The organism is Photobacterium sp. R1 (assembly GCF_054600795.1).
This window is the reverse complement of record NZ_BAAHZP010000016.1, coordinates 1-95,215: the sequence shown is the minus strand read 5'-3', so window position 1 is coordinate 95,215 and position 95,215 is coordinate 1. Positions and strand designations below refer to the sequence as shown.

General features: G+C 52.2%; 75 protein-coding genes, 5 tRNA genes and 1 rRNA gene. 41 read left to right on the top strand and 40 right to left on the bottom strand.

Annotated features, from left to right (window positions below; genetic code table 11):
* Positions 1–73, bottom strand: a tRNA-Met gene (locus tag ACYP03_RS20620).
* A gap of 130 nt (positions 74–203) precedes the next feature.
* Positions 204–749, bottom strand: a complete 546-nt coding sequence (orn, locus tag ACYP03_RS20615) for an oligoribonuclease (RefSeq protein ID WP_248144301.1) — start codon at positions 747–749, stop codon at positions 204–206.
* A gap of 80 nt (positions 750–829) precedes the next feature.
* Between orn and rsgA the strand changes: the two genes are divergently transcribed.
* The 5 genes from rsgA (at position 830) to ACYP03_RS20590 (ending at position 7,585) form a co-directional block, all read left to right on the top strand.
* Complete coding sequence (gene rsgA / locus ACYP03_RS20610) at positions 830–1,882, top strand: small ribosomal subunit biogenesis GTPase RsgA (protein ID WP_248144302.1); 1,053 nt, start codon at positions 830–832, stop codon at positions 1,880–1,882.
* 143 nt (positions 1,883–2,025) lie between these two features.
* On the top strand, positions 2,026–2,928 hold the full coding sequence (gene asd / locus ACYP03_RS20605; RefSeq protein ID WP_459781946.1) for an archaetidylserine decarboxylase: 903 nt from the start codon (positions 2,026–2,028) through the stop codon (positions 2,926–2,928).
* 134 nt (positions 2,929–3,062) lie between these two features.
* Positions 3,063–4,478, top strand: a complete 1,416-nt coding sequence (locus ACYP03_RS20600) for an SLC13 family permease (protein WP_459781945.1) — start codon at positions 3,063–3,065, stop codon at positions 4,476–4,478.
* 176 nt (positions 4,479–4,654) lie between these two features.
* Entirely contained in the window at positions 4,655–6,538 is a 1,884-nt protein-coding gene (locus ACYP03_RS20595) for a methyl-accepting chemotaxis protein (protein WP_459781944.1), read from the top strand.
* A gap of 159 nt (positions 6,539–6,697) precedes the next feature.
* On the top strand, positions 6,698–7,585 hold the full coding sequence (locus tag ACYP03_RS20590) for a DMT family transporter (RefSeq protein WP_459781943.1): 888 nt from the start codon (positions 6,698–6,700) through the stop codon (positions 7,583–7,585).
* Positions 7,586–7,603: 18 nt separating this feature from the next.
* Here the strand turns inward: ACYP03_RS20590 and epmA are convergent, their stop codons facing one another.
* Complete coding sequence (gene epmA / locus ACYP03_RS20585) at positions 7,604–8,575, bottom strand: elongation factor P--(R)-beta-lysine ligase (protein ID WP_459781942.1); 972 nt, start codon at positions 8,573–8,575, stop codon at positions 7,604–7,606.
* A gap of 103 nt (positions 8,576–8,678) precedes the next feature.
* Entirely contained in the window at positions 8,679–9,245 is a 567-nt protein-coding gene (gene efp, locus ACYP03_RS20580; protein WP_036750855.1) for an elongation factor P, read from the bottom strand.
* 32 nt (positions 9,246–9,277) lie between these two features.
* On the opposite strand from efp, the gene epmB reads away from it, so the two are divergent.
* The 4 genes from epmB (at position 9,278) to rimK (ending at position 14,778) form a co-directional block, all read left to right on the top strand.
* Positions 9,278–10,300, top strand: coding sequence for an EF-P beta-lysylation protein EpmB (gene epmB / locus ACYP03_RS20575; protein WP_459781941.1), 1,023 nt, complete (start codon positions 9,278–9,280; stop codon positions 10,298–10,300).
* Between the two features lie 448 nt (positions 10,301–10,748).
* On the top strand, positions 10,749–12,377 hold the full coding sequence (locus tag ACYP03_RS20570) for a methyl-accepting chemotaxis protein (RefSeq protein WP_330961720.1): 1,629 nt from the start codon (positions 10,749–10,751) through the stop codon (positions 12,375–12,377).
* Positions 12,378–12,403: 26 nt separating this feature from the next.
* Positions 12,404–13,636 (top strand): alanine racemase, encoded by a 1,233-nt coding sequence (gene alr / locus ACYP03_RS20565; protein WP_248144315.1) that lies wholly within the window; start codon positions 12,404–12,406, stop codon positions 13,634–13,636.
* Between the two features lie 242 nt (positions 13,637–13,878).
* On the top strand, positions 13,879–14,778 hold the full coding sequence (gene rimK, locus ACYP03_RS20560) for a 30S ribosomal protein S6--L-glutamate ligase (RefSeq protein ID WP_248144316.1): 900 nt from the start codon (positions 13,879–13,881) through the stop codon (positions 14,776–14,778).
* Positions 14,779–15,629: 851 nt separating this feature from the next.
* Here rimK and ACYP03_RS20555 read toward each other — a convergent pair.
* The 7 genes from ACYP03_RS20555 to ACYP03_RS20525 all read right to left on the bottom strand — a co-directional run bounded on the left by ACYP03_RS20555 (position 15,630) and on the right by ACYP03_RS20525 (position 22,595).
* Positions 15,630–17,087, bottom strand: coding sequence for an ATP-binding cassette domain-containing protein (locus ACYP03_RS20555; RefSeq protein WP_459781940.1), 1,458 nt, complete (start codon positions 17,085–17,087; stop codon positions 15,630–15,632).
* Between the two features lie 158 nt (positions 17,088–17,245).
* Entirely contained in the window at positions 17,246–18,139 is an 894-nt protein-coding gene (locus tag ACYP03_RS20550) for a LysR family transcriptional regulator (RefSeq protein ID WP_459781939.1), read from the bottom strand.
* A 98-nt stretch (positions 18,140–18,237) separates the two neighbouring features.
* On the bottom strand, positions 18,238–18,840 hold the full coding sequence (wrbA, locus tag ACYP03_RS20545; RefSeq protein ID WP_248144319.1) for an NAD(P)H:quinone oxidoreductase: 603 nt from the start codon (positions 18,838–18,840) through the stop codon (positions 18,238–18,240).
* A gap of 42 nt (positions 18,841–18,882) precedes the next feature.
* Positions 18,883–19,527: a DsbA family oxidoreductase gene (locus ACYP03_RS20540; protein ID WP_459781938.1), complete on the bottom strand. Its 645-nt coding sequence runs from the start codon at positions 19,525–19,527 to the stop codon at positions 18,883–18,885.
* 204 nt (positions 19,528–19,731) lie between these two features.
* The gene (locus ACYP03_RS20535; protein ID WP_459781937.1) at positions 19,732–20,400 is read right to left on the bottom strand and encodes a hypothetical protein; all 669 of its coding nucleotides are present in this window, start codon (positions 20,398–20,400) and stop codon (positions 19,732–19,734) included.
* Positions 20,401–20,622: 222 nt separating this feature from the next.
* Positions 20,623–22,263: a chaperonin GroEL gene (gene groL, locus ACYP03_RS20530; protein ID WP_248144322.1), complete on the bottom strand. Its 1,641-nt coding sequence runs from the start codon at positions 22,261–22,263 to the stop codon at positions 20,623–20,625.
* Between the two features lie 41 nt (positions 22,264–22,304).
* Complete coding sequence (locus ACYP03_RS20525) at positions 22,305–22,595, bottom strand: co-chaperone GroES (protein ID WP_248144323.1); 291 nt, start codon at positions 22,593–22,595, stop codon at positions 22,305–22,307.
* 216 nt (positions 22,596–22,811) lie between these two features.
* Between ACYP03_RS20525 and ACYP03_RS20520 the strand changes: the two genes are divergently transcribed.
* Positions 22,812–24,185 carry an MATE family efflux transporter gene (locus tag ACYP03_RS20520; RefSeq protein WP_459781936.1) on the top strand — a complete coding sequence of 458 codons (1,374 nt, stop codon included), beginning with the start codon at positions 22,812–22,814 and terminating at the stop codon, positions 24,183–24,185.
* Positions 24,186–24,232: 47 nt separating this feature from the next.
* Here ACYP03_RS20520 and ACYP03_RS20515 read toward each other — a convergent pair whose 3' ends face one another.
* Positions 24,233–24,775 carry an FxsA family protein gene (locus ACYP03_RS20515; protein WP_459781935.1) on the bottom strand — a complete coding sequence of 181 codons (543 nt, stop codon included), beginning with the start codon at positions 24,773–24,775 and terminating at the stop codon, positions 24,233–24,235.
* A 279-nt stretch (positions 24,776–25,054) separates the two neighbouring features.
* Here ACYP03_RS20515 and ACYP03_RS20510 point away from each other — a divergent pair, with 279 nt between their 5' ends.
* The 3 genes from ACYP03_RS20510 to ACYP03_RS20500 all read left to right on the top strand — a co-directional run bounded on the left by ACYP03_RS20510 (position 25,055) and on the right by ACYP03_RS20500 (position 29,120).
* A complete protein-coding gene (locus ACYP03_RS20510) occupies positions 25,055–26,356 on the top strand; it encodes an anaerobic C4-dicarboxylate transporter (RefSeq protein ID WP_248144326.1) in 1,302 nt (433 codons plus the stop codon).
* Positions 26,357–26,486: 130 nt separating this feature from the next.
* Positions 26,487–28,343, top strand: coding sequence for a protein-disulfide reductase DsbD (locus ACYP03_RS20505; RefSeq protein WP_459781934.1), 1,857 nt, complete (start codon positions 26,487–26,489; stop codon positions 28,341–28,343).
* Between the two features lie 138 nt (positions 28,344–28,481).
* Complete coding sequence (locus ACYP03_RS20500) at positions 28,482–29,120, top strand: response regulator transcription factor (protein ID WP_248144328.1); 639 nt, start codon at positions 28,482–28,484, stop codon at positions 29,118–29,120.
* Between the two features lie 22 nt (positions 29,121–29,142).
* Here ACYP03_RS20500 and ACYP03_RS20495 read toward each other — a convergent pair whose 3' ends face one another.
* Positions 29,143–30,882 carry a potassium/proton antiporter gene (locus ACYP03_RS20495; protein WP_459781933.1) on the bottom strand — a complete coding sequence of 580 codons (1,740 nt, stop codon included), beginning with the start codon at positions 30,880–30,882 and terminating at the stop codon, positions 29,143–29,145.
* Between the two features lie 415 nt (positions 30,883–31,297).
* On the opposite strand from ACYP03_RS20495, the gene ACYP03_RS20490 reads away from it, so the two are divergent.
* The gene (locus ACYP03_RS20490) at positions 31,298–31,564 is read left to right on the top strand and encodes a DUF4212 domain-containing protein (protein WP_248144330.1); all 267 of its coding nucleotides are present in this window, start codon (positions 31,298–31,300) and stop codon (positions 31,562–31,564) included.
* A 14-nt stretch (positions 31,565–31,578) separates the two neighbouring features.
* The gene (locus ACYP03_RS20485; protein WP_248144331.1) at positions 31,579–33,282 is read left to right on the top strand and encodes a sodium:solute symporter family protein; all 1,704 of its coding nucleotides are present in this window, start codon (positions 31,579–31,581) and stop codon (positions 33,280–33,282) included.
* A 183-nt stretch (positions 33,283–33,465) separates the two neighbouring features.
* On the opposite strand, the gene ACYP03_RS20480 is transcribed toward ACYP03_RS20485, so the two are convergent.
* Positions 33,466–36,927 (bottom strand): PAS domain-containing hybrid sensor histidine kinase/response regulator, encoded by a 3,462-nt coding sequence (locus ACYP03_RS20480; protein ID WP_459781932.1) that lies wholly within the window; start codon positions 36,925–36,927, stop codon positions 33,466–33,468.
* A 116-nt stretch (positions 36,928–37,043) separates the two neighbouring features.
* Entirely contained in the window at positions 37,044–38,216 is a 1,173-nt protein-coding gene (locus tag ACYP03_RS20475; RefSeq protein ID WP_248144332.1) for a 3-phenylpropionate MFS transporter, read from the bottom strand.
* Between the two features lie 290 nt (positions 38,217–38,506).
* Here ACYP03_RS20475 and ACYP03_RS20470 point away from each other — a divergent pair, with 290 nt between their 5' ends.
* The 15 genes from ACYP03_RS20470 (at position 38,507) to ACYP03_RS20400 (ending at position 61,177) form a co-directional block, all read left to right on the top strand.
* Positions 38,507–40,327, top strand: a complete 1,821-nt coding sequence (locus ACYP03_RS20470; protein WP_459781931.1) for a DUF294 nucleotidyltransferase-like domain-containing protein — start codon at positions 38,507–38,509, stop codon at positions 40,325–40,327.
* A gap of 24 nt (positions 40,328–40,351) precedes the next feature.
* Positions 40,352–41,065, top strand: coding sequence for a 3'-5' exonuclease (locus tag ACYP03_RS20465; protein ID WP_459781930.1), 714 nt, complete (start codon positions 40,352–40,354; stop codon positions 41,063–41,065).
* A gap of 88 nt (positions 41,066–41,153) precedes the next feature.
* Positions 41,154–43,103 carry an acetate--CoA ligase gene (acs, locus tag ACYP03_RS20460; protein WP_459781929.1) on the top strand — a complete coding sequence of 650 codons (1,950 nt, stop codon included), beginning with the start codon at positions 41,154–41,156 and terminating at the stop codon, positions 43,101–43,103.
* A 505-nt stretch (positions 43,104–43,608) separates the two neighbouring features.
* Positions 43,609–44,061: a type II 3-dehydroquinate dehydratase gene (aroQ, locus tag ACYP03_RS20455; RefSeq protein ID WP_459781928.1), complete on the top strand. Its 453-nt coding sequence runs from the start codon at positions 43,609–43,611 to the stop codon at positions 44,059–44,061.
* Positions 44,062–44,084: 23 nt separating this feature from the next.
* Complete coding sequence (gene accB, locus ACYP03_RS20450; RefSeq protein WP_459781927.1) at positions 44,085–44,549, top strand: acetyl-CoA carboxylase biotin carboxyl carrier protein; 465 nt, start codon at positions 44,085–44,087, stop codon at positions 44,547–44,549.
* An 11-nt stretch (positions 44,550–44,560) separates the two neighbouring features.
* Positions 44,561–45,904 carry an acetyl-CoA carboxylase biotin carboxylase subunit gene (gene accC / locus ACYP03_RS20445; RefSeq protein ID WP_248144338.1) on the top strand — a complete coding sequence of 448 codons (1,344 nt, stop codon included), beginning with the start codon at positions 44,561–44,563 and terminating at the stop codon, positions 45,902–45,904.
* A gap of 211 nt (positions 45,905–46,115) precedes the next feature.
* Positions 46,116–46,397 carry a YhdT family protein gene (locus ACYP03_RS20440; RefSeq protein WP_459781926.1) on the top strand — a complete coding sequence of 94 codons (282 nt, stop codon included), beginning with the start codon at positions 46,116–46,118 and terminating at the stop codon, positions 46,395–46,397.
* Complete coding sequence (gene panF / locus ACYP03_RS20435) at positions 46,390–47,850, top strand: sodium/pantothenate symporter (protein WP_459781925.1); 1,461 nt, start codon at positions 46,390–46,392, stop codon at positions 47,848–47,850. Before ACYP03_RS20440 ends, panF begins: the two co-directional genes overlap by 8 nt.
* 158 nt (positions 47,851–48,008) lie before the next feature.
* Positions 48,009–48,893, top strand: coding sequence for a 50S ribosomal protein L11 methyltransferase (gene prmA, locus ACYP03_RS20430; RefSeq protein WP_459781924.1), 885 nt, complete (start codon positions 48,009–48,011; stop codon positions 48,891–48,893).
* 155 nt (positions 48,894–49,048) lie between these two features.
* Positions 49,049–50,014 (top strand): tRNA dihydrouridine synthase DusB, encoded by a 966-nt coding sequence (dusB, locus tag ACYP03_RS20425; RefSeq protein WP_459781923.1) that lies wholly within the window; start codon positions 49,049–49,051, stop codon positions 50,012–50,014.
* Between the two features lie 22 nt (positions 50,015–50,036).
* Complete coding sequence (gene fis / locus ACYP03_RS20420) at positions 50,037–50,333, top strand: DNA-binding transcriptional regulator Fis (protein WP_027254108.1); 297 nt, start codon at positions 50,037–50,039, stop codon at positions 50,331–50,333.
* Between the two features lie 320 nt (positions 50,334–50,653).
* Complete coding sequence (locus ACYP03_RS20415) at positions 50,654–56,755, top strand: FG-GAP-like repeat-containing protein (RefSeq protein WP_459781922.1); 6,102 nt, start codon at positions 50,654–50,656, stop codon at positions 56,753–56,755.
* A gap of 676 nt (positions 56,756–57,431) precedes the next feature.
* Complete coding sequence (locus ACYP03_RS20410; RefSeq protein WP_459781921.1) at positions 57,432–59,387, top strand: PTS mannitol transporter subunit IICBA; 1,956 nt, start codon at positions 57,432–57,434, stop codon at positions 59,385–59,387.
* Positions 59,388–59,444: 57 nt separating this feature from the next.
* Positions 59,445–60,593, top strand: a complete 1,149-nt coding sequence (locus tag ACYP03_RS20405) for a mannitol-1-phosphate 5-dehydrogenase (RefSeq protein ID WP_459781920.1) — start codon at positions 59,445–59,447, stop codon at positions 60,591–60,593.
* 53 nt (positions 60,594–60,646) lie between these two features.
* Positions 60,647–61,177, top strand: coding sequence for an MltR family transcriptional regulator (locus tag ACYP03_RS20400; protein WP_248144345.1), 531 nt, complete (start codon positions 60,647–60,649; stop codon positions 61,175–61,177).
* 77 nt (positions 61,178–61,254) lie between these two features.
* On the opposite strand, the gene ACYP03_RS20395 is transcribed toward ACYP03_RS20400, so the two are convergent.
* From ACYP03_RS20395 to zntR, 4 genes are all read right to left on the bottom strand, one after another.
* Positions 61,255–61,956 carry a hypothetical protein gene (locus tag ACYP03_RS20395; RefSeq protein ID WP_459781919.1) on the bottom strand — a complete coding sequence of 234 codons (702 nt, stop codon included), beginning with the start codon at positions 61,954–61,956 and terminating at the stop codon, positions 61,255–61,257.
* A gap of 111 nt (positions 61,957–62,067) precedes the next feature.
* Complete coding sequence (locus tag ACYP03_RS20390) at positions 62,068–62,763, bottom strand: hypothetical protein (RefSeq protein WP_459781918.1); 696 nt, start codon at positions 62,761–62,763, stop codon at positions 62,068–62,070.
* A gap of 486 nt (positions 62,764–63,249) precedes the next feature.
* A complete protein-coding gene (gene ppnP / locus ACYP03_RS20385; RefSeq protein ID WP_330961745.1) occupies positions 63,250–63,531 on the bottom strand; it encodes a pyrimidine/purine nucleoside phosphorylase in 282 nt (93 codons plus the stop codon).
* 92 nt (positions 63,532–63,623) lie between these two features.
* Positions 63,624–64,040 (bottom strand): Zn(2+)-responsive transcriptional regulator, encoded by a 417-nt coding sequence (zntR, locus tag ACYP03_RS20380; RefSeq protein WP_459781917.1) that lies wholly within the window; start codon positions 64,038–64,040, stop codon positions 63,624–63,626.
* Positions 64,041–64,257: 217 nt separating this feature from the next.
* Here zntR and purH point away from each other — a divergent pair, with 217 nt between their 5' ends.
* Together purH and purD are read left to right on the top strand one after the other, a co-directional pair.
* Complete coding sequence (gene purH, locus ACYP03_RS20375) at positions 64,258–65,868, top strand: bifunctional phosphoribosylaminoimidazolecarboxamide formyltransferase/IMP cyclohydrolase (protein WP_459781916.1); 1,611 nt, start codon at positions 64,258–64,260, stop codon at positions 65,866–65,868.
* Between the two features lie 96 nt (positions 65,869–65,964).
* Positions 65,965–67,263: a phosphoribosylamine--glycine ligase gene (gene purD, locus ACYP03_RS20370; RefSeq protein WP_459781915.1), complete on the top strand. Its 1,299-nt coding sequence runs from the start codon at positions 65,965–65,967 to the stop codon at positions 67,261–67,263.
* Positions 67,264–67,329: 66 nt separating this feature from the next.
* Here the strand turns inward: purD and ACYP03_RS20365 are convergent, their stop codons facing one another.
* Together ACYP03_RS20365 and hupA are read right to left on the bottom strand one after the other, a co-directional pair.
* On the bottom strand, positions 67,330–68,001 hold the full coding sequence (locus ACYP03_RS20365; protein ID WP_248144351.1) for a DUF1481 domain-containing protein: 672 nt from the start codon (positions 67,999–68,001) through the stop codon (positions 67,330–67,332).
* A gap of 43 nt (positions 68,002–68,044) precedes the next feature.
* A complete protein-coding gene (gene hupA, locus ACYP03_RS20360; RefSeq protein ID WP_248144352.1) occupies positions 68,045–68,317 on the bottom strand; it encodes a nucleoid-associated protein HU-alpha in 273 nt (90 codons plus the stop codon).
* A gap of 227 nt (positions 68,318–68,544) precedes the next feature.
* Between hupA and ACYP03_RS20355 the strand changes: the two genes are divergently transcribed.
* A complete protein-coding gene (locus ACYP03_RS20355) occupies positions 68,545–69,609 on the top strand; it encodes a hemolysin family protein (RefSeq protein ID WP_330961755.1) in 1,065 nt (354 codons plus the stop codon).
* Between the two features lie 57 nt (positions 69,610–69,666).
* Here the strand turns inward: ACYP03_RS20355 and ACYP03_RS20350 are convergent, their stop codons facing one another.
* Entirely contained in the window at positions 69,667–70,254 is a 588-nt protein-coding gene (locus ACYP03_RS20350; protein WP_248144353.1) for a YjaG family protein, read from the bottom strand.
* A 68-nt stretch (positions 70,255–70,322) separates the two neighbouring features.
* Between ACYP03_RS20350 and ACYP03_RS20345 the strand changes: the two genes are divergently transcribed.
* Positions 70,323–71,234 (top strand): D-2-hydroxyacid dehydrogenase, encoded by a 912-nt coding sequence (locus ACYP03_RS20345; RefSeq protein WP_459781914.1) that lies wholly within the window; start codon positions 70,323–70,325, stop codon positions 71,232–71,234.
* Positions 71,235–71,242: 8 nt separating this feature from the next.
* Positions 71,243–71,842 (top strand): uracil-DNA glycosylase family protein, encoded by a 600-nt coding sequence (locus tag ACYP03_RS20340; protein ID WP_330961749.1) that lies wholly within the window; start codon positions 71,243–71,245, stop codon positions 71,840–71,842.
* 56 nt (positions 71,843–71,898) lie between these two features.
* Here the strand turns inward: ACYP03_RS20340 and hemE are convergent, their stop codons facing one another.
* Positions 71,899–72,963, bottom strand: coding sequence for a uroporphyrinogen decarboxylase (gene hemE, locus ACYP03_RS20335; protein ID WP_459781913.1), 1,065 nt, complete (start codon positions 72,961–72,963; stop codon positions 71,899–71,901).
* Positions 72,964–73,206: 243 nt separating this feature from the next.
* Between hemE and ACYP03_RS20330 the strand changes: the two genes are divergently transcribed.
* Positions 73,207–73,386, top strand: a complete 180-nt coding sequence (locus ACYP03_RS20330; RefSeq protein ID WP_248144371.1) for a hypothetical protein — start codon at positions 73,207–73,209, stop codon at positions 73,384–73,386.
* 49 nt (positions 73,387–73,435) lie between these two features.
* On the opposite strand, the gene nudC is transcribed toward ACYP03_RS20330, so the two are convergent.
* Positions 73,436–74,224 carry an NAD(+) diphosphatase gene (gene nudC, locus ACYP03_RS20325; RefSeq protein WP_459781912.1) on the bottom strand — a complete coding sequence of 263 codons (789 nt, stop codon included), beginning with the start codon at positions 74,222–74,224 and terminating at the stop codon, positions 73,436–73,438.
* A 160-nt stretch (positions 74,225–74,384) separates the two neighbouring features.
* Here nudC and rsd point away from each other — a divergent pair, with 160 nt between their 5' ends.
* Positions 74,385–74,870 carry a sigma D regulator gene (gene rsd, locus ACYP03_RS20320; protein WP_330961752.1) on the top strand — a complete coding sequence of 162 codons (486 nt, stop codon included), beginning with the start codon at positions 74,385–74,387 and terminating at the stop codon, positions 74,868–74,870.
* A gap of 212 nt (positions 74,871–75,082) precedes the next feature.
* On the opposite strand, the gene rpoC is transcribed toward rsd, so the two are convergent.
* The 13 genes from rpoC to ACYP03_RS20255 form a co-directional block, all read right to left on the bottom strand.
* Positions 75,083–79,300: a DNA-directed RNA polymerase subunit beta' gene (gene rpoC / locus ACYP03_RS20315; RefSeq protein ID WP_248144359.1), complete on the bottom strand. Its 4,218-nt coding sequence runs from the start codon at positions 79,298–79,300 to the stop codon at positions 75,083–75,085.
* Positions 79,301–79,394: 94 nt separating this feature from the next.
* A complete protein-coding gene (gene rpoB, locus ACYP03_RS20310) occupies positions 79,395–83,420 on the bottom strand; it encodes a DNA-directed RNA polymerase subunit beta (protein WP_248144360.1) in 4,026 nt (1,341 codons plus the stop codon).
* 222 nt (positions 83,421–83,642) lie between these two features.
* Positions 83,643–84,008, bottom strand: coding sequence for a 50S ribosomal protein L7/L12 (rplL, locus tag ACYP03_RS20305; protein ID WP_036751330.1), 366 nt, complete (start codon positions 84,006–84,008; stop codon positions 83,643–83,645).
* Between the two features lie 61 nt (positions 84,009–84,069).
* Positions 84,070–84,558: a 50S ribosomal protein L10 gene (gene rplJ / locus ACYP03_RS20300; RefSeq protein ID WP_248144361.1), complete on the bottom strand. Its 489-nt coding sequence runs from the start codon at positions 84,556–84,558 to the stop codon at positions 84,070–84,072.
* Positions 84,559–84,798: 240 nt separating this feature from the next.
* Entirely contained in the window at positions 84,799–85,500 is a 702-nt protein-coding gene (rplA, locus tag ACYP03_RS20295) for a 50S ribosomal protein L1 (RefSeq protein WP_248144362.1), read from the bottom strand.
* A gap of 4 nt (positions 85,501–85,504) precedes the next feature.
* Positions 85,505–85,933, bottom strand: a complete 429-nt coding sequence (gene rplK, locus ACYP03_RS20290) for a 50S ribosomal protein L11 (RefSeq protein WP_248144363.1) — start codon at positions 85,931–85,933, stop codon at positions 85,505–85,507.
* 125 nt (positions 85,934–86,058) lie between these two features.
* Positions 86,059–86,604 (bottom strand): transcription termination/antitermination protein NusG, encoded by a 546-nt coding sequence (gene nusG, locus ACYP03_RS20285; protein ID WP_036751338.1) that lies wholly within the window; start codon positions 86,602–86,604, stop codon positions 86,059–86,061.
* 12 nt (positions 86,605–86,616) lie between these two features.
* On the bottom strand, positions 86,617–86,997 hold the full coding sequence (secE, locus tag ACYP03_RS20280; RefSeq protein ID WP_248144364.1) for a preprotein translocase subunit SecE: 381 nt from the start codon (positions 86,995–86,997) through the stop codon (positions 86,617–86,619).
* Positions 86,998–87,205: 208 nt separating this feature from the next.
* Positions 87,206–88,390 (bottom strand): elongation factor Tu, encoded by a 1,185-nt coding sequence (gene tuf / locus ACYP03_RS20275; RefSeq protein ID WP_254589104.1) that lies wholly within the window; start codon positions 88,388–88,390, stop codon positions 87,206–87,208.
* A 106-nt stretch (positions 88,391–88,496) separates the two neighbouring features.
* Positions 88,497–88,572: transfer RNA gene (locus ACYP03_RS20270), tRNA-Thr, on the bottom strand.
* 12 nt (positions 88,573–88,584) lie between these two features.
* A tRNA-Gly gene (locus tag ACYP03_RS20265) sits at positions 88,585–88,659 on the bottom strand.
* 38 nt (positions 88,660–88,697) lie between these two features.
* Positions 88,698–88,782 (bottom strand) — tRNA-Tyr (locus ACYP03_RS20260).
* A 6-nt stretch (positions 88,783–88,788) separates the two neighbouring features.
* Positions 88,789–88,864, bottom strand: a tRNA-Thr gene (locus ACYP03_RS20255).
* 208 nt (positions 88,865–89,072) lie between these two features.
* Here ACYP03_RS20255 and coaA point away from each other — a divergent pair.
* Complete coding sequence (coaA, locus tag ACYP03_RS20250; protein ID WP_248144888.1) at positions 89,073–90,011, top strand: type I pantothenate kinase; 939 nt, start codon at positions 89,073–89,075, stop codon at positions 90,009–90,011.
* A gap of 42 nt (positions 90,012–90,053) precedes the next feature.
* Here coaA and birA read toward each other — a convergent pair whose 3' ends face one another.
* Both birA and murB read right to left on the bottom strand, forming a co-directional pair.
* Positions 90,054–91,019 (bottom strand): bifunctional biotin--[acetyl-CoA-carboxylase] ligase/biotin operon repressor BirA, encoded by a 966-nt coding sequence (gene birA, locus ACYP03_RS20245; protein ID WP_248144887.1) that lies wholly within the window; start codon positions 91,017–91,019, stop codon positions 90,054–90,056.
* Positions 91,016–92,056 carry a UDP-N-acetylmuramate dehydrogenase gene (gene murB / locus ACYP03_RS20240; RefSeq protein WP_459781911.1) on the bottom strand — a complete coding sequence of 347 codons (1,041 nt, stop codon included), beginning with the start codon at positions 92,054–92,056 and terminating at the stop codon, positions 91,016–91,018. Before murB ends, birA begins: the two co-directional genes overlap by 4 nt.
* Positions 92,057–92,129: 73 nt before the next feature.
* Here murB and ACYP03_RS20235 point away from each other — a divergent pair, with 73 nt between their 5' ends.
* From ACYP03_RS20235 to ACYP03_RS20225, 3 genes are all read left to right on the top strand, one after another.
* Positions 92,130–92,573: a GNAT family N-acetyltransferase gene (locus tag ACYP03_RS20235; protein ID WP_330962002.1), complete on the top strand. Its 444-nt coding sequence runs from the start codon at positions 92,130–92,132 to the stop codon at positions 92,571–92,573.
* A gap of 120 nt (positions 92,574–92,693) precedes the next feature.
* The gene (gene pssA, locus ACYP03_RS20230) at positions 92,694–94,043 is read left to right on the top strand and encodes a CDP-diacylglycerol--serine O-phosphatidyltransferase (RefSeq protein WP_248144884.1); all 1,350 of its coding nucleotides are present in this window, start codon (positions 92,694–92,696) and stop codon (positions 94,041–94,043) included.
* Between the two features lie 10 nt (positions 94,044–94,053).
* Complete coding sequence (locus ACYP03_RS20225; RefSeq protein ID WP_330962001.1) at positions 94,054–94,707, top strand: nicotinamidase; 654 nt, start codon at positions 94,054–94,056, stop codon at positions 94,705–94,707.
* A gap of 433 nt (positions 94,708–95,140) precedes the next feature.
* On the opposite strand, the gene rrf is transcribed toward ACYP03_RS20225, so the two are convergent.
* A 5S ribosomal RNA gene (gene rrf / locus ACYP03_RS20220) occupies positions 95,141–95,215 on the bottom strand; the annotation flags it as partial.

Sequence of the window (95,215 nt, the reverse complement as noted above, 5' to 3'; positions counted from 1 at the left end):
TGCGGGGGCCGGATTTGAACCGACGACCTTCGGGTTATGAGCCCGACGAGCTACCAAGCTGCTCCACCCCGCGTCCGAAAACACTGAAAAGCAAACTAAAACATTATTGCCTTTCGAGGCTGCGCATTATACGAGGAAAAAAGGCGGATGCAATACTTCTGCAAAAAAAACTCCGCCTTCCCGCTCAAGCGCTCATTAAAGCATCAGATTTTAAAAATTTGCTCACGATAATAACGTAGTTCCGCAATGGATTCGCGAATATCATCCAGCGCCAGATGGCTGCCTTGTTTGTGAAAGCCGTCCAAAACTTCAGGTTTCCAGCGACGCGTCAGTTCTTTCAGCGTGCTGACATCCAGATAACGGTAATGGAAGTATGCTTCCAGTTCCGGCATATGGCGATACAGGAATCGGCGATCCTGTCCAATGCTGTTCCCGCAAATCGGAGACTTGCCCTGCGGAACCCACTGTTCAAGAAATGCAATGGTCTGACGAACCGCTTCCTGCTCATCAATCTGACTTTGCTGCACACGCGCCACCAGCCCGCTGCCGGTATGCGTATTGGTGCACCACTCATCCATTTTGGCCAGTTCAGCTTCCGGTTGATGAATGGCCAGCACCGGTCCCTCTGCCAGGATATTGAGCTGTGCATCGGTCACAATGGTCGCAATTTCAATGATTTTGTGAGTATCCGGGTCCAGACCTGTCATTTCCAGATCGATCCAAATCAGATTCTGATCGCTGATTGTCATTGGAAGTTGCCTATTTGATGACTAAAGCATGTATCATACTTAGCCTGAAGTGAAAGCCAACCAAACTGAACGATATTCTTGTGGCAAAAAAGAAAAAGCTGACTAAAGGTCAGAGCCGACGTGTCCGCTCTAACCAAAACAAGCGCCTGAAACACGGTGCAGAAGATGTCCAGTGGGATGAAGCCCTGCTGGAAAGCGCCCGTGAAGGCCTGGTGATCACCCGTTTCGGCCAGCATGCCGATGTTGAGGATCCGGAGACCGGTGACATTCACCGCTGCAACCTGCGTCGCAGCATTCAGAGTCTGGTCTCCGGCGACCGGGTCGTCTGGCGTCCGGGGGTCGAAGCCCTGCAGGGCATCGCTGGCGTGGTGGAAGCCGTTCATGAGCGGACTTCCGTACTGACACGTCCCGACTACTATGACGGCGTGAAACCAGTGGCGGCGAACGTTGATCGCATTATCATCGTCTCTTCTGTCCTGCCGGAACTGTCGCTGAACATCATCGACCGGTATCTGGTTGCTTCAGAAACTGTCGGAATTGAGCCGCTGATTGTGCTGAACAAGGTCGATTTGCTGGATGACGACAAGCGCCAGCAGGTCGAGAAGACACTGTCGCTATATCGTGATATTGGCTACGAAGTGCGCTATGTCAGTACCATGACGGGTGAAGGTCTGGAAACGCTGAAAGCCGATCTGAAAGATCACATCAGCATCTTTGCCGGACAGTCTGGCGTCGGAAAATCGAGTCTGGTCAATGCTCTGATGCCAGAAGTCGAAGCGGAAACCGGTGAAGTTTCAGAAAACTCTGGTCTGGGTCAGCACACCACCACGGCAGCCCGGTTATATCACTTTGCCGACGGCGGTGACTTGATTGACTCGCCCGGGGTTCGTGAATTTGGCCTCTGGCATCTGGAGCCGGAACAAGTCACCAAAGCTTTTGTCGAATTCAGTGATTATCTGGGGGGCTGTAAGTTCCGTGACTGTAAGCACAAAGACGATCCGGGCTGCCTGCTGCGCGAAGCGCTGGAAGATGGCAAAATCAGCCAGGAACGATTCGACAGCTACCATAAAATCATTGACAGTATGTCGGAAAACATTGCGAACCGTCAGTTTTCCCGCAACAAGCAAAATTAAGCCGTCATTTTGCGAACGGGCTTCCTCTTCCGGGAGCATTACCTGACTTGGTCCGTGAATTCGGATAGAATTCGCTGCCCGGGTCAGCGTCGCATCAAGTGACAGACCAAGCGATTGATTTGTAATAGATTTGGGATCTTATTGTGAGCGATAACCTGAAAATTGGCCTGCAATACTGCGCGCCGAAACACGCCCTGACCCGTCTGGCAGGCAAGCTGGCTGATCTGAAAGGCGGCTTTGTCACAACAGCGGTCATCCGTTGGTTTATCAACCGCTACAAAGTCGATATGTCCGAAGCGCGTCACGAAGACCCGGCATATTATGCTAGCTTCAACGACTTTTTTGTCCGTGAGCTGAAAGAAGACGCACGCCCGTTAAATGAAGAAAACGACGTCTTCTGCCACCCGGCAGATGCCTGCGTCAGCCAGCTTGGTCCGATTGAAAAAGGCCAGTTAATTCAGGCGAAAGGACACACCTACGAGGCCGTGGAACTGCTGGGCGGCGATCAGACTCTGGCCGATGAGTTTGCCGACGGTGAATTCGCAACGCTGTATCTGTCACCACGGGATTATCACCGTGTTCACATGCCCTGTGACGGTACCCTGCGCCAGATGATTTATGTACCGGGCGATCTGTTCTCGGTCAATCCGCTGACCGCAGAGAACGTCCCAAACCTGTTTGCCCGCAACGAACGTGTGGTCTGTATTTTTGACACCGAATTCGGTCCGATCGCTCAGGTGCTGGTTGGTGCCACCATCGTGGGCAGCATCGAAACCGTCTGGGCCGGTACGATTGCACCGCCACGTGGCCAGATCGTGCGCCGCTGGGATTATCCTGCTGAAGGCGAGCAGGCCATCACCCTGAAAAAAGGTGAGGAAATGGGCCGCTTCAAGCTGGGATCGACCGTGATTAACCTGTTCCCGAAAGACATGGTCAGCTTCGAGCCATCTTTGGCACCGAATGTTCCGACCCGCATGGGTGAAGCCTATACCCGCCTGAAATCGGTTCCGGCCGCACAGTCTGAAGAGACTGCCAGCAACGCCTGATCGATCCGGCACGCAAAACAGAAAGGGACGGGCATACTCGTCCCTTTTTTGATCGCGGTTTTTGATCTCCTCCCCTATGCATCTGCATGAAACTGTTATGCTGTTTCTGTCTGCCCATTCAGAGAGCACAGGGAATGCCGGAATTATCTTTATCACAACTGCTGAAGCTACTGTTTGCCTTTGGCCTGCCATTTGCCCTGTTGCAAGTTCCCACCACATCGCTGCCGCTGGACGGGCTGACCCTGATCCAACACCGTTTGCTGGCGATTTTCGTCATGGCGGCACTGCTCTGGGTTTTGGAGCCCGTGCCGGTCTATGCCACCTCGCTGCTCATTATTGTGCTGGAGCTGGTGCTGCTCTCCGATCAGAGCCTGCTCACTTTCCGTCATTCAGTAGGTGATACACCGCTTGGCGAACTGCTTCCCTATACAGATATCTTTCACGCCTTTGCCTCGCCGATCATCATGCTGTTTCTGGGCGGTTTTGCGCTGGCCATTGCAGCCGCAAAATACCGTTTGGATACCAATCTGGCCCGGGTGCTGCTCCGCCCCTTTGGCAATGAACCCCGCTATATCATGCTGGGGCTGATGCTGATCACCGCAATTTTTTCGATGTTTATGTCCAATACCGCCACGACGGTCATGATGCTGGCCCTGCTGGCGCCGATTCTGGCTGCCGTGCCCAAGGAGGATACCGGTGTCAAAGCACTGGTACTGGCTGTTCCGGTCTCGGCCAACACCGGCGGCATCGCAACCCCGATTGGGACGCCGCCCAATGCCATTGCCCTGCAATACCTGACCGGAGAGCACAGTATCAGTTTCCTCGACTGGATGGCGATTGGCCTGCCCTTTGTCCTGATTCAGCTCGCTCTGGCCTGGTGGCTGCTGCAACGCCTGTTTCCGGCCCGGCTGGCAACCCTGGAACTGCGGCTGGAAGGTCAGTTTCAGCGCAGCTGGCGGGCCTGGGTGGTGTATCTGACGTTCGGCACAACCATCCTGCTCTGGCTGACCACAGCGCTGCATGGCATGAATGCTTATGTAGTCGCCCTGATCCCGCTCACCATCTTCGCTCTGACCGGCATTATCGGCAAAGAAGAGCTGAAACTGTTTAACTGGGATGTGCTCTGGCTGGTCGCCGGGGGGATTGCAATCGGGATGGCGCTTGAGAAAACCGGGCTGGCCCGGCAGCTGGCGCACGCCATTGATTACGAAGCTTTGCCATCGCTGCTGATTCTGATTTTCCTGTCATTCTTGTGCTGGCTGATGGCAAATTTCATGTCGAACACAGCAACAGCGAACCTGCTGATGCCGATTGGAGCCGCCATCGCCACCTCAGTACCGGCGCTGGCGAGTGCCGGCGGTCTGCCCGCCATGCTGGTGATCCTGGCCTTTTCGGCCTCGCTGGGCATGGTGCTGCCTGTCTCGACACCGCCCAATTCCCTGGCTTATTCCACCGGATTGTTTGACAGCCGGGACATGATGAAAATTGGCCTGCTGGCCGGTCTCAGCGGACTGACGCTTCTCTATCTGGCAGCGTTACTGATTTTATGAATGATAGCGAAGAGACAGGCGACACACTTCCTGAATCAGGATCACATCCTAACAATAGGCCTGCGAATTTCGCGTCAAGCTGAAATCAGTTTCGCTGATAATTACGGGTGACTCACTAATATTCGCTCGGCCCTCCGTCGGGATGAAAAGGGCAGGGACAGACCCGGAATTGCAGTATGAAATTCACGATAAAGCTAAAAATACAGGTAGCGATCGCTGCCATCATTGCCACGGTCAGTGCGATCCAGGCTGGCATTTCAATTTCTCAGCTCCGTCAGGAAACCACCAGCGAAGTCAATGCTCAGATGAGCGCCATCGGTGCCGCGACCGGGGACTATATTGCCGACTGGCTGAATGCCCGCCGCGATATGCTGCTGGCCAATCTGCCGCTGATTGCGACAGACAGCAACGTTGACCGGGAGCTGCTGCTGACCAAGCATGCCGGGAACTTTCTGTCGGTCTATGCAGGCTTTGCCGATGGCAGTATTGCTTACGGTGATAAAGCGGAGGACTGGCCTGCCGATTATGACCCGCGCACCCGCCCCTGGTATCAGGACGCCATCAAATCCAGCAAACTGATCCTGACCGAACCCTATCAGGATTTTGATGGCAGCCTGGTCGTCAGCTTCGCCCGCTCCTTCAGCGGCGAGCGTCGGGGGGTTCTGGCAGCCGATCTGACCGTCACCCACATCATCGATAAAATCCTCGGCCTCAAACTGGACAATGCCGGCTTCGCCTTCCTGATCGACGGCAACAATACGCTGGTCGCCTATCAGGACGCCTCGCTCAGCCGCAAACCGCTGACTCAGCTGGATGATGAGCTGACATCCGGTTTCATCCGTGGCCTGACCGGCAGTCAGCAGGTCGCCGAGTTCCACTTTAATCAAGACGATCAGGATAAACTGATCCTGATCGCCCCGATTGCCGGGACCGACTGGTCCGTGGGGATAGTTCAGGATAAAGGGCTGGCCTATGCCGCCATCGGAAAAACCCTGTCTTTCACCCTCCTGGCTTCACTGCTGATGTACGCTGTGATTGCCATCCTGGCCAGTCTGATCATCAACAGCCTGCTCCGCCCGCTGAACGAACTGAACCGCTCGGTGCATGCCCTGACTCAGGGGAACGGCGATCTGACCCAGCGCATTGAGATTCAGCGCATGGATGAGGTCGGTGAACTGGCTGAGAACATGAACCTGTTCCTCAGTCAGCTGCAGCTGATGATCAAAGGGATTGTAGAGCGTTCCCACAACCTCAGTGAGCAGGCCGGACAGTCTTACCATCAGGCGCGCCAGGCTTCAGAGCGGGTCAACGGCCAGCAGGGGGAGATCAATCAGATCGCGACTGCCATTCATGAAATGTCAGCCACCGCGGCAGAAGTCGCCAGCCATGCCGAACTGACCGCCGCCGCCGCGCAATCTTCCACCAGCGCCTGCGATCAGGGACAGGCCGTTATCAGTCAGAACCGCGAAGCCATTGTCTCACTGGCCAATCAGGTTCAGGAAGCGGCCAGTGTGATTCAGGCACTGGAAGCCAATGCGCAGGATATTAACCATATTCTGGCTACCATTCAGGGGATTGCCGAGCAAACCAACCTGCTAGCACTTAATGCAGCCATCGAAGCAGCCCGTGCCGGTGAACAGGGTCGCGGTTTCGCCGTGGTCGCCGATGAAGTCCGGGTGCTGAGCCAGCGCACCCACGATTCCACCGAAGAAATCCGCGCCATGATTGAGACCCTGCAGAACAATACCCGTCAGGCCGTCGACAGCATGGGCGCCAGCACCGGTCTGGCAGGACAGAGCGTGGACTATGCTCAGGCAGCCAGCGACAGTCTGACGCAGATCACCCGGGCGATCGGGGAAATTTCTGATATGGCGACCCAAATCGCCAGCGCCGCGGAGGAGCAGCGCGCGGTGAGTGAAGACATCAGCCGCAACACCCAGACCATCCGTGATGTGTCGGACCATCTGGCAACCCAGACGCAGGATGTCAGCCACAGTGCCCAGGGCATGAGTCAGGCGGCCGAAGCGATGCGGGCAGACGTCTCGCGCTTCAAAATTTAAGCTCCCTCACCACAACTTTCCCGGCCAGCCTGACGCTGGCCGTTTTTTTATGCTTGCCCCCGCCTTCGTCCCATACCATTTCCCGGCGCTTTCCTGCATGATATGCGCCCTGTCCGAACGACACTCTGTCATCACGCTAATTTTTCGATAAGGATTTTCATGGGCTACGAATGGCTGGCGCTGGCGGCTGCCTCACTCTGGGCAGTCAGCAGTTTAATCTCCGTGACACCTTCCCGCCATCTGGGCGCCTTTGCCTACAGCCGCTGGCGCATGGCTTGCGTCACCCTGATGCTGTCGGTCATGGCACTGTTCAATGGCGGCTGGTCAACGGTTTCCTGGGATGTTTCACTGGTGATGGCCTTGTCCGGCCTGATCGGGATATTCATTGGCGATACTGCCCTGTTCGCCTGTTTTAACCGCATGGGGCCACGCCGGGCTGGCCTGCTGTTCTCCTGCCACGCCGTGTTTTCCGCCCTGCTGGGCATCTGGCTGTTCGATGAAACCTTATTGGGATGGAAACTGGTCGGGGCTGTGCTGGTATTTGCCGGAGTACTGACCGCGATTCTGTTTGGTCAGAAAAGCCAGAAGCATCAGATTGAAGCGATGACCGGTAGTCTGGGCGTTGCCATCATCCTCGGATTAACTGCCGCGCTGTGTCAGTCGTTGGGGGCCATCATTGCCAAACCCGCAATGCAGACATCTTTGGATCCGGTCGCCGCTTCAGCCATTCGGATGGCAACCGCATTTGGCGCACACAGTGTACTTCGGCTGAGTGGTGCGAAAATTGCCCGGCCCTTGCAGCCCATCACCCTGCCCATTCTTGGCATGGTCGCCCTGAACGGCTTTCTGGCGATGACTGTCGGGATGACGCTGATTTTATTTGCCTTACAGCACGGCGATGTCGGCATGGTCGCGCTGCTGTCATCCACCACACCGATTCTGATCCTGCCGCTTTTATGGATGTACACCCGCCACCGGCCACCGGGCGCAGCCTGGCTGGGCGCACTGCTGGCCGTAGTCGGCACCGGGCTGATCCTCGGTCACTGAATGCCCGGCCCGCCGGAATTAAGCGATAGTGACCGGGAAAGCGGTCACCTGCGCAATATGCGTCTGGCCCAGCGCCAGCATGATCAGACGGTCGATACCCAGCGCCACACCGGCACAGTCCGGAAAACCAGCCTTCAGGGCGGCAACTAAGTGATGGTCGATCGGCTGGGCAGTCAGCCCCATGCTCAGGCGCTTGGCATTATCAGATTCAAAACGAGTCAACTGCTCATCACCATCGGACAGCTCGTGAAAGCCGTTCGCCAGTTCAATGCCCTGAAAATAAACCTCAAAGCGCTCAGCCACACGATGATCAGCCGGGCTGATCCGTGCCAGTGCGGCCTGCGAGGCCGGAAAATCATAGACAACAGCCGGCACCTGCTGGCCGATCACCGGTTCGACGCCCATGCTGAACATCAGCTGCAGCAGAGTATCCCGATCGGTTTCATCAGCGGCCACATCGCCCAGATTCAGCGGCAGCGCCGCTTGTTTCAGCTCGTCCATCGATGCAGTCAGCGGACACACCTTCAGCACCTGCAAAAACGCCTGCTGATAACTCATCCGTTCTGCCGCGCCACATGACAGCACCTGTTGCAGCAAAGCATCCATTTCATCCATCAGCGCATGATGGTCAAAGCCGGGGCGGTACCACTCCAGCATGGTAAATTCCGGATTATGGTAACGACCGGATTCTTCATTGCGGAATGACTTACAGATCTGATAAATCGGCCCGCTGCCCGCCGACAGCAGACGTTTCATGTGAAACTCCGGACTGGTCATCAGATACAGAGTCTGGCCGTCTGCAAACCCCGGTCCGACAAACTCAGTCTGGAAGGTATGCAAGTGAATGTCGGTGACGGTCGCCTGACTCATCGCCGGGGTATCCACTTCCAGTACGCCGCGTTCGGCAAAAAAATGTCGGATCGAAGCCAGGATCGCAGCCCGCTGGCGCAGGTTCACCAGATCAGCCGTCGGTTGCCAGTGCATAGTCATAGAAGAATCTTTTTTCATCTGAGTCGAAAGTTGCGAAGACAAAACGGGGACATGAAAACAACAAAGGCCGCATGATGCGGCCCTTGTCTGATCACGCAATGAATTACTTCACGCGGCTGACGTATTCCGCAGAGCGGGTGTCAACTTTAATCACTTCACCGATTTGGATGAACAGCGGCACACGAACCACTGCACCGGTTGACAGCGTTGCAGGCTTACCACCTGTACCCTGCGTATCACCTTTCAGGCCCGGATCGGTTTCAACCACTTCCAGCTCAACAAAGTTTGGTGGCGTCACAGCGATTGGGTTACCATTCCACAAGGTCAGCGTACAGGTGTTGTTTTCGACCAGCCACTTCGCGTTGTCGCCCACTGCTTTCAGATCAGCTGCGATTTGTTCGAAGGTTTCATTGTTCATGAAGTGGTAGAATTCACCGTCGTTGTACAGATAATCCAGATCTGTATCCACGACGTCTGCTGCTTCAACTGTGTCACCCGACTTGAAGGTTTTTTCCAGAACCTTGCCAGACAGCAGCTTACGGATTTTGACTCGGTTGAATGCCTGGCCTTTGCCTGGCTTCACAAATTCGTTTTCGATAATGACACATGGTTCATTATCGAGCATAATTTTCATTCCGCCGCGGAATTCATTCGTGCTGAAAGACGCCATTTTTTTCCTCTTAACATCTTCGAGTTATTTTCATGCCGCACATCATAACCCGAAACGTCGCCCCTGTTGAGCAAAACTGGCTCGAACAGTTAGCCAATGCGATCTCGGATCCGCTTGAACTGCTTCATTTGCTGAAGATTGATCCCGCCCCCTGGCAGGAAGGTCTGGCAGCCAGAAAATTGTTTGCGCAGCGTGTCCCCAAAAGCTTTGTCGATAGAATGGAAATTGGCAACCCGCATGATCCCTTGCTGCGGCAGGTGTTGCCGCTGGCCGAAGAATTTGAGGTGCATGAAGGCTATTCACACGATCCGCTCGAAGAACAAGACAATGACCAGCCGGGACTGCTGCACAAATACCGGAACCGGGTCCTGCTGATCGTCAAAGGCGGCTGTGCCGTCAACTGCCGTTACTGTTTCCGCCGCCATTTCCCGTATCAGGATAACCCGGGCGGCAAACGCCAGTGGCAGGCTTCACTGGACTATATTGCCGCGCACCCGGAGCTGAATGAAGTGATCCTTTCCGGCGGTGATCCACTGATGGCCAAAGACAGCGAACTGCGCTGGCTGATTGAAGCCATTGCAGCGATTCCGCACATCAAACGGCTGCGGATCCACTCCCGCCTGCCTGTCGTCATCCCGGCCCGGATCACACCGGAATTCTGCACGATGCTGAATCAGATCCGGTTGCAGACCATGCTGGTCACGCATATCAACCATGCCAACGAAATCAGTGACGAACTGAGTCAGGCGATGGCATCGCTGCGGGAAGCGGGTGTCACCCTGCTCAATCAGGCGGTGTTACTGCGTGGCATCAATGATACGGTTGCGGCACAAGTGGCACTGAGTGAATCGCTGTTTGATGCCGGGATATTACCTTATTACCTGCACGTGCTCGACAAAGTGCAGGGCGCGGCTCATTTTCTGGTTGACGATGACGAAGCCCGCCAGATCATGGCCGGGCTGATGGCAAAAGTCTCCGGCTATCTTGTTCCCAAACTTGCCCGGGAGATCGGCGGCCGCACCAGTAAAACACCGCTGGATCTTCATCTGGAATAATTCATCCCCCGCAACAGACCGGAGATATTTCAGGCCAAAGGTTTGCCTTTGGCCTTTTTATTTTTTCACACTAACTTTTGCCTGAAAAAAACTGCTTTTATCTTTTTTCCCGGATTCGCCGCCTTTGACTGCCATGACGTCCTGCCGGGTCCTGAACTATTGACACAGGTTATTGAATTTCTCCGGTGCAAAAGCAGCAAAATTAAGCTTTTAGCCTTCCCCAATTCGTGACGATCACTCCATTTTTCGCAACAAAAACAACATCCTGTCATTTAGTTAAACATCAAAATAAACAACTATAAAAATATAATTTAACAAAACAAAAACAAATAAAATTTAAACATTTATTCGGATTGAAACTATTAATATTGTCATTAGACTGGCCGCCGAATACTCAGGTATCGCTCTTTTTTGTGATTCATATCACCTTTACCATTCGGAAATAGTCATGACTGCTAATTGGAATCTGAAAACCAAGCTTTCGATGCTGTTCACAGCCATCGCGCTTATCATCATCGCGGCCCTGTCTGCGATTTCCTATAACACGCTGGTCAATTCAGCGATGAACAGCATTGATACTGAACTGAACACGGCAGCGCATGCCGTGGAACAGCTCATCGGCGACTTACCGAACGATGAGAATGGCCGGGACGATGCGCTTTATGACGAGATTTCATCCCATCTGACGCACTTCACACAGGGAGCAAAACTGGAGTGGGCTTATGCCACCGTGCGTCGTAATGGCCAGATTTACTACACCTACATCAATCGCAGTACAGACGAATGGAAGCGCGGTCAGTATAAGAACTGGTATCTGGAGCGATACGATGAAGTTCCTGAGATGCTCTTCGAAGCATTCCGCACCGAAAAGAAACAATACCAAAGCTATCAGGGTGAGTTTGGCCGTTACCGTTCGGTCTTTGTGCCGTTCCGTGGCAACAACGGCGAAGTACATGTCATCGGTATTGATGTAAAGCTGACAGACATTGATGAAGTGAAGGCGGAAACCCTGAAGAAAACCTTTATTGTGGCAGCCATTTTCCTGGTGCTGGCAGTGGTTGTCGGCCGCATGATTGCCAACCTGATCGTCACGCCGATTAACGGCCTGAACGAAGTGTTGCGCTCTCTGGCCAATGGCAACTGGGATCTGAATCAGCGGGTCAAAGTACGCAGCCAGGACGAAATCGGTGAAATGTCCGACTCCTTCAATATCTTCATGGCTGCCCTGCGTGACCGCATGCTGGAAGTTCAGCAATCATCCGACAGCGTTGCAGCAACCAGTGCCCAGCTGGATATGCTGATCCGCGCCGTTGCCGATCGCTCCATGACCCAGTCTGAACATGTCGGCAGCAGTGCCACCGCCATCGAAGAGCTGGCAGCCAGTGCCCAGAGCATCACCGAAATTGTCGATAATGCCAATCAGCAAATGGGCCAGTTTGAAATGCTGACCCAAAGCACGGTCGAAGCCATTGAACACGCGGTCCGCGGCATGCAGTCAGTGCAGCGGGAAACCAATACCGTTGCAGGCAAACTGCAACAACTCGACAGCCGTGCCGGTGAAATCAACTCCATTGTCGAAGTGATCAAAGACATTGCCGATCAGACCAACCTTCTGGCTCTGAATGCGGCCATCGAAGCTGCCCGTGCCGGTACCCAGGGCCGTGGCTTCGCCGTCGTTGCCGATGAAGTGCGCCAGCTGTCTGAACGGACAGCAAAAGCCACCGTGGAAATCAGTACGATGATCAGTTCCATCCAGACTGATACCAGTGATACCACGCAGACCATGCAGACCGCTGTCGAACGTGTCGACAACAGCGTTCAGCATGCTGATCAGGCCAACGCATCCCTCAGTTCCTTTAATCAGGAAATCTCAGCGGTCAGTTCCGGCATGGAAGAAATCGCCGGTTCGGTCAAGGAGCAGGCTCACGCCTCAGATCATCTGTCTCGCAACGTTGCTTCCCTGAGTGACAGCGCGGAGGAAAACCGCCTGTCGACGATGGAAGCTCAACAGGGTGTCGACGAACTGAAACGCCGTGCTGATGCACTGCGCCAGGTCGTCAATCAGTTCACCCTGTAATCCGAAACAAGAAAAAGAGACGCACAATGAAAAACTTTAAATACTCACTGATTGCCCTCGCAATGATGGGGACGACTTCGGCTTCTATGCAGGCAACCGCGGCACCAACCCTGCCAGCGATTGAACAAGCACACAGCATGGATGAAGTACAGTCGTCAAATGCCTGGGTCGAGGTAGACAAAGCTGCCTTTGAGTCCAACATTGCGCACCTGCAAAACTACGTTGGCCGGAATACGGACATCTGTGCCGTCATGAAAGCCGACGCTTACGGGAACGGTATTGCCAACCTGCTGCCTTCGGTCATCCAAAGCGGAATTCCTTGCGTAGGAATCACCAGCAACGCCGAAGCACAACTGGTTCGCGACATGGGCTTTCATGGTCGTCTGATGCGTCTGCGTGCAGCAACACCGTCTGAAATTGAGGCGGCCGTTGATCTAAATCTGGAAGAGCTGATCGGGACCAAGCAGCAGGCGAAAATCATTGCCCGCATCGCGAAACGTCACGGTACTGTCATTCCGGTACACCTGGCCCTGAACTCCGCCAATATGGGCCGTAATGGTCTCGAAATGCGGACTAAGAACGGTAAAAAAGAAGCCAGAAAGATTGTCGCGACCAAGCACCTGCAGATCGTGGGCATCATGACCCACTTCCCGACCGAAAATCTGGATGAAATTCGCGATGGTCTGCGCCAGTTCAAGCAGGACAGCCAGTGGATTTTCAACCACACTGCATTGGAGCGTGATGACGTTCTGCTGCACGTGGCTAACTCTTTCACCACGCTGATGGTGCCGGAAGCCCAGCTGGACATGGTTCGTACCGGTGGTGCACTGTACGGTGACACAACGCCTGAGTTCCCTGAGTACAAACGCATTGTGTCGTTCAAAACTCAGGTGGCTTCCATCCACCGTCTGCCAGCCGGTTCAACGATCGGTTACAGCAAGACTGAAACCCTGAAACGTAACTCAGTACTGGCCAACCTGCCAATTGGTTACTCAGATGCTTTCCCGCGTTCACTGAGCCGGGTCGGTGAAGTGCTGATCAATGGTCAGCGTGCCAAAGTTCTGGGCAGCGCATCCATGAACACCACCATGGTTGATATCACCGATATCAGAGGCGTGAAGCCAGGCGATGAAGTCGTGCTGTTCGGCCGCCAGGGCAGAGACGAAATCACCATCGGGGAAACCGAAGATCGTTCAGGCCGAATTCTGTCTGAACTCTACACCCTGTGGGGCGTTTCAAACCCGAAAGTGCTGAAATAATTCAGCCCTCCCCTGAGGCCATCCTCCCCCTTTGGTCTCAGGGGACCTTTCCAGACAGCATCTGTACTGGCTTCCCCCGGATTGAGCAAATTTTCTTCTCGTCACCATCAAAAGAGATCATGGTCCTACCTCTCGATTCCTGGTCGCTTTCAAGGCATATTCTGCGTCCGTTTTACTGAGCTGAAATATCAGGATCGCCAACCAAACAGCTCAGATTCCTCCAGCTTGTTGATGAGAACACGATGAAAATTGGCATTTTGTCCCAGAACGCAAACCTGTATTCCACCCGACGCCTGCGTGAAGCCTGCGAGCAACGCGGCCATGAGGCGGTGGTGATTAACGCCCTGCGCTGCTACATGAACATCAATTCCGTCCAGCCATCCATTCACTTTGAAGGGCATGATCTGGTGGGCATTGATGCCATTATCCCGCGTATCGGCGCCGACATTACTTTTTACGGCTGTTCTGTCCTGCGTCAATTTGAAATGATGAACGTGTTTTCCATCAACCAGTCAATTGCGATTTCACGCTCCCGTGACAAGCTGCGCTCGCTGCAGCTGCTGAGCCGCAAAGGTATTGGCATGCCGATCACCGGCTTTGCCAGCAAACCGGACGACGTCAAAGACCTGATCAAAATGGTTGGCGGGACACCGGTGGTGATCAAGCTGCTGGAAGGCACACAAGGCATTGGTGTCGTGCTGGCAGAAACCCAGAAAGCGGCAGAGAGCGTGATCGAAGCCTTCATGGGCCTGAAAGCCAACATCATGATCCAGGAATACATTGCCGAAGCCGGCGGCGCCGACATTCGCTGCTTTGTGCTGGGTGATAAAGTCATCGCGTCGATGAAACGTCAGGCCGCAGACGGCGAATTCCGTTCAAACCTGCACCGCGGCGGCAGCGCATCTCTGGTACGAATCACGCCGGAAGAACGCCGCACCGCAGTCGCGGCGGCAAAAGCCATGGGGCTGAATGTGGCAGGCGTGGATTTGCTTCGCTCCAACCGCGGGCCGCTGATCATGGAAGTGAACTCTTCTCCGGGCCTCGAAGGTATCGAGCATGCCACCGGCAAAGACATTGCCGGGATGATCGTGGAATACATTGAAAAGCACGCCAAGAAAAAACGTCGCCACCAGGATCAGTAATTTCAAAGCACAGGCTGCGACACCCTTTGCGCAGCCTGTACAGCTTACCATTTAAAAATCACCAAATTCCTGCGCGCTCAATCACACCAAGACTCCACCTTAAAACATCAGACACTAAGTCATTGTTTTTAAATAAATTTAAATATTGTACAGCTTTTCAGGCAATTTTCCCGACGAACTCAGACATTCAACTTTTCTTGTCAAAACAGGCTGCTTCTCTCAGCTCTCAGATAAAACGCCATTCCGTACAGCTTTCTTGTTAGATTTCAGCTTATTGATGAACAAAAATGAAAGCTAAATTAGCAACAACGAAATAAACACCTAACACATTGATCGATAATATTTTTATATCGTGTACAGCTTTTCCCGCTTTTTTCCGGATCAACTGACTTATCCTGCGTCAGGCGCATCATGGCATAATAACGTTGCTGAACAATTTCGAACAAATTTGTCGAAAAACACAACAGACAGCTTTTTTGTTTCAATTCAGCGAATTACTGCTCATGATTCCACTCAAACAAATTTCAGCAAAACCTAAAGTACAATCTATTGATTTTAATAGCCTTTATGAAGTGTACAGCTTTTCGCGCTTTTTTCCGGGCAAGCATTGAAGCCTGATATTCAGCGCAGCTTTGCATCAAAGTTGCTCAAGAGATGCAGCTTTTGCCGTGGCCGCGGTTTTGCTGGCAAAAGACTGTGTCCGGATTGAATTGCCTGTCAATCAGACGCTGAGCGGCACAAACATCATCTAGCTCACCCCGAAAAATAGAATGAGCGGGCTGGCCACAGAAAGACGGCCCAAAAAAAGACCCGCGATTGCGGGCCTGGCAGCTTTTCGGGGCAATGACCGGCTAAATCACGGTAGATGATGTTTGCAGGTGCACCCGGTAACCGCCTGACGGTTCAGCTTCGAAATCGACGAAGTTCTGAATGGCATCCAGCGTATCCTCTTCATGATGCGTCACATACAACAACTGACTCAGTCCGGTCGAAGCAATACGGTTCAGTGCCCGAAACACCAGTTTACGGCTGAGGAAATCCAGCCCCTGATACGGTTCATCCAGAATCAGCAGTGCTGGCTGTTTGATCAAAGCCCTGCCGATCAACAGCAGCCGTTGCTGACCATAATCCAGTTCCCGGAAGCTCACTTTTTCCAGCGCCGTCATTTCCAGCAAGCTCAGCCATTCCCGGGCCAGCTGGATTTCCCGTTGACTCGGCTGCTGGTAAAGCCCGATGGAATCATAAAAACCCGACAACAGTACATCCAGGGCCGGACAGCTCACCCGGTATTGCAGATGCAGGGCTGACGAGACCACACCAATATGCTTTTTCACATCCCAGATGGTTTCACCACTGCCGCGCTTCATCCCCAGGACCCGGATATCATTGCTGTAGCATTGCGGATGATCACCGAGAATCAACCCCAGCAAAGTACTCTTGCCGCAGCCGTTCGGCCCGCGGACCTGCCAGTGCTGGCCCTGCTCTATCTGCCAGTTCACCCCGGTAAATATGGTTGCACCGACGTATTCGACTTTAACGTCATGCATCTCCACCAAAGGATTCGGATAATCATGCGCGGTCTGATGCGCCTGCACCAGCGCCAGCATGGCATCGCTCTTCTGTTCAGATAACGCCTTCATTTGCGCCATCACCGGATGGGTCAGCCATGCTTCATGAGTCAGCGTCTGCGACAACTGCTGCTCATCGAACAAGGCAACATGGGTAATAAAAGGCGGCAGCTCGTCTTCCCGGGACGTCACAATGAGTAACTGCATCTGCTCAGATAATTCTTCGAGCAACACGGATAAGGCCTTACGGTGTGCGAGATCTAACCCGGCGTAAGGTTCATCCAGGATCAGTAATTCTGGCACAGCTGCCAGCGCCCGGGCCAGCATGACCCGGCGGGTTTCTCCCGTCGACAACTGACGAAAGCCGCGGTGGCGAAGCTGACCTAAATCAGCCTTGTCCAGTAAGGCATCAAGTTCAGCTTCAGGGCATCCCGCCTCCAGCACCAACGCCTCAACGGTCGAACCGTAATCAATCCTATCGAGGTAATCACTGTCATCTTTTTCCAGTTCAAGATCCAGCAACCGCTGCTGCTCATGCAGCGAAATACAGGCAACCCGCTGAGGTAACTCGTGAATCTTTCCGTGCGCCGGTTCCAGCTCACCGCTGAGAATGCGTACCAGCAACGAAGCGGCATGACTGTGTGTCGAAAAAATGCCCCAGTGCTGTGCCGGTTCAATCTGCCAGTTTTCAATGGACAGCGACGCTGATTCCGTATGGTGTTTTAAAGACGCAATGCGCATGTCAGACGTTCCTTGTGATGCAGACTTCCTGAGAGCCTTTCATAGTGCAGAACTTACTGCTCAATTTCCATACATAGTTGACTTTAAAGACAATAAAAAGCCGAAGCTGCGACTTCGGCGATGCGCTGCAGAACATTGTGTGGGCCGACTGATCCGGCTCAAGAGGACGCCGCCAGCACCTTCAGGCTGTGGAATAATTCAAACAGGGTACTGACTTCACCGACATGAGCCTGCTCCGGGTTCATCCCCAGCTGCAGTTTCACCGTCCGGCTGCCGCCATGGGTCAGATCAACACGCACTAAGTCCCCCTGCTCAAGCAGTTCAGCCACGGCACCCTCCGGCAGCCAGCCAAAACCCAGCCCCCGTTTGACTGAAGTTACCGCGGCGGCAAGGCTGCTCACCGTCAGGCGCTGGTGTGATCCCAGCCAGCCGCTGTCAGTGTCCCGGGTGCCCGAATCGCGGATCACCACCTGGCGGAAATCTTTGAGGGCAGGCTGAAAAACTTGTCTCGCAGCGGCTAACGGAAACGATGGGGCGCAGACACAACAGAGCGCCACCTCTGCCAGAGGCTCGAGAATGGTTTCTTTCGGCAGCTGGCTGGCAATCGCCACAGACACCGCTCCGGATTCCAGTAACTGACCCGCACCGGAAAGCGCTGTTTCATACACCCGGAGCGATACCGCCGGGTAAATTTCGTAAAAGCGTTCAAAAATCTCCTGCGTAAAAGCAGGCGGCAGCAGCACATCCACCGCAAGGCTCACCTCTGTCATCAGTTGTCCCTGATATTTCGAAGCCAGAGTTTCAATCTGAATTGCATTATGGTGCAGGCTTTGTGCACGCGGCAGCAGTTCACGCCCCAGCTCGGTCAGCGTGGAGCTCCGGCCTTCAACCACAAAAAGCGGCAGCCCCAGTAAAGACTCCATCTTCTTGATACTGTGACAGACTGCAGACTGGCTTTTGTTCAGCTGCAAAGCCGCTTTGGCCGCACTGCCTTGCTCAGCAATGGCGATAAAAGCCCGCCACATTTCCAGCGTGACACGCGCAATCGGCATAAACTCATCCCTTTTCATATGAAGTCAGCACTATGACCGAAAAATACGGGTTCAGGCAACAACCTTCTTGATGGAAGGCCGTTCCTGAACCTTTGGCTTCACTGACTGAGTTTTTTCGCCAGGGTCGCCACATGTTTCCCCTGAAACTGTGCCATCGCCAGTTCTTTGACCGACGGCTGGCGGGAACCGTCTCCGCCGGCGATACAGGCCGCGCCCAACGGCGAGCCCCCTTTCACCTCCGATACATCGGCCAGTTCTGGCGAGGTATAAGGCAAACCAACCACCACCATCCCATGGTGAAACAGCGTGGTATGGAACGACTGCACTGTCGTTTCATTGCCGCCGCCGGTTCCCGTCGACGTAAACACACTGCCAATTTTGCCAACCAGTTTCTGCTCAAACCACAACCCGCCGGTCTGATCCAGGAAGTTCCGCATCTGTGCGGCCATATTGCCGAAACGTGTTGGGGTTCCAAAGAGAATGGCATCGTATTCTGCCAGATCCTGCGGCTTAGCAAGCGGTGCCTGCTGATCGAACCGGATACCGGATTTCTTCGCAATGTCCTCCGGCACCAGCTCAGGCACCCGCTTGATATCAACGTCCACATCGCCGGCACTTCGTGCCCCTTCTGCCACCGCATGGGCCATGGTTTCAATGTGTCCGTAACTGGAGTAATAAAGCACTAAAACTTTTGTATTCATTGTATTTCCCCGCCTCAATCTGATGAAAATGGTGTCTTTCGGTTAAGCTGCCTGTTCATTGCTGATCAACTGCAACAGTGCCTGCTCCGTCAGGGTCTGCGAAACCACCTGCGCACCATTGATGATGAGACTGGGAATACTGCGCAGCTTAAACTCCCGGGCACGTTTCAGATCCGCTTCGACCGCATCACGCACGTCGTCACTATCCAGCAGCGCTTCGAATCGCACGGTATCCAGCCCGATATTTCCGGCTGCAGCAATGATCACGTCACGATCGCCGATGTTGTCATTCACTTTGAGGTGAAGATGCTGGATTTCATCAAAATAATCCCAATGGGTATCCGAATTCCCCATCAGCTCAGCGGCTTTCGCCCCCAGCGCCGCCAGATATCCGCTCGGGTAAGAGAATGGCTTGGCTCGCATGCCTTCAATCTCAAACCGGCCCGGATCATCCGCATGCTGCTGACAAGCGACCCAGTGATTCAGAATTTCTTGTTTTGCCGCTTCCAGCGAACCAAAACGCTGGATCATTTCCGCATCATTGCGCTGCAACACAAAACAGCGCTGCTTGACTGCCACATCTGCCCGCTCAGCCAGCTTGCGCAGCCGTGGGCTCAGGACATAACACCAGCCACAGACGGCATCATGAAAAAATTCCAGGGTAATTTTTGGCTTTGTATCCGACATTAATCGTTTCCTCAATTCAGATTCAGGACATCAAATTCAAAGCCTGGCCAGGCAGTACACGCTGTTCGTTCAGCTCAGGAATCATCTTAGGGGGAAAGCGGCAGGAAAAAAATTGCAAAGAATTGGGGGGTATTATCGATTTTTTGCAAGGGTTAAAAGCCTGCGATTTTCCGCAGGCAACATCAGGAAAGGATGAAATAGATTTTAATTTCGGGTGATCACATAAGCATTGTTGCCCATGCCGGTCCCCACCTTACAACTGACGGAAAAATGATGTCGGCCGCGGGTATAGTTACTTGGGATTGGCGAATTGGCACACACCGTAAAGCTGGATCTGTACTTATCCGCATACACCTGAGTACTGCCGTTGATAGAATTGCCGGAGCCAAAATTACAAGCCGTATTGTAAATATTCGCGATAATCACGAAACCGTCATAGACACGGCTGTGATACCCCGCGCAGGTTCTGAACGTCGAACCATCTTTCGGGGCCAGTGAAAGAATGTAAGCATTATCACTGTGCTGCCAACTGCCACAGTTAAAATCCACCGTCGTTCGGGTGATCACATATCCGTCCGGAATGAAATCTCCGCGGCAAATCGTCATGCTTCTGGCCTGAACCTGAAACATCTCACTCAGACGCTCGTCAGAGAGCATTTCATTGCCCGGGATCTGATGAATCTGAGCATCCAGATGGTATTGGTCAATAAATGCTTGCTCCGATTCACTGGCATGCACGGTTCCGGTCATCCAGAGACCACTTGCTGCAATCAGCAGGATGATTTTTCTCATCCTGATTTTACTCAACCGGGTTGCTCTCAATATCGCTTTGCTGAACATGGAAAACTCCTGAAGGTGGACGGATATCAACATGAGAGTCTCCGTGAAACAAAACAGCGAGCGATATAGGCTGATCTGAAAAATTGAAGATCGATAAGAAGAAAAATCACTGAGGGACAGCGTGATTTCAGAAAATCGGTAGAAACACCACAATATAAAATCAGTCACTTAACATAGACGTGAAAGAAAAAAATCATCCATAAAAAAACCCGCCTTTCAGCGGGTTTTCTGATTCATCACAGATGACGGGGCTGATTACATCATGCCGCCCATGCCACCCATACCGCCCATCGCGGCGCTCATATCTGGCGCGTCGCCTTTTGGCAGTTCAGTCACCATCGCTTCGGTGGTGATCATCAGGCCAGCAACAGACGCTGCAAATTGCAGTGCAGAACGGGTTACTTTGGTTGGATCCAGGATACCCATGTCCAGCATGTCGCCGTATTCGCCGGTTGCAGCGTTATAACCGAAGTTACCTTCGCCATTCTTCACTTCGTTCGCAACGACAGACTCTTCGTCACCAGCGTTACGGGTGATTTGACGGATTGGCGCTTCCATTGCACGCAGCGCAACACGGATACCTACGTTTTGCTCTTCGTTGTCGCCAGTCAGCTCAGTCAGTTTAGAAGCCGCACGGATCAGGGCAACACCACCACCGGCAACCACGCCTTCTTCAACCGCAGCACGGGTTGCGTGCAGGGCATCTTCAACGCGGTCTTTCTTCTCTTTCATTTCAACTTCAGTGGCAGCGCCAACTTTGATCACAGCAACACCGCCTGCCAGTTTAGCAACACGCTCTTGCAGTTTCTCTTTGTCGTAGTCTGAAGTCGCTTCTTCGATTTGCTGACGAATTTGAACCACACGGCCCTGAATCGCAGTTTCTTCACCATGGCCATCAATGATAGTGGTGTTTTCTTTGGTGATGCTGACACGCTTGGCCTGACCCAGATCTTCCAGAGTCACTTTGTCCAGCTCCATGCCGATTTCTTCAGAAATCACAGTACCTGCAGTCAGGACAGCGATGTCTTGCAGCATCGCTTTACGACGGTCACCGAAACCTGGTGCCTTCACAGCAGCCACTTTCACGATACCACGCATGTTGTTCACAACCAGTGTCGCCAGCGCTTCACCTTCAACATCTTCTGCAATGATCAGCAGCGGACGAGAAGCTTTTGCAACCGCTTCCAGCGTTGGCAGCAGTTCACGGATGTTCGAGATTTTCTTATCAACCAGCAGGATAAACGGGCTTTCCAGATCCACGCTGCCTGCTTCCTGGTTGTTGATGAAGTACGGAGACAGGTAACCGCGGTCGAACTGCATGCCTTCAACAACGTCCAGCTCATCGTGCAGCGCCTGACCTTCTTCAACGGTGATCACGCCATCACGACCAACTTTTTCCATGGCTTCAGCAATGATGTTACCAACCGTCGCATCAGAGTTCGCAGAAATCGTACCCACCTGTGCGATCGCTTTGCTGTCTGCACAAGGCTGAGACAGTGCTTTCAGTTCTTCAACCGCAGCAACCACAGCTTTGTCGATACCACGCTTCAGATCCATCGGGTTCATGCCCGCAGCCACAGCTTTCAGACCTTCGTTCACAATCGACTGAGCCAGAACCGTTGCAGTCGTTGTACCGTCACCGGCAGCGTCGTTTGCCTGAGAAGCAACTTCTTTCACCATCTGTGCGCCCATGTTCTGGAACTTGTCTTCCAGCTCAATTTCACGCGCAACAGATACACCATCTTTAGTGATGGTTGGAGCACCGAACGACTTGTCCAGAACCACGTTACGGCCTTTCGGGCCCAGGGTAACTTTGACAGCGTCAGCCAGAATGTTCACACCTTCCAGCATTTTTACACGAGCGTCATTACCAAATTTTACGTCTTTAGCAGCCATGTTTAACTTCCTTTCTTAATTCTTGATTCGAGGTGAATGGATTATTCAACAATTGCCAAGATGTCAGTTTCAGACATGATCAGAACTTCTTTGCCTTCAATCTTCTCGGTCTTGGTCGCGTAACCTTCAGAGAAGATGACAGTATCACCAACTTTGACGTCCAACGGCTGCACAGAACCATTCTCAAGAATGCGGCCCTTGCCCACAGCCAGTACAGTACCGCGGGTAGATTTTTCTGCAGCAGAACCAGTCAGAACGATGCCACCAGCAGATTTAGATTCAACTTCCTGGCGCTCAACGATCACTCGGTCATGTAAAGGACGAATATTCATCGGTCGTCTCTCCTGATTTTGGTAATATCCATAGGTTTGTTTGAAAGCGAGCCGGTCAGTTTGTCCGGCTCACGAAATCTGTTCCTTAGACATGTTGGGTCGTTTTTCTGGAACCCAAGTCCTGTCGTTAAATTTTTTTGTTTTTTCTGCCAGATTTTTTGCCGGATCACACTCTTTGCTTTAGGGTGGGCTGGCAAAAGCGAACTTGAGAACCTTATGACCCGATCAGAACGACCAGATAAACATGGGCTGCTGTCGGCCCCGATCCCGGAAGTTTTACGACGCCTGACCATTCCCATGGTGTTTGGGATGATCGCGATTCTGATGTTCAATCTGGTCGATACCTTCTTTATTTCTTTGCTAGGCACCCGGGCGCTGGCCGCTGTCAGCTTCACGTTTCCTGTCACCTTTGCCCTGAATTCCATCACCATGGGCGTCGGGGTCGGCCTGTCCGCCTGCATCGGCCGGCTGCTGGGCAGCGGAGATGACCATGCCGCCGCACGGGTTTCCAGCCACGGGCTGTTACTGGCGGTACTTCTGGTCGTCGCGGCCGCCGGACTGGGGCTGCTGACCATCAATCCGCTATTCCGCCTGCTGGGCGCGGAAGAAAACCTGCTGCCGATCATCCATGAATACATGGCGGTCTGGTATCTGGCGATTCCGCTGCTGGTGATCCCCATGGCCGGGAACAGTGCCATCCGGGCCACCGGCGATGCCCGAACCCCGGCGAAAATCATGATGCTGGCCGGCGTGATCAACGGTGTGCTCGATCCGTTGCTGATTTTTGGCTACGGCCCTTTCCCTGAACTGGGTGTCCGGGGTGCCGCCATTTCAAGCGGTGTCAGCTGGGCGGTGGCGCTGGTGTGGTCACTGCGGATCTTAATCGTACGGGAAAAGCTGCTGGCAATGCCGGATCTCCGGCTCATCTTTGCCGACTGGCGGCAGATCCTCCATATCGGGACACCAGCCGGGCTGTCGAATGCACTCACGCCCCTGTCGAATGCTTTAATCATGGTGCTGCTTGCGGCTCAGGGGACGGCCTCAGTGGCTGCCTATGGCGCTGCGATGCGGATTGAATCGCTGCTGATGCTGGTCATGATCGCGCTCAGCTCTGCTCTGATGCCATTCATGGCGCAAAACTTAGGTGCTGAACAACCCCGCCGGGCCTTTGAGGCTCTGTTCAAGGCGATGAAATTTGCATTAGGCTTCCAGTTACTGGTGTTCATCATGATGGTGCCGCTCAGCTGGCCATTATCCGCCCTGTTCAGTCAGGATGAAGCGGTCCGGACCCAGCTCTGGCATTACCTGATCCTGGTCCCGGCCAGTTATGGCTTACTGGCCATCTGCATGCAGCTGATTAATGCCCTCAATGCGCTGCATCTGTCGTTTCAGGCCCTGCTGTGGAACCTGATCCGGCTCTTTGGTCTGCTGCTTCCTGCCGCCTGGCTGGGCAGCTGGGTCAACGGCACGGAGGGCCTTTTTACTGGCATTGCAGTCGCCAATGTGCTGTGCGGACTGGCGGCTTTGGTGTATGCCCGCAGGCTGCGGCGCTGGCATGTGCCATCACCGGCAGTGATGGTCGGGAAATAACAAAACAGGCAGCCGTGGCTGCCTGTTTTTAAATCCGAACTGCTTTTTTAATGCAGTCGATGCTGATCGTCATCGTCTGAGTTTTGACGCTTTCCTTTGTCGTCTTTACGCTCATATTCACCGTCAAAAACGTCCCCTTGCTGGTTGCCACTCTGATCATGACCAAAGGGATCACGGTGAGAAAACGGCCCGTGCGACCCAAACCTGCCACCGAAACCATTCTGATGCATGCTCTGAATCTTCACCTTGGTCATCAGATAACGGGCAATCGCGGCACGCGGCCCCGGCAGCAGAACAATCAGGCCCATGGCATCCGTCATGAAACCCGGCGTCAGCAACAGCACCCCGGCCACAGCCAGCATCACACCTTCCAGGATCTGCTGCGCCGGGAGTTCACCTTGATTAAGCCGATCCTGGACCGACAGCAAGGTGGCAATCCCCTGACTGCGCACCAGCGATGCCCCCACAATCGCCGTCAGCAGAACCAGAAACAGCGTGGTCCACAGCCCGAGTACCCCGCCAACCTGAATAAAAAGCGCAATTTCAATGACGGGGACAAGAATAAACAGCAGTAAAAGAACAGGAAACACAAACACCCCTTGATCAGGCTGGCAAACAAAACAAATGCGGACACCGGCAGCTCCATGCGCCGATACCCTTGATGTTGTCTATGATGGCGGGATTCCCCTGATTTTCAACCCTAGCACCGGATGCTTTTAACCGGATCACCATTCTGAATCAATTTCAGGGTCTGGCGAAGGTGATATGTTTGGCAAACACATTTGTTAGCAAAGATTGCGCAGAAACCGGTCCCGAAACAAGGAACCGTTGACCCTACCGGTTTCAATCACGTCACTCTCGGAGCGGTTATGATTGGAATTGAGCTTTTCATTGTTCTTGCTTTTATTTTTCTTGGGGCCCGGATCGGCGGGATCGGCATTGGTTTTGCGGGCGGTGCCGGCGTGCTGGTGCTCTCTCTCGGACTGGGCCTGCCAGCGGGTCATATTCCGGTCGATGTGATCCTGATTATTATGTCGGTCATCACCGCCATTGCTGCCATGCAGGTTGCCGGTGGGATGGACTGGCTGGTCGACCTGGCCGAATGTTTTCTGCGCAAGCACCCCAAACGCATCAACTTTTACGCGCCGATGGTTACCTACGTCATGACGTTGCTGGCCGGTACCGGACACACGGCTTTTTCGACCCTGCCGGTGATTGCAGAGGTCGCCAAGGAGCAGGGCATTCGCCCCTCACGCCCCCTGTCGATTGCGGTGATTTCCTCTCAGATAGCCATTACCGCTTCGCCAATATCCGCCGCGCTGGTGTTTTTCTCCGGGCTGCTGGAACCGCTGGGCATCAGCTACCTGACTTTGCTGGCCATTTGTATTCCGAGTACCTTCGGAGCCTGTATGCTTGGTGCCCTGGTCGCCAGCTTTCAGGGCTGCGAGCTGAAAGATGACGCGGTGTATCAGGAACGGCTCGCCAAAGGGCTGGTCCGGGTCAAAGGCAGTCAGGTCAGAAACATCCCGGTCACTGCCAAGCCTGCCACTTACATCTTTCTGGCCGCCATTGCAGCCGTGGTCATCTACGCCACCCTGATCTCCGATGCAGTCGGACTCATTCCTGATCCGGCAATGGGACGTAACCAGGCCATCATGGTTTTCATGCTGACTGCCGCCATGGCCATTGTCCTGTTCACCAAAATTGATGCCGGGCAAATTGCCAGTGCCGCAACCTTCAAATCCGGTATGAGTGCCTGCGTCTGCGTGCTGGGGGTTGCCTGGCTGGGCGATACTTTTGTGTCGAGCCATATTGAGGGCATCAAAACCGTGGCCGGTGAATTGCTGGCACAGTATCCCTGGATGCTGGCGGTGACCTTGTTCTTTGCTTCCATGCTGCTGTATTCACAGGGCGCCACCACGACGGCCCTGATGCCCGCAGCCTTGGCCATCGGCGTTTCACCGCTGACTACAGTCGCCTCTTTTGCCGCGGTCAGTGCGCTGTTCGTCCTGCCCACCTACCCGACGCTGCTGGCCGCAGTGGAAATGGACGATACCGGCTCAACCCGTATCGGGAAGCTGGTCTTTAACCATCCTTTCTTCCTGCCGGGTGTGACAACAATCGCCGCTTCCGTGGCGCTGGGCTTCCTGCTGGGGCCTATACTTGCCTGAGAAGTGTCTGTGATATGAAACTCTGCGGTATTTATCCGGTCTGACAGACATAAACCGATAAGGTATAGTCGCCTGATGAGCAACCCGCTCTCAGGCGGCAATATTCAGACTGATCATGAGCCAGAATCCGATGACTATACTGCGACACCTGCGTATCACACGTTTGTTTGTCTTTTTCCTGCTGTTCCTCAGCCTGCCGTTACGAGCTGAGTTTTCGCTGCCGGGACTGACAGAGCCTTCCAGCCAGAACAGCTTCGTCCCGGTTGATCAGGCTTTTGCGTTTAACTTTTCCCAGAACGACGACCAGCTGGTGCTCGACTGGCAGGTCAGACCGGGTTATTACCTCTACCAGCATCAGCTTTCCGTCACCGCCAGTGGAGCAACCGTCGGTGATATCCGTCTGCCCGCAGGCACGCCCTACAAAGATGAATTCTTCGGTGATGTCACCATTTATCCCGAGCCGCTGACCCTCCAAGTACCGATTGTTCAGGCGGGTGACAATGCCACGCTGACCGTGCGTTATCAGGGCTGTGCCAAGGCCGGTTTCTGTTACCCGCCGGAAACCCGTGAGGTACCGCTCTTTGCGGTCGCCGCTGCTGCCGGCACCGCAACAGCCAGCGCAGCGCCGGTCAAAGCCAATCTGATAGTAAGTACTGACACCGACATTCAAAACCATTCAGGTGAGCGCCAGAACGACACAGCCGTGACCAGCGCCCCGGTCAGCCAGCAGGACAAGCTGGCCAGCGATCTGGCCGAGCAGTGGTGGACGCCGCTGCTGTTTCTGGCTCTGGGTATCGGGCTGGCATTCACGCCCTGCGTGCTGCCGATGTATCCGATCCTGACCGGCATCGTACTGGGCCGCGGTCAGCTCAGTAACGGACGTACTTTTACCCTGGCCTTCACTTATGTCCAGGGTATGGCGCTGACTTACACCCTGCTGGGGTTAGTGGTTGCTTCGGCCGGGCTTCAGTTTCAGGCAGCGTTACAGCATCCTTACGTCCTGATCGGCCTCAGCGCACTCTTCGTGCTGCTGGCGCTGTCGATGTTCGGGGCTTACACCCTGCAACTGCCCTCCAGTGTCCAGACCTGGCTGAGCCAGCTCAGCAACCAGCAATCCGGCGGCCAGCTCGGCGGTGTATTTGCGATGGGCGCCATTTCCGGTCTGGTGTGCTCTCCCTGCACCACAGCGCCGCTGTCCGGTGCTCTGATTTACGTCGCCCAGAGCGGAGACTTACTGACCGGTGCCGTGGCTCTGTATGCGCTGGCGATCGGGATGGGGATTCCGCTGATCCTGGCTGCCATGTTCGGCAACCGTCTGCTGCCGAAAGCCGGTGCGTGGATGAACAGCGTAAAAATCTTCTTCGGATTTGTACTGCTGGCCGTACCACTGTTCCTGCTGGAACGCATCCTTCCGGCGAACCTGATGCCTTATCTGTGGGCCATCTTTGGTGTGGCTGTGTTTGGCTGGCTGTATCATGTCAAACAGGGCATGACCCACTCCTGGCGCAGCAGCCTGCTCGGTATCCTCGCTATTGTGGGATTACTGGGGTCTCTTTTACCAGTTTATCAGGGGCTGACGGGGTCACAACAGCAACAAGCCACTCAGTTGCCTGAGATCACCTTCAAGCGCGTGTCCAGCATGGACGAACTGAATACAGCCCTGGCCCAGGCCAAAGCCGAAGGAAAACCAGTCATGCTGGATTTCTATGCTGACTGGTGCGTGGCCTGTAAAGAATTCGACAAGTACACCTTCCACGATGCCAGCGTCGCGCCTGAACTCCAGCGCTTTATCCTGCTGCAGGCCGATGTGACCGACAGTAAGCCGGACGATATCAAGCTGCTGCAAAAAATGAATGTCCTGGGCCTGCCGACGCTGGACTTCTGGCATGCGGACGGCGAACAGGCCGCCAAGGCCCGCCTGACCGGTTTCATGGAAGCCGAGCCATTCCTTGATCACCTGAAAGCGAATCAACTCATTGGTCAATAAGCAGAAAACTATTCCCCAATGACATAAAACGCCCCCAAGTCGCGAACGGGAACGGATCCAGTTCGTAACTTGGGGGCGAACAAATTGATCTGTCTGACCGGCAGTGATAGCGTTAACAAAAACTAAACACTCAATGCCATGGACGCTCAGTACACAATCGTCATCGCCGATGACCACCCCCTGTTCCGCAATGCACTGTTTCAATCCGTGCACATGGCGGTCAGTAAGGCGAATCTGCTGGAAGCAGACTCCCTCGATACCCTGTTAACGCTGCTTGAAAAAGAACCCGATGTTGATCTGGTGCTGCTGGATCTGAAAATGCCCGGCGCCAACGGCATGTCCGGCCTGATTCAACTGCGGGCCCAGTACCCGGAACTGCCGGTGGTGGTCGTGTCTGCCAACGAAGAAGCCTCAGTGATCCGGCAGGTCCGTCATCACGGGGCATTCGGCTTCATTCCAAAATCCAGTGATATGCGCGCCCTGATCAGCGCACTGAATCAGGTGCTGGAGGGTGAGCCCTGCTTCCCACCGGGGATCGGCGAGGATGAAGACAACCCCGAAATGGATGCGCTGGCAGCCAGAATTGCAACCCTGACGCCGCAACAGTACAAGGTATTGTGTATGCTGTCTGATGGCCTGCTCAACAAGCAAATCGCCTACGAACTCAATGTGTCGGAAGCCACCATCAAAGCCCACATGACCGCCATTTTCCGCAAACTCGGGGTCAAAAACCGCACTCAGGCCGTGATTCTGTTAAACGAACTCAGCGACGAGTGAGTGATGACTCACTCGTCGTGTTTCAGGAGGCAACGTCCTCTTCTTCCTCTGGCAGGCGTAAGCCCACTTTAGTGACCTGCCAGTCTTCCACATCGGCGACAACCCAGTACAGACCGTTCCACTCGAAGTTATCCCCCAGCACCTGATTCGTCCCCAAATGCTGAATCACCAGCGCTTTGAGGGTCAGTGCCGGATCAACGCCGTCGAGTTCCAGGCCGTAAGCTACGGCAACATCAACCAGCCGGGCCTCGGCATCCAGGAAAAAGTCACCAAAGAAGCGAACCAGCTCTGTTTTTTCCGGTGCTTCACTGAACAGCTGACTGAGCGCTTCCAGATCTTTTTCCTGAGCCAGCACGCAGAGGATATCGCCCTCTTCCAGCCGGGTACTGCCCGAGGGGTGCATCAGTCCTTCCTCGCGAAAGACGGCTGCAATCCGGGTGCCTTCCGGCAGGAAAAGGTTGCGCAGCGGCTCACCGATACACCATTTATCAGCCTTCATCTTATAGACGAACAGCTCCCATTCTGAGGCCGGAAAAATTTCCACCCCGGTCCGGGAGACCGGCTCCGGTCTTGGCGGCAATTCCACTTTCGCCAGTGCCATGGCTTTGGTCAGCGTGCCCCCCTGAAGGATCAGGGAGACCATGACCACGAAAAACGCCAGATTAAAATACAGCTGGGCATTGGGCAGCCCCGCCATCATCGGGAACACCGCCAGAATAATCGGCACCGCGCCACGCAGCCCGACCCAGGAAATGAACCATTTCTCACGGGCGGTAAAACTGCGAAACGGCAGCAGACCGATCCAGACCGAAATCGGACGGGCAAACAGAATCATTCCGAAGGCCAGTGCCAGCCCCGGCAGGGCAATCGCCAGCAGATTCGACGGCGTGACCAGCAGGCCCAGCACCAGGAACATCCCGATCTGACTGAGCCAGGTCATGCCATCCAGCACGTTCAGAATCGAATGGCGGCCCCGGGTCGGGCGATTCCCCAGCAGCAGACCGGCCAGATAAATCGACAAGATCCCGCTGCCGCCGAGCGCGTTCGAAACCGCGAAAATGATCAGACCGCCACTGACGGCCAGAATCGAATACAAGCCCTCCGGCAACTGGCTGCGATTAATCACCCGCCACAACACCCAGCCTCCTGCCAGTCCGAGCAAGGTGCCAATGCCAAACTGCTTCACAAAGCTCAGGGCCAGAAAGCCGGCACTGAATTCGGTTCCCTGGCTGCTGAGTACCGCAATCAGCGTGACAGTCAGAAACACCGCCATCGGGTCGTTAGTCCCGGATTCAATTTCCAGGGTTGAACCGACCCGCTCGTTCAGGCTGCGGCCTTTCAGCAACGAGAACACTGCCGCAGCGTCTGTTGACCCGACAATTGCGCCCACCAGAATGCCCTGTAACGGCGCCAGATCGAACAACCACATGGCCATCAGGCCCGTCAGCAAAGTCGTAATGGCAACCCCAACGGTTGCCAGCGTGACCGAGGGCAAGAAAGCAACCCGGAAACTGGCCACCCGGGTCCGCATCCCGCCATCCAGCAGAATAATCGCCAGTGCCAGGTTGCTGACCAGGTACGCCAGCGAATAATCATCAAATAAGATACCACCCGGGCCATCTTCACCAGCCAGCATGCCGACAGCAAGAAACACCAGCAGAATCGGAATCCCTAATCGGGAAGAGACCGGACTCAGGAGAACACTCAAAGCAATCAGGAGCGCACCAACCAGAAAAAAGCTGTTAATTGAAATCGCGTCCACTCATCCTCCATCAGTTATTGTTGTTATGAATTTTTTTCGTCACCCAGTGTACCAAACGGGCGCCTGTATATTTTGCCCTAAAATACAGCGACCTTTGGAAAACTATCTGTAAACAAATTCGCGCCTCGCCCCGCTCAATCCGCTGAAAAAATATTTTTTCACCACCGAATCGTCGGAAAACCAATGGCCTCTCGCCTGAAAACAACGAGCTGTCCGGCCTAATACTTTTGGCTAACTTAACACTGAATTAACATCCGGGTTTTATTGATATCTATCACTAACACTTTAAATCTAGATGACTTTCGGTGTTTTTTTGCCCGACTAAAGTTGCAATGTCCCCTGTTCAGAAGCTTGCTATTGTCATCAGGTAACATTTTTTTAACCGAAAATGACTGACCATAGGAAGGAGAAAACCATGGCGTTTGAATCCAAGGAACAAGCGCAAGCCTACTGGAAGGAGAACCTGACCATTATGGGTTCCCTGCTTGCCATCTGGTTCCTCGTGTCATACGGGGCAGGTGTGTTATTTGTGGATGCTCTCAATCAGTTCCAGCTGGGTGGCTTTAAGCTCGGTTTCTGGTTCTCACAGCAGGGCTCCATTTATGTCTTTGTGGCGCTGATTTTTATTTACGTCTACAAGATGAATGCGCTGGACCGCAAGTTCAACGTTCACGAGGATTAAGGGAGTCATCACTCATGGATATTCAAACCTGGACCTTCATACTGGTGGGGCTGTCATTCGCACTCTATATCGGCATTGCGATCTGGTCCCGTGCCGGATCAACCAGTGAATTCTACGTGGCCGGCGGCGGTGTGCACCCGGTCGCAAACGGCATGGCCACCGCGGCAGACTGGATGTCTGCAGCTTCCTTCATTTCCATGGCCGGGATTATCTCGTTTGCCGGTTATGACGGTGGTGTTTACCTGATGGGCTGGACCGGCGGTTACGTCCTGCTGGCACTCTGCCTCGCACCTTACCTGCGCAAGTTCGGTAAGTTTACCGTGCCGGATTTCATCGGCGATCGTTACTACTCCCGCACCGCCCGTATGGTTGCTGTGTTCTGTGCTATCTTTGTTTCCTTCACTTATGTTGCAGGACAGATGCGCGGCGTGGGCGTGGTGTTTGCCCGTTTCCTGGAAGTTGATATTAACATCGGCATCGTGATCGGGATGGCGATTGTCTTCTTCTACGCGGTCATGGGCGGCATGAAGGGTATCACCTATACCCAGGTAGCTCAGTACTGCGTGCTGATCTTCGCCTTCATGGTTCCGGCAATCTTCACCTCAATCATGGTGACGGGTTCTGCCATCCCTCAGATTGGTTTCGGCTCCACCATCAGCGGCACGGATGTGTATCTGATGGACAAACTGGAAGGCCTGAGCACCGAACTGGGCTTTACCTCCTATATTGACGGCTCGAAGAGCATGGTGGACGTGTTCTTTATCACTGCCGCGCTGATGGTCGGTACGGCCGGTCTGCCGCACGTGATTATCCGTTTCTTCACTGTGCCTCGCGTAAAAGACGCCCGTATCTCGGCTGGCTGGGCACTGCTGTTCATCGCTTTCCTGTACACCACAGCGCCTGCTGTGGCTGCATTTGCCCGGATCAACATGTTTGAAACCATCAATGGTCCGGACATGCAGGGTGTGGCGGCGGAGCAGGCCCCAGGCTGGGTGACCAACTGGGAGAAAACCGGCCTGGTGACCTGGGAGGATAAAAACGGCGACGGCAAAATGTTCTACTCCGGCGATGCGCGTAACGAAATGAGCATCAACCGTGACATCATCGTCCTGGCAAGTCCTGAGCTGGCCAAACTGCCGAACTGGGTTGTTGCCCTGCTGGCAGCCGGTGGTCTGGCAGCGGCGCTTTCAACGGCGGCAGGTCTGCTGCTGGTGATTTCAACGTCAGTGTCGCACGATCTGCTGAAGAAGGGCTTCAAACCGGATATGACCGACAAACAGGAGCTCATGGCCGCCAGGATTGGTGCCGCACTGGCTGTCGTAGGTGCCGGTTATCTGGGGATTAACCCGCCGGGATTCGTGGCTCAGGTCGTGGCCTTTGCCTTCGGTCTGGCAGCGTCATCTTTCTTCCCGGCCATCATCATGGGTATCTTCTATAAGAAGATGAATAAAGAAGGCGCAATTGCCGGGATGCTGAGCGGTATTCTGTTTACCGCGGCTTATATCATCTACTTCAAGTTCATCAACCCTGCGGCAAGTACTCCGGACAACTGGTGGTTCGGCATCAGCCCGGAAGGCATCGGTACACTGGGCATGTGTGTGAACTTTGCCGTGTCGATTGTGGTGAACAAATTCACCGCAGAAGTACCGGATGATGTACAGGAGCTGGTGGAGTCCATCCGTTATCCGAAAGGTGCCGGTGAAGCGCACAGCCACTGATTCAGAACGATCAGGGTCAACACAACACTCAGTCGCAGAAATGGGGGAAACCCCGCCTGTATTAACGGAGCATAGACTGAGTATGGACGGAGCCTCCACGGCTCCGTTTTTTTATGGCTTGACCCGTCCGGAGTCGCAAAGCAGCGCAAACGGAAACACGGGTTCCCGCCAGCGCAGCAAACTTTAGCTGATCCTGGCCTGAGCGTACTGATTCAGCAACGAACGCAACTTGAGCGGTTTCACCGGCTTGCTGATAAAGGCGAACCCCTTACTGCGGATGGTCTGCTGGGTTTCCGGCATCCGGTCTGCGCTGATCACCACGCCATTGAAAACCCGGCCCAGTTTCGCTTCGCATTGTTCCAGCACTGCCAGCCCGGTTTCCTGCTGCGCCAGGTGATAATCACTGAGAATCACATCCGGCACCCAGTCTTGCTCACACTGCGCCAGCGCGGCGGATACCGACTCAGCCAGACGAACCTCACAGCCCCAGCGGCTGAGCAGGTTCTCCATCCCGGTCAGAATATCCTTTTCATTATCTACACAGAGTACCCGGGTGCCGGACAGCGGCAGCGACTGGATCGGAGCCAACGCCTCTGCTGTTTTCGGGAGCTGAACGGCCAGCCCGCGGCGGACAGACAACGAGAATACCGTTCCCTCTCCCAGCCAGGAACGCAGCGACAACGGATGATCCAGTACCCGGCTGATCCCGCGGGCAATCGCCAGTCCGAGGCCGAGCCCGTGCTCTCCCCGCCCCCGGTCAATCCGGGTGAACTCATCAAAAATATTGGCCTGCTTCTCCGCCGGGATCCCCGGTCCGTTGTCCCACACCTCAATGCGAAGCTGGCTGCCGTGGCGACGAACGCCCAGCAACACCTTGCCGCCCGGATTGTACCGGAAGGCATTGGTCAGGAAGTTCTGTAACGCCCGTCGCAACAGCTTGGGATCTGAATGCACCAGCGCCTTGCTGTCGACCACGGCGAAATCAATTCCCTGCTGTTTGGCCAGCGCACTGAACTCCGCTTTCAGGTTATCCAGCACATCGCTGAGCGGGAAGACATGCACATTCACCTGCAGCTTGCCTGCCTCCAGCCGCGAGACATCCAGCAAATCGCCTATCAGATCTTCCGCAGCGCCCAGCGCACTTTCAATGTGATGGGCCAGCCGGGTACTTTCTTCATCTTTCGCCACTTCACTCAGTGACGACGAGAACAGGCGTGCGGCATTGAGCGGCTGCATCAGATCATGACTGACCGCTGCCAGGAATTTACTTTTCGATTGCGCCTGCTGTTCTGCCTGCTGGGTTGCGGACACCAGACGACGGTTGAGCTGTTCGAGCTCCTGCGTGCGCTGCCGGACCCGGGCTTCCAGGTTCTCATTGGCTTCCTTGAGCGCTTCCTCGGCCTGACGGAAGGCGGTAATGTCGGTAAAACTCATGACAAAACCACCGCCGGGCATCGGATTGCCCTGCACTTCGATCACCCGGCCATCCGGCCGGATCCGGGATGACGTATGCGCTGTACCGCGCTTGAGGTGCTGGACCCGTTTTTCTACATGCAGTTCCGGATCCCCCGGCCCGCACAGTCCCTGACGGGCATTATGGCGAATCACATCCGCAATCGGCCGTCCGACCTGAATCAGTCCCGGCGGAAAGGAAAACAGCTCGAGATAGCGCTGATTCCAGGCCACCAGCCGGAGCTGCTTGTCGACCACCGCTATTCCCTGACTGATGTGCTCAATCGCGCCCTGTAACAGGCCACGGCTGAAATCGAACAGCTCAGAGGCTTCATCCACAATGGTCGCCACTTCTTCCAGCTGCATGTTTCGCCCCTGCAACGCCGAGGTCAGCACCAGCCGGGCAGAAGAGGCCCCGAAGACCCCGGCCAGCACCCGCTCGGTATGACGGATCAGCGTAGCCGGTGCCTGTTGCTGCGGCAGGAATTGATTCTGATGCTGACGGGCAAACTGGGTAAAGGCATGGCGTACCCGCTTGCGACCGACAAATCGGCCCGCCAGCATTTCCAGCTCAGAAACCGTCACCCGGGCCTGATACAGCCGGGCATCGTCCGCCTCCGGCATCGGCGCTCCGACAAAAGTCGCGGCCTGCAGCCGCTCGGTCAGCGATGAGCGGGTCACCATGGACACCACCACATAGAGAACCAGGTTGAACAGCAGACTGAGCAGCATCCCCCAGTCCACCACAGTCAGCTCACGCAATACCGGCCAGGACGGCGGGGTGAGCAGCCAGAGCAGGAGGTTGGTTTCCGCGGTACCGGCCAGCATCCCGGTCTGGCTCATCAGGGTGATCACCCAAATCGCACTGCCGCCCAGCATCCCGGCATACACCCCGTTGCGGTTCCCTTCGCGCCAGTAAATCCCGCCCAGCAGAGCCGGGGCAAACTGGGCGATCGCCGCAAACGACAGCAGACCGATTGCCGACAGCGATTCGATTTCATCCAGCACTTCATGGAAGCCCCAGGCAGCCAGCAGCAACAACAGGATCAGCGCCCGGCGGATGTTGAGCAGTAAACCGGAAAAAGCCGCATGGTTACGGCCGGACACCCGCAGCCGTCGCAGCAGCAGCGGCAGCACCAGATCATTCGAAGCCATGATCGCCAGCGCGATGGTTGAAACGATCACCATGCCGCTGGCCGCCGAAGTCCCCCCCAGAAACGCCAGCAAAGCAATGGTGTCGGCCCCCTGCAGCAACGGCAGGTTAATGACATAGGTGTCTGCCGACACGCCCGGCAGCAGCACCTTCCCAGCCAGCGCCAGTGGGATGACAAAAAGGCCCATCAGCAGCAGATACACCGGAAAGACGCGTCGGGCCAGATGAAGGTCCGGCGCGTGGGTATTTTCAACCACAGTGGTGTGAAACTGCCGGGGCAGACAGATAATGGCGGTCATGGTCAGCAGCGTATGAATGATGAAGCTGCCCACATTTAAATCCATAGATGGCAGCACGGCTTCATCCAGCCGACCCAGCTCCAGCGCCGGCACCTCCCACCACAGCAGCATGACAAACAGCCCCACCACCAGAAAAGCCGCCAGCTTGATCAGCGACTCAAAGGCCACAGCCATCATCATGCCGCGATGATGTTCCGTGGTATCCAGATGACGGGTCCCGAACAGGACAGTAAAGGCCGTCAGCGCCAGTGTGACCAGCCAGGCGATATCGCCGTCATTCAGGCCACCGCTGCGGGTCAGCTCCGGGGCAACCTGTGCCAGTCCCATGGTGATTCCCCGCAGTTGCAGGGCAATATAAGGCAGGATGCCGACCACCGCGATCAGGGTCACCAGCACCGCCAGTCCCTGTGACTTACCGTAGCGGGCAGCAATGAAGTCGGCAATTGAAGTGATGTGCTCGCGCTTGGCGATCAGAATCAGCCGGGCAAATACCCGCCAGCCGAAGGTAAATACCAGAATCGGGGCCAGATAAATCGGCAAAAATGACCAGAGATCACGGCTGGCCTGCCCGACCGTGCCGTAGAACGTCCAGGAAGTGCAGTACACCGCAATCGACAGACTGTAGATCCAAGGCCGCCAGCGAGACATCCCCCCTGTGTGTTTATCGCCGTACCAGGCAATCAGAAACAATAGTCCCAGATAAGCCAGCGATACCGGCACCACAATCCATCCCTGTTCCATCAGATCTCCTGTCTGTCTTCCTTGATTCCGGCCCGAATCCGGGGCCGGACTGAACGCTCACTGAGGTAAACGGCTGGCTGGCGTGCCACATGACGCCAGCGATCAACCCTCAGAGTTTACACGGCTTCTCTGACCGGTGCTGCGTGCTCCGCTGGTGTTTCATCAATCTTCATCAGCAGCACAGGCAGCCCCATCAGCGCCATCAGCCAGAACACATCGGCGCCCCACCAGCCGTAACCCCAGCCACTGAGGGTGGTCAAAGCGGCCATCACGGCGCCAAGCGGCAAGGCATTGTACAGCGCCTGCAGCGCGACCATCTGATGGCTTTCCGCATGCTGAATATAGCGAATCGCTGCCAGATGCGCGGCGGCAAAAGTCACCCCGTGCAATGCCTGCGTCAGCACCAGCATCGGCAGCTCTGTCATGGTCGCCGTCAGTCCCCAGCGGAGCAGCACACCTGCGGCGGCCAGCCGGAACATGGCCGCCACGCTCCAGCCGGCAAAGAGCCGCTTGCTCAGCGCAAATACGGCAATTTCAGCCACCACGCTGAAACTCCACAGGTAACCGCTGATTGCCTCGCTGAAACCAATCGACTTCCAGTACATGGCACTAAAGCTGTAATACGCCGCATGGCTGCCCTGCAGCAACGCCACAATCAGCAGAAAACGGATCACCCGGCGGTCGCGCAGAAAGCCCGTCAGCGGCGGCCTCGCCATCCGCTGGGCCTCCGCTTCAGCGGGCAGTACCGTCGGCTGGCGCAGTGACAACAGCAGTGCAGCCCCCAACCCAAGCATCGCCACCCAGGGGATCACCTGAGACCCGAGTTCTGCGGCAGCCAGCCCGGCAATGGTCGAACCGACGATAAAGGCAATCGAGCCCCATAACCGGGTTCGACCATAGTCTAAATGTCCCTCTTTGGCGTAGTAATTGGCCAGACTGTCGGACAGCGGAATGACCGGGCCGACCAGCAGGTTAAACAACACAATCACGACGGTCAGAGCGAGCAGGTTACCGCTGACCATGACAAATGCGGCACAGCAGATCAGGCTGAGCAAAGCCAGCCAGCGCAAGGCGGGCAGCAAGTGCTCCACGCGGTGAATCCGCGGTGTCAGCACCATATTGGCAAAACAGCGCACCCCGAGTCCCAGTCCCAGCAGCAGGCCGATGTCTCCGGCCGGGATACCCAGGGCATCCAGCCAGACCGCCCAGAACGGTAAATACACGCCATAGTTAAAATAAAAGCCGAACATATACTGCGCCGTCCAGCCAAATGGGCTACTTCTCAACATTCCCGACATTCCTGCTGCATTCAAAAAAAAACAGCAGACAGTATGCCTGCTGGGCACAACGCAGGAAAGCCTGTTTCCGAGGAATGTCACAACCTGCCAACAGGCACCAGACGGTGCGCTAGACTAAAGTCGGCTGGAGCAATTGCCGCGGCTGGGCGACACTGCTTCACAGAGGCTGTCCATTACCGGCAAAGCAATTACCTGTCAACCGATGCCGACCGTGCCGTGCCGAAACCTGTTCCGAACCCCCTTGCCGAGAAACCAGGGCAGCCTAACGGAGCGAGAATGCCATGCCGCAACCTTTCAACACGACGCTGATCCCCTTTGATCGTCTGGATCTCAGCCAGCAATCCCGGCTGGTCAATGCCCTGGATGTCGCCTATTTTCGTGCGGGGGAAGTGATCATTCATGCCGGAGCTGACTGTCAGTCACTGCATATCATCATGAAAGGGAGCGTTGAGGAAACTTCTGCCGATCAGCAGGAACATTTCGCCCACTACACCACAGACGATCTGTTTGACGTCCGGGCGCAGCTCAGCGGCCACAGCCGTCACCAGTACCGGGCCGTTGAAGACACCCTGTGCTACCTACTCCCGCAACCGATTTTTGCCGAGTTTTATCGGCAGAACCCGGATTTCGCGGCCTATTTCGATACCAATCTGGCGACCCGTCAGCAGTTGCTGGAGCAGGCCCACCGCCAGCCGAATCTGGCCGAATTCATTCTGACCCGCATCCGCCCCGATAACATCCAGCCTTGCCTGATGTTGAGCGCAGACACCGATCTGCATACCGCGACAGCCCGGATGCGCCAGCAAAACAGTGATGCCGCCTTTGTGATCCTGCCGGACAGCGCGCTGCACAGGTTCGGCATCGTAACCCGGACCGATCTTTTGCATGCCGTGATGCTGGACGGCAAAGCTAGCAGTACGCCGGTCAGCCAGATTGCGACCACACCGGTGATCAGCATTGAACAGGGGGATTACCTGTTTAATGCCATGATTGCCATGACCCGGCATCGGGTGAAACGAGTGCTGATCACCCAGGGGGAGGACATCGCCGGGATGCTGGATATGACCCAGGTTCTGAGTCTGTTTTCCACCCATTCCCATGTGCTGGCGCTTCGCATTGCCCGGGCCGCCAGCATTGAAGAACTGGCCCTGGCTTCGGAAAGTCAGCCCTCTCTGGTGCAAACCCTGTTTAACAACGGCATCCACACCCGCTTTGTCATGGCGCTGATTGCCAGTATCAATGAACAGATAATCGAGAAAGCTTTCCAGCTGGTGGTCCCGGCGGATCGTCAGGAACAATGCTGCCTGCTGGTCCTGGGATCGGAAGGTCGCGGGGAACAGATTCTGAAAACCGATCAGGACAATGCTCTGATCCTCGCTGACGGCGTTGACTGGCCCGACGCCCACACCGTGATGACGACCCTGAGTGACACCCTGTGCAAGCTGGGCTATCCGGCTTGTCCGGGCAAGGTCATGGTCAGTAACCCGGAGTGGGTGCACAGCGTCTCCGGCTGGCAGCAAACCATCCGGCAATGCTGTGACCAGGGCGATGAAAACGCGATGATGACTCTGGCGATTCTGGCTGACGCCCAGGCCGTCGCCGGCAACCGGAAGTTACTGGAACCGGTGAAACAGGCGCTGCACCATCAGCTGGCCAGCCAGGAGTTACTGTTGTCGACCTTTGCCCGTCCAGCCATGAAATTCAGCGTTCCCCTGACCCTGTTCGGCCAGATCAAACGCAGCAAACACGGGCCGGATATCAAGCGCGGCGGCATCTTTCCGATTGTGCATGGTGTCCGGACTCTGGCACTGGAATATGACGTGGCTGAAACCAATACCTTCAGCCGCCTGACCGCCCTCGAGCAACGCAAGGTTCTGGAACCGACCACGGCCTCAAACCTGAGTGAGGCCCTGAAGCTGTTTATCCGGCTCAGACTCAGGCAGCAGCTCAGTCTCAACGATGAAACCCTGACTGCCGGTCAGCAGCACCAGTTGGATCTGGCCGCTCTGAGCCGGGCTGAACGGGATGTCTTACGCCACAGTCTGCACGTGGTGAAAAAATTCAAGGAATGGCTCAGCTATCATTACCAGCTCAGGGACTGATAGTCGGATTACGGTGAGAAACACATGAATATACTGCGTCGTTGGTGGTATCAGTACAAATTCCGCCAACATCCAATCAAAGCCCTGTTTGAACGTTACCGCGGTGAAGAGCTGGTGTCGCTCGACTGTGAAACCACCAGCCTGGACCCGGCCAGCGCTGAACTGGTCTCAATTGCGGCCACCCGCATCCGTGCGAACCGGATCCTGACCAGCGAGTCGCTGCACCTGACGCTCAGCCCGCCCGACAGTCTGAATGCCGACTCCGTCACGATCCACCGATTGCGTCATCAGGATCTGAAACACGGGCTGGACGCTCAGGAAGCGCTGACCCAGCTTCTGGACTTTATCGGAAACCGTCCCCTGGTTGGCTACCATATCCGGTATGACAAGACGATCCTTGACCGCTATTTCCGTCGGCTGTTTGGTTTTGCCCTGCCCAACCGGCTGGTAGAGGTCAGTCACCTGTACCATGAACAGCTGGAGCGCCAGTTACCCAATACCAGCTATGATTTAAGTCTGGAAGCCATCAGCCGTCATTTGGATCTGCCTCAGAGTGAGCGGCATGATGCCCTTCAGGACAGTATCACTGCCGCACTGATTTATGTCCGGCTGAAACACGGGGATCTGCCGAGCCTGACATCGCCACCGTTTTTTTCGAACCCGTCCGCCCGGCACGATGCAACCCGGTGTAAAACCGGAGAAAAAGTCATGACAGCGCACACTCATCCTAAAGTCTAATTGAGGAAGTACGCAATCTGGCACAAGTTAAGAGAAAGCGATTGATCCGGTCCGCTCAGGACGATGACGGAAACACAAGGAGAATAGAATGAGTGAGGTTCACGTTTACCCTGTCAACCAGCAGATTGCTGAGCGGGCTCATATCACGGAAGAGCAATACCGCGAGATGTACCAGCAGTCTGTCACTAACCCGGAAGCCTTCTGGGGCGAGCAAGGCAAAATCGTTGACTGGATCACCCCTTACACCAAAGTGAAACAAACCTCTTTCGATACCGGCCATGTCAGCATCAACTGGTTTGAAGACGGCACTCTGAACGTCTCAGCCAACTGCCTTGACCGTCACCTGGCCACCCGTGGCGATCAGCCCGCCATCATCTGGGAAGGTGATGACCCAAGCGACGATGCTACCCTGACCTACAACGAACTGCATCAGCAGGTCTGCCTGTTCGCCAACGCACTGAAAGCACAGGGCGTACAAAAAGGCGATGTGGTGTGCCTGTACATGCCGATGGTCGCAGAAGCCGCGGTCGCAATGCTGGCCTGTACCCGGATCGGGGCAGTCCACACCATTGTCTTCGGGGGTTTCTCTCCGGAAGCGCTGGCCGGTCGGATCATTGACTCAAAAGCCAAAGTCGTGGTGACTGCGGATGAAGGTGTCCGCGGCGGCCGTATTGTGCCGCTGAAAAAGAACGTCGATGACGCCCTGAAAAATCCGGAAGTCGACAGTGTAGAGAAAGTTGTGGTCTTCCAGCGTACCGGCAATCCGGTCGCATGGGACAGCAACCGTGATGTCTGGTGGCATGAGTCCACTGCAAATATGCCTGCGCAATGTGAACCTGAGCCGATGAATGCGGAAGACCCGCTGTTTATCCTCTATACCTCAGGGTCAACCGGCAAACCGAAAGGTGTCCTGCATACCACCGGCGGTTATCTGGTGTATGCCACCATGACCTTCAAATACGTCTTCGATTATCAGGAAGGCGAGGTGTACTGGTGTACCGCCGATGTGGGCTGGATCACCGGCCACAGCTATCTGGTTTATGGTCCGCTGGCAAACGGCGCCACGACCCTGCTGTTCGAAGGGGTACCGAATTATCCGTCCACAGCACGCATGAGTGAAGTCGTTGACAAGCATCAGGTCAATATCCTGTATACCGCACCAACGGCGATCCGTGCGCTGATGGCCAAAGGCAATGAAGCCATTGAAGGCACAAACCGCTCCTCACTCCGCATTATGGGTTCTGTGGGTGAGCCGATAAACCCGGAAGCCTGGGAATGGTATCACCGGACCATCGGCGACAGCCGCTGCCCGATTGTGGATACCTGGTGGCAAACCGAGACCGGCGGCATTCTGATCACACCGCTGCCGGGGGCCACGGCACTGAAACCGGGCTCAGCAACCCGTCCGTTCTTTGGTGTGCAGCCTGCGCTGGTCGACAACATGGGCAATATTCTTGAAGGCGCCACCGAAGGCAATCTGGTGATCCTGGACAGCTGGCCGGGACAGATGCGCACGCTGTGGGGCGATCATGATCGCTTTGAACAGACTTACTTCTCGACCTTTAAAGGTATGTACTTTACCGGAGACGGCGCACGCCGTGACGAGGACGGTTATTACTGGATCACCGGTCGTGTGGATGATGTGCTGAACATTTCCGGTCACCGGATGGGAACCGCGGAAATCGAATCAGCGCTGGTGGCCTTTGATAAAATCGCAGAAGCAGCCATCGTGGGGGTTCCGCACGACATCAAAGGACAGGCCATTTACGCTTATATCACGCTGAACGATGGTGTGGTACCGACCGCCGAGCTCCATAAAGAAGTGAAAGACTGGGTACGGAAGGAAATTGGCCCGATCGCAACGCCAGACTTCCTGCACTGGACCGATGCTCTGCCGAAAACCCGTTCCGGTAAGATCATGCGCCGAATTCTGCGCAAAATCGCCACCGGGGACACCGGTTCACTGGGTGATACCTCGACTCTGGCCGATCCAAGCGTGGTTGATAAACTGATTGCGGAGAAAGAAAAGGTCGTCTGACCCCAATCTCAACACCGAGCTCCGTTCAAGCCGCCGTCAGGCGGCTTTTTTTATCCCCGAACACCGCAATTCAAGCCTGTTTCTCCGCGCATCCCGCGTTCAGTCCGGGAACTCTCCGCAGCCCCCCGCTGTCAGACAGGATTGCAGAGTAACTTTTTGGAACCTGCAGCATTCTGCCGTGATTTTCAGCAAAACCGATTAAGATTCAACGCGATTGGCCGCTTATGTTCTAAGTGGGCGTCATCAGGTGGCTATCTTACTGAAGCGTCGGTGAAAATGAAGGCAACACGTCGCAAATCAAGCCGTCTGCGTACAGGTGTAAGGTCAAAAAAGCGGTGATTAGACCAGTATTTTGCTGCGAATTGCGCTGAATTCTCTATAATTGAGCGACAAACAGGTTAAAAGCCGTGATGGTTTGCATGAAAGGAAGCAAAGTCACAGTTTTTTTGTGCTTTGACACTTGATTCGGCAAGAACAGGTCAAGAACGAGTATAGATAACTGAATATGTCGACTAATTACCGTATTTTACTACTGAACGGACCCAATCTGAATTTGCTGGGCCTGAGAGAGCCCGGCCACTACGGCCAGCAGACGCTGGATCAGATTGTCGCAAACCTGAGTGCCCAAGCCACGAATCTGGGCGTGACACTGGATCACCTGCAGTCCAATGCAGAACACGAACTGATTGAGGCCATCCACCGGGCCCATGGCAAGGTGGACTTTATCCTCATCAATCCGGCCGCCTATACCCATACCAGCGTCGCCATCCGCGATGCGCTGCTGGGGGTGGCGATCCCGTTTATTGAAATACATTTGTCTAATGTGCACGCCCGCGAGCCTTTCCGCCATCACTCTTATCTGTCAGACAAGGCAGTCGGTGTGATCTGCGGCCTGGGTCCGGATGGTTATGAATTCGCCCTGGAGGCAGCCGTGCGCCGCCTTCAGAACGCTCAATGAACAAACATAAAGAGAACAGATACATGGATATTCGCAAGATCAAGAAACTTATCGAACTGGTAGAAGAATCAGGCATCTCCGAACTGGAAATCTCTGAGGGTGAGGAGTCCGTACGCATCAGCCGCACCTCTGCTGCTGCGCACGTTGCTCCTGCACACGTTTACGCTGCTGCACCAGCGCCTGTTGCTGCGCCGGCACCTGCGGCACCAGTTGAAGCGGCTGCACCAGCAGCACCTGTCGCTGCTGAGCCTGCTGGCCACAAAGTTCTGTCACCAATGGTCGGTACTTTCTACCGTGCACCAAGCCCGGAAGCGAAGCCATTCATTGAAGTGGGTCAGAGCGTAAACGTTGGCGATACCCTGTGTATCGTTGAAGCGATGAAGATGATGAACCAAATCGAAGCTGATAAAGCCGGTACTGTAGTTGCGATTCTGGCTGAAAACGGTGATCCGATTGAGTTCGATCAACCACTGGTTATCATCGAGTAACTGGGGCGCTTATGTTAGATAAAGTAGTCATCGCAAACCGCGGCGAGATCGCCCTGCGTATCTTGCGTGCCTGTAAAGAGCTGGGGATCAAAACGGTGGCTGTGCATTCCACCGCTGACCGCGATCTGAAACACGTATTACTGGCAGACGAGTCGATCTGTATCGGCCCTGCGCGTGGTACAGACAGCTACCTGAATATTCCACGCATTATCAGTGCGGCTGAAGTCACCGGTGCGGTTGCTATCCACCCGGGTTACGGCTTCCTGTCTGAGAATGCTGACTTTGCTGAGCAGGTTGAGCGCTCAGGCTTCATCTTCGTCGGCCCGAAAGCTGAAACTATCCGCCTGATGGGTGACAAAGTTTCTGCGATCAACGCGATGAAGAAGGCTGGTGTACCTTGCGTACCGGGCTCTGACGGCCCGCTGGGCAACGATGAAGCGAAAAACAAATCAATCGCGAAGCGCATCGGTTTTCCGGTAATCATCAAAGCCTCCGGCGGCGGCGGCGGTCGTGGTATGCGCGTTGTCCGCAAAGAAGCGGATCTGGTTCAGTCCATCGCGATGACCCGTGCAGAAGCCAAAGCAGCATTCAACAACGATATGGTGTACATGGAGAAATTCCTGGAAAACCCACGCCATATCGAAGTTCAGGTTCTGGCTGACGGTCAGGGCGGCGCAATCCATCTGGGTGAGCGTGACTGTTCGATGCAGCGTCGTCACCAGAAAGTGGTTGAAGAAGCTCCGGCACCAGGCATCACCGAAGAAATGCGTAAGTACATCGGTGAGCGTTGTACCCGTGCATGCCTTGAAATCGGTTACCGCGGTGCAGGTACGTTTGAATTCCTGTACGAAAACGGCGAGTTCTATTTCATTGAAATGAACACCCGGATTCAGGTTGAGCACCCAGTGACTGAAATGGTCACCGGCGTTGACCTGATCAAAGAGCAGCTGCGTATTGCTGCCGGTCAGCCGCTGTCATTCAGCCAGAGCGACATTCACATGCGTGGTCACGCGATTGAGTGCCGTATCAATGCTGAAGATCCGGTGCGTTTCCTGCCGTCTCCAGGCAAGATCGAGCGTTTCCACCCGCCAGGTGGTATGGGTATTCGCTGGGAATCCCACATTTACGCTGGCTACACAGTACCGCCGCACTACGATTCTATGATCGGTAAACTGATTGCTTACGGTGAGAACCGTGACGTGGCTATTTCGCGTATGCGTAATGCCCTGAACGAAATGATCATCGACGGCATCAAAACCAACGTTCCGCTGCAGAAAGACATCATGGCAGACGAGAACTTCCAGCATGGTGGCGCCAACATCCACTACCTGGAGAAAAAACTGGGCCTGCAATAAGCCTCTCAGTTTTCCACCGATTCAGGCTGCCTCCGGGCAGCCTTTTGTTTTTCCTCAACTTCCTGCACAACGCCTCTGGCACCGCCTGACATCATTTGACACAATAATGCCCTTTCTTGATCGTTAAACCCTTTTTTACAGACTTCTGAGCCGGTTTCGACGCCATTTCCCGACATTTAAGATCGAAACACGGACCGACAGGAACTTCAGTATGAAGACACTTTCTACCCGTTACCAACAGGCACACAGAGAAGCCAGATGGGCACTGTGGCTGGCTGTTGCCTACTTCCTGTGGTGGTATTGCTCCGCCTATTTCTTTGCGCCGGACTCAGCCCGGGACACCCTCCCTGAACTGTACTGGGGCTTTCCGCTCTGGTTCCTGCTGGCCTGCCTGGCTGGCCCGGTACTCTTTACCCTACTGTGCGCCCTGATGGTGAAATACATCTATCAGGATATGCCGCTTGATGTTGATGAGGAAAATGCCGATGAATAACCAACTGCTGATCCCGCTCATCCTCTATCTTGTAGCCGTGTTTGCGCTAGCATACTTCACCCGGCGCCAGAGACAGCAAGACAGCGGCTTTCTGAGTGAATACCTGCTGGGGAACCGCAGCATGGGCGGCTTTGTGCTCGCCATGACCCTTGCCGCAACCTATGCCAGTGCCAGCTCCTTCATCGGCGGCCCTGGTGCGGCCTACAAAATGGGACTGGGCTGGGTACTGCTGGCGATGATTCAGCTCCCGGCAGCCTGGCTGACACTGGGCGTACTGGGGAAGAAATTTGCCATCGAAGCCCGCAAGCACAACGCCCTGACCCTGAATGACATGCTCTACGCCCGCTACCAGAATCGTGGGGTGGTGATTTTTGCTTCTCTGGCATTGCTGCTGGCATTTTTCGGCACCATGGTGGTTCAGTTTGTCGGCGGCGCCCGGCTGTTGCAAACCGTCACCGGTCTGTCTTATTCACAGGGACTGATGATCTTTGCCGCCACCGTCGGGCTGTACACCACCATTGGCGGATTCCGGGCCGTGGTGATGACCGACACCCTTCAGGGCATCATGATGATCATCGGGACACTGGCGCTGCTGGCCGGCATTATTCATGCCGGTGGCAGCGTCGGTGAACTGGTAACAACGCTGCATCAGATTGATCCGGCACTGATTTCTCCCTACGGACCAGACAACTTTCTATCGCAGCCCTTTATGCTCAGTTTCTGGGTGCTGGTCTGCTTCGGAGTCATCGGCCTGCCTCACGCCGCTGTACGCTGTATGTCTTACAAAGACAGCAAATCCCTGCATCAGGGTATGGTGATCAGTACCGTGATGGTGGCTTTTCTGATGCTGGGTATGCATCTGGCCGGTGCATTGGGCCGGGCGCTGGTGCCGGACATCGCCACTCCGGATCAGATCATGCCGACGCTGATGATGACGGTCCTGCCGCCAGTGGTGGCGGGTATTTTCCTGGCCGGTCCGATGGCAGCCATCATGTCGACCATCGACTCCCAGCTGATCCAGGCATCCGCCACACTGCTCAAAGATCTTTATCTCAACTACATCAACCCCAAAGCAGCACAACAGGCGGATATCACAGCAAAACTGCCGAAGCTTTCCCTCTGGGTGACCGGCATTTTTTCCGTGCTGGTTTTTGTCGCAGCAAGCAACCCGCCAGACATGATCATCTGGCTCAACCTGCTGGCGTTTGGGGGCATGCAGGCCGTCTTCCTGTGGCCGCTGGTTTTGGGGCTGTACTGGCAGAAGGCCTCAGCCGCAGGTGCCTTTGCTTCCATGGTGGCCGGGCTGGGCTGCTACACGACCCTGACCGTTTTCAAACCGGATCTCGGCGGGATGCATGCCATCGTCCCGACGCTGCTGGTAGGTCTGATCAGCTTTGTGGCTGGCAGTTATGCCTGGCCTGCGCGGCAGCCAGATTTACAGCCTCAGGTCTAATCCACTATACAGTCATCAAACAGCGCCATTTGGTGCTGTTTTTTCTTCTCGAACCAGCAGCCCCTGCCGTGCGTATCAGGAAGCTGATGCGGACTGACTACTTTTCGTGCTACACTCCGCGGCCTTGAACCACAGTCCCTTTGAAAGCGAATGTACCCATGCCTTGGATTCAACTGAAACTGAATGCCACCGCCGCCAATGCCGAAGCCATTGGTGATCTGCTGATGGAAGAAACCGGTGCCCTGTCGGTCACTTTTCTGGATGCCCATGACACCCCCGTCTTCGAGCCACTGCCGGGTGAAACCCGCCTGTGGGGCGATACGGATGTCGTCGGCCTGTATGACGCAGAAAGCGATATGGACATGGTGCTCAGCCTGCTGAAAAACAGCCCCCTGCTGGCCGACGATTTCGCTTGTAAAGTCGAGCAGCTGGAAGACAAAGACTGGGAACGCGAGTGGATGGATAACTTCCACCCGATGAAATTCGGAACCCGCCTGTGGATCTGTCCGAGCTGGCGTGAAGCCCCTGAACCGGATGCAGTCAATGTATTACTGGATCCGGGCCTGGCGTTCGGCACCGGGACCCACCCGACAACCTCACTGTGTCTGGAGTGGCTGGACAGCCAGGATCTGACCGGAAAAACCGTGATCGATTTCGGCTGTGGCTCCGGCATTCTGGCGATTGCTGCGCTGAAACTGGGCGCGGCCAAAGTGATTGGGATCGACATCGATCCACAGGCCATCCTGGCTTCCCGTGACAATGCGGAACGCAATGGTGTGGCTGAGCGTCTGGAACTGCACCTCCCGGCTGAACAGCCGGAAAATCTGCAGGCTGATGTCGTGGTCGCCAACATTCTGGCTGGTCCGCTGCGCGAACTGTCACCGGTGATCAAGAGCCTGGTCCGGGACGGCGGCCTGCTGGCAATTTCCGGTGTGCTGGAAAGTCAGGCAGAAGACGTGGCCAGCCACTACAGCGATGAACTGACGCTGGATCCGATTGCCGCCCGTGAAGAATGGTGCCGGATTTCAGGCCAAAAAGGCTAATTTGGACAAAATTGTCCATTGGCCAATTTCTGAGCAATTCACTGAATTCCATGGTCTTTTAGCCCCCAATTCAGGAATGCTCAAATATTGGCCTTTTCAGCACCACAAAAAATGCGTAAAATGCGCGCCCTTACTGGCATAGTCAGGAACAGACGTTGAAGATCGGTCCTTATCAATTAGACAACCCGTTAATTGTCGCCCCCATGGCGGGCGTGACCGATCGTCCGTTTCGGGAACTGTGCCTGCGCCACGGTGCAGGTATGGCCGTCAGCGAAATGATGTCTGCAAACCCAGACGTTTGGAAAACTGCCAAGTCGCTCAACCGCATGGTGCATGAAGGTGAGTCTGGCCTCCGTTCGGTACAGATTGCCGGGGCAGATCCCCAGCAAATGGCCGATGCCGCCCGCTTCAGCGTGGCGCATGGTGCTCAGATCATCGATATCAACATGGGTTGCCCGGCGAAGAAAGTAAACAAACGCCTGGCAGGCTCTGCCCTGCTGCAGTACCCGGATCTTGTCGAGGATATCCTCAAGGCCGTGGTCAACGCCGTGGACGTCCCTGTGACGCTCAAAACACGGACCGGCTGGGATACAGAGAACCGAAACTGTGTCGCGATCGCACAGCTCGCTGAACACTGTGGCATTCAGGCCCTGGCGCTGCACGGCAGAACCAAAGCCTGTATGTACAAAGGGGAAGCGGAATACGATTACATCAAGGCAGTGAAACAGGCAGTGTCGATTCCTGTGATTGCGAACGGTGATATCGACTCGCCGGAAAAAGCACGCTTCGTCCTGGATTATACCGGGGCCGATGCCTTGATGATTGGTCGCCCTGCACAGGGCAGACCCTGGATTTTTCGCGAAATCCAACATTACTTAACAACCGGGGAACACTTGCCTGCGCCTTCTTTTGAAGAAGTCAGCAGCATTCTGATGGAGCATGTACAGGCACTCCACGCCTTTTACGGGGAGTACCAGGGGCTACGCATTGCACGCAAACACGTGTCTTGGTACCTCAAAGAACAGGCTACTGCAGGTGATTTCCGCCGGACCTTCAACGCTATCGAGGATGCCCAACAGCAGCTCGATGCGCTGCAAGGCTACTTCGACAACGTTGCATAAATACCAGAAGAGCTTACAGAATATGTTCGAACAAAATCTGACTTCCGAAGCACTTACAGTGACTACAGTCACTTCTCAAGACCAAATCACTCAGAAGCCTCTGCGTGACTCCGTCAAAGCCTCGCTAAAGAACTATCTCGCCCAGCTGAATGGTCAGGACGTCGATGATCTGTACGAGCTTGTACTGGCAGAAGTTGAGCAACCCCTGCTGGACACCATCATGCAGTACACCCGTGGTAACCAAACCCGCGCTGCAACCATGATGGGCATCAACCGCGGTACCCTGCGTAAGAAACTGAAAAAGTATGGTATGAACTAATTTTTTAATTCCTTACTTTTTTATTTCCCCCGTTTTTTAATATTAAAAATGGGGGATCCTTCTTTTAAACTGTACAACATCACTTCCCCCCTTCTCTAACAAGTCAGACGTATTTTTCAAACAATTTCAATAATTGAAATTGCTGCGAAAAGTAGTTTCTGTTGATTTCAATTTGAATTCCCCTCCGGCACGCTTGTCCAGATATTGATCGATATGTTTGAATCGAACTCATACGCAAAAACACACATCTATTGCTTTGAAAGGAAAGTATATTTTCATTAATATATGCAACTTGATTTTCAAATGAGAGATGCATAACAGTGAAAATAAATCAACTAACATTCTTGATAACCGGGATTACGCTTTTAAGCGTTAGCTCATTATCGCAAGCATCCAGCTGGCCTGGAGTACAACGTTCAAACTATGGTATTGATTTATCAGGTCAAGCAGATGTGGACCAAAATGGTGCAGCCAACTACAGGCTCGCATTAGAATTGCCTCCTGGCATTAAAGGGCATGCTCCAGACTTAGCATTGCACTACAACAGCCAGAGCAAAGATGGCATCTTTGGTGCAGGATGGTCTCTTTCTGGCCTATCATCAATTAGCAGATGCCCATCAAATAACTACCTTGACGGTTACATTGATATTGTAGATTTCGATGAAAAAGATAAGTTTTGTCTGGATGGTGAACGGCTCATTATCGTAGATGAAAGCACGGCAAACCAAACCGAATACAGGACGGCCCGAGAAAGCTATAGAAAAGTTATTGCTTTAGGTCCAAAAAATAATCCATCAATGTTCCAGGTATGGAACCCTGATGGCTTTAAAAGTGAATACACATCTAATGTAAAAACTGCAAATAAAAGAAAAAACATTAGTTGGTCACTGATGTCTACTAGCGATAAAGCTGGCAACGAAATTCATTACGAATATAAAACTGATCCTTCTTCTGGTGAGAGCATAATAAGCGAAATCTCATATAACTCTAATCATATAAAATTTAACTACGAGAATAAGATACATAAAATTAGCTCTTATGTTCATGGAAACAAAACATCCCTAAATCATAGAATTGATGAAATAACAATCTCTCAAATAGAAGAGCCCATCAGGAATTATAAATTTAAATACCAATCTGGTAATGATATTTTACAAAAAATTACGACTGCTAACAGTGGGTGTAAAGATGAAACATGTGAGGTTAGCATTGACCTTAAGTGGAAATATCAACCAATGGGGAATTTTTCTGCTGCAAAACACTTAATTCGTAGTTTTGGAAAAGATGCTGAAGGATGGAATAATAAAGACCACATTCGTTTAACTTCAGATATAGATGGTGATGGTCGTACTGACATTATTGGTTTTTCCAATAATGGTGTTCAAGTCTCTTTTTCCGAAGGTAATACATATAGTTCACCAAGACAATTAATCAATTATTTTGGTAAAGATGCTGGAAAATGGAGTAATTCAGACCATATTAGAACTGTCGCAGATGTTAATGGCGATGGCTTAACAGATATCATTGGATTTTCTAATAGTGGTGTGCAAGTATCATTTTCTCAAGGACGAAGCTTTAGTTCACCACGCAATTTGCTAAAAGCATTCGGTAAAGATACAGGCTGGACAGTTAAAGACCATCCCAGAATAATGGCGGATGTCAATGGAGATGGTAAAGCTGATATTGTCGGATTCGGTAATAATGGCGTCTATGTTTCATTTTCTACAGGAAACTCTTTTTCTACGCCTAAACATATGCTTCGAGCATTTGGAAAAGATACTGGCGGATGGAGTACTAATGATCATATAAGAACGATGGCTGACATCAATGGAGATGGCAGAGCGGATATTGTAGGATTTTCTAATAGTGGTGTAGAAGTTTCATTATCTCAAGGAAACTCATTTTCTGCTCCCAAAAGATTACTTAACACTTTTGGAAAAAATGATGGTTGGAAGAACTATGATCACCCTCGATTTTTGGCTGATGCAAATGGAGATGGCAAGGCTGATATCATAGGATTTTCCCATAATGGTGTCATTGTATCTTTCTCTAAGGGTGATGGGTTTACTGCACCTAAACGCTTAATTAATAGTTTCGGAAATGGTGTAGGCGGGTGGAATACTAGTGATCACCCCAGAACAGTCGCTGATGTGAATGGTGATGGCCGAGCCGATATCATTGGGTTTGCAAATGATGGTGTAAATATTTCTTTTTCTCTCGGTGAAACTTTCACAGCACCAAAGCGAGTAATTAATAGCTTTGGTAAATATAGTGGAGGATGGAGTACAAAAGATCATCTTAGGATGTTAGCAGATACTGATGGAGATGGTACTGCAGATATTATCGGCTTTGGAAATGCTGGCGTATATATATCTAATTCAACAAGCGCATCTCCATTATTATTGTCTGTGACTTCTTCACTTGGAAATGTTGTAACATTCGATTATTCACCACTTACAGATAATAATGTATACAAAAAATTAAATAGTGAACAGTATCCTATATCAGAAGTACAAGCTCCAATCTATGTTGTAAAATCATTACACAGAAGCTCCCAAAATAGTAAGACCCATAGCTCAAGTTATTATTATCATGGATTTCGTGTTCACAAACTCGGAGCGGGTAGCCTAGGTTTTTCTAAAATACAAAATTGGGATCAATCAAACAATCTGATAACTACGACAACTTACAGTCAAAATACAGAAGACTTATTACAAGGAGCCCTAGTAAAAAGAGAAATCTGTATATTTGATGGAAGAGGAAAAATTAGCTTTGATTACTGTGATGAAAATCCAAGTACTCTACTGGAACAAACAGTCAATCAATGGAAAGTTTATAAACCCACTGGTATTCCAGAGCCGATTGAACGATTTAAACGCTCTATTTCTTTTACAAGTGCTCCAGTATTAAAACCAGCACAACGCTATATTCAGCATCTGATTAAATCTACCACTAAGAAGTGGGATTTGAATGGGGAATTGATATCAACACAAGTATATGAATCTGAATTTGAACCAGATTATGGTCAATTAATACGCAAAACTATTGAAACTCAAGACCACATTAACCAACGTTGGCACAAAGAAATCACTTCTAATAGTTATGTTCCTGTTACATCAGAAATACAGGACCGCTGGTTAATAAATCTTATTGAACATCAATCTACCTTCATCTCAGGCAGCCATCTTAAAAGTACAGAAAATACAGTACGTTATGAATACAATGAATTGGGCCTCCTCACGAAGGAAGTTCGTGAAGAGGGTGAGCCTGAACAGTTTGCAACATCCTATAGTGATTTTGATCGTGGTTTAGCCCAGACAGTAACTGAATCTTGGCAGAGGCTGCCTAACGATGGTCTTCCATCAAACTCTAGGACAACTCAATTATCATATGATGCTTTTGGATTTATTAAATCAAGAACAAATGCTGTTGGATACCAAACCAACTATCAATATGATCCTCGTTCAGGCTTGCTCCTCAATTCAACAGATACCAATGGTAGGCAAGTAAATAATTTCTATGATGACTGGGGAAGGCTCATCGGTGAAAGGCTTTCTGATGGTAGCTGGAAAACCACAACATATAAACAAAGCCATGATCAAGAAGTTGCTTATCGTATCCTAGCCCAAAGAAGTGATGCACCGACTGTAGAACATTATATTGACGCTTTACATCGTGAAGTTCGCCGAGATGTTTCCTTATTTGGAGGAGAGAAATCAATTTCTGTCAAAAAATATGATTCTCTTGGACGGTTAATTTTTGAATCTGCACCAGATTATCATGTTTCATATGAAGGAACTTCATTTGAATATGATTTGCTTAATAGAGTGAAACAGATAACACGTGCTGATAATTCAAAAACCACTTATTTCTATGAACCATTAACGATGACATCGGTGAACGCCAAAGGCCAAAAAGCGATCACTCGTTCTAATGCATGGGGATGGAATATAGAAAAATCAGATGATAATAATAACACCACAGCTTATCGATATGATGGACGTGGGAATATTATTGAAACAATTGATCCTAACGGCAATAAAATCATTGTCGATTACGATCGCTTTGATAGAAAAACATCCATTCATGATCCAAATACTGGATCTAATTCCTATACATTAAATGGGTTAGGATTAATTTCAAAAAGTGTGAATGGCAATAACCAAAGTATTATTTTTGAGTATGATTTACTTGGTCGTCAAACATACCGAAACATTGAAGATGTTAAAAGAAAAGCTGGAAACATTGAGACTATTTGGAAATACAGTGAGAGTCATGGCGATACTGGACTATTAGAGTCCATTACACAAGACAATTACATTGAAAGGTATTCATATGACGCACAAGGAAGAATGTCATCAAAGAAAATCAACATTGGAAACAATGAATTCAATTACCAATGGTCCTACGATAATAATGGTCGTGTCGAAGAAAAAGTTCTACCAAACGATCTTAGCGTCCAATATATATATGATCAATTTGGATATTTAACAACAATTAAAAACTCTACCGAGAGAACTCCATATTGGGAGTTACTGTCAATGGATACAAGAGGAAACATCACTTCAACTCAGCTGGGTGGTGGAATCACGACAACAAAATATTTTGATTCGATCACTGGAAATCTAACCAACATTTCAAGTAATAACTTGATTGGAAAAACAATTCAATCCGTTAACTATGAATATGATGAGATTGGAAATGTTACACAAAAATCATGGTCACAGTTTAACAAGTCATTCATAGAAAATTTCGAATATGACAGTTTAAATAGATTAATTTCATCATCTGGTGTGAGCAATCAAGATTTGAAATATGATGCTTTAGGAAATATCACCTATAAATCAGATGTTGGCACTTATCAATATAACTCTTCTCGTCCACATGCTGTAAGCTCAATTAGCGGCATAAGGAGCGCTGAATACTTATATGATAACGCGGGTAACCAAATTGAAGGTGATGGAAGAACTATCACATATAGCGCTTTCAATAAACCTCTAACAATTTCAAACAAAGAAGGAACAACTACTTTTGAATATGGTCCATCATTAGAAAGAACAATCAGGAATGATGTAAATAAAAACCGAACTACCTATTATGTTGATCGCGATTATGAGCAAGTAAATGAAAATGGGAAAATTACTCATCGATACTTTATTGCTGACCAAGTAATAGTTGAAAAAGATAGCGAAGGTTCCGCTAAAAACAAATACCTTTTTAAAGACCATCTTAACTCAGTTCTCCTTATAACAGATCAATTGGGAGAAATAGAGTATCAAACTAGCTATGATGCTTGGGGTAAATCACGAATTCTTCCAGGACAAGAAGATTATGAGCTCAGCCAAAACTCATACTCAGATGGATTAACAGGAAGACTTGGGTTTTCCAGTCATGAAAATCTAACGGAATCTAACTTAGTGCATATGACAGGGAGACTGTACGACCCTGTCATTGGGCGATTCCTAAATCCTGATCCTATTGTTCAAGATGATATTGGGGGCGGACAAGGTTTCAACCGATACAGTTATGTTCAAAATAACCCATTAAAATACACTGATCCTTCAGGTTATTCCATCAGTGGCTTTTTCAAGAAAACAGGAAAGTTCATTGATAAATATTGGAAAGTCGGTGTTGCAATTGCCGCTTCAGTTTTCACTTATGGCTATGCCTCGGGTTGGGCGGCTGGATTCCTAAGTTCACAAGTTGCAATCGGTGCAACTGGCGGAGCTGCTGCAGGATTTGTATCTGGTGCAATTCTCAGTGGAACATGGGAAGGTGCATTCCAGGGAGCGTTAGCTGGCATGATTACTGGCGGATTCAGCAAATTAACAGGAAGCTGGAAAGTAGATTCACTTGGCACCTTTGCAAAAAGAATTGGGACTTCTGCAGTAGGTGGATGTGCTAGTGCTGCTGCCGTAGGCGGTAGATGCTCTCAAGGAGCCAGACTTGCTGGTATTGGTGAGGCTTTTCGGGCTGGAATTGAATGGTTTACAGGCTATGAACCAACAACGAAGCGTGCAACACAAGGCGCTTTAAACAAAACGAACAGCTCAACAAGCGGGTATTCAGGCCCTGCACATAATCCTAAACTTGATATTTGCAGCTCGGATTTCAGTAAATGTGGGCCACTTTTCAATCAGGTCGGAGAAGCCAATAGCAGCCATTTCCTTATGGGAGAAAAAGGTGCATTTATGAGTTTTCTATCAACAAAGGTACCTGGCTTCAACTCAGGTGCGGTTCTTCATGATGTCTTTGTTGGCACGGTCCAAAGATCGCTGGGCATTTGGAGTAACCCTGGTCTGGTTTCTGGAATTGTTACAAACCAAGTTTCTATTATTCCAGTAATTGCCTTTAACTATGCTGCATTACACCAAATGGTACAATTACAAGCCTACCAATATGAGCAGCTAATGAAAAAGTAGTACGCTGATCTACAGATGTGTTTAGCCCCATAAAATTAGGGCCTTAGATGAAGCCAGCAGCTAACCCCTGCTGGCTTTTACTTTGATATATTTGCCTGACTGGTGCTGCCATTCGCTTCTCCATCTTCATAGAAGATGACAACCTGACTTGAAATTTTCCCCATTGCCAAACTCTAAGACAGTCTAGAGTTTTTACATATTCCGGTTCACTTGTTAAGCCATCCACTTGCTTCAGACAGCACATATCGTAATTTTATTACAATCTCATCAGCCAGTACTTTGCCATTATTTATTTCGCCCTTCAAACAAAAACCCAGCAGTGATCCACATCACTCTAGATTCGCTCAACCCATCCAGAAAATACTAATTGTGTGATTCTTATCACCAAAAGTTTAAATGGCAAACAGTCAGTAATTGAGGCGCTGATCACCTAAAATTAATTTGACAATTTTAAAACTCAAGTAATGTAAGGGAATTACAGCGACGGAATGATGCTGGGATCACAATAATTTGGTGGGGATTGGCTAAGAAAGGAGACGGGAGTCACGAAACCCCCGTCATCAGTTTGGTTTTCAGGATCTGTGGTAGATTGATTGGGTACGAAGCAATCGACGGTTTTGGCGAACCGTTATCCACACAACAGAACTTAAAACTGAACATCAAACGGGGAAAGGTCATGATATCACCAGACACCAAGATCAAGATACAGAATTTTGGTCGCTTCCTCTCCAACATGGTAATGCCCAATATTGGTGCATTCATCGCTTGGGGGTTTATCACCGCACTGTTTATTCCGACCGGCTGGCTGCCAAATGAGACGCTCGCCAAGCTGGTTGGCCCGATGATCACCTACCTGCTGCCGCTGCTGATTGGTTATACCGGCGGTAAACTGGTTGGTAGCGACCGGGGCGCTGTCGTCGGTGCCGTCACCACGATGGGTGTGATTGTCGGTACCGATATTCCTATGTTCATGGGGGCCATGATTGTCGGCCCGATGGGCGGCTGGGCCATTAAGCACTTTGATAAAGCCGTGGAAGGCAAAATCAAAAGCGGCTTCGAAATGCTGGTCAATAACTTCTCCGCCGGCATCATTGGTATGATCTGTGCCATTATTGCCTTCTTCCTGATCGGCCCTTTCGTGAAGATTCTCTCCGGTGGCCTGGCAGCAGGTGTGAACTTCCTGGTGGATGCAGGATTGTTACCCCTGACCTCAATTTTCGTTGAACCGGCGAAGATCCTCTTCCTGAATAATGCGATTAACCACGGCATTTTCTCGCCGCTGGGAATCCAGCAATCCAATGAAGTCGGCCAGTCCATCTTCTTCCTGATTGAGGCCAACCCGGGTCCTGGGCTTGGTATTTTACTGGCGTACATCATGTTCGGTCGCGGCACGGCAAAACAAACCGCCGGGGGTGCTGCCATCATTCACTTCTTCGGTGGGATCCACGAGATTTACTTCCCGTATATTCTGATGAACCCGCGCCTGATCCTGGCCGCCATAGCTGGCGGGATGACAGGGGTTTTCACCCTGACCCTGTTCCACGCAGGTCTGGTTTCTCCCGCTTCACCGGGCTCAATCTTTGCTGTCATGCTGATGGCGCCGAAGTCTTCCATGGTCGGTGTCCTGTGCTCCATTGCAGCAGCGGCAAGCGTGTCCTTCCTGGTTGCGTCACTCCTGCTGAAAACCCAGAAAGTGACCGACGAAGATGATGGTACCTCGCTGGAAGCAGCCAGTGAAAAAATGAAGGCCATGAAATCCGGTAAATCCTCTGAAGGCAAGGCCACGGTCAATGCAAAACAGTCTTCCGGGGCAGAACTTAGCCAAGTGCGCCGTATGATTGTGGCCTGTGATGCCGGCATGGGGTCGAGTGCCATGGGTGCCGGTCTGCTGCGCAAAAAAGTGAATGAAGCCAGACTGAATATTGAGGTCACCAATAGTGCCATCAATAACCTGCCGGATGATGTCGATGTAGTGATCACACACCGGGATCTGACGGAACGTGCCCGCAAGCACGCTCCGCATGCCTGTCATATTTCACTGACCAACTTCCTGGACGGTCAGGTTTATAACGATCTGATCACCCGGATTATCGCCGCCAGCAGTCCGGATGCCGCCAATGACCCGACACTGGTCAAGCTGACCCCGGTGGCAGCTAACGATGATTCACTGACACCGCAGCCACCCTCAGTGTTCCAGATCCAGGCCGACAATATTCATCTGGGACTGAGAGCTACAAATAAGGAAGAAGCCATCCGCTTCGCCGGTGAACAACTGGTGAAACTGGGCTATGCCGAACCAGATTACGTGAATGCCATGTTCGACCGTGAAGCCCTGGTCCCCACTTATCTCGGCGAGTCCATTGCGGTGCCGCACGGCACGGTCGAGGCCAAGGACCGTGTGATCAAAACCGGCATCGTCATTTGCCAGTATCCGGACGGCGTCCTGTTTACCGAAGACGAAGATGACATCGCCCATCTGGTGATCGGCATCGCCGCCAAAAATGATGAACATATTCAAGTGATTACAACCATCACCAATGCACTGGATGATCCTGAGGCCATTGAACGCCTCAAACGGACGCAGGACGTGCAAGAAGTGCTGAGCATTCTTGCCAGCGAAGAAGCAGCCTGAGGCAGTGTCTTTCGAGGCCGGGCTTGCCGGCCTCTCTCATTGAAGGTAGGAATCATCATGAAAGCAGTTCATTTTGGCGCTGGCAATATCGGCCGCGGATTCATCGGTAAAGTTCTGGCAGATGCACAGGTTAATGTTACTTTTGCCGACGTCAACGAGCCACTCATCGATCAGCTCAGCCATGCGCAGTCTTATACCGTCAAAGTGGTAGGCAACGACTGCCATCTTGATACGGTCAGTCATATCACAGCCGTGAATGCCGCAGGGCCGGATGTCATCGATCAAATTGTCCAGACAGATTTGATCACCACAGCCGTCGGCCCGGCGGTACTGGATAAGATCGCCAGAACCATTGCCGAAGGGCTGACCAAGCGGTTTGCTTCGGGCAACCAGCAGCCCCTGAATATCATCGCCTGTGAAAACATGGTCCGGGGCACCACTCACCTGAAAGCCGAAGTCTACAAACATTTGTCGCCGGCGGATCAGGCTCTGGCAGATGACTACGTGGGTTTTGTTGACTCTGCTGTCGATCGCATCGTCCCGCCCGCGGATGCCGCCAACGACGATCCGCTGGAAGTCACCGTCGAAAGTTTCAGCGAGTGGATTGTCGACCAGCAACAGTTTAAAGGCGACATTCCTGCCATCGCTGGCATGGAAACCACCAACGATCTGATGGCATTTGTTGAACGGAAGTTGTTTACACTCAACACAGGTCATATCATGACGGCGTATCTGGGCGCTTTGCGCGGTTATGAAACCATCCGGGATGCCATTGAGGATAACGATATTCGTGCTCAGGTCAGAAATGCCATGCGCGAAAGCGGTGAAGTGCTGATCCGCCGCTACGGCTTCGACCGGGACCAGCACAATGCCTATATCGAAAAAATCCTGACCCGTTTTGCCAATCCCTTCCTGCGTGATGAGATTGACCGGGTCGGCCGACAGCCCATCCGTAAACTGGGCAGTAACGACCGGCTAATTAAACCATTACTGGGAACGATTGAATACGGAACCCCCAACCAAACCCTGATCACCGGGATTGCGGCGGCACTGAAGTACGTCAATCCCAGCGATTCGCAGGCGGTCGAGTTACAAAACACATTGAGAGAAAAAGGGGTATGCCAGACACTGGCTCAATACACCGGACTGGATGCTGGCAGCGATGCGGCCCGCCGTATTGAACAGTGCTATCAGGCCTTATCCTGAAAATATACGGGGAGTGCACTCCCCGTTTTTTGCAGCAAAGAGAACTTTTATCCATGCCACCATGTGAACACGAAGCAGACATCATTGAGCGACTGAACGAAGCCAACACAGTTCGCGGCTTTTTCATTGCCACTGTTGAGATTCTGGAGGAAGCAGTGGACAGACTGATCCAACGGATTTTCCGGAAAGATGACTTTGCGGTGAAGTCCGTGGTGGAGCCTTTGCTGCACGATTCTGGCCCACTCGGAGAACTGACGGTTCGTCTGAAACTACTGTATGGACTGGGCGTCATTGCGCAGCCTGTTTATCAGGATATAGAACGCTGTCTTCGGATCAGAGACATGCTCAACCGGGACGGCTCTGAATACAGCTTTACGGACCCTAAAATCATCAAAGAGATTAAAGCGCTGCATCAGGCGAATGTGATGGGCGTGGCTCAGCTCGACATGGCCCCCATCTCAGAAGACATTGATCTCAGTTTCTATCAGATGCAAATGGCCCGGCAGGAACAGGTGGTGAAATCTACCCTGGCACTGGCCATTTCAGGGATTGCGACTGAGCTGAATAAAGACAGCCCGTTTTAATCCACGGTCTGTCTCTGCCTGAATTCATCTTCTGTCAAAGGCTGCAAGCACTCACCACTCAAGCCCAAGCAATTGGGTCAGGATAAAACATCATCTACCTGCTGATACCCATCAGCGAATTCAAGAATCGCTGCCAGGACAACGTCAGCCTCTTCAGGGAGACAGTTCATTTCTCGATAAAAAGCAAATGATGACACGTCTGCATTCACTTTAATCCACCTCTTGGTTGGATCGACAGCAACTTTACCTTTTTCATAGAATAAAATTGAGAACTCCTCTTTCTTCTTTTCAAAACCGGTAAAATTAAAAGCCATCAGTGCCATCCCACCGGCCCCAACAAAAGCAAACGGCCCCAAAATAAAGACAGAAAGGATACAAACGACAATACCAAAACGGGCTAGTTTTCGCACAGCACGATATGCGGATTCTGGAATATCTTCAAGTCGCGTATAACGGATCCCAACTTCGGTTAATTGATAGTGATAAATCGCTGGCGCACATGCCAAATAATGTAAAAAGGCCCAAGCCACCCATCCTACCCCAAAACAAAGCAAAAATTTCAGAATATTCAAAAGACTGCCAGGCTCATAACTTGCAATAAAAAACACCCCTCCAAAAACAGAGCTGAGGAAAATATTAAAACCTTGATGAAACTTTTCCGGCGTGACTCTCGTGGTCCATTCAAATAATACAGGTGCATCTTTCAGCTGCTCTTTCATTGCTTTCACTTGTTCGTCACTGATTTCAACAATGTTCCTGTGTTCTTGTGTTTCACTCATTGAGGGGCCCTTAAAATGGATGATTCATGTCCAATCCGTACATGACAACAAGATTTCTGATTACAATGAAAGAAAATCCCATATTGCATCGTCCTTTTATCTGTCAGATATCTAAATTTCATCCACCAGCTGATACCCATCAGCGAATTCAAGAATCGCCGCTAGGACAACTTCAGATTCTTCAGGATGACAGTTCACTTCATGGTAAAAGGCAAACGATGATACATCCGCCCTCATCTTAATCCACCTCTTTGTTGGATGAAGAGCGACTTTACCTTTTTCATAAAATAAAGCAGTAAATTCCTCTTCCCTCTTTTCAAAACCGGTAAAATTAAAAGCCATCAGTGCCATCCCTCCGGCCCCTATAAAAGCAAACGGCCCCAAAATAAAGACAGAAAGGATACAGACGACAATGCCAACACGAGCAAGTTTTCGCACAGCACTGTATGCGGATTCAGGAATATCTTCGAGTTGGGTGTAGCGAATCCCGAGCGCGGTTAATTGATAGTGATAAACCCAAGGCGAACAAGCAAAGTTCTTTAAAAAGATCCACCATCCCCAGCCTAAACTAAAACAGAGAAAAAGTTTTGGTAAAAACCAGTAACTGCCAGGTTCATAACTGGCAGCAAAGAATATCCCACCAAAGAGAACACTGATCAGAATATAAAAACCTTGTCGAAATTTATCGATTGTGACTATTGCTGTCCATTCAAACAATACAGGCGCGTCTTTCAGCTTCGCTTTCATTGCTTTCACTTGTTCGTCACTAATTTCAACAATGTTCCTGTGTTCTTGTGTTTCACTCATTGAGGGGCCCTTAAAACAGATGACTCATTTTTTCAAAATTCACGCATATATATTTACTTTAAAATACATCAATGAATGTTTTTTTACTTATTTATTCTCAACAGCAGATTGATTATTCACATTCAGTTCGACATCAGCATTCAGACATTTATAACAAAATTATAAACTGTTGGGGGTTATTCCAGGTTAGATGTCCTTTGATTGATATATTTAAATGGGAGGATAATCACTTTCATTGATGGAACATGATTTTATTTTTGAAGTCAGTTCCAAGAGGCACATTAAACGGATAATACAAAACAAGCTCTAATCAATTTATCAAATGAGATCTCATTTAAAAACCCAGAGCCACACTGAGTGCAAAGCTTGATTAAAGAGCGAGCTTCAATACATCAAAATAGGGAGAAGAGAGTGGGATACGCACAATGGATTCAATACTGACAGCACCGGATCGGTATGGATCCGACCCGGTCTGATTGAACTAGCTTACAAATAATCACACAAATAAGCGGTGGTTTCTTCAATGCGAACATCGAAAGCGGCATCACCTGGTACTTCAAAGTCATCACCGGCGTTGTAGGTTTCCCACTCAACATGGCCCGGCAGCTTCACGGTAATCGTCCCTTTCACAATCGTCATACGCTCAGGCGCCGCGGTTGAGAAAGTGTAATTGCCAGGCAGCATCACGCCAACACTGCTGCGCGCACCCTGCGCTTCAAAGCCAATTGACTTTACATTTCCATCAAAATATTCGTTCGTATTCAGCATGATATTCCTTATCCTGAAAAAGCTGGATGCCTCACGCTACCACAGTTCATGAGGGGCGCATACCTCTTTCTTTATGTCCGGAAAACGGCGGCTCAGTGGGGTTCATCCGCCAGGGCTTCGAGGATCGAACAATGGCTGGCATCATCGTCTGCTTCCCCGCAACAGGCATCATTAATCTTCTTCAGAGCGCGTCGAATCCGCTGCAGTTCTGCCAATTTGGCATCGATATCATCAAGTTTGGCCTGAGTAATCGCTTTCACCTCAGCACAGCTGTGCTGATCGGCTTCCAGACGGATGGTCAGCAGTTCTCGAATTTCCTCAAGACTGAGCCCGACCGCCTTTGCACGCAAAATAAAACGGACACGAGATAAGTCTTCCTCATGGTACAGACGGTATCCGCCTTCACTGCGCTCCCTGGGCACCAGCAAGCCGTTTTTTTCATAAAATCGCAGGGTGTCACTGCTGACGTCGCACAATTTAGCCAGCTGTCCAATCAAATACCTAGCCATTGGGTTTCAAAGCTCCTCTCCTCCTGCCATTGCAGACACATCGTTCCAGACAAAAAACGCCCAAGGCAAACGTTTGCGCAACGCAGGGAATCATGTAAAATACGCGCCATCACTCAATCCTGTCCACTCTGCCGGATGAGGCTATTTGCCAAAGGCAACCGTACGTTTCTGGTCAGCTTTTGGCAAATAATTCACCGCAATCAAAGAGATGGTAGCAATGGAAAACGCTCGTCCTATTCGCCGTGCTCTGATCAGCGTATCAGACAAAACGGGAATTGTTGAATTCGCACAAGCTCTTGCCAACCGTGGCGTCGATATTCTGTCCACCGGTGGGACTGCCCGCCTCCTGGCTGACCAGGGCATTCAGGTTACTGAAGTTTCCGACTACACCGGCTTCCCTGAAATGATGGATGGCCGCGTGAAGACCCTGCACCCGAAAGTACACGGTGGCGTCCTGGGGCGTCGTGGTCAGGATGATGCAATCATGGCTGAGCATGGCATTGCACCGATTGATATGGTGGTGGTGAACCTGTATCCGTTCGCGGCAACCGTCGCCAAACCAGGCTGTACGCTGGAAGATGCGATCGAGAACATCGATATCGGCGGCCCGACGATGGTACGCAGCGCAGCGAAAAACCACAAAGACGTCACCATTGTGGTCAATGCACACGACTACGACCGCGTGCTGGCGGAGATGGCCGACAACGACGGCTCTCTGACCCATGCCACCCGTTTTGATCTGGCCATTGCCGCATTTGAACACACCGCTGCTTACGATGGCATGATCGCCAACTACTTTGGCACCATGGTCCCTTCATATGGGGACCCTGCTCTTCATCAACAAGCGCAAGAAGGCGACGAGGCATCGAAATTCCCGCGCACCTTCAACCAGCAGTTCATCAAAAAACAAGACATGCGTTATGGCGAAAACAGCCATCAGGATGCCGCGTTCTATGTGGAAGCCCAGCCTGAGGAAGCCTCTGTGGCAACCGCACGCCAGCTGCAAGGCAAAGCGTTGTCTTACAACAATATCGCGGATACCGATGCCGCACTGGAATGCGTGAAAGAATTCGACCAGCCGGCCTGTGTCATCGTCAAACACGCTAACCCTTGTGGTGTTGCACTGGGTGCAACCCTGCTGGAAGCTTATGACCGCGCCTACAAGACCGACCCGACGTCAGCCTTCGGTGGTATTATTGCATTCAACGGCGAACTGGATGCCGAAACGGCAAAAGCCATTATCGACCGCCAGTTCGTGGAAGTGATTATTGCCCCGAGTGTCAGTGCAGAAGCGGTCGAAGTGGTCTCTGCCAAACAGAACGTCCGTCTGCTGGCATGTGGTCAGTGGCACAGCAAAACGACTGGGTTCGACGTCAAACGCGTAAATGGCGGTCTGCTGGTTCAGGACCGTGATCAGGGGATGGTGACTCAGAGCGATCTGAAAGTCGTTTCCAAACGCCAGCCGACCGAAGAAGAACTGCGTGATGCGCTGTTCTGCTGGAAAGTCGCCAAATACGTCAAGTCCAACGCGATTGTGTACGCCAAAGGCAATATGACCATTGGTGTCGGTGCCGGCCAGATGAGCCGCGTATATTCTGCGAAAATTGCGGGCATCAAAGCCGCGGATGAAAATCTGGAAGTGGCTGGCAGTGTGATGGCGTCGGATGCCTTCTTCCCGTTCCGCGATGGCATTGATGCCGCCGCTGAAGCTGGGATCACCTGCGTGATTCAGCCGGGCGGTTCGATGCGCGACGAAGAAGTCATTGCGGCTGCCGATGAACACGGCATGGCGATGGTCTTCACGGGCATGCGTCATTTCCGTCACTAACATTTCCCGAAGGCGTCCATTCGGCGCCTTCCTGCGTATTTCAGCCTCTGATCTAATCAGGGGCTTTCCTCCATCTCACGAGGTAAAGGACTGAGCATGAAAATTCTTGTGATTGGTAACGGCGGCCGCGAGCACGCGCTGGGTTGGAAAGCGGCACAGTCTGCACAGGTCGAAAAAGTCTTCGTTGCACCGGGCAACGCTGGTACCGCACTGGAGCCAAAACTGGAAAATGTTGCGATTGGTGTTGAGGATGTCCCGGCACTGGTGGCATTTGCCAAAGAAAATGAAATCGCGCTGACCATCGTCGGTCCGGAAGCGCCGCTGGTGATCGGTGTCGTTGATGCCTTCCGCGAGGCCGGTTTGCCGATCTTCGGTCCGACACAGGCTGCAGCGCAGCTGGAAGGCTCCAAAGCCTTCACCAAAGACTTTCTGGCCCGTCATCAGATCCCGACCGCGGAATATCAGAACTTCACCGAAATTGGACCCGCGCTGGCCTACCTGCAAGAAAAAGGCGCCCCGATTGTCGTGAAAGCCGACGGTCTGGCTGCCGGGAAAGGCGTGATTGTCGCCATGACCCTGGAAGAAGCGGAAGCCGCAGTACGTGACATGCTGGCCGGCAATGCATTCGGCGAAGCGGGTCACCGTGTGGTCATCGAAGAATTTCTGGATGGCGAGGAAGCCAGCTTTATCGTCATGGTTGACGGCAAAAACATCCTGCCGATGGCCACCAGTCAGGACCACAAACGCGTCGGCAACGGCGACACCGGCCCGAACACCGGTGGTATGGGAGCATATTCTCCGGCACCGGTTGTGACTCCTGACATCCACCAGCGTGTGATGGATGAAGTGATCAAACCAACCGTTGAAGGCATGGCCGCGGAAGGAAACCCATATACCGGTTTTCTGTATGCCGGTCTGATGATCATGGCCGACGGTACCCCGAAAGTCATTGAGTACAATTGCCGTTTCGGCGATCCGGAAACCCAGCCAATCATGCTGCGCCTGCAATCCGATCTGGTTGAACTGTGCCTGGCTGCAGTGGACGGTAAACTGAATACCGTTGATTCCCTGTGGGACCCGCGTGCCGCCATTGGCGTCGTGCTGGCCGCCGGCGGTTACCCGGCTGCCTACAACAAAGGGGACGTGATTTCCGGCCTGCCTGAGCAGGATGGCGATGCCGAGAAAATCTTCCATGCCGGCACGGCCAGCAAAGACGGCCAGGTTGTAACAAACGGCGGTCGTGTGCTTTGTGCCACTGCAATGGGGACAACCGTCTCTGAAGCCCAGCAACGCGCTTATGCCCTGGCGAAACAAGTCAGCTGGGATGGTGTTTTCTACCGCGATGACATTGGTTACCGTGCCATTGCCCGTGAGCAGCAATCATCCAATGGCTGATGACACAGTCGGATAAAGATAAGGCGCCTGACGGCGCCTTTGTTTCATTCGGGTGTGTTCTCACGCTCAGGAAGCATCCAGTAAAACCGGCTTTGTCAGACACTGTTGGGAAGAAACACGACTCAGCAACACCGCATCTGCGGTCAGCTTGCCACGGCCATCAGACTTCGCCACCATCGCAACATAACCGGGTTTTACCGGGATATGCTGCCAGTCCACCTTGTGCTCAGAGTGATCGCTGCAACGGATAAAACGCTGTCCGTCCCATACCCCTTGCATCAGCTCCAGACCGTCACGGGACTGTGCCTTCACCACAGCAATCGCCTGTTCAGCCTGCTGGCTGAGCTGATGAAGCTGCGTATCCGACAGCGGAAAAACACTCTCTCCCACCTTGTAACGCTGGAAAACCGCCTCGCCGTGCTGATCATAACGCACATGCAGCTCAAACGGCTGCAGCGCATCATCTTTCAGCGCCGTTCCTGTACGCTTCAGCTCACGCAGTTGTCCTTCCCGCCAGCGGTATTCAGTCTGGTATTCACCATACTCACCCATCCATACACGTTCAGATAAAAATTCAGGTCTGGACTGACGGATCCCGGCCCAGTACAGAGACGATGCGTCACCGGCGACCTGGCCGCCACTCAGGCGTTCTAACGAAGAAAGTGCATGGGGTGTCATGAGCGTACTGCCACAGGCAGTGAGGAGGAGAGAAATAAAAATCAGGCAGGTTCGTTTCATAAAAGAAAAACTCCGCCGAGAAGGATCGTCGACGGAGTTGAGATTATTTTACAGAATCTTTCAGCGCTTTACCGGCTACGAAAGCTGGTACGTTTGCCGCTGCGATCTGGATCTCTTTACCCGTCTGTGGGTTACGGCCAGTGCGTGCAGCGCGGTGGTTTACTTTAAATGTACCAAAGCCAATAAGTTGAACCTGGTCACCGGATTTCAGTGCTTCGGTGATGCCGCTCAGGGTAGATTCCAGCGCGTCTTTCGCTTGCGCTTTAGTCAGATCCGCTTGTTCAGCAATCAGTTCAATCAGTTGGGTCTTGTTCATTCGGTTTCCCTTCTAAGGTTTTTTCTTCAGACGCATCCACTCTAATTCAAAAGAAGCCCATGTGGCAAAGGTTTGTCTGTCTTCCTGTGGTCAGCTGCGGGCTCTTTAACCATAAACTGAGCGCAAGTTCACAAATTGTTACTATCCTGAAGAATGTGCTGGTTGCTTTTGCTCCGTACAACACCAATAAATGGGGTGATTTTTCCGATGAGAGCTGTCTAAACCGCATGATACTTCTGACCCTTTACATCGCGATTGCGATTGGTATTTCATTTATCTGTTCCGTCCTTGAAGCCGTTTTGCTGAGCATTTCCCCCAGTTATGTCGGCACTTTGCGTCAGCAGTCCCACCCGATGGCTGACAAACTGACAGAGCTGAAAGACAACATCGACCGGCCGCTGGCATCCATTCTGACCCTGAACACCATCGCCCATACCATTGGTGCTGCAACGGCGGGTGCTCAGGCTGCGGTGGTTTTCGGCAGCCAATGGCTGGGCGTCTTCTCCGCTGCACTGACAGTCGGCATTCTGCTGCTGTCTGAAATCATTCCGAAAACCATTGGAGCCACCTACTGGCGCCAGCTGGCGCCGCTGACCGCCCGGGTACTGAGTGTCATGGTCTGGCTGTTACGGCCATTTGTCTGGGTCTCCGAGCAGATCACCCGCCGCTTGTCGCAGGGCCACCAGCCCCCAAAACTGCGAGATGAACTGTCGGCTATGGCGATGCTGGCCAAAGAATCCGGTGAACTGGCCGAAGGCGAGTCAAAAATCATGCATAACCTGCTGCAGTTCTGTGATGTCAGCGTCACCAAAATCATGACGCCCCGTCCGGTACTGTTTCGGGTCGAGGATAATCTGACCATCAATGAGTTTCTGGCCACAGCCAAAGACAGCCCGTTCTCACGCCCGCTGATTTACCGGGGCAGCAAGGACAATATCCTGGGGTTTGTTCACCGGCTGGAACTGTTTGCCGAGAGCCAGAGCGGCCGGGGCAACATCCTCCTCAGCGAGATGATGCGTCCGCTGCCGGTCGTGATGAATATTGATACCGTCCCGGTTGCCTTTGAGAAGCTGATGAAGGCAAGGGCCCAGCTGGCATTGGTTGTGGATGAATATGGGACGGTGATGGGTCTGGTCACGCTGGAAGACGTCTTTGAGAGCCTGGTCGGCGAGGAAATTGTCGATGAAGCCGACATCAGCACCAGCATGCAGCAGCTCGCTTTCCAGCGCTGGGAACGCTGGAAGAAAAAACACAATGTCATCGAAAACCGCGACGAGGACGATACCCCGTAAAGAAAAACGGCAGGATGTTACTCCTGCCGTTCCTTCAAATGCTGTGCATGACTCACATCAGAGCGCAATGCCAATGTTACTGACACAAGCCTCACGCAGCTCTCTGCGCAAATCTTTAATCAGTTCAATATCCCGGCTTTCCGCATCTTTGAGCGCACGGAAAATCGCCCACTGGACATCCCACTCTTCACAGACGGCCTGATTTTCCTTCTGATTCTCGTTGGTAATCGCTTCACCTGTCTGCGCTTCTTCCAGATTTACTACCGTCTCAACCGACAGTGAACTGATGCTCAGCGCAATCTCAGGGATCTGATCACGATCCAGCAGCGCATGCAGTACGTCAGACAGAGCGACGCAGGCATCAATGGCCGGACTGACGGCATACAAATCATAGTCGTCCGCCGCCGGGACCATTTCTTCCAGTTTCTCCAGCTGGCGCTCGAAATTGATCTTGGCATTTTTTACCGTCAAAATTTCCCAGACACTGTCGAGAATTAAACGGTAAGGCTGAGGGTCGGCAAACCCGGTCTCACGGCAGAAGAACGCATAGTTCGGATACATCCGCTCACACAGCGATGCCATAAATGTAAGATATTGCCAGGATTCAAATTTTTCTAAGCGAAGCTGAATTGGATTTTTAAGCATGGGATAATCTGTCTGAAAGCGTTGGTTGAATTTTACTTGATAAGCTGCCTGTGCAAAAGGAAAAAGCCATGCATCAACTCTGTATTATCTCCCGGCGGTACGAGCTGTACCGTCAACTCATCGAAAACGCCGCACTGCCGGAACTGGCACTGACAGACAATCCGGCGGAAGCGACCCTGGTTCTGGCCGATCCGCCGCTGCTGACAGGCCAACTGGAAGAATTTTCAAACCTGCACTGGGTGCAGTCAACGTATGCCGGGATTGACACCCTCATCCGCCCCGGATTACGGAAAGATTACACCCTGACCAATATCCGTGGTCTCTTCGGCCAGCTGATCAGTGAGTATGTCCTGGGTCTCCTCTTCAGCCACCAGCGGCATTTTGCCAGGTATCATGAGCAACAACAGCAAGGGATATGGCGGCAGCATCACTACAACTCCCTGGCTGGTAAAACCATGGTGATCCTGGGCACCGGCACCATCGGCCAGCACCTGGCCCAATCAGCCCGGGCACTCGGTATGACGATTTATGGTGTGAACCGCTCCGGTGAGACCCCGAATAACAGCTTTGCCCGGGTCTTCCCGATCGAACAGCTGACCGGGGTATTACCGCAGGCTGATATCGTGGTTTCCATTCTGCCCGCCACAGAACTGAGCAATGATGTACTCAACGCAGAGAGTCTGAGCCACTGCCGGGATGTATTGCTGTTCAATGTCGGCCGCGGCAATGCCGTCTGCGAACCGGGCCTGATTCAGGCGCTGGAAAGTGGTGCCGTGGCACACGCTTTTCTGGATGTCTTTAAGCAGGAGCCACTGCCTGCAACGCATCCGTTCTGGCAGCATCCGCGTATCACGGTTACACCACATATTGCTGCCGAGAGCTTCCCGGAACAGGTGATGGAGATATTCAAAACCAACTACCTGCGCTATGTTGAAGGAAAGCCACTGCAATTTCAGATTGATTTTGAGCGGGGTTATTAAACCTGCCGATGAAAACAAATCCAGCCCCGAACGCCTTGCCCGCGTTATTACATCAGATCCGTCAGTGTACGCTGTGTCAGGCCCACTTGCCGCTCGGACCGCGGCCGGTCATTCAGGCCAGCAGTGAAGCACGGCTGATGATTGTCGGTCAGGCGCCGGGCACTCGGGTGCATGACACAGGAATTCCCTGGAATGATCCAAGCGGTGACCGGCTACGCCGCTGGCTCGAACTCGACAGGGAGACCTTCTATGATCCCAGCCGCATCGCCATCATGCCCATGGGACTGTGCTATCCGGGAAAAGGCAAAAGCGGCGATCTGCCGCCCAGACCTGAATGCGCCCCTCAGTGGCACGGCCAGGTCTGGCCCTTACTGCCCAATATCGGAATGACGCTGCTGGTCGGGCAGTACGCGCAGAACTATTATCTGCCCGACAAACCCAAAACCCTGACCGAGACGGTCCGGGCCTGGCGGCAATGGGCACCGACTTACCTGCCGCTGCCTCATCCTTCGCCCCGCAATACGCTGTGGCTGAAGAAAAACCCCTGGTTTGAAGCCGAAGTTGTGCCTTACATCCGGGACTATGTCCACCAGCATCTGGGCTTATAACGCATACAAAAAGCGAGCCATCGGGCTCGCTTTTCACTGCTGATAACGCGGTCTGCTTACTTGTGGTAAGGCGCTGACAGCTCATGCACCGCCTCAACAAAGACCCCGGCATTTTCCGGCGGTACGTCGAGGTGAATCCCGTGGCCCAGATTGAAGACATGACCGGTGCCTTCACCAAACCCAGACAGAATGCCTGCCACTTCCTCGCGAATCCGCTCAGGAGATGCGTACAGCATCGAAGGATCCATATTGCCCTGCAGGGCAACTTTATCGCCCACCCGGCGCTTGGCATCCGCAATATCAATCGTCCAGTCCAGACCGACAGCATCACAGCCCGTTGCTGCAATCGCTTCCAGCCACATGCCGCCGTTCTTCGTGAACAGAGTCACCGGTACACGGCGTCCTTCGTTTTCACGGATCAGACCATCCACAATCTTATGCATGTACTGCAGCGAGAAGAGTTTGTAGTCACGTGGCGTCAGCACACCCCCCCAAGTATCAAACACCATCACCGACTGAGCACCCGCTTTGATCTGCGCATTCAGATACGAGATCACGCTGTCTGCCAGCTTGTCCAGCAAAGCATGCAATACTGCAGGCTCGGCATACATCATCTTTTTGATCTTGGTGAATGCCTTGGTGCTGCCGCCTTCCACCATATACGTGGCCAGTGTCCACGGGCTGCCGGAGAAACCAATCAGCGGTACTTCACCTTGCAGGTCTTTGCGAATCTGACGGACAGCATTCATCACATATTGCAGTTCGCCTTCCGGATCCGGGATTCCGATTTTGTCGACATCCGCTTTACAGCTGATCGGACGCTCAAACTTCGGCCCTTCACCTGCTTCAAAGTAAAGTCCCAGGCCCATGGCATCCGGTATGGTCAGGATGTCAGAAAACAGAATGGCCGCATCCAGAGGAAAACGACGCAATGGCTGCAGCGTGACTTCACTGGCCAGTTCCGCATTTTTGCACAGCGACATAAAGTCACCGGCCTGGCCCCGGGTCGCCCGGTATTCAGGCAGATAACGGCCCGCCTGACGCATCATCCAAACAGGCGTACAGTCAACCGGTTGCTTGAGCAAAGCACGCAGATAACGATCGTTTTTCAATTCTGTCATTGTCAACATCCTGGCAAATAAGTGGCGGTATTGTAACACTCTGCCCCGGTAACAGCAGCCATGTATGACCGCCAAATCGTAATTAATGCTGACCGGAGCACATCCTGGATCATCTGACCCGATGTGGGAAATTTATTTCATTTCTGATCATCTAATGTTGCAGATTTTTTAATCAGTTCTTTATCAATTCTCTGTTAATGTCAAAAGACGCCAATATCGGCGATGCAAAGAATTGGAGGATCTATGAACCTGCAAGTTGTGATCGAATTTACTGAGTCTGGTGTGTATAAAGACCGATGCTGGGAGAGCGCTTTTAAAGCAAGCAAAGGCCAGCTGTACAGCGTGTCACCACAATATGCCGTCCAGCTGATCAAGCACTCAAAAGCCATTTTCCGGGCGATTCCGGAAACTCACCCGGAATAAATGAAGATACTCCAATTTCCGGTCAATCCGGGACATCTCCGCTGACTGATTAATCAGCCTCCCGAACTGCGGCTTCCTGCCGGATGGCATCGCAAGTCGCCTGGATCAGACGAAAAGCAATTGTGCCCGGTGGCGCGACAGGCGGCAGCTGATCGTGCCTGAACCACCGGGCGTCCACCAGCTCTTCATAATCCGGGCGGATATCACCACTCTGATAATCCGCCATAAAGCCCATCATCAGATTGGACGGAAACGCCCAGGGCTGGCTGTCGAAATACCGGATATTGGTTAACTGAATGCCTGTTTCTTCCGCCACTTCGCGCGCAACACAGGTTTCCAGCGTTTCACCAGCCTCGACAAAACCCGCGATCACCGTATACATCCCACTCTTATGACGGGGATGCTGTGCCAACAAAATCTGATCGCCCTTTCGCACGGCCACAATAATGCACGGAGACACTCTGGGGTAATGAAACTGCAGGCAAGACTGGCACTGCATCGCCAGGGTTTGCTTCGCAAGCTCTGTTTTACTACCGCATTCCGGGCAGTATCTCTGACTCTCGCACATGTGAGCCAATTGCATCGCTTTTCCGGCCAGCATAAAGAGATCCGGCTCCTCCCCCAACAATTCCCTCAGAGAATAAAAATATTTCTCTGGCAGCGTCCCGGGATCTTCCAGCCAGTTCACCGCGCATCCCTGATGCTCTCCGATCGTCCGCGATCGCGCTTGATCCAGGTCGAAAGGTGGGTTTGGCGTAAGTGGTAACTTACCATCCACCAGATATATCCGGCGATCTCGGGTCACACACCAATAGGCGGGATCTTGCTTTTTTGACATTGGCTATTCCTCTCTCCTTGCAGGGGTTTTGTTTTGCTGGCAATCTAAACGTAACAACGGAATTTGGCTCTGCCATACATGGTACTCTTAGAGTGTCTAAGAGTTTGACAGGAATTGTTTTCTGCTCATGCAACATGCTGGGCGATCTGAGGACATGGTCATGCTAAGTAAATTCGAACAAGTGCAAAAACAATGGGGTGGCAGTAATGATGTCATCGATCACTGGCTCATGTCGAGGCAGCAGTTGCTGATCGACTACTGCAAGCTGGCGGGTCTGCCTCCATTCGAACCCAAGGCCCGGCAACTGCCCACGTCTGCCCAACTTCAGCTCTTCTGCCAACAACTGGTCGATTATATCTCTGAAGGCCACTTTAAAATCTACGATAAAGTGATGGCAAGATGGCAGGCCACCGGCTACTCCCCCACCACCGAAATCTCTCAGCTCTATCATCAAATCACAAATACAACCGACCCTTTACTGAACTTTGCCGACCGCTATTGCGAGATCACAGATGACAGTGAGGATTGGGATGATTTCGATCAGCAGCTGTCTACGGTTGGGGAAAAAATCGAGTTACGCTTTGAACTGGAAGATGACTTGATTGAACTGATCAGCGAAAGCCTGTCGGTTCCGCCCGGCGCATAATCACAGCGGTTTGACGCTGTGAGTCCCGACCACTGCTGCAGTCAGCCGCTCTGACTGCCAGCCTTGCTTTTGTCTGCCTGAAATTCCCGCACATCGCACAATTTTCTCAGACCATATCTTTCATGACCTCACGATGAAAAACAGCAGATAAACAAAAGGCACCCCGGAGGGTGCCTTTTTTAATCTCGGTTTGTCAGAAAGACGCGCCGGACTTAGTCTTCATCATTCAGGCCAGCATTCAGCAGTGCCGCCAGGTCCTGAGATGCCTGCTCGGCATCAACCTGAGGCTCAACCGGAGCCAGATCAGCATCACGACGACGCTGACGTTCAAGGTGATAAGAGAAACCAGTACCAGCTGGGATCAGACGACCCACGATAACGTTCTCTTTCAGACCACGCAGTTCATCACGCTTACCAGCAACAGCTGCTTCAGTCAGTACGCGAGTCGTTTCCTGGAACGACGCAGCAGAGATGAAGGACTCAGTGGCCAGAGACGCTTTGGTGATACCCAGCAGATCACGCTCGAACAGTGCAGGCTGTTTGCCATCGGCAATCAGCTGACGGTTCGCGATGTTCACGCGGGAGAATTCCACCTGCTCGCCTTCCAGGAACTCAGAGTCACCCGGAACTGTGATGGTAACCTTACGCAGCATCTGACGAACGATAGTCTCAATGTGCTTATCGTTAATCTTAACGCCTTGCAGACGGTAAACTTCCTGAACTTCGTTCACGATGTATTCCGCTACCGCGTTCACACCACGCAGACGCAGAATATCGTGCGGCGCTTCTGGACCATCGGCAATGACATCACCTTTCTCAACTTTCTCGCCTTCGAAGACGTTCAGCTGACGCCATTTAGGAATCATTTCCTCGTATGGCTGACCCTCAGATGGGGTAATGATCAGACGACGCTTACCTTTGGTCTCTTTACCGAAGGAGACTGCACCTGTGATTTCCGCCAGGATTGCAGGTTCTTTCGGCTTACGCGCTTCGAACAGGTCAGCAACGCGTGGCAGACCACCGGTGATATCTTTCGTACCGCCAGATTCCTGAGGAATACGAGACAGGGTGTCACCGATACCTACAGCCGCACCATCTTCCAACTGGACAATCGCTTTACCAGGCAGGAAGTACTGAGCCGGCATCTCGGTACCTGGGATCATGACATCGTTGCCTTTGTCATCAACCAGTTTCACCATCGGACGCATGTCTTTACCGGTACCGGTACGCTCTGCACCATCCAGGATCACGATAGAAGACAGACCAGTCAGTTCATCGGTCTGACGAGAGACAGTTACACCGTCAATCAGATCCACGAACTGCAGGTGACCTGCTACTTCAGTGATGATTGGCATGGTGTGCGGGTCCCAGTTCGCCACAACTTCACCAGCGTTAACCGCATCATTGTCGCCTTTGCTCAGCATCGAACCGTAAGGCAGCTTGTAGCTTTCCTTGGTACGACCGAACTCGTCCACAACTGTCATTTCAGCAGCACGTGAAGTGATCACCAGCTTGCCGTCGTTATTGGTTACGAACTTGGCGTTGTGCAGCTTCAGAGAACCTTTGTTCTTCACCTGAATGCTGTTTTCTGCCGCAGCACGCGATGCCGCACCACCGATGTGGAACGTACGCATCGTCAGCTGTGTACCCGGTTCACCGATTGACTGTGCAGCAACAACACCAACCGCTTCACCCTGGTTCACCAGATGACCACGAGCCAGGTCACGACCGTAACAGTTACGGCAAGCACCAAAGTCGTTTTCACAGGTCACAACAGAACGTACTTTCACCTGGTCGACAGAGTTTTCTTCCAGGATGTCACACCATTTCTCATCGAGCATGGTGTTACGCTGAACCAGAACTTCTTCCGTACCTGGTTTCAGGACGTCTTCAGCTACCACACGACCCAGTACGCGATCACGCAGTGGTTCTTTCACGTCACCACCTTCGATCAGTGGCATCATGGTCATACCTGCGTGTGTACCACAGTCGTCTGCAGTGATCACAACGTCCTGTGCCACGTCTACCAGACGACGAGTCAGGTAACCGGAGTTCGCTGTTTTCAGAGCCGTATCCGCCAGACCTTTACGCGCACCGTGGGTTGAGATGAAGTACTGGAGTACGTTCAGACCTTCACGGAAGTTCGCGGTGATTGGCGTTTCGATGATCGAGCCATCTGGCTTCGCCATCAGACCACGCATACCTGCCAGCTGACGGATCTGAGCGGCAGAACCACGCGCACCTGAATCGGCCATCATGTATACGCTGTTGAACGATTTCTGTTGCTCTTCTTCACCGTCACGGTTAATCACGGTGTCGAATGACAGATTATCCATCATCGCTTTTGCAACCTGCTCGTTCGCGGTTGCCCAGATATCGATCACTTTGTTGTATCGTTCGCCGGCTGTTACCAGACCTGACTGGAACTGTTCCTGAATCTCAGCAACTTCAGCTTCCGCTTCGGCGATCTTGGTGTACTTCGCTTCTGGTACAACCATATCGTCGATACCAACAGATACACCAGACAGGGCCGCGTATGCGAAACCTGTGTACATGATCTGGTCAGCAAAGATAACGGTCTGCTTCATACCCAGTTCACGGTAACAGGTGTTCAGCAGGTTCGAAATTTGCTTCTTACCCAGCGCTTCGCTGTTTACCAGACTGTACGGCAGGCCTTTCGGCACGATTTGCCACAGCATGGCACGACCAACAGTGGTGTCCACCAGCTGGGTGTTTTTCACCAGCTCACCTTGCTCGTTTTTCACGTGCTCAGTGATACGGACTTTCACGCGGGCATGCAGTTCGGCGTTGCCGGTACGGTAAGCCTTCTCTGCTTCAGCAGAGCCAGCCAGGTACATGCCTTCGCCTTTCGCGTTGATCTTGTCACGGGTCATGTAGTACAGACCCAGTACAACGTCCTGAGACGGTACGATGATTGGATCACCGGATGCTGGCGACAGAATGTTGTTCGTCGACATCATCAGCGCACGCGCTTCCAGCTGGGCTTCCAGCGTCAGCGGTACGTGAACAGCCATCTGGTCACCATCGAAGTCGGCGTTATAGGCCGCACAGACCAGCGGGTGCAGCTGGATCGCTTTACCTTCGATCAGTACTGGTTCGAATGCCTGAATACCCAGACGGTGCAGTGTTGGTGCACGGTTCAGCATAACCGGGTGTTCGCGGATCACTTCGTCCAGGATATCCCAAACGACAGCTTCTTCGCGCTCAACCATCTTCTTGGCAGCTTTGATGGTGGTCGCCAGACCACGAGTTTCCAGCTTGCCGTAGATGAACGGTTTGAACAGCTCCAGCGCCATTTTCTTCGGCAGACCACACTGGTGCAGACGCAGGTATGGACCTACGGTAATGACCGAACGTCCTGAGTAGTCAACACGCTTACCCAGCAGGTTCTGACGGAAACGACCCTGCTTACCTTTGATCATGTCAGCCAGAGATTTCAGCGGACGCTTGTTCGAACCAGTGATGGCGCGACCACGACGGCCGTTGTCCAGCAGCGCATCCACAGACTCCTGCAGCATACGTTTTTCGTTACGTACGATGATGTCTGGGGCAGCCAGATCCAGCAGACGCTTCAGACGGTTGTTTCGGTTGATCACACGACGGTAAAGGTCGTTCAGATCAGAAGTCGCGAAACGACCACCGTCCAGCGGTACCAGCGGACGCAGATCCGGTGGCAATACTGGCAGTACAGACAGGATCATCCACTCTGGGTTGTTACCGGATTGTACGAATGCCTCAACCAGCTTCAGACGCTTGGTCAGCTTCTTGCGCTTGGTTTCAGAGTTGGTTTCTTCCAGCTCTTCGCGCATCAGTTCGATTTCAGCATTCAGATCCATGTTGGCCAGCAGTGCTTTCACTGCTTCCGCGCCCATGCGCGCGTCGAACTCATCGCCCCACTCTTCCAGCGCGTCCAGATACTGTTCTTCTGACAGCAGCTGGCTACGCTCAAGATTGGTCATGCCTGGTTCGATAACCACATAAGATTCAAAGTAAAGCACACGCTCGATATCACGCAGCGGCATGTCCATCAACAGACCGATACGGGATGGCAGTGATTTCAGGAACCAGATGTGGGCAACAGGTGAAGCCAGCTCAATGTGACCCATACGCTCACGGCGTACTTTGGTCTGAGTAACTTCTACACCACATTTTTCACAGATCACGCCACGGTGCTTCAGGCGCTTATATTTACCACAAAGACATTCATAGTCTTTGACCGGGCCAAAGATACGTGCACAGAACAGACCGTCACGCTCAGGCTTAAAGGTACGGTAGTTAATGGTTTCTGGCTTTTTCACTTCACCGAAAGACCATGAACGAATCATGTCAGGTGAAGCAAGACCGATTTTGATCGCATCAAATTCTTCGGTCTTGTGCTGTGCTTTCAGAAACTTAAGTAAGTCTTTCACATTCGGCTCCTGTGAGGAGTTGACCCATAAAGGCGCCGGGGCGGCGGCGCCTTCATATTGATACCGGATTCAAGAGTCCCTGACGAAGTCAGGATTACTCGTCTTCCAGCTCGATGTTGATACCCAACGAGCGGATCTCTTTCAACAGTACGTTGAAGGACTCCGGCATACCTGGTTCCATACGGTGATCGCCATCGACGATGTTCTTATACATCTTCGTACGGCCATTCACGTCATCCGATTTGACAGTCAGCATTTCCTGCAGCGTATAAGCGGCACCATAAGCTTCCAGTGCCCACACTTCCATCTCACCGAAGCGCTGACCACCGAACTGAGCTTTACCACCCAGTGGCTGCTGAGTAACCAGACTGTACGAACCAGTAGAACGCGCGTGCATCTTGTCGTCTACCAGGTGGTTCAGTTTCAGCATATACATGTAACCTACGGTTACAGGACGCTCAAACTGCTCACCGGTACGGCCGTCAAACAAAGTCAGCTGTCCGGATTCTGGGAGATCACCCAGTTTCAGCAGCTCTTTGATTGAAGACTCTGGCGCACCGTCAAAGACAGGTGTCGCGATTGGCAGACCACCACGCAGGTTCTCAATCAGGGTACGAACTTCTTCATCAGTCATGGACGCAATGTCCACATTCTGACGGGTATCGCCCAGATCATAAACCTTCTGCAGGAACTCGCGGAACTTGTGCAGTTCCTGCTGTTCTTTCAGCATCTGGTTGATCTTGTCACCGATACCTTTCGCTGCCAGACCCAAGTGAGTTTCCAGAATCTGACCGATGTTCATACGCGAAGGTACACCCAGCGGGTTCAGTACGATATCGACAGTTTGGCCTTTCTCATCGTAAGGCATGTCTTCAACCGGACAGATCTTCGAGATAACACCCTTGTTACCGTGACGACCGGCCATCTTATCACCAGGCTGGATGCGACGCTTCACGGCCAGGTAGACCTTGACGATCTTCAGGACGCCAGGTGCCAGATCATCACCTTGGGTGATCTTACGGCGCTTGGTTTCGAACTTCTTATCGAACTCAGCTTTCAGCTCGTCGTACTGCTCTGCCAACTGCTCCAGCTGGTTTTGCAGAGACTCGTCATCCAATGTCTGAGAGAACAGCTTCTCACGGTCCATTGAAGACACGCGCGCGTCATCATAACCGGCAGACAGCAGCAAAGTACGGACACGAGCCAGCAAACCACCTTCCAGGATCTGGAATTCTTCGGTGATGTCTTTCTTCGCTTCTTTCAGCTGCATCTCTTCAATTTCGAGTGCACGCTTGTCCTTCTCTACGCCATCACGTGTGAAGACCTGAACGTCAATGATGGTACCAGACACAGAGTTCGGTACACGCAGTGACGAATCTTTCACGTCAGAGGCTTTTTCACCGAAGATTGCACGCAGCAGTTTCTCTTCCGGCGTCAGCTGAGTTTCACCTTTCGGTGTTACCTTACCAACCAGAATGTCGCCACCCTTCACTTCCGCACCGATATACACGATACCGGACTCGTCCAGTTTGGACAGGGCCGCTTCACCCACGTTCGGGATGTCTGCTGTGATTTCTTCAGCACCCAGCTTGGTATCACGCGCCACACAGGACAGTTCCTGAATGTGGATAGTCGTCAGGCGATCTTCCTGAACAACGCGCTCAGACACCAGGATGGAGTCCTCGAAGTTGTAACCGTTCCAAGGCATGAACGCGATACGCATGTTCTGGCCCAGAGCCAGTTCACCCAGGTCCGTTGAAGGACCGTCTGCCAGCACGTCACCACGTGCAACAGGTTCACCCGGCATCACAGTCGGACGCTGGTTGATACAAGTGTTCTGGTTAGAACGGGTGTATTTCGTCAGGTTGTAAATATCGATACCGGCTTCGCCTGGTACCAGCTCGTCTTCGTTGACCTTAATCACGATACGAGATGCATCTACGGACTGAACCATACCGCCACGTTTAGCAACCGCAGTTACACCGGAGTCAACTGCTACTGCACGCTCGATCCCTGTACCAACCAGCGGCTTGTCTGCACGCAGTGTCGGTACAGCCTGACGTTGCATGTTCGCACCCATCAGGGCACGGTTCGCATCGTCGTGCTCCAGGAATGGGATCAGGGACGCCGCCACAGATACCACCTGGTTGGTTGCAACGTCCATGTACTGGACGTGGTCACGTGGGTGAAGACCTGATTCACCTTTGTGACGGGCAGTGATCAGCTCATCTGCGAAGCTACCATTCTCTTCCAGAACGGCGTTCGCCTGAGCGATGACAAACTGACCTTCTTCAATCGCTGACAGGTAATCGATCTGGTCGGTTACCTTGCCGTCAACCACTTTACGGTATGGAGTTTCCAGGAAACCGTATGGGTTACAACGGGCAAACACAGACAGCGAGTTGATCAGACCGATGTTCGGACCTTCAGGGGTCTCAATCGGACACAGACGACCATAGTGCGTTGCGTGAACGTCTCGAACCTCAAAGCCCGCACGTTCGCGAGTCAGACCGCCTGGACCCAGAGCAGAAATACGACGCTTGTGCGTAACTTCTGACAGCGGGTTGTTCTGATCCATAAACTGAGACAGCTGAGAAGAGCCGAAGAACTCTTTCACTGCCGCTGAAATTGGCTTGGCGTTGATCAGATCCTGAGGCATCACAGCATCCAGATCACCCAGACTCAAGCGTTCTTTCACTGCACGTTCAACACGGACCAGACCGACGCGGAACTGGTTTTCAGCCATTTCGCCGACACTACGGATACGACGGTTACCCAGGTGGTCGATATCATCAACTTCACCTTTACCGTTCCGGATGTCGATCAGCTTGCGCATCACTTCGATGATGTCATCATGATCCAACGTACCCGGACCTGTCGTCTCTTCACGAATCAGAGAGCTGTTGAACTTCATCCGGCCAACCGCAGACAGATCGTAACGATCTTCTGAGAAGAACAGACTTTCGAACAGCTGCTCAGCCGCTTCGCGCGTTGGTGGCTCACCAGGGCGCATCATGCGGTAGATTTCAACCAGAGCACTCAGACGGTCAGTCGTGCTGTCGATACGCAGGGTATCAGACATGTACGGACCGTAGTCCAGGTCGTTCGTAAACAGCACCTGAATGGCTTTATGACCAGCTTGAGACAGCTTAGCCAGCGATTCCAGGCTCAGTTCCTGGTTCGCTTCCGCGATCAGTTCACCGGTCTCTTCGTTGACATAGTCACGCGCGGCAACTTTACCGACGATGTACTCAACAGGGACTTCGATGTGGTCGATGTTGTCTTTCTGCAGCTGACGAATGTGACGCGCAGTAATACGGCGGCCCTTCTCTACATACACAGTGCCGTTCGCTTCGATATCGAAGCTTGCGGTTTCACCACGCAGACGATCAGGTACCAATTCCATAACCAGAGACTTGCCCTGCACTTCGAAATTGATCTTCTCAAAGAATAGGTCAAGGATTTGCTCAGTGGTATAACCCAGCGCACGCAGGATGATAGACGCAGGCAACTTACGACGACGGTCGATACGAACGTAGACGTTATCCTTCGGATCAAATTCGAAATCCAACCATGAACCACGGTATGGAATGATGCGTGCGTTATACAGCACTTTACCTGAGGAATGGGTTTTACCCTTATCGCTGTCGAAGAAGACACCCGGGCTACGGTGCAGCTGGGATACGATAACCCTCTCGGTACCGTTAATAACGAATGTACCGTTATCTGTCATGAGCGGAATTTCGCCCATGTAAACTTCTTGTTCTTTGATGTCTTTGACGGTGCCAGCCGGTGCATCCTTGTCATACATCACAAGGCGCAGTTTCACACGCAGTGGTGCAGAATACGTTACACCGCGGATCTGACATTCTTTAACATCGAACACCGGCTCACCGAGACGATAGCTAACGTATTGCAGCTCGGAATTGCCGTTATAGCTCTGAATTGGGAAAACAGAACGAAAGGCAGCTTCTAGACCGTAATGCCCTTCCGGATCCTGCTCGATGAACTTATCAAAAGACTCAAGCTGGATCGACAGCAAGTAAGGTACATCCAATACTTGTGGACGCTTACCAAAATCCTTACGGATACGCTTTTTCTCGGTATAAGAGTAAACCATAGGTTCCTCAGATCGCTGATAAGTGATCCTAACTACCTCTAGTAAGAGGCAGTGACTAATAACATTGTTTGTCGCAGGACAGCACTGGATTACAGGCTGTAAATACGCATGGGAAATGGTTGCAAAACAATGTGAAAAACACCACTACCCTACAGCGCAAAAGGGCCGGTGGCTTTTTAGCCACCAGCCCATAGCCATAAAGGCTAAGAAATTAAGTAATAATTACTTGATTTCAACAGAAGCACCAGCTTCTTCCAGCTGAGCTTTCAGAGCTTCAGCTTCAGCTTTCTCAACGCCTTCTTTCAGAGGTGCTGGAGCGCCGTCAACCAGAGCTTTCGCTTCTTTCAGGCCCAGACCAGTTGCGCCACGTACTGCTTTGATTACAGCAACTTTGTTAGCGCCAGCAGCAGTCAGAATTACGTTGAATTCAGTTTGCTCTTCAGCAGCAGCTTCAGCAGCGCCACCAGCAACAACTGCTGCAGCAGCAGTAACGCCGAACTTCTCTTCCATAGCTTCGATCAGTTCAACAACTTGCATTACAGACATTTCTGCAACTGCGTCTAGGATTTGCTCGTTAGTGATAGACATAACAATTCTCTTTTAAAGTCAACAATTAGTTTAAATAGCAACCAATGAAAAGCCAAACTTATTAAGCGGCTTCTTTTTGATCGCGAATAGCTGCAATAGTGCGAACCAGCTTGCCAGCAGAAGCTTCTTTCATGCACATCATCAGACGTGCGATCGCTTCGTCGTAAGTTGGCAGTTTCGCCAGAACGTCTGCATCAGTCAGTACGCCTTCGAATGCAGCAGCTTTGATCTCGAAGTCTTTGTTCTCTTTAGCGAAGTCTTTGAACAGACGCGCTGCAGCACCTGGGTGCTCGTTAGAGAAAGCCAGCAGAGTAGGACCTACGAAAGTGTCAGTCAGACACTCGTAGTTAGTACCTACTACTGCACGACGAGCCAGAGTGTTACGAACAACACGTACGTAAACGCCCGCTTCACGCGCTTGCTTACGCAGAGTCGTCATAGCACCCACGGACACGCCGCGAGAATCAGCAACAACTGCAGACAGGGCACCGCTGGCAGCTTCGTTGACTTCAGCAACAATTGCTTTTTTGTCTTGAAGGTTTAAAGCCATTGGACTTGCTCCTGGATTGTGTTTACCCACTCACTGCAAAATTGCAGGAGAGTTTGTACGGCGCAGATCCAAGAAAGACAATACATCAATCATGTTCCTGGCACCGTCTACGTAGGTTAAAGTATTAAGTTCTGAGAACACCTACGGTCTTGGACGAAGACCCCGGCAGAAAATCTGCCCGGATCTTAGCCATAAATTCGAAACGCAGGATTATACATAATCCCAGCGATTCTGCAAATATTAAGCGTTAGCGTCCAGAGAGTTCTGGTCTAGCGCAACACCCGCACCCATAGTGGTTGAGATGCTAACTTTCTTGATGAAAGTACCTTTTGCAGAAGCAGGCTTCGCTTTTTTCAGCGCAACCAGCAGAGATTCCAGGTTTTCTTTCAGTTTGTCAGCGTCAAAATCAACCTTACCAATTGTGGTGTGGATGATACCGTTCTTGTCGTTACGGTAACGAACCTGACCTGCCTTCGCGTTCTTAACCGCTTCAGCAACGTTCGGAGTTACAGTACCAACTTTCGGGTTTGGCATCAGGCCACGAGGACCCAGGATAGTACCCAGCTGACCAACAACGCGCATTGCGTCTGGAGAAGCGATAACGACGTCAAAGTTCATTTCGCCTTTCTTCACTTGTTCAGCCAGATCTTCCATACCAACCAGATCTGCACCAGCTTCTTTCGCTGCTTCAGCGTTCGCACCTTGAGTGAAAACCGCTACGCGGATGTCACGGCCAGTACCGTGTGGCAGTACAGTAGCGCCACGAACGTTTTGGTCAGATTTACGAGCATCGATGCCCAGGTTTACTGCAACGTCAACGCTTTCTACGAATTTAGCAGTAGCCAGTTCTTTCAGCAGAGCAACAGCTTCGTTGATGTCGTACTCGCGAGTAGCGTCAACTTTCTCACGGATTACGCGCATACGCTTAGTTAGTTTTGCCATTCTCTTAACCCTCTACTACCAGACCCATCGAACGGGCAGTACCCGCGATAGAGCGCTTCAATGCTTCGATGTCGGCACCAGTCATGTCTGCAGCTTTAGTTTCTGCAATTTCCTGGATCTGAGCTTCAGTCACTTTACCCACTTTTTCAGTGTTAGGACGGCCAGAACCAGACTTGATACCAGCAGCTTTCTTCAGCAGAACAGCAGCAGGTGGAGTCTTGGTGATGAAAGTGAAAGAACGGTCACTGTAAACAGTGATTACAACTGGAGTCGGCAGACCTTTTTCCAGAGAATCAGTTTTTGCGTTGAACGCTTTACAGAATTCCATGATGTTCACACCGTGCTGACCCAGAGCCGGACCAACTGGTGGAGAAGGGTTTGCCATACCAGCTGCAACTTGCAGCTTGATGTAAGCTTCTACTTTTTTAGCCATTACTAAATTACCTTAATTTGGGTTCGAACGTCTGCTTTCTGCAAACAGACTCCCCGTCTAACGAAAGGGCGCGAAATTATAGTCCAATTCCGCGCCCCTGACAATAATGCTTGATTATTTATTGGTCAGTTTTTTTCTACCTGACCAAACTCCAGCTCAACTGGTGTCGCACGGCCGAAGATAGAAACCGACACTTTCAGGCGGCTCTTGTCGTAATCGACTTCTTCAACCACACCGTTAAAGTCAGCAAACGGACCGTCAGTCACACGAACCACTTCACCAGGCTCAAATACTGTCTTGTGAACTGGCGATTCACTCGCCTGCTGCAGACGATTCAGAATCGCAGCAGCTTCTTTATCGGAAATTGGTGCAGGTCGATCAGATGTTCCGCCAATGAACCCCATCACACGAGGAATACTACGTACCAGATGCCAGGTTTCATCGTTCATCACCATTTGCACAAGGACGTACCCTGGGAAGAACTTGCGCTCGCTTTTACGGCGCTGGCCAGCACGCATTTCCACTACTTCTTCAGTCGGTACCAGGACCTCATCAAAGTAATCTTCCATGCCATGCATCTTGATATGTTCACGTAGTGACTGTGCAACACGACCTTCAAAACCAGAGAAGGCTTGCACAACATACCATCGTTTTTTAGGAGCTTCGCTCATGAACTCTTACCTCTATACACCGGTAACCAGGCGGACCAAACGGACCATGATGCCGTCGATGCCCCACAGGGCTAACGCCATAATGACAGTGACAGCTAAAACGATAAAGGTTGTCTGCGTAGCTTCCTGACGAGTTGGCCACACTACCTTGCGGACTTCCATACGCGATTCACGAGCAAAAGTGATCGCCGCTTTACCTTTCGCAGTAAGCGCCGCAATACCACCAGCTATGGCTACCAGAACCACAACTGCAGTTGCGCGCAACGCTACATTTACTACATCACTGTACAGGTAATTACCAACCACCGCTGCTGCCAGTAGGGCAAATACAACAACCCATTTCAGGCCATCCATATTACTAGAGCTGCTTTGGTTTTCGGCATTCGCTTTCATACAACCAACCTGTAACTTGTCTCAATATAGACGAAAATAACCTCGCAGGTGGCGAGGCTTTCTAAGGATTAAGTAAATCCCTTCGTAACGCCCGGATTCATTAACGCACTTTTTACTCGGCACACTGACCAAAAAATACGCTAGTCTGAAGCGGAACGTAGAAAAAGGGCATCAAATGATGCCCTTTTTCGTGCCTTGTCGTCAAATATTATTCAACGATCTTAGCAACAACACCAGCACCAACGGTACGGCCACCTTCACGGATTGCGAAGCGCAGACCTTCGTCCATTGCGATAGGTGCGATCAGAGTAACAACCATCTTGATGTTGTCACCTGGCATGACCATCTCAACGCCTTCTGGCAGTTCGATAGTACCGGTCACGTCAGTTGTACGGAAGTAGAACTGTGGACGGTAGCCTTTGAAGAACGGAGTATGACGGCCGCCTTCGTCTTTAGACAGAACGTATACTTCTGACTCGAAAGTTGTGTGCGGAGTGATTGAACCAGGCTTAGCCAGAACTTGACCACGCTCAACTTCGTCACGCTTAGTACCACGCAGCAGAACACCAACGTTCTCACCAGCACGGCCTTCGTCCAGAAGCTTACGGAACATCTCAACACCAGTACAAGTTGTAGTGGTGGTGTCTTTGATACCTACGATAGCAACTTCGTCACCGACGCGTACGATACCTTGCTCAACACGACCAGTTACAACAGTACCACGGCCCTGGATTGAGAATACGTCTTCGATTGGCAGGATGAACGGCTTGTCGATAGCACGCTCTGGCTCTGGGATGTAAGAATCCAGTGCTTCAGCCAGCTCAACGATTTTCTCTTCCCACTGAGCTTCGCCATTCAGCGCGCCCAGAGCAGAACCCATGATGACTGGGCAGTCGTCGCCTGGGAAGTCGTACTCAGACAGAAGTTCACGAACTTCCATCTCAACCAGCTCCAGCAGCTCTTCGTCATCAACCATGTCGCACTTGTTCATGAACACGATGATGTAAGGGATACCAACCTGACGACCCAGCAGGATGTGCTCACGAGTCTGTGGCATTGGGCCATCAGTCGCAGCAACAACAAGGATACCACCGTCCATCTGAGCAGCACCGGTGATCATGTTTTTCACGTAGTCGGCGTGTCCTGGGCAGTCAACGTGCGCGTAGTGGCGAGTCGGAGTATCGTACTCTACGTGAGAAGTAGAGATTGTGATACCACGCTCACGCTCTTCTGGCGCGTTATCGATAGATGCGAAGTCACGCGCTGAACCGCCGTATTTTTTAGACAGTACAGTACAGATTGCAGCAGTCAGAGTAGTTTTACCGTGGTCAACGTGGCCGATAGTACCAACGTTAACGTGCGGTTTCGTACGTTCAAATTTTTCTTTAGACATGGGTAGTCCCTCTAGGCACGGTATTTAGGTGGTATAACGACCACACAACCAATCATGGGTTTTGTAGAGTATATATCAAAAGAATTGAAGTGCTTTGGAGAGAGAGTGGTGCTGATAGGCGGATTTGAACCGCCGACCTCACCCTTACCAAGGGTGCGCTCTACCAACTGAGCTATATCAGCACACGAGAAATGTGGAGCGGGCAGCGGGAATCGAACCCGCATCATCAGCTTGGAAGGCTGAGGTAATAGCCATTATACGATGCCCGCAAACTCGTAACTCGTAGAGCTATTCAACCATTTGAATATGGTGGAGGGAGAAGGATTCGAACCTTCGAAGGCGGAGCCGTCAGATTTACAGTCTGATCCCTTTGGCCACTCGGGAATCCCTCCAAATTTTGGTGCCGACTACCGGAATCGAACTGGTGACCTACTGATTACAAGTCAGTTGCTCTACCTACTGAGCTAAGTCGGCGTAAGTGCTGCGCATTCTATGCGATGGATTTGGGGCTTGCAATAGGAAAACACAAAAAAAATTAGATTGATGCGCCTTATGCGCATTTATTAACCAAACATCGGCAAGTGTGTACAGATTTCATCATCGGAACAAAAGATGTCCTCTTTCCCTTCGTCAATTGATCCTGTATTGTCCCATTCCCTGTGAATGAGATTTTGGTTACAAAATGAACGAGATCCTAACACCTTACCTCTCCTTTGACCGGCAGGCATGGGCTGAATTACGCAAGTCGGTTACCATGACACTGAACGAATCGGATCTCGAAAATCTTCGCGGGATAAACGAGCACCTTTCCATGGATGAAGTTCGGGATATCTACCTGCCATTATCTCGTTTGCTGAATCTGTATGTCGGTGCGCGTAAAGGCCGTAATCGTGTGTTAGAAGAATTTCTTTCACAGCCCAAACCCACAACTGTCCCTTATATCATCGGCATTGCTGGCAGTGTCGCTGTCGGGAAAAGCACAACGGCCCGTTTGCTGAAAGCCCTGCTCACCCGGTGGCCGGAACATCCTAAAGTCGAGCTCATCACAACCGACGGTTTCCTTTATCCGAATCATGTTCTGCTGGAAAAAAACCTGATGAAGAAGAAAGGATTTCCGCAGTCCTATGATATTCGTCGCCTGGTAGAGTTTCTGACCGAAGTAAAATCCGGCAAACCCCGCGTAGAGGCGCCCGTTTATTCCCACCTGACTTATGACATTACCGATGAAATCAAAGTGGTGGAACAGCCGGATATCCTCATCATTGAAGGACTCAATGTATTACAAAGCGGTATGGACTACCCGCATGAACCACATCGGGTCTTTATTTCTGATTTACTCGACTTCTCGATTTATGTCGATGCAGAGCCGGACCTGCTGCAAACCTGGTACATTGAGCGGTTCTTGAAATTCCGCAAGGGCGCCTTCCAGGATCCCTCTTCTTATTTCAATCACTACACAAAACTGAGCGAATCAGAAGCGATTAAAACTGCCACCAATATCTGGCAGGAAATCAACGGGAAAAACCTCAAGGAAAATATCCTGCCGACCCGTGAACGGGCCAGCCTGATCCTGCAAAAAGGATCAAATCATGCAGTACAGACCATCAAGCTCAGAAAATAGCGAATCCAGTCAAGACCAGCACTTTAAACACTGGTCTTGCATTTAATCACCTTTACGCAGTGAGATCTCCCCACCCAGATAAGGGACCAGCCCCTGTTCAGTTTCTAGCAGTAAGGCACCCTGAGGGTTGATTCCGCGGGCAATTCCCCGAATCACCTTTTCTCCCATCAGTAATTTGACTGGCCGGCCAAGAAAGTTGTCATACTGATCCCACTCATCAACAAAACCAGCCATCCCAACGTCTTCATAACGCTGCAATGTTTCGGTCATTTCGGCAATAATGGCTGCGGCCAGCTGATTGCGGTCAGGCATGGGTTGGCATGCTTCAGCCAGATTCGCCCATGGCTGACCGACAGTTTCCGGATCCGTATTGGTCATGGTCAGATTCAGCCCCATCCCAATCACCAGATGAGCCGCATCGCCTGCTTTCCCGCTCATTTCAACGAGAATCCCAGCCAGCTTTTTATCCTGATAATAAAGGTCATTGGGCCATTTGACTTTGATGTCTTTCGCGCCCAGTTTCTGAAGGGTTTTCGTTACCGCCAGCCCAACCACAAGGCTTAACCCCATTGCGGCTGCAACCCCGGCATCCAGCCGCCAGTACATAGAAAAGTAAAGGTTACTGCCAAATGGAGATAACCACTGTCTTCCACGCCGGCCCCTGCCTGCCTGCTGATATTCAGCCAGACAAACGGCGCCCTTGGGCAACTGTCCGATCCGATCCAGCATGTACTGGTTCGTCGAATCAATCACGGGAACCAATGACAGCGACGGGCAGTCGACCTGAGCAAGAATGGCCGTTTCATCCAGCAGCTCAAATCCGGCCGCTAAACGATAACCCTTGCCCTGAACCCGGTGGACATCCAGTCCCCATTCCTGAATCACCTTAATATGTTTACTGATCGCCGCACGCGAGATCCCCATCACTTCCCCGAGCGCCTCTCCGGAGTGGAATTGCCCGTCCGCAAGTGTGCGGATCAGGGCCAGCTTAGTCGCATGCTCTTTCATGGCATCACCTCATCCAATGTGGTTTCCCCGTTGGCAGCCATAAAGCGCACCTCGTGTTCCAGCCGGACTCCAAATTTATGAGCCACGGTATCCACAATATGCCGGGCCAGCCGGAGTACATCCTCAGAGGTTGCATGACCGGTGTTCACAATCACCAGGGCTTGCTCTTGATGAACAGCGGCGCCGCCAATCTGATACCCCTTTAAATCACACTGGTCAATCAGCCATCCTGCTGCCAGCTTGTAATGCCCTTGCTGAGCCGGGTAGCTCGGTAATCCGGGAAATGCCGCAGAGAGTTGCTGATACATCTCCTGACTGACAACCGGGTTCTTAAAGAAGCTGCCCGCATTACCCAATTGCGCCGGATCAGGCAGCTTCGCGCGACGTACCGCGCAGACCTGTTCCAGGATGTCTCCCGCCGTGACGGTTTCGGGATCAAGAGTGGCCAGCGGGCCATAAGAGATATTCGGCTGCCAGTCCTTGCTCAATCGTATTCCGACAGCGACAATGATGTGTGTTTCCTTCAGGGCGTGCTTAAAAACCGAATCCCGATAGCCGAAGCGACATTCGTCAGCGCTGAGCCGCCGCATCTCACCATCTCGCCTGTCCATGACATCCACATATTCGCAGATGTCCTGTAATTCCACGCCATAAGCGCCAATGTTCTGAATGGGTGCAGAACCGGCACAACCCGGAATCAAAGCCAGGTTTTCAAGGCCGGGCATCCCCTGTTCCACAGTCCAGCAGACCAGCTGATGCCAGTTTTCGCCGGCACCAACATGCAGATGGTAGGCATAGTCCGTTTCAGTGACCGCCACGCCCATGATACGGTTCAGAATCACAGTCCCTTGGAAATCACTGCAGAACAACAGATTACTGCCTTGCCCGATAATCAGTGATGGCGATGAATCCAGGCACTCATTGAAAAGGATGGCCTTCAGTTCATCGACTGTTGCCACAGCGGCTATTCGGGAGGCCGACACCTGGATACCAAACGTATGTAATTGAGCCAGTGACTGGGAATGCAAAACTTCCATACCAATTTCAAACCGTCGCTTTATACTGGAGGCCGCATTCTAACTGATCCCTGGCAGTGACGCAGTTAATTCCATGACAGATTTCACGAAAACAACACTTAGCTTCCATCCTTTGGAACCGATTCGATTCCCGCTGGTCAATCGACTCTACAAGGCCCATTACCCGGCAGGGAAAGCCAAAAGAGACGAAGTCATCTGGATCGGTGAAACAGCATCAGAAATTGTCACTGTTGTCCGCTTTCAGCTGTCTGAGGATCACCAGTTATTAACCGGCATGTTGGTTTCGCCTGCGTTCCGGCAACAGGGAATTGCTCTGGCTTTACTGGCAGCCTGTCAACCGCAGTTGGCATTTATGCGCTGTTTTTGTTTTGCATTCAGCCACCTTGAGTCGCTTTATGTAAGCGCAGGATTCAGAGTTGTCTCTGAGGATGATTTACCTGCGACACTGGCCAACCGGCTTCAACGCTACCGGAGTGCAGGAAAATCACTCACACCCATGCTATACAGCCCGAATTGACCAACCTGCCTCCCAAGCTCAGCAATTGCTCCATTGTGGCCACTTTACCATCACTAAAATCTGGTATAATTGGCCTCTTAATTTTTAGATTTATCAAATAAGTCGCGGAACGAGGCGATAATGGATTCAGCTACTGCAAATAGGCAGCTCATTGATCAGCTACCGTGTATTGCGCATCAACCAGAAAATTTAGAAACACTGCTGGATGCCAGTGCTTTTCGTGAGCGCTTGCATCAGGAAATCTCGAACGCAACTCAGCGTATTTACCTGGTTGCACTCTACCTCCAGGACGACGATGCGGGTCGTGGTATCCTCAAAGCATTGTATGAAGCCAAACAAAAACGTCCTGAACTGGATATCAAAGTACTTGTCGACTGGCATCGCGCACAGCGCGGATTAATTGGCGCAGAAAAATCTGAAGGGAACGCAGCTTTTTACCGGGAGTTCTCAGCGTCATACGAACATAAAATTGAAGTATTGGGTGTACCCGTCCGCAACCGTGAAGTCTTTGGCGTACTGCATCTGAAAGGCTTCATCATTGATGATTCGGTGATCTACAGCGGCGCCAGCCTGAATGACGTCTATCTCGCTCAGCATCAGCGCTACCGCTGTGACCGCTACCATGTGCTGAAAAATGCCAGACTGGCAGACAGCATGGCTCAGTTTGTTCAGCAAACATTAGTCGACAGCCCGGCAGTCAATTGCCTGAATCAGCAAGTTCGCCCTGAAACGAAAAGCTTACGGAATGCAATTCGGGACTTACGCCAGGAACTGCAACGGGCAAGCTACTCCTTTGAGCCTGAATCCGTCAGCGAAAATCAGGTCGGGCTGACGCCAATCGTCGGCCTGGGACGACGAAAAAACAATCTCAATAAATATATCTGTACACTGATCGCCAGCGCCAAAAATGAGCTGACTATCTGTACGCCATACTTCAATTTCCCCCGCAGTGTCAGCCGTGAAGTCAAACGTGCCTTAAGACGCGGAGTGAAAATCACCTTAATTGTGGGCGATAAAACGGCCAATGACTTTTATATCCCCCCCAGTGAACCGTTCCGGACAATTGCCGGATTGCCTTATCTGTATGAGGTCAATCTGCGCAATTTTGCCAAACATAATGAAGCTGCGATTGCTCGCCGGCAGTTAGCCATTCATATCTGGAAACACGACAACAACAGTTTCCACCTGAAAGGTATCTGGGTCGACCGTCAGTACATGCTGATCACCGGTAACAATCTCAACCCGAGAGCCTGGAAGCTGGACCTTGAAAATGCCATCTTAGTGCATGACAAGCATGAGTTACTGTCTGAGCAAAAACAGCAGGAACTCAACGCAATCTTGCGACATACTCAATTAATGGGCAGTTATAAATTTATCGACAAAGTCGAAAGCTATCCTCTGCCAGTCAGACGCTTAATCAAGCGTATACGACGCCTGAAAGCAGATCATATCCTGAACCAGATCCTGTAGGGGGTTGATCATGACGATTGCAGCAATTGATGTGGATGCTCAGCAAACATTTACCCCGCTTTGTCCGGACGAATTACCCGTTCCGGGTGGGGATCAAATTGCAGCAGCGCTCAACGAACAGGCTAAATTGGCGAGTTGGCGCATCCTCACCAAGGATGCCCACCCGTCGAATGCCGTCTGGGTTGTGGAACACCACGACAAGATGCTGCAATCACTTCCGCATCCGAATGCCGATCTGACCTGGGTGAAACACGCCGTTCCCGGCACACAAGGGTTCAAAGTCATCCCAGGGCTTCCGGAGGTCACAGACTATGATCATGTCATCTGGAAAGGGATCGAGCCTGATCTTCACCCCTACGGTGCTTGCTACCACGATCTGCAGGAACAACTCAGTACGGGTCTGATCGAATGGCTCAACAGCAAAGGCGTCACTACTGTTTTAATTGGCGGACTGGCAACAGACTATTGCGTAAAGACAACTGCGCTCCAGCTCCAGGCAACAAGAGCATTTAAGGTCATTGTCAATTTGGCAGCCTGCCGTGGCATTGCCGAGGATACGGTCACTTCCAGCTGCGCTGAAATGCGTCAGGCCGGAATATTCGTAGCCGAAAACCTCTCAGAAGTGAAATCTCTCTGTTCCAATGAGACGTACATCTTGCCATAGCAAATCAGGTATCCGTTCAATCGGATACCTGGTTTTCAATCTCACCACAACCCTTCTGTAGCACTCACATATTTTCCTACGAGCCGAATTTTAAACCGCCAGCCAAGCAGTATTTACATGTCGGTCTTTCATCGCTGACTTTTATTACGGCATGCCTACAGCACAATCAACGATAACGACACGGAGTTCTTATCAGTGATGCAGAACCGAGACGACAAAAGCAAAGCACTAGTCATCCCAGTCAGGTTTTCATAGATACATTCAGAGAGTGGTGTCTGAATCAGCCTCTGATCTTAAGAGAAGCGTAATTAAACTCACAGTGAGTAGCTTCGATTGAGAGCAAGTATCAAATGATGCTCAGTTGAGCTGATGCTTATAGAAAAAGTTAAAACGCAAAAAGGCCACCCATTCGGGTGGCCTTCTTTAATAGAGCGCCTGGCGATGTCCTACTCTCACATGGGGAGACCCCACACTACCATCGGCGCTGCTGCGTTTCACGTCTGAGTTC

Bases quoted from the DNA above. Each gene is read 5' to 3' on its own strand.
- orn (WP_248144301.1), bottom strand. From the start codon at position 749: ATGACAATCAGCGATCAGAATCTGATTTGGATCGATCTGGAAATGACA.
- ACYP03_RS20600 (WP_459781945.1), top strand. From the start codon at position 3,063: ATGCCGGAATTATCTTTATCACAACTGCTGAAGCTACTGTTTGCCTTT.
- ACYP03_RS20595 (WP_459781944.1), top strand. From the start codon at position 4,655: ATGAAATTCACGATAAAGCTAAAAATACAGGTAGCGATCGCTGCCATC.
- ACYP03_RS20590 (WP_459781943.1), top strand. From the start codon at position 6,698: ATGGGCTACGAATGGCTGGCGCTGGCGGCTGCCTCACTCTGGGCAGTC.
- epmA (WP_459781942.1), bottom strand. From the start codon at position 8,575: ATGACTATGCACTGGCAACCGACGGCTGATCTGGTGAACCTGCGCCAG.
- efp (WP_036750855.1), bottom strand. From the start codon at position 9,245: ATGGCGTCTTTCAGCACGAATGAATTCCGCGGCGGAATGAAAATTATG.
- epmB (WP_459781941.1), top strand. From the start codon at position 9,278: ATGCCGCACATCATAACCCGAAACGTCGCCCCTGTTGAGCAAAACTGG.
- ACYP03_RS20570 (WP_330961720.1), top strand. From the start codon at position 10,749: ATGACTGCTAATTGGAATCTGAAAACCAAGCTTTCGATGCTGTTCACA.
- alr (WP_248144315.1), top strand. From the start codon at position 12,404: ATGAAAAACTTTAAATACTCACTGATTGCCCTCGCAATGATGGGGACG.
- rimK (WP_248144316.1), top strand. From the start codon at position 13,879: ATGAAAATTGGCATTTTGTCCCAGAACGCAAACCTGTATTCCACCCGA.
- ACYP03_RS20555 (WP_459781940.1), bottom strand. From the start codon at position 17,087: ATGCGCATTGCGTCTTTAAAACACCATACGGAATCAGCGTCGCTGTCC.
- ACYP03_RS20550 (WP_459781939.1), bottom strand. From the start codon at position 18,139: ATGCCGATTGCGCGTGTCACGCTGGAAATGTGGCGGGCTTTTATCGCC.
- wrbA (WP_248144319.1), bottom strand. From the start codon at position 18,840: ATGAATACAAAAGTTTTAGTGCTTTATTACTCCAGTTACGGACACATT.
- ACYP03_RS20540 (WP_459781938.1), bottom strand. From the start codon at position 19,527: ATGTCGGATACAAAGCCAAAAATTACCCTGGAATTTTTTCATGATGCC.
- ACYP03_RS20535 (WP_459781937.1), bottom strand. From the start codon at position 20,400: ATGTTGATATCCGTCCACCTTCAGGAGTTTTCCATGTTCAGCAAAGCG.
- groL (WP_248144322.1), bottom strand. From the start codon at position 22,263: ATGGCTGCTAAAGACGTAAAATTTGGTAATGACGCTCGTGTAAAAATG.
- ACYP03_RS20525 (WP_248144323.1), bottom strand. From the start codon at position 22,595: ATGAATATTCGTCCTTTACATGACCGAGTGATCGTTGAGCGCCAGGAA.
- ACYP03_RS20520 (WP_459781936.1), top strand. From the start codon at position 22,812: ATGACCCGATCAGAACGACCAGATAAACATGGGCTGCTGTCGGCCCCG.
- ACYP03_RS20510 (WP_248144326.1), top strand. From the start codon at position 25,055: ATGATTGGAATTGAGCTTTTCATTGTTCTTGCTTTTATTTTTCTTGGG.
- ACYP03_RS20505 (WP_459781934.1), top strand. From the start codon at position 26,487: ATGACTATACTGCGACACCTGCGTATCACACGTTTGTTTGTCTTTTTC.
- ACYP03_RS20500 (WP_248144328.1), top strand. From the start codon at position 28,482: ATGGACGCTCAGTACACAATCGTCATCGCCGATGACCACCCCCTGTTC.
- ACYP03_RS20490 (WP_248144330.1), top strand. From the start codon at position 31,298: ATGGCGTTTGAATCCAAGGAACAAGCGCAAGCCTACTGGAAGGAGAAC.
- ACYP03_RS20485 (WP_248144331.1), top strand. From the start codon at position 31,579: ATGGATATTCAAACCTGGACCTTCATACTGGTGGGGCTGTCATTCGCA.
- ACYP03_RS20480 (WP_459781932.1), bottom strand. From the start codon at position 36,927: ATGGAACAGGGATGGATTGTGGTGCCGGTATCGCTGGCTTATCTGGGA.
- ACYP03_RS20475 (WP_248144332.1), bottom strand. From the start codon at position 38,216: ATGTTGAGAAGTAGCCCATTTGGCTGGACGGCGCAGTATATGTTCGGC.
- ACYP03_RS20470 (WP_459781931.1), top strand. From the start codon at position 38,507: ATGCCGCAACCTTTCAACACGACGCTGATCCCCTTTGATCGTCTGGAT.
- ACYP03_RS20465 (WP_459781930.1), top strand. From the start codon at position 40,352: ATGAATATACTGCGTCGTTGGTGGTATCAGTACAAATTCCGCCAACAT.
- acs (WP_459781929.1), top strand. From the start codon at position 41,154: ATGAGTGAGGTTCACGTTTACCCTGTCAACCAGCAGATTGCTGAGCGG.
- aroQ (WP_459781928.1), top strand. From the start codon at position 43,609: ATGTCGACTAATTACCGTATTTTACTACTGAACGGACCCAATCTGAAT.
- accB (WP_459781927.1), top strand. From the start codon at position 44,085: ATGGATATTCGCAAGATCAAGAAACTTATCGAACTGGTAGAAGAATCA.
- accC (WP_248144338.1), top strand. From the start codon at position 44,561: ATGTTAGATAAAGTAGTCATCGCAAACCGCGGCGAGATCGCCCTGCGT.
- ACYP03_RS20440 (WP_459781926.1), top strand. From the start codon at position 46,116: ATGAAGACACTTTCTACCCGTTACCAACAGGCACACAGAGAAGCCAGA.
- panF (WP_459781925.1), top strand. From the start codon at position 46,390: ATGAATAACCAACTGCTGATCCCGCTCATCCTCTATCTTGTAGCCGTG.
- prmA (WP_459781924.1), top strand. From the start codon at position 48,009: ATGCCTTGGATTCAACTGAAACTGAATGCCACCGCCGCCAATGCCGAA.
- fis (WP_027254108.1), top strand. From the start codon at position 50,037: ATGTTCGAACAAAATCTGACTTCCGAAGCACTTACAGTGACTACAGTC.
- ACYP03_RS20410 (WP_459781921.1), top strand. From the start codon at position 57,432: ATGATATCACCAGACACCAAGATCAAGATACAGAATTTTGGTCGCTTC.
- ACYP03_RS20405 (WP_459781920.1), top strand. From the start codon at position 59,445: ATGAAAGCAGTTCATTTTGGCGCTGGCAATATCGGCCGCGGATTCATC.
- ACYP03_RS20400 (WP_248144345.1), top strand. From the start codon at position 60,647: ATGCCACCATGTGAACACGAAGCAGACATCATTGAGCGACTGAACGAA.
- ACYP03_RS20395 (WP_459781919.1), bottom strand. From the start codon at position 61,956: ATGAGTGAAACACAAGAACACAGGAACATTGTTGAAATCAGTGACGAA.
- ACYP03_RS20390 (WP_459781918.1), bottom strand. From the start codon at position 62,763: ATGAGTGAAACACAAGAACACAGGAACATTGTTGAAATTAGTGACGAA.
- ppnP (WP_330961745.1), bottom strand. From the start codon at position 63,531: ATGCTGAATACGAACGAATATTTTGATGGAAATGTAAAGTCAATTGGC.
- zntR (WP_459781917.1), bottom strand. From the start codon at position 64,040: ATGGCTAGGTATTTGATTGGACAGCTGGCTAAATTGTGCGACGTCAGC.
- purH (WP_459781916.1), top strand. From the start codon at position 64,258: ATGGAAAACGCTCGTCCTATTCGCCGTGCTCTGATCAGCGTATCAGAC.
- purD (WP_459781915.1), top strand. From the start codon at position 65,965: ATGAAAATTCTTGTGATTGGTAACGGCGGCCGCGAGCACGCGCTGGGT.
- ACYP03_RS20365 (WP_248144351.1), bottom strand. From the start codon at position 68,001: ATGAAACGAACCTGCCTGATTTTTATTTCTCTCCTCCTCACTGCCTGT.
- hupA (WP_248144352.1), bottom strand. From the start codon at position 68,317: ATGAACAAGACCCAACTGATTGAACTGATTGCTGAACAAGCGGATCTG.
- ACYP03_RS20355 (WP_330961755.1), top strand. From the start codon at position 68,545: ATGATACTTCTGACCCTTTACATCGCGATTGCGATTGGTATTTCATTT.
- ACYP03_RS20350 (WP_248144353.1), bottom strand. From the start codon at position 70,254: ATGCTTAAAAATCCAATTCAGCTTCGCTTAGAAAAATTTGAATCCTGG.
- ACYP03_RS20345 (WP_459781914.1), top strand. From the start codon at position 70,323: ATGCATCAACTCTGTATTATCTCCCGGCGGTACGAGCTGTACCGTCAA.
- ACYP03_RS20340 (WP_330961749.1), top strand. From the start codon at position 71,243: ATGAAAACAAATCCAGCCCCGAACGCCTTGCCCGCGTTATTACATCAG.
- hemE (WP_459781913.1), bottom strand. From the start codon at position 72,963: ATGACAGAATTGAAAAACGATCGTTATCTGCGTGCTTTGCTCAAGCAA.
- ACYP03_RS20330 (WP_248144371.1), top strand. From the start codon at position 73,207: ATGAACCTGCAAGTTGTGATCGAATTTACTGAGTCTGGTGTGTATAAA.
- nudC (WP_459781912.1), bottom strand. From the start codon at position 74,224: ATGTCAAAAAAGCAAGATCCCGCCTATTGGTGTGTGACCCGAGATCGC.
- rsd (WP_330961752.1), top strand. From the start codon at position 74,385: ATGCTAAGTAAATTCGAACAAGTGCAAAAACAATGGGGTGGCAGTAAT.
- rpoB (WP_248144360.1), bottom strand. From the start codon at position 83,420: ATGGTTTACTCTTATACCGAGAAAAAGCGTATCCGTAAGGATTTTGGT.
- rplL (WP_036751330.1), bottom strand. From the start codon at position 84,008: ATGTCTATCACTAACGAGCAAATCCTAGACGCAGTTGCAGAAATGTCT.
- rplJ (WP_248144361.1), bottom strand. From the start codon at position 84,558: ATGGCTTTAAACCTTCAAGACAAAAAAGCAATTGTTGCTGAAGTCAAC.
- rplA (WP_248144362.1), bottom strand. From the start codon at position 85,500: ATGGCAAAACTAACTAAGCGTATGCGCGTAATCCGTGAGAAAGTTGAC.
- rplK (WP_248144363.1), bottom strand. From the start codon at position 85,933: ATGGCTAAAAAAGTAGAAGCTTACATCAAGCTGCAAGTTGCAGCTGGT.
- nusG (WP_036751338.1), bottom strand. From the start codon at position 86,604: ATGAGCGAAGCTCCTAAAAAACGATGGTATGTTGTGCAAGCCTTCTCT.
- secE (WP_248144364.1), bottom strand. From the start codon at position 86,997: ATGAAAGCGAATGCCGAAAACCAAAGCAGCTCTAGTAATATGGATGGC.
- tuf (WP_254589104.1), bottom strand. From the start codon at position 88,390: ATGTCTAAAGAAAAATTTGAACGTACGAAACCGCACGTTAACGTTGGT.
- coaA (WP_248144888.1), top strand. From the start codon at position 89,073: ATGAACGAGATCCTAACACCTTACCTCTCCTTTGACCGGCAGGCATGG.
- birA (WP_248144887.1), bottom strand. From the start codon at position 91,019: ATGAAAGAGCATGCGACTAAGCTGGCCCTGATCCGCACACTTGCGGAC.
- murB (WP_459781911.1), bottom strand. From the start codon at position 92,056: ATGGAAGTTTTGCATTCCCAGTCACTGGCTCAATTACATACGTTTGGT.
- ACYP03_RS20235 (WP_330962002.1), top strand. From the start codon at position 92,130: ATGACAGATTTCACGAAAACAACACTTAGCTTCCATCCTTTGGAACCG.
- pssA (WP_248144884.1), top strand. From the start codon at position 92,694: ATGGATTCAGCTACTGCAAATAGGCAGCTCATTGATCAGCTACCGTGT.
- ACYP03_RS20225 (WP_330962001.1), top strand. From the start codon at position 94,054: ATGACGATTGCAGCAATTGATGTGGATGCTCAGCAAACATTTACCCCG.